72 protein-coding genes and 1 tRNA gene are annotated in these 81045 nt (G+C 57.9%); 26 read left to right on the top strand and 47 right to left on the bottom strand.

What is annotated here, in order from left to right; genetic code table 11:
- Positions 1–7 precede the first annotated feature (7 nt).
- From LAP85_17195 to LAP85_17165, 7 genes are all read right to left on the bottom strand, one after another.
- Positions 8–1669 carry a transposase gene (locus LAP85_17195; GenBank protein MBZ5498138.1) on the bottom strand — a complete coding sequence of 554 codons (1662 nt, stop codon included), beginning with the start codon at positions 1667–1669 and terminating at the stop codon, positions 8–10.
- Positions 1670–1956: 287 nt separating this feature from the next.
- A tRNA-Ile gene (locus tag LAP85_17190) sits at positions 1957–2033 on the bottom strand.
- Between the two features lie 2 nt (positions 2034–2035).
- On the bottom strand, positions 2036–2908 hold the full coding sequence (locus LAP85_17185) for a site-specific integrase (protein ID MBZ5498137.1): 873 nt from the start codon (positions 2906–2908) through the stop codon (positions 2036–2038).
- Positions 2909–3252: 344 nt separating this feature from the next.
- The gene (locus LAP85_17180; GenBank protein ID MBZ5498136.1) at positions 3253–3693 is read right to left on the bottom strand and encodes a hypothetical protein; all 441 of its coding nucleotides are present in this window, start codon (positions 3691–3693) and stop codon (positions 3253–3255) included.
- Positions 3694–3717: 24 nt separating this feature from the next.
- Positions 3718–3963 carry a hypothetical protein gene (locus tag LAP85_17175; protein ID MBZ5498135.1) on the bottom strand — a complete coding sequence of 82 codons (246 nt, stop codon included), beginning with the start codon at positions 3961–3963 and terminating at the stop codon, positions 3718–3720.
- Positions 3941–4219, bottom strand: a complete 279-nt coding sequence (locus LAP85_17170; protein MBZ5498134.1) for a hypothetical protein — start codon at positions 4217–4219, stop codon at positions 3941–3943. Before LAP85_17170 ends, LAP85_17175 begins: the two co-directional genes overlap by 23 nt.
- On the bottom strand, positions 4194–4592 hold the full coding sequence (locus LAP85_17165; GenBank protein MBZ5498133.1) for a phage terminase family protein: 399 nt from the start codon (positions 4590–4592) through the stop codon (positions 4194–4196). The genes LAP85_17170 and LAP85_17165 overlap by 26 nt, the downstream gene beginning before the upstream one ends.
- 12 nt (positions 4593–4604) lie before the next feature.
- Here LAP85_17165 and LAP85_17160 point away from each other — a divergent pair, with 12 nt between their 5' ends.
- From LAP85_17160 to LAP85_17135, 6 genes are all read left to right on the top strand, one after another.
- Positions 4605–5945 carry a VWA domain-containing protein gene (locus tag LAP85_17160; GenBank protein MBZ5498132.1) on the top strand — a complete coding sequence of 447 codons (1341 nt, stop codon included), beginning with the start codon at positions 4605–4607 and terminating at the stop codon, positions 5943–5945.
- 136 nt (positions 5946–6081) lie between these two features.
- Positions 6082–7806, top strand: coding sequence for a tetratricopeptide repeat protein (locus LAP85_17155; protein ID MBZ5498131.1), 1725 nt, complete (start codon positions 6082–6084; stop codon positions 7804–7806).
- Positions 7807–8133, top strand: a complete 327-nt coding sequence (locus LAP85_17150; protein ID MBZ5498130.1) for a TlpA family protein disulfide reductase — start codon at positions 7807–7809, stop codon at positions 8131–8133.
- 68 nt (positions 8134–8201) lie between these two features.
- Positions 8202–9533 carry a VWA domain-containing protein gene (locus tag LAP85_17145; GenBank protein ID MBZ5498129.1) on the top strand — a complete coding sequence of 444 codons (1332 nt, stop codon included), beginning with the start codon at positions 8202–8204 and terminating at the stop codon, positions 9531–9533.
- 120 nt (positions 9534–9653) lie between these two features.
- Positions 9654–9878 (top strand): hypothetical protein, encoded by a 225-nt coding sequence (locus LAP85_17140; GenBank protein ID MBZ5498128.1) that lies wholly within the window; start codon positions 9654–9656, stop codon positions 9876–9878.
- A gap of 89 nt (positions 9879–9967) precedes the next feature.
- Complete coding sequence (locus LAP85_17135; protein ID MBZ5498127.1) at positions 9968–10261, top strand: nucleotidyltransferase domain-containing protein; 294 nt, start codon at positions 9968–9970, stop codon at positions 10259–10261.
- A gap of 208 nt (positions 10262–10469) precedes the next feature.
- Here the strand turns inward: LAP85_17135 and rpoD are convergent, their stop codons facing one another.
- The 9 genes from rpoD to LAP85_17090 form a co-directional block, all read right to left on the bottom strand.
- Complete coding sequence (gene rpoD / locus LAP85_17130; protein MBZ5498126.1) at positions 10470–12161, bottom strand: RNA polymerase sigma factor RpoD; 1692 nt, start codon at positions 12159–12161, stop codon at positions 10470–10472.
- Between the two features lie 20 nt (positions 12162–12181).
- Positions 12182–13960: a DNA primase gene (gene dnaG / locus LAP85_17125; protein MBZ5498125.1), complete on the bottom strand. Its 1779-nt coding sequence runs from the start codon at positions 13958–13960 to the stop codon at positions 12182–12184.
- Positions 13961–14191: 231 nt separating this feature from the next.
- Positions 14192–14944, bottom strand: coding sequence for a nickel pincer cofactor biosynthesis protein LarB (larB, locus tag LAP85_17120; GenBank protein MBZ5498124.1), 753 nt, complete (start codon positions 14942–14944; stop codon positions 14192–14194).
- A 98-nt stretch (positions 14945–15042) separates the two neighbouring features.
- On the bottom strand, positions 15043–17262 hold the full coding sequence (gene pnp / locus LAP85_17115) for a polyribonucleotide nucleotidyltransferase (GenBank protein ID MBZ5498123.1): 2220 nt from the start codon (positions 17260–17262) through the stop codon (positions 15043–15045).
- 403 nt (positions 17263–17665) lie between these two features.
- On the bottom strand, positions 17666–17935 hold the full coding sequence (gene rpsO / locus LAP85_17110; protein ID MBZ5498122.1) for a 30S ribosomal protein S15: 270 nt from the start codon (positions 17933–17935) through the stop codon (positions 17666–17668).
- A 148-nt stretch (positions 17936–18083) separates the two neighbouring features.
- Positions 18084–19139 carry an AAA family ATPase gene (locus LAP85_17105; GenBank protein ID MBZ5498121.1) on the bottom strand — a complete coding sequence of 352 codons (1056 nt, stop codon included), beginning with the start codon at positions 19137–19139 and terminating at the stop codon, positions 18084–18086.
- Between the two features lie 97 nt (positions 19140–19236).
- Positions 19237–21891 carry a hypothetical protein gene (locus LAP85_17100; GenBank protein ID MBZ5498120.1) on the bottom strand — a complete coding sequence of 885 codons (2655 nt, stop codon included), beginning with the start codon at positions 21889–21891 and terminating at the stop codon, positions 19237–19239.
- 178 nt (positions 21892–22069) lie between these two features.
- The gene (locus LAP85_17095; protein ID MBZ5498119.1) at positions 22070–22357 is read right to left on the bottom strand and encodes a DUF721 domain-containing protein; all 288 of its coding nucleotides are present in this window, start codon (positions 22355–22357) and stop codon (positions 22070–22072) included.
- A gap of 113 nt (positions 22358–22470) precedes the next feature.
- Entirely contained in the window at positions 22471–23256 is a 786-nt protein-coding gene (locus LAP85_17090; GenBank protein MBZ5498118.1) for a hypothetical protein, read from the bottom strand.
- 378 nt (positions 23257–23634) lie between these two features.
- Here LAP85_17090 and LAP85_17085 point away from each other — a divergent pair, with 378 nt between their 5' ends.
- On the top strand, positions 23635–24243 hold the full coding sequence (locus tag LAP85_17085; GenBank protein MBZ5498117.1) for a Maf family protein: 609 nt from the start codon (positions 23635–23637) through the stop codon (positions 24241–24243).
- Positions 24244–24375: 132 nt separating this feature from the next.
- Here the strand turns inward: LAP85_17085 and LAP85_17080 are convergent, their stop codons facing one another.
- The 5 genes from LAP85_17080 to xseA all read right to left on the bottom strand — a co-directional run bounded on the left by LAP85_17080 (position 24376) and on the right by xseA (position 28708).
- Positions 24376–25236: an NAD(+)/NADH kinase gene (locus LAP85_17080; GenBank protein ID MBZ5498116.1), complete on the bottom strand. Its 861-nt coding sequence runs from the start codon at positions 25234–25236 to the stop codon at positions 24376–24378.
- Positions 25237–25244: 8 nt separating this feature from the next.
- A complete protein-coding gene (locus LAP85_17075) occupies positions 25245–26024 on the bottom strand; it encodes a TlyA family RNA methyltransferase (protein MBZ5498115.1) in 780 nt (259 codons plus the stop codon).
- A gap of 4 nt (positions 26025–26028) precedes the next feature.
- The gene (locus LAP85_17070; protein ID MBZ5498114.1) at positions 26029–26913 is read right to left on the bottom strand and encodes a polyprenyl synthetase family protein; all 885 of its coding nucleotides are present in this window, start codon (positions 26911–26913) and stop codon (positions 26029–26031) included.
- A gap of 113 nt (positions 26914–27026) precedes the next feature.
- On the bottom strand, positions 27027–27269 hold the full coding sequence (gene xseB / locus LAP85_17065; protein MBZ5498113.1) for an exodeoxyribonuclease VII small subunit: 243 nt from the start codon (positions 27267–27269) through the stop codon (positions 27027–27029).
- 98 nt (positions 27270–27367) lie between these two features.
- Complete coding sequence (gene xseA, locus LAP85_17060; protein ID MBZ5498112.1) at positions 27368–28708, bottom strand: exodeoxyribonuclease VII large subunit; 1341 nt, start codon at positions 28706–28708, stop codon at positions 27368–27370.
- A 186-nt stretch (positions 28709–28894) separates the two neighbouring features.
- Between xseA and queF the strand changes: the two genes are divergently transcribed.
- The 4 genes from queF to LAP85_17040 all read left to right on the top strand — a co-directional run bounded on the left by queF (position 28895) and on the right by LAP85_17040 (position 33690).
- Positions 28895–29293: a preQ(1) synthase gene (queF, locus tag LAP85_17055; GenBank protein ID MBZ5498111.1), complete on the top strand. Its 399-nt coding sequence runs from the start codon at positions 28895–28897 to the stop codon at positions 29291–29293.
- A 53-nt stretch (positions 29294–29346) separates the two neighbouring features.
- Positions 29347–31398, top strand: a complete 2052-nt coding sequence (locus LAP85_17050) for a thioredoxin domain-containing protein (protein ID MBZ5498110.1) — start codon at positions 29347–29349, stop codon at positions 31396–31398.
- Between the two features lie 135 nt (positions 31399–31533).
- A complete protein-coding gene (gene accD / locus LAP85_17045; protein MBZ5498109.1) occupies positions 31534–32385 on the top strand; it encodes an acetyl-CoA carboxylase, carboxyltransferase subunit beta in 852 nt (283 codons plus the stop codon).
- Positions 32386–32388: 3 nt separating this feature from the next.
- The gene (locus LAP85_17040; protein MBZ5498108.1) at positions 32389–33690 is read left to right on the top strand and encodes a bifunctional folylpolyglutamate synthase/dihydrofolate synthase; all 1302 of its coding nucleotides are present in this window, start codon (positions 32389–32391) and stop codon (positions 33688–33690) included.
- 46 nt (positions 33691–33736) lie between these two features.
- On the opposite strand, the gene LAP85_17035 is transcribed toward LAP85_17040, so the two are convergent.
- The 8 genes from LAP85_17035 to hslV all read right to left on the bottom strand — a co-directional run bounded on the left by LAP85_17035 (position 33737) and on the right by hslV (position 41912).
- Positions 33737–34234, bottom strand: a complete 498-nt coding sequence (locus tag LAP85_17035) for a biotin/lipoyl-binding protein (protein ID MBZ5498107.1) — start codon at positions 34232–34234, stop codon at positions 33737–33739.
- 168 nt (positions 34235–34402) lie between these two features.
- Positions 34403–35920, bottom strand: a complete 1518-nt coding sequence (gene accC / locus LAP85_17030) for an acetyl-CoA carboxylase biotin carboxylase subunit (protein MBZ5498106.1) — start codon at positions 35918–35920, stop codon at positions 34403–34405.
- 142 nt (positions 35921–36062) lie between these two features.
- Entirely contained in the window at positions 36063–37613 is a 1551-nt protein-coding gene (locus LAP85_17025; protein MBZ5498105.1) for a methylmalonyl-CoA carboxyltransferase, read from the bottom strand.
- A 40-nt stretch (positions 37614–37653) separates the two neighbouring features.
- On the bottom strand, positions 37654–37788 hold the full coding sequence (locus tag LAP85_17020) for a hypothetical protein (protein MBZ5498104.1): 135 nt from the start codon (positions 37786–37788) through the stop codon (positions 37654–37656).
- Positions 37789–37949: 161 nt separating this feature from the next.
- The gene (locus tag LAP85_17015; protein MBZ5498103.1) at positions 37950–38708 is read right to left on the bottom strand and encodes a fumarylacetoacetate hydrolase family protein; all 759 of its coding nucleotides are present in this window, start codon (positions 38706–38708) and stop codon (positions 37950–37952) included.
- A complete protein-coding gene (locus tag LAP85_17010) occupies positions 38705–39799 on the bottom strand; it encodes a fibronectin type III domain-containing protein (protein MBZ5498102.1) in 1095 nt (364 codons plus the stop codon). The genes LAP85_17015 and LAP85_17010 overlap by 4 nt, the downstream gene beginning before the upstream one ends.
- Positions 39800–39864: 65 nt before the next feature.
- The gene (hslU, locus tag LAP85_17005; protein MBZ5498101.1) at positions 39865–41214 is read right to left on the bottom strand and encodes an ATP-dependent protease ATPase subunit HslU; all 1350 of its coding nucleotides are present in this window, start codon (positions 41212–41214) and stop codon (positions 39865–39867) included.
- A 122-nt stretch (positions 41215–41336) separates the two neighbouring features.
- Positions 41337–41912, bottom strand: a complete 576-nt coding sequence (gene hslV, locus LAP85_17000; GenBank protein MBZ5498100.1) for an ATP-dependent protease subunit HslV — start codon at positions 41910–41912, stop codon at positions 41337–41339.
- A gap of 309 nt (positions 41913–42221) precedes the next feature.
- Here hslV and LAP85_16995 point away from each other — a divergent pair, with 309 nt between their 5' ends.
- Both LAP85_16995 and LAP85_16990 read left to right on the top strand, forming a co-directional pair.
- On the top strand, positions 42222–43421 hold the full coding sequence (locus LAP85_16995) for an alanyl-tRNA editing protein (GenBank protein MBZ5498099.1): 1200 nt from the start codon (positions 42222–42224) through the stop codon (positions 43419–43421).
- Positions 43422–43488: 67 nt separating this feature from the next.
- Positions 43489–45375: a diguanylate cyclase gene (locus tag LAP85_16990; protein ID MBZ5498098.1), complete on the top strand. Its 1887-nt coding sequence runs from the start codon at positions 43489–43491 to the stop codon at positions 45373–45375.
- 43 nt (positions 45376–45418) lie between these two features.
- Here the strand turns inward: LAP85_16990 and LAP85_16985 are convergent, their stop codons facing one another.
- Positions 45419–45991, bottom strand: a complete 573-nt coding sequence (locus tag LAP85_16985; protein ID MBZ5498097.1) for a hypothetical protein — start codon at positions 45989–45991, stop codon at positions 45419–45421.
- A 156-nt stretch (positions 45992–46147) separates the two neighbouring features.
- Here LAP85_16985 and LAP85_16980 point away from each other — a divergent pair, with 156 nt between their 5' ends.
- Entirely contained in the window at positions 46148–46789 is a 642-nt protein-coding gene (locus tag LAP85_16980) for a nucleotidyltransferase family protein (GenBank protein ID MBZ5498096.1), read from the top strand.
- 48 nt (positions 46790–46837) lie between these two features.
- Here the strand turns inward: LAP85_16980 and LAP85_16975 are convergent, their stop codons facing one another.
- The 12 genes from LAP85_16975 to LAP85_16920 all read right to left on the bottom strand — a co-directional run bounded on the left by LAP85_16975 (position 46838) and on the right by LAP85_16920 (position 62875).
- Positions 46838–48379, bottom strand: coding sequence for a glycosyltransferase family 2 protein (locus LAP85_16975; GenBank protein MBZ5498095.1), 1542 nt, complete (start codon positions 48377–48379; stop codon positions 46838–46840).
- Positions 48380–48621: 242 nt separating this feature from the next.
- Entirely contained in the window at positions 48622–49818 is a 1197-nt protein-coding gene (locus tag LAP85_16970; GenBank protein MBZ5498094.1) for a tetratricopeptide repeat protein, read from the bottom strand.
- Positions 49815–50495 (bottom strand): response regulator transcription factor, encoded by a 681-nt coding sequence (locus LAP85_16965; protein MBZ5498093.1) that lies wholly within the window; start codon positions 50493–50495, stop codon positions 49815–49817. Before LAP85_16965 ends, LAP85_16970 begins: the two co-directional genes overlap by 4 nt.
- 83 nt (positions 50496–50578) lie before the next feature.
- Positions 50579–52159: a HAMP domain-containing histidine kinase gene (locus LAP85_16960; protein ID MBZ5498092.1), complete on the bottom strand. Its 1581-nt coding sequence runs from the start codon at positions 52157–52159 to the stop codon at positions 50579–50581.
- Positions 52160–52294: 135 nt separating this feature from the next.
- The gene (locus LAP85_16955) at positions 52295–53128 is read right to left on the bottom strand and encodes a hypothetical protein (protein MBZ5498091.1); all 834 of its coding nucleotides are present in this window, start codon (positions 53126–53128) and stop codon (positions 52295–52297) included.
- Between the two features lie 13 nt (positions 53129–53141).
- Positions 53142–55742 carry a bifunctional lysylphosphatidylglycerol flippase/synthetase MprF gene (gene mprF / locus LAP85_16950; protein ID MBZ5498090.1) on the bottom strand — a complete coding sequence of 867 codons (2601 nt, stop codon included), beginning with the start codon at positions 55740–55742 and terminating at the stop codon, positions 53142–53144.
- A gap of 274 nt (positions 55743–56016) precedes the next feature.
- Positions 56017–56484 (bottom strand): biopolymer transporter ExbD, encoded by a 468-nt coding sequence (locus LAP85_16945; protein MBZ5498089.1) that lies wholly within the window; start codon positions 56482–56484, stop codon positions 56017–56019.
- Positions 56485–56538: 54 nt separating this feature from the next.
- A complete protein-coding gene (locus LAP85_16940) occupies positions 56539–57723 on the bottom strand; it encodes a TonB family protein (protein ID MBZ5498088.1) in 1185 nt (394 codons plus the stop codon).
- Between the two features lie 632 nt (positions 57724–58355).
- The gene (gene mscL, locus LAP85_16935) at positions 58356–58793 is read right to left on the bottom strand and encodes a large-conductance mechanosensitive channel protein MscL (GenBank protein MBZ5498087.1); all 438 of its coding nucleotides are present in this window, start codon (positions 58791–58793) and stop codon (positions 58356–58358) included.
- 103 nt (positions 58794–58896) lie between these two features.
- Positions 58897–61395 carry a sodium-translocating pyrophosphatase gene (locus LAP85_16930; GenBank protein MBZ5498086.1) on the bottom strand — a complete coding sequence of 833 codons (2499 nt, stop codon included), beginning with the start codon at positions 61393–61395 and terminating at the stop codon, positions 58897–58899.
- Positions 61396–61721: 326 nt separating this feature from the next.
- Complete coding sequence (locus tag LAP85_16925) at positions 61722–62249, bottom strand: spore maturation protein (protein MBZ5498085.1); 528 nt, start codon at positions 62247–62249, stop codon at positions 61722–61724.
- A gap of 8 nt (positions 62250–62257) precedes the next feature.
- A complete protein-coding gene (locus LAP85_16920) occupies positions 62258–62875 on the bottom strand; it encodes a nucleoside recognition protein (protein MBZ5498084.1) in 618 nt (205 codons plus the stop codon).
- Positions 62876–62907: 32 nt separating this feature from the next.
- Between LAP85_16920 and LAP85_16915 the strand changes: the two genes are divergently transcribed.
- The 8 genes from LAP85_16915 to LAP85_16880 all read left to right on the top strand — a co-directional run bounded on the left by LAP85_16915 (position 62908) and on the right by LAP85_16880 (position 70281).
- Positions 62908–63969, top strand: a complete 1062-nt coding sequence (locus tag LAP85_16915) for an LD-carboxypeptidase (GenBank protein MBZ5498083.1) — start codon at positions 62908–62910, stop codon at positions 63967–63969.
- A 223-nt stretch (positions 63970–64192) separates the two neighbouring features.
- The gene (locus tag LAP85_16910) at positions 64193–64900 is read left to right on the top strand and encodes a hypothetical protein (protein ID MBZ5498082.1); all 708 of its coding nucleotides are present in this window, start codon (positions 64193–64195) and stop codon (positions 64898–64900) included.
- Positions 64901–65019: 119 nt separating this feature from the next.
- Positions 65020–66588 carry an AAA family ATPase gene (locus tag LAP85_16905; GenBank protein MBZ5498081.1) on the top strand — a complete coding sequence of 523 codons (1569 nt, stop codon included), beginning with the start codon at positions 65020–65022 and terminating at the stop codon, positions 66586–66588.
- A gap of 101 nt (positions 66589–66689) precedes the next feature.
- Positions 66690–67118 carry a CBS domain-containing protein gene (locus LAP85_16900; GenBank protein MBZ5498080.1) on the top strand — a complete coding sequence of 143 codons (429 nt, stop codon included), beginning with the start codon at positions 66690–66692 and terminating at the stop codon, positions 67116–67118.
- Positions 67119–67445: 327 nt separating this feature from the next.
- Entirely contained in the window at positions 67446–67664 is a 219-nt protein-coding gene (locus LAP85_16895; GenBank protein ID MBZ5498079.1) for a hypothetical protein, read from the top strand.
- Positions 67665–67696: 32 nt separating this feature from the next.
- On the top strand, positions 67697–68860 hold the full coding sequence (locus LAP85_16890; protein ID MBZ5498078.1) for a 2-oxoacid:acceptor oxidoreductase subunit alpha: 1164 nt from the start codon (positions 67697–67699) through the stop codon (positions 68858–68860).
- A 26-nt stretch (positions 68861–68886) separates the two neighbouring features.
- Positions 68887–69714, top strand: a complete 828-nt coding sequence (locus LAP85_16885; GenBank protein MBZ5498077.1) for a 2-oxoacid:ferredoxin oxidoreductase subunit beta — start codon at positions 68887–68889, stop codon at positions 69712–69714.
- A gap of 18 nt (positions 69715–69732) precedes the next feature.
- On the top strand, positions 69733–70281 hold the full coding sequence (locus LAP85_16880; GenBank protein ID MBZ5498076.1) for a 2-oxoacid:acceptor oxidoreductase family protein: 549 nt from the start codon (positions 69733–69735) through the stop codon (positions 70279–70281).
- A gap of 45 nt (positions 70282–70326) precedes the next feature.
- On the opposite strand, the gene LAP85_16875 is transcribed toward LAP85_16880, so the two are convergent.
- Complete coding sequence (locus tag LAP85_16875; GenBank protein ID MBZ5498075.1) at positions 70327–71211, bottom strand: 2-oxoacid:ferredoxin oxidoreductase subunit beta; 885 nt, start codon at positions 71209–71211, stop codon at positions 70327–70329.
- Positions 71212–71279: 68 nt separating this feature from the next.
- On the bottom strand, positions 71280–73073 hold the full coding sequence (locus LAP85_16870) for a 2-oxoacid:acceptor oxidoreductase subunit alpha (protein MBZ5498074.1): 1794 nt from the start codon (positions 73071–73073) through the stop codon (positions 71280–71282).
- 455 nt (positions 73074–73528) lie between these two features.
- On the opposite strand from LAP85_16870, the gene LAP85_16865 reads away from it, so the two are divergent.
- Positions 73529–74050, top strand: coding sequence for a ferritin family protein (locus LAP85_16865; GenBank protein MBZ5498073.1), 522 nt, complete (start codon positions 73529–73531; stop codon positions 74048–74050).
- Between the two features lie 253 nt (positions 74051–74303).
- Positions 74304–76016, top strand: a complete 1713-nt coding sequence (locus LAP85_16860; protein MBZ5498072.1) for an NAD-dependent malic enzyme — start codon at positions 74304–74306, stop codon at positions 76014–76016.
- A 368-nt stretch (positions 76017–76384) separates the two neighbouring features.
- On the opposite strand, the gene LAP85_16855 is transcribed toward LAP85_16860, so the two are convergent.
- The 3 genes from LAP85_16855 to LAP85_16845 form a co-directional block, all read right to left on the bottom strand.
- Entirely contained in the window at positions 76385–77359 is a 975-nt protein-coding gene (locus LAP85_16855) for a TIGR01212 family radical SAM protein (GenBank protein ID MBZ5498071.1), read from the bottom strand.
- 139 nt (positions 77360–77498) lie between these two features.
- Positions 77499–77678: a hypothetical protein gene (locus tag LAP85_16850; protein MBZ5498070.1), complete on the bottom strand. Its 180-nt coding sequence runs from the start codon at positions 77676–77678 to the stop codon at positions 77499–77501.
- A 258-nt stretch (positions 77679–77936) separates the two neighbouring features.
- Complete coding sequence (locus LAP85_16845) at positions 77937–78182, bottom strand: hypothetical protein (GenBank protein ID MBZ5498069.1); 246 nt, start codon at positions 78180–78182, stop codon at positions 77937–77939.
- A 76-nt stretch (positions 78183–78258) separates the two neighbouring features.
- Here LAP85_16845 and LAP85_16840 point away from each other — a divergent pair, with 76 nt between their 5' ends.
- Both LAP85_16840 and argH read left to right on the top strand, forming a co-directional pair.
- A complete protein-coding gene (locus tag LAP85_16840; protein MBZ5498068.1) occupies positions 78259–79506 on the top strand; it encodes an argininosuccinate synthase in 1248 nt (415 codons plus the stop codon).
- Positions 79503–80774 carry an argininosuccinate lyase gene (gene argH, locus LAP85_16835; GenBank protein MBZ5498067.1) on the top strand — a complete coding sequence of 424 codons (1272 nt, stop codon included), beginning with the start codon at positions 79503–79505 and terminating at the stop codon, positions 80772–80774. The genes LAP85_16840 and argH overlap by 4 nt, the downstream gene beginning before the upstream one ends.
- Positions 80775–81045 lie beyond the last annotated feature (271 nt).

Below are 81045 nucleotides of genomic sequence, written 5' to 3'. Positions count from 1 at the left end.
GAGCAGGTCATCGCCCCATCCGATCCGCCGCTCGACGCAGTCGATCTCTTGTCCGAATAGGGGGTGAAAGGGGTGCGTAATCCGGATAGGCGAAGTCATCTCTCCGGCGCGACATGCAGTTGGTCGATTGGTCGAACACACGTTCCATGAGGGTAGCCCACTGGTAATTCCTCGGTTGACAGCCACGCTTTTTCTTGTTCTTTCCAGGATCGGTTGCCGGAGCCTCAAACTTCTCCCTGGTCCCATCGCGGCCCATGTAGGTGACCTTCACCTTGTCGCCCTGGTGCGTGTCCGCGACGCCGAAGCCCGCAAGCTTTCCGGGATTGGTCACCTCGGCCTCAACTGCGGATTGACAGCCCGGATGCCGTGGCGGGCTTGACACTTCTGTCTCCGGAGTCACCCGGGGCCTGAGACTCGCTGCAGGCGCAAAAATGCCGTAGAACCTTGTGATATTGAACCTGGGCGGATGTACAAGCGCTGCGAGCCGTTCCATCAATTCCAGGGGCTCATAGATCACGCGCGTGGTTCCGTCGCGCCAGCAGCGCTTGAGCCGATACAGCAGCCTGCCGTCCGGCAACAGCGACAGCCGCTCCGTTGCAAGCGGCGGACGCCCGGCATATCTCGCGAGACGCTCCAATCGAAGCCTGTCGCGTGCCGGGACGCGGACACCAGCATGGACGCTGAAGCCGGCAACCGCTGCGCAGCAGGCGCCGGATGGCAGGGCGCCATCTTCGGGATCCACCTCGTCCCCCACTCTCGCGATGCGCATGCCGGCGCGCCGTCCCATCGCCACGCGCCCCGCGACCGATGCGCTGTAGAGTTCGGCGAGCAACGGTTGGTCCCGCCGCAAACCATCGGCTTCATCCGGATCCGCTTGCGGCCCCAAATCCCGTATCTCCATTAGTCGTGCGACACGGCGATGAACGCGCTCTGCAACCTGGGCAACTTCCTTATCCGTCGGCGGGGATACACGCCGGAACGCCGGTTCGTCTTGGCCGTTCATCACATAGAGGCCATCCAGCACCAGCAAATGGAAGTGCGGATCGAGATTAAGAGCATCACTGAAGCGCTGAATGAAGGCGACGGCGCCGCAACGAGCCTGGCGGTTCGAGGCAGGAATGCCCGCCCTGCGGCGGATGGAAGCAAAGATCGTTCGTACAAAGATCTGCAATACATCCCTGACAAGGGAGGAATCATAAGCAAGGCGACAGCGCAATGCATAAGGGACTGAAAGCACCCATTGCCGGACCGGCACTTCGGGGAAAACACGATCCACCAGATGCGCGGCGGTGTCCGCCATGCGCCGCCCGCCGCACGACGGACAGAACCCACGTTTTTTACAAGAATACGGGACAAGCCGATCCAGTCCGCAGGCATCACAGTGAACCCTCAAAAAACCTCGGGCTAAAACGCCGCAATCCAAGAATGCCCGAAGCTCCTGTTCCACGAAGTGTGGCACCACTTTGTCTCGCTCTCGTTGCCGGGCGAGGAAGGTCTCCAGGTAGCGAACAACCACATTATAAAGAACCGTCTTTTCGGGATTGCGGGGTACATACTCCCCAGCACTTTCACAAACGATGAGATCCGGTTTGGCAGGCATGAGTGCGCAATGGCCGGATGGGAGTTCCTCCGGGAAATATGTGACGGGATTTGGGCAGACCGCTCCCATGAAACAGCCTCCTGCGACAGGAAAGCCGCCAACTTATCCAACTGGCCGACAAGCGATTTGAGCGAATATTTCTCTGCGGGCATGCCGATGGCGATCCATCGCCTCGCCGAGGTCACCTCAGCTCGGCATTATTTTATGAGCAGCGAATTCTGGAGATCGGCGTGATTACAGGATAGGAGAATGGCACTGCACATTCGAAGTTTGCGGATTTGGATCCAATTTGGATCCAAAATGGCGATTGCGCTATTTCGTGGCTTTTTGATTTTGCTGTAAGTGGTTGATTTTATTGGTGGGCCCAGCAGGACTTGAACCTGCGACCCGCTGATTATGAGTCAGCTGCTCTAACCAACTGAGCTATGGGCCCATCTAACTGGCGGAACTAAGTTTAGCGGCTACAGCCTGTTCGGCTTCCCGGGCAGGTGTAGTGAAAATCGTAGGGGAATTTTCCGCGAGTTTTTCCACGGCTTCCCTCAAGTGCTCCTGGCTGAGATGAACGTACCGCCTGATCATCTTCGGTTCCTTCCAGCGTCCAAGCGCCTGAAGTGTTCTATCCCCGGCACCCTGCATCCCCAATCGGCTCGCGAACGTATGCCGGAGAGTATGTGGGGTGACGTCGGCTAATTTAGCATGCCGGCAGGCGTTTTCAAAGGCCGTTCGGATGGCCTTGTAGGGCTGGCCAAGCCGGTTCACAAAGACCCATTCGTTCGTGGCCGTCTCCTTCAGTAGCGCCAGGGCCTCCACCAGAATCCGGTTGATCGGGAGTGTGTCCGTTTGTTTGCCCTTGGCATAGGCTGCTTCCACCGTCAGAAAACCTCTCGCCAGGTCGACGTTCTCCCACCGAAGCGTGAGCGCTTCGGCCAGGATGCGAAGGCCGGTGTAGATGCCGACCAGGATGATGGTACGCAGTGGTTCCTTCGCGGCCGCAAGCAGCCGGCTCTCCTTGTCCGGTGTCAGAAATCGAACCTTGCCCTCAGGCGCCTCAAACTTCTTTACCCGTCGGGCCGGATTTTCCCCCTCGCATTTTTTCCAATCCATCAAACGGTTGTAGAGAGTCTTCAGACAGGTGATCTCCCGGTTCGCCGCAACACGGGCATTCTCGGCGACACGCTTCTGTTTGTGTTTCTCGACCAGGAAGGGGTGGATCTGGCTCAGCTGCTTCCCCCCGAAACTCTTGTCCATCTGCCCGAGGGACCGAGAATAGGAGCGGTAGGTCTTGGCTCGTTTGTTCGCCTTGACCATTCCAGGAAGGCCTTCTTTGAGTCCTCGAACGTCATATCGAGACGCTTTTGCCTAATGCCGATTTCCCCTCTCAGCACCGCGGAGCGCTTGGCGATCGCGATCTCGGCGGCGACGCTTCTTGGGATGTTCCGTCCAAGGGAAAGCTGGAACCGCGTGCCCTGGTGCCGGAACTCCAGCCACCAGGCTTTGCCGCGCTTGTAAATACCGTCACCTTTGCGAGCCATCGTCACTTCCTGTCTGCCCTTGTTCCGTCTGATTTTCACGCAAGCAGCCGATGCAAATTCTATCGGGCCGGCTGGACGCACGTCTGCGGTTAAACTCCCGAGGTCTCCGGTCGGTCCATGTTAAACATTGCCCCGATGAACACAGGGCGCAGGGCTCCAACCGGATCTCAGCTGGAGCGAACACTGCGCCCTTCCTCCGGGCACATTTGCCCGGGCTGCCATTTGGTGTTCGAGAGTTTGGGAGTGTCGATTTCCCACGCGCGGAGCAAAGCGCATCGGGGGGAGATTCTTGCCGGTAACCCAATTCCTTTTTAAGTCGCCGCCGTTACTGCTCTTGTTGGACAAGCGGTGCAGCTTTGGGCGAATTCCTGCAAGCTCCATGTCCATGCGCAGGTCCATCTCGAGCGCGCGCAGGGACTGCCGCGGTGTTTGAAGCGAGCCGGAGCGTTGCCGCGCGCGCAGTTGCCGAATCTTGGATGCGTAATAATCCCGCGGTTCTCCGCGATATTCCTTTGGCAGATATTCGCGGCCGCCGTCCACCCTAATAACGTGTCTGGCCATGTTTGTCTCCTCTCGATATCGGTTTTACAGGCACCCGGCCTTCTTCGCTTGCCGGTTGTAGATGTTCGCGTTTCCGTACCGCTCCCTCGTGTAGCCGACCCAGTTAAAGGGCAGGGTCTCAAAGATCAGCATCACGCCCGCGTCCGTGAGCGATTCCCTGAACTCGCGTTCCTGCTGCGCACATTCGGCAAGCTTCAGCGCCGCTTCGGCAACCGCCTTGACCTTTTTCGCGTAAAGGGCCTGGTTGTTAGAACAGTCGCCGCGGCGCATCCAAGAAAATCGGGCCGCGTTTTTCATAAATAAAATCAGATTGCTCGGGCCTTACGATTGCCCGTGAAAGCGCCAGCAGGAGCGCCACGACGCCGTCGATGCGTTCCGTGCTCTTTGCTTTGTCCGGTTTCTTGTTGCCGGCCGGATCGGTCCTGATGGCAACGTTCGCCAGATTCCACCGCAGGACCGGATTGCCGCCGTGCCGGATCTTTTTCCCGAGCACCAAACCTTCAAACGCCAGGGTCGGGGCGGCCATCGAGGCGAAGCCCATGCCAACCACACTCGCGTCCTTCGAGTTCGTCTGCGTCAGGGCCCATCGCGCAGGAATCCCAGGTATCCATATCAAGCCACTGCGAATGGGCCTCGGTCCACACGTTCATCCGATAGCGCAGAAACGCATTCAGCGCCGACGGGACCTGCTTCGCCTTCTCTGCCTGTTCCCGGATGGATTCCAGGCTCACCGACACCCCCAGGTTCGCATTGGCCTTGACGAACACGGTCTCATCCATAGGATCGTCACCCTCATCCAGGCTGGCGATATAGGGGAAGAACGTTTCGTATGTTGACGCTGCTACGGGGGGCGGGGTAAAATGAAAAAAATCACATGCTTTGACTTTGATACCCTGCAAAGGAGAATTCTAATGGGGAGCCTAGGATTTTCTCCAAAAACCTGTGGGGCATTCGCGATTGTGATTTTCTCATTCGTGGCTTCATTGCTTGTCCATGCGCAGGCTCAGAAACTCAGCAAGCCCCAAAAGCCGCCACAAGCCGGAACCATTCGAGTCAATGTCGGAGTGGTACAGACCGACGTTATGGTCTTCGACAAGCAGGGACATTTCGTCCCGGACCTCAAGAAGGAACAGTTCGAATTACGCCTTGATGGCAAGGTTCAGCCGATCGAGTTCTTCGAGATGATCTCCGCCGGGAGTCGCCATGACGAAGAGACCTGGACTAAGGAAACAGACATGCCAGCTTCTGTGACACCACGGTCGGTTGCCAGCAATCCCAATCCGGGCCGCACTCTTCTATTCTTTGTCGATGACTTGCATTTGTCAGCCGATAGCACCATCCGCTCCCGGTCGGCATTAGTAGGCCTGCTCAACACCTCCATGGGACCAAACGACAAGGTTGCGGTGCTAACCGCTTCGGGTCAGCTTGGCTCCGCTCAAGTTCTTTCGAACGATAAGGCTGCTTTGCTGGCTTCGCTGGAAAAGCTCAACTACAGGAGTTCCGGCGCGGAAGACCTCCAATATCCCCCCATGACAGAGAATCAAGCGCATTTGTTGGAGCAGAATGACCGGCGCGTGCTCTCCTATTTTGTTTCAGCGATCGTGCGGAGACCCGTAGATTTGGATAGGAGCCTTCTCGGAGAGAGGGAAATCAATGACGCGATCGCAACTACGATGAAACGGGCAGCCGCCTTGGCCGAATGGTCTGCGAGTCTTGGCGAGAAGTCGCTCGTGAGCCTTCGCAACCTCTTGCGATCAGCGGAAGCATTGCCGGGACGTAAAATAGTGTTCTTCCTGTCCGACGGATTTGTCCTCCAAACTCAGCGAGGCGATATCGTTGCCAGGATAGGCGAATTGACCACGGCTGCAGCTCATGCAGGGATTGTGGTGTACACGCTGGACACACGCGGCCTTGTGGTCGGTCTTTCGGATGCGAAGAGGCCCGATTTCGCCGGATTGTCAGCACGCAGTGGCTCCAACGAGGCTGCAGCGCCAATGGATGCTCTCAACGCACTCGCTGCAGACACGGGCGGCAAGTTCCTGAAAAACACGAATGCGCTGGATACTGCCTTGATTACGACATTGGCGGAGGTATCACGCTACTACCTGCTGGGCTGGGCGATCGATCCTGACAAACTGAGACCGGGCAAATACAGCACAATCAAGGCTTCCATCAAGGGGCGATCAGACCTGAACGTGCGTGTGAGGCAAGGTTCCCTTGATCTGTCCAACCTGGTTCGGGAGAAGAAGTGATGAGGCGCGCCGAAAATTGGGTGAGTTGATTTCAGGCTGTATTCCCTGTCATCACAAGACGTTGGCACTGAAGATCGGGCAAAATGGGGCAAAATGCCAGGAGAGGTACGAGGACGTCATGTAATCAGGAGGATTTATGAAAATAGGTAGGACACTTTTGCCTATATTCCTCTTGCTGCTTGCAGCCGCCATCCTGATGCCCGCATCGCTCCAGCAATCATCCAGCCAACTGTCAGAAGCCAGGAGGCATTACTTTTCGGCGCGAGATTTCATCAGGAGGAGCGAATGGGATAAGGCATTGGCGGAACTGAAGGCCGCCATGCGGTTTTCGCCGGAATTCGTGGAAGCCCACAATGATTACATCGCGAATCCCCGAAATCAGCCTGCCGACATCATTGCCGAATATCAAGCCTATCTCCAGGCGCATCCCGGGAGCGCTACGTTCCATTATTGTATGGGCAAGGCTTATGCGAGGGCGGGCCGAATCAAGGATGGAGAAGGCGAATACCGAAAAGCTCTGAGCATTGACCCGGGATTCGCCTGGGCGCTCCTGGAGCTCGGTTCGGCGTCCCTGCAGAATCAGGACCGGGCGAAGGCAGGTGAGCTCTTTGAAAAAGCACGGAAACGAGCAGGCAGCAGCGCGGCGCTGCACCTTGCCCTCGCAACGCGATTGCTTGAAGCGCAGAGATTCGCCTCTGCCCGAGCTGAGGCCCAACGGACGCTGGAGCTGGATGCGGAATCTTATGAAGCCTGCACGGTTCTGTGGAAAGCCAAGCTGCGGCTCACCAGGGGATCGGAAAAGACTCAAGCCGAATTGCTGCGGGATGTGAGGAACCTCGAAGCCAGGTATCCCGGGGACGCCCAGGCCTTATCCGTGGCCTTGCAGGGATACCAGCTTGTGTTCGAGGATCAGGAGGTGAACCGGCTCGGAAAAACGATTCAGTCACTCGAGCAGAAGCCGGGGAACCATTGGATCGTCCTCACGCCAGCCGGAGAGAAGATCGATTACTCAGGTCCCTTTGTGGATCATTTCCGTGAGGCCATGAGTCTCTTCCGAGATCCCAAGACCCAGCTCGAGGCCCTCAAGAAGATCGAGCGGGAAACGGATGAGGAGAATTTCAAACTGTACGGCCTCTACCCCACCGAAGCTACGATTTCCTTGCGCTCGGGAGACCTGGAGAATGCGGAGCGCCTGTACAACCTGATGGCGAAAGCCGGACTCGGTTCTCGACTCAGCTCGCTCCAAAGCGGATTGGCTAAAGCCTATATAGACCGGAATATCAAGCTCGACGTTGCCCAGGATTACGTTGCTCAGGCCATCGAGGTAGCTCGAAAGGCCCTCGCCCCAACTCGAGATGTCCAGAGCACCGACGGGATCTCGGGAGTTGAGAAAAGTGCCCTTTCAGAGCTCCTCTATACACAGGGACGGTTATTCCTGGCCAGAAGCTTGACCGCCCAGGCTGTGGCGCCCCTGACGGAATCCCTTCAGTTGACGGAGACTGAATCCGCCGCATTTGAACTTGGGGTGATTTACAGCAAGCTGAATAGGACAGAGGAGGCGATAAAGATGCTGGCAGTCGCCTGGTCCTTTGATGGAGGCAAGAAAGCAGAAGCGCGGGCTGCGTTGGAACGCATATACGGCAACATGGAGAAATCAATACCCCTGGATAGCTTTCTCAATTCGTCAGCCGAGCGCCGCAAGGCCTCGCTCCGCGATTCGGCCATCCAGGCGGGAAAGCTAAGTGCTCTGGAAGGCAAGACTGCGCCGGGCTTCAGGCTCGGTTCCATCTCCGGAAAGAAGATGAGCCTTTCCGATTTTCACGGAAAGATAATCGTACTGAACTTCTGGGCCACGTGGTGAGTGCCGTGCGGCGCGGAGTATCCGCACCTTCAGAAGATTCAAGACGAGTACAAGGATAAAGGCGTAGCGGTGCTTATGGTCAGTCTGGACGAAGATGATTACCTTGTTCACATCTATGCGAAGAGGAAGCCTGCTTCCGCAATCATTCTGCCTGCTGCGAACCAGGCGAAACGGCTGAGGGATGCCTACGGAGTGGTTGGCATTCCCGCGACATTCGTGATTGACAGGGATGGCGTCGTACGTTACTTCAACACGGGTTTCAGGCAAGGCGTGGAAAAGACTTTTAGAGTCTGGATTGATTCTCTGGTAAAGGAAACGGGCCGTTGATTGCCGGTCTCCGGAGAACGAGAAATAGGCCCGAAGGATCTTACGAGACGACCCGATGGAGGGCGAAAATGTCCATACAGCCTGCGCTTCAGATGCCGTTTGTGTGCACTTTCCTTCTTTTTTGCCTGACAGGTCCATTGCATTCTCAGGCACAAAGAACCCCATCCGGACAGGAACCTACTATACGCGTCAGCGTGGGGCTGGTTCAGACTGACGTCATGGTCTTCGACAAGCAAGGGCATTTCGTGCCGGATCTCAAAAAAGAGCAGTTTGAATTGCGCATTGATGGCAAAGTCCAGCCGATCGAATTCTTCGAGATGATCTCCGCAGGAAGCCGCCACGACGAGGAGATATGGGCAAGAGCCGAAAACAAGCCTGTTCAGATTCCTGAGCAGCACGCCACGAAATTTGAGAATCCCGGGCGCACGCTCTTGTTTTTCGTGGACGATTGGCACCTGTCGGCAGACAGCACTATGAGGTGCCGGGCTGCGCTTTCCAACTTGATCAATGTGTCGGTCGAGCCGAGGGACAGGGCCGCAATATTCGCGGCATCAGGACAGCTTGGTTCGACTCAGCAACTCACAGGCGACAAGGCCATGCTGCTTGCTTCCCTGGAAAAACTAAGTTTCAAGAGCGCGGGAGCGGAAGACCTTGCATGGCCGCCGATGACCGAGGCCCAGGCGGCGGCGCTGGATCGTAATGATAAGGCGGTATTGACTTATTTTGTTTCGGCCATCCTCCGTAAACCTGTCGATCTCGGCATGATCATTCCCGGGGATGGAGGGCCCCTCAAGGAAGCCGTGGAAACAACCCTCCGAAGAGCCTCTTTTCTCGTTCAGCAGTCAGCAGGCCTTGGCGAGAGATCGTTGGGTGCTCTGCGCAGTTTCTTGCAGTCTGTAGAAACCTTGCCTGGGCGAAAAATAGTCTTCTATCTATCCGACGGATTTGTTCTTCAGACTAAGAGCAGCGATGTCGTTTCAAGAATAAATGAAATCACGACTGGAGCGGCACGGGCGGGAATCGTCGTCTACACGCTCGATGCTCGTGGCCTGGTAGTAGGGCTCCCTGATTCTAAGGTAAAGAGGGCGCCGGACATTACCGGATCACTAGCCGGTAGCGGCGTTAATGAAGTGGCCGCCTCAATGGATGCCCTCAATGCCATTGCGAGCGACACGGGCGGCCGCTTCCTGAAAAACACCAATGCCCTGGATGCGGCCATGATCACGACCCTAGAGGAAATCTCGCGCTACTACCTGCTGGGCTGGGCGATCGATCCGGAGAAACTCCAAGCGGGCAAAAACAGCACGATCCGGGTTGCCATAAAAGGAGGCTCCAGCCTTAACGTACGCGTGCGACAGGGTTCACTCGATCTCTCAAAGCTGGTGCAGGGCAAGAAATAGAATTAGTCATCCGAGCGTGCAGCAGACACAATGCGGGGAAACCCTTCGCTGACCACACTTCATTTTGAAATCCTGCGTTCTACAAGTCGAGGTGTAAAATGTCTTGGGAGAAGGGGAATCATGATCAAGACTTTTGAAGCTGTGGTTGACGATCGAGGCAATGTGAAGCTGCTCGAGCCGGTGCATCTCAAGTCCGGTCGCCGGGCATTCGTCCTGATTCTGGACGAACCGGCAGATCACGACAATGGGACAGCGATCCTGAGTGAAGCAGCACTTTCCGACTGGACGAAGCCCGAGGAGGATGCTGCGTGGTCACACCTGCTGTCGGGCAATGGGCGCCGGTGACGGCTGATGGCCAGACGGGAAGAGGCTTGAACGTAATGGAAGAGACTGTAGCAATGACAGAGGAGAAAGTCGACAGGATAATCCGGGAGATGGTTCGGCGCATCGTGGACGGATTCCATCCCGAAATGATCGTGCTTTTCGGATCGCATGCGCGCGGAGATGCCGGTCCCGACAGCGACGTCGATCTCCTCGTCGTAATGCCGGTCAACGGATCCAAACGGGATCTGACCATTAAAATCCGGAAGGCGCTTGCCGGCATCGGCTTGGCAAAGGACGTGGTCGTGGCGACTCCGGAAGAACTCGCCCGGTACCGGGATTTGGTAGGCACGATCATTTATCCCGCAATGCACGAAGGGACCATTGTGTATGAGCGCAGCGCCTGAGAACCTGCGCCTGGCGCGCATGTGGTTCGAAAGAGCTGAAGAAGATTTGCACGTCAAACGCCCAGACCTGAAAACTCCAAGGCGGCAAGAGTCTCCATGACCCGCGCGTCTTCGGGTCGTGACGCCTTGGCTGCAGGGCCAAAAACAGCGAGGCCCGCCAATTTGGGCGGGCCTCATCGTCATCGATAATTGCAGAAAGAAACTGTAGCTAATCCCGCATGATGCTGCCTTCCAAGAAGGCTTTCAACATGCGGCTGCGGGATGGATGCCGCAATTTGCGCAGCGCCTTGGCCTCGATCTGGCGAATGCGCTCGCGGGTGACTGAGAAGCGCTGGCCGACCTCTTCGAGCGTGTGCTCGCTGCCGTCGCCCAGTCCGAAACGCATCTTGATGACCTGCTCTTCGCGTGGGGTCAGCGTCTTCAGCACCGACTCGGTCTGTTCCTTCAGATTGATGTTGATCACAGCCTCCGCCGGCGAGACCACGCCGCGATCCTCGATGAAGTCGCCCAGATGGCTGTCCTCCTCCTCACCGATCGGCGTTTCGAGGCTGATCGGCTCCTGTGCGATCTTCAGGATCTTGCGCACCTTGCTCACCGGGAAGTCCATCTTCTTGGCGATTTCTTCGCTGGTCGGCTCGCGGCCGTATTCCTGCACCAGGCTGCGCGAAGTCCGGATCAACTTGTTGATCGTCTCGATCATGTGCACCGGGATGCGTATGGTGCGCGCCTGATCGGCGATGGCGCGCGTGATCGCCTGGCGTATCCACCAGGTCGCGTAGGTGGAGAATTTGTAGCCGCGCCGGTACTCGAACTTGTCCACCGCCTTCATCAAGCCGATGTTCCCTTCCTGAATCAGGTCCAGGAACTGCAGGCCGCGGTTGGTGTATTTCTTCGCGATCGAGACCACCAACCTCAGGTTGGCCTCGACCAGCTCCTTCTTCGCGATGTCGGCCTCGAGCTCCCCGGCCTTGATGGTCGCCAGGGTTCGTTTCAGCTCGGGGATGGTGGCGAAGGCCTCTTCCTCGATCTCACTGATTTTGGTCTCGTGATGTTTGATCTGCTTCCTGATCGCCTTGGCGTCCTCAAGCCGGCGGGGCGCCTCCAGGCTCCTGGTCTGCTTGTGAACTTCCTGTTCCAGAGCCACAACCTCGTCCACGGTGTTTTTGATCACGCCGACGAGTCGCTCGTGTTGCGCGGGGCTGAGCTCGAGGATGCCCACCTTGCGGGCCACATCGATCCGATGGCGAGCGAACATGGAAAGGTGTTTCTTGTACGGGCGAGATCCCTTGCGGCACTGGGACAGCCTCTGCCGGTATCGATTGGCCGCCCGTTCATGCTTGCGGATGTCCTCGACGGCCTCCAGTACGATCTGCTTCTTTTCACCCAGTCGTTCTTCGGTGATCTCGTCGTCGTTGAACGAAACGACGTCGCGAATCGAGATGAGGCTCTTTTTGAGTTTGTCCCCTATGTTCAGAATTTCGCGGACCACCAGCCTGGAACGGGAGAGGGCCTTCAGCACAATCTTCTGGCCATGCTCGATGCGCTTGGCAATCTCGACCTCGCCCTCGCGGCTCAGCAGCGGCACCGTGCCCATTTCGCGCAGGTACATGCGCACCGGGTCGTTGGTCTTGTCGAGCGTGATGGCGCCGAAATCGAACTCGTTTTCCTCGGCATCCTCGCCCTGCTTGTCCTCCTTCTTCCCCTCGTCCTGAAACTTCTGCTCCGAGTCGATCACCTCGATACCCGCAGAACCGAAAAGAGAGAAGATGCTGTCAAGCTCATCCGAAGAGCAGATCCCCTCCGGCAGCAGGTCATTGACTTCATCGTAGAGCAGGTATCCGCGCTCCTTGCCCATCATGATCAACTCTTTCACTTCATCGTATTTTTCTTCGATAGACAAACCTGCTGTCTCCTTTCCGGCTATTTCCTGGACAGGCTGACCAGTTCGCGATCGACCTGAACCCGCTGCTCGATAAGATGGTTCAGTAACGTATCGTCCTTCCGCTCGACTGCTTCAGCGATCTTTGTGAGTATTTCCTGCTTCTTCGACTCCAGCTTGATACTACGCAGCGCGCAGAGAAAACTTTCAGCCGTTTCGCGGGAAAAGTTCTCCGGCACCTCCTCCATCTGGAGCTGGGCCAGCATGACCTGTTCCGCTTCACCGGCAAACTTCCGATGAAGGCTCTCAAACGTCGTAACTACTCCCAGTCGGAAATCGTCCAGGAGCACGGTGAATACCCTCTCCGTCGCCAGACCTTCGAAATCCCGGTCGGAGCAGAGGGAAAGAATGTGCGGCTGGAGCGTTGAATGGTTGAGCAGGAATTGAAGGAGCCGCTTTTCCGCGAACTTCATCGCTCCCATCGATGCCAGGGGAGCTTCCCGAAGCCGCGTCTTCTTTTGCTGCGCCGCCCGCTTCACTTCCGCGAGCAGCTGCTGATCCTCGATCTGCAACTTGCGGGCAAAATGAAACACGTAATCCGAGCGCTCGACGGCGTTCGGAACCTTGGCCAGATACGGCAAGACCGCATTCAGCACCTGGACCTTACTCTTCGGGTCGCCCAGGCCTCCCCGGCTCTGCAGTGCGGTTTCCAGCACAAATTCGAGGTAGGGAGCGGACTTCCTCAGCCGGTCCAGATATTCCTTTGCGCCTGCACTTCGAACGAACGCGTCCGGGTCCTGCCCTTCGGGCAATCTGAATACCCGAACCCGAAAATCCTCCTCCAGGAAAAGGTCGAGTGATCTTTGTGTTGCCGCAAGCCCTGCAGAATCAGGATCATAGCTGACTACTACCTCACGGGTATACCGCCCGAGCAACTTCACCTGTTGAGGAGTCAGGCTGGTACCCAGCGAGGCAACCACGTTCTCTATTCCGTGCTGGAAAGGGATAAGAAAATCCATGTACCCCTCGACCAGCACGGCATAGTCTGACTTTTGGATCCCTCCCCGGGCATAGCTCAACCCGAAGAGATTCCGGCTCTTATTATAGAGCCTGCTCTCGGGGGAATTCAAATACTTCGGCTGATGATCTCCAAGAGCGCGGCCGCCAAAGGCAATGACACGGCCGCGGATGTCGGTGATCGGGAACATGATCCGGCCGCGAAAGGCGTCGTAATGGCGGCTGCCATCCTCGGAGCGCTTGACCAGGCCACATTCCTCCAAGGCCGCAACCGGGAAGCCCTTTTTCTGCAGGTGGACCAGAAGCGAGGTTCCCCCGGCCGGCGAATATCCGAGCTTGAAACGGTCGATCGTCTCCCGAGTCACCCCTCTTCCCTGCAGGTAAGCCAGGGGCGAGCGCCCTTCCTCGGTCTCGAGCAGCGCATGGTGGAAAAAGAGCGCGGCAGCCTCTGCGGCCTTGCGCATCGTGTCGCTGTCGCTGCCGGTGCTGGGCTCTTCCCGTACCGCCGGCTGCGGCAGCGCGATGCCATACCTCTCAGCAACGAAACGCACCGCCTCAGGAAAGGAAATCTGCTCGATCTGCATCACGAACTTGAAAAGGTCCCCACCCACGCCGCAACCGAAGCAGTGGAAGATCTGCTTGTCCTCGCTGACGTTGAACGAAGGCGTCTTCTCGGTGTGAAACGGGCAGCGCGCCACGTGGTTCCGCCCGCGTTTCTTCAGCGCGAGATACTCGGAAACCAGTGAGACGATGTTGACGGAGTTACGCACTTCATCAAGCACGCCATCGGAGTATAAAGGCATACGATTACGCTCGAGGTTTTTAGTTCAGAAATGATAGCAGAGTGAAAAAGAAAAGCCAGCCCTCAGAATCCGACATTCGACCAAAGCCCGGGGTCAGGAGCAAGGAAATAGATTGGAGGCCGGGAAAATCAAAGTGCTGTCGGCGATGAGAGCCGCAACTCTTTTAACATCAGTTAGTTAAGATATCGGCGCGTTTTCGACCGACTCCGGGATCCTGCTTTCGACCGAAAGTCACGATCTTTTGCGGTTGATCAGGCTGGCGACGAAACCCGCGCCGAAGCCGTTGTCGATGTTGACTACCGTTACGTTCGACGCGCAACTGTTCAGCATGGCAAGCAACGCGGTGAGCCCGCCAAAGGAGCTGCCGTAGCCGATACTGGTAGGGACAGCGATCACGGGGACACTCACCATTCCGCCCACCACGCTGGGCAGAGCCCCCTCCATCCCGGCAACCACGATGATGGCCCGGGCGCGTGCCAGAGCCTCGCGCGCGCTCAGCAGGCGATGAATCCCTGCCACACCGGCATCAAAAGTGGTTTCGACTTCATTTCCCATCACGCGTGCGGTCAGCACTGCTTCCTCCGCCACCGGAATGTCGGAGGTGCCGGCGCAAACAACATGGATTATCCCGTCGCCGTGGATCGTGGCATCCTGAATGATGCTGGCAGCCTGAGCCATCTCATGGTATTGCGCCTTCCGGGTCACCCGCCGCACGGCGGCGTAAACATTCCGAGGACAGCGGGTAATGAGAATGTTGGTCTTTTGCGGCAGCAGGCTGCGCACGATGGCAGCCACATGCCCGGGTTTTTTCTTCAGGCCGAAAATCACTTCGGGGAAACCCTGCCGCAGGGTGCGATGATGATCAACCCGCGCGAAGCCCAAATCTTCGAAGGGAAGGCTCTCCAGGCGCTTCACTCCCTGATGAGGCGTCAGCGCCCCCTTTTGAACCTGTTCGAGAAGATTCAGGATGTCGTTTCGGTGCATGATCAGCAGTGATGAGCGCTTTACTCATGGCTCATCACTTCCCATATATCAGCAGGTCGCGCCTGGCGGCGCGACCTGCAGTGTTCGTCCCATAAGGATCAGTGGTTGAAGCGCCGGCCACCGCCCCCGCCTGGCCTCCGTTCCCGGTCACGGCCGCCGCGCTCGTGTCCACCTCCACGCGGCGGTCTGTCTCCGCGCCGGGGCGGTCGCGAGCTGGGTTCCGCAGGCGGCAGGCCCGCCGCCTCGCGCAGAACGGCTTTGCGGCTCAAACGGATCTTGTTCGGAGGCTCGATGCTGAGGACCTTCACCAGGACCTGTTCACCAAGCTTGAGTTCGCTGTTGATGTCCTGAACGCGATAGTCGGCCACTTCGGAGATATGCAGCAGGCCCTCTGTGCCGGGGAAGATTTCCACGAAAGCGCCGAAATCGACCAACCGGGTAACCGTGCCGAGATATGTCTTCCCCACCTCAGCTTCCATGACCAGGTCTTCGATGATCCGGATCGCCTTTTGAGCCGACTCCGAATCCGTCGACGCGATGTTGACCTTGCCGTCGTCCTCGATGTCGATCTTCACGCCGGTCTGCTCGATAATCCCGCGAATGGTCTTGCCGCCGCTGCCGATCACGCCACCGATCTTGTCCTTTGGAATCTGGATCGTGATGATGCGGGGCGCATAGGTGGAGATCTCGGAGCGCGGCGCGCCCAGTGCGTCAACCATGCGCTGCAGAATGAAAAGGCGCCCCTCCTTGGCCTGAGCCAGGGCCTCGGCCATAATCTGGCGGGTAATGCCCCCGATCTTGATGTCCATTTGCAGGCCGGTGATCCCCTTGGCAGTCCCCGCGACCTTGAAGTCCATGTCTCCGTAGTGGTCTTCGGCCCCGGCGATGTCTGTCAGCACCGCATATTTGTCGCCTTCCTTGACCAATCCCATGGCCACGCCCGCCACCGGAGAGGCAATCGGCACGCCGGCATCCATGAGCGCCAGAATGCCGCCGCAGATCGTAGCCATCGAAGATGAGCCGTTGCTCTCCAGGATGTCCGAAACGACCCGCACCGTGTAGGGAAAGGCCTCTTCGACCGGCATAACAGGGAGGATGCTCCTTTCGGCCAGGGCTCCATGGCCGATCTCGCGCCGTCCGGGACCGCGCAGTGGCTTGACTTCACCGACGCTGAAAGGCGGGAAGTTGTAGTGCAGCATGAAGCGCTTGAACGATTCGCCTTCGAGCGTATCCATGCGCTGCTCGTCGTCAGCTGTCCCCAATGTCGCCGTCACCAGCGCCTGGGTTTCGCCACGTGTGAACAGGGCAGAACCGTGAGTCCGAGGCAGCAATCCCACCTCGATGGTGATCGGGCGGATTTCGTCAAAGCGGCGGCCATCCGGCCGGATCCTGTCACTGAGGATCTCCTTGCGAAAGATCTTCTCCATGATGTGCTGGAAGATGGCGCTGGCCTGGGATCGGCGCTCCTCTTCTTCTTCGGGTATGGGACTGACGATTTCCTTGGAGATTTCGTCCAGCCTGCCGTAGCTGTTGAGCTTCCCTTTGATATGCAGCGCGTCGGAGATCGCCTGACCGTAGGCCTGCTCGATGCGTGCGTATTCGGCCTGATCCAGAACCGGCTTGACGATCTCGCGCTTCACCGGCTGAATCATCGCGTACAATTCCTTCTGCAGGGCGATCAGCTTGCGGATGTTGTCGTGGGCAAAATCGAGCGCCTCAATCATGGTCTCTTCCGTGATCTGCTGCGCCCCTGCCTCGACCATGACGATCGCATCCTCAGTGCCGGCCACGATCAGGTTCAGGCTGCTGTCCTTGAGCTTGGTGAAGGGCGGGTTGGCCACCAACTGTCCGTCCATCAGCCCCACGCGCACCCCAGCGATCGGGTCGTTGAAGGGAATCGGCGAGCAGTACAAGGCCGTTGAGGCACCCGTAATGCTCATCACATCGGGATCATTTTCCTTGTCGGCCGAAAGCACCAGGGCTATGACCTGAACTTCGCTGCAGTAGCCTTCGGGAAACAGCGGCCGCAACGGGCGGTCGATCAACCGCGACGTGAGAATTTCCTTCTCACTCGGCCTCCCCTCGCGCTTGAAGAATCCGCCGGGGATCTTCCCCGCCGCATATGTGTTCTCGCGATAGTCCACCGTGAGGGGGAAAAAATCGACCCCTTCACGGGGTTCCTTCAAAGCGCAGGCGGTGGCGAGCACAACCGTGTCACCGTAACTGACATAAGCTGCACCGTCTGCCTGTGTGGCAACTTTGCCCATTTCGATACTGAATTCCAGTCCACCGATCTCGGTGGCAACTCTATACTTCATGACTGTTCCTCCTAGAATGAGATGCCTGCTTGCTCGAGTTTGGTGGGCTTGGAGATTCAGGAATTATGATTATGAGTCACGGGTTAAAGACTATCGATGGCAACAGATAGTCGTTAACTCATAACTCATAACCCATTTCCCACCTTGCTCCGGTTATTGCCGGACCCCAAAAGCGCGTCGAACCGACACTCCTGCCTGCTCGCTACAGAGATGGAGATAAAGAACTGACCGGCGCCTTTGATCTGATTGGCCCGGTTAAGGCATAGGAACGTTCGATGGCTTCGCAACGATGCCTCAAGTCCTTTTCCGTGACGTTCCGTGAGTCTATACGAGATAGGGCAGGGCGGGTCCGAGACCCGGTTCGGCCGCTTCCACGCGGGACCGGCACAGCAATTGTGCATTCCTATTTGCGCATCCCGAGCCGTTCGATCACGGTTCGGTAACGATTGATATCCTTTGATTTGAGATAATCCAGCAGGCGACGCCTTTTGCCGACCATTTTCAGCAATCCTCTGCGGGAATGATGATCCTTGGCGTGCACTTTGAAATGCTCCGTCAGGTAGGCGATCCTTTCGCTCAGAATGGCAATCTGAACTTCAGGCGACCCGGTATCAGTACTGTGGGTGCGATAGGCGTCGACAATCCCGGTCTTCTTTTCCCTCGTGAGCGACAAGACAACCTCCAGCAAATCGACTAGACAAACGCAGATAATAACATGGTGAGGATGCGGTTGCAATCGAAAATAAAGCGTGCGGATCTTCCGCCAATTCCTACAATCTAAAAAGGTTAGTGCCGGACAACAGGGGTTTTCCGATGCTGTTTCAGCGTCGCAAATTTGCCAGAGCTAGTGAGGACCAGGATAAAGCTCTTGAGAAATTGGCACTGAGATCCGGCAATGAGCCATGCCGGATCCAGAAGAACAGGGCCGCCAGCAGTGCCAAGGCCAGCAATGCGGCAATCGGAACTATCAGCTTCTTCGACCCGACAAAGCGAATCTTGATCCGCTGCCGCTTCCACCGGATGCCGCGGGCAGCACTGCGCACCATGCTCCCGGTGACGAGCCGGGTTCGCTGGCTGTACCCGGCAAGGAGCGAGCGGTCGCAAATGATGTTAATCAGCCTCGGGTAGCCTTTGGAGTTCGAATAGATACTCCGCAGGGCCCCGTTGGTGAACCCCACTCTCTTTTTTGAACCCGCGACGGAAAGACGGTGATCGATGTACTGGACCATGTCCTGTTTCGAGAGGGGCTTGAGCGCGTAGCGGATGGTGATTCTCTGGTTTAGTTGCCGCAATCCCGGCAGGCGAAGTTTCTGCGCGAGCTCGAGCTGGCCGACAAGGATGAACTGGAGCAGCTTCTTCTTGGCGGTCTCGAGATTGGAGAGGATGCGCAGTTGTTCCAGGACGCCCATGGACAGGTCTTGCGCCTCATCAATGATGATTAAGCTGAATTCTCCCCGCTCGGCGCCTTCGAGCAGGAAGCAGTTGAGCTCATCGATGAGTTCCTTCTTTGTCAATCCCTGCATCCAGCTCGGGTCATAGGGGAGTTCCCGGGTGGCAACGTCCGGTGCCGGTTGATGGTGGCTTGGTTTGACGCCGAAATCCTGGAGCACCGCCTTGAGTATTTCCTCCTCATTCAACAGTGGATTCAAAATCAGGGCGGTGCGGATGCTTTGGTTCAGCTTGCCAAGCAGCGCCCGACAGAAGGTGGTTTTCCCGGTTCCGACATCACCGACGATAGTGGTGAAACCTTCCTGCCGTTGAATGCCGTAAATAGCACAGTCAAGCGCACCCCGGAAGCCCTCGTTAAGGTAGAGGAATTCAGGATCCGGTGTGAGGCTGAAGGGTTTTTCTTTCAGCCCGTAATAGCTCTCGTACATGGGAAAAGCCCTCTTCCCTTTCCAAGCCTTGTCATATCGCCCTGGACTGGGCGGGTTCGCCTCGTCCCCGGCCATCTCCCCGGCAGCCGGCCTCCGCTCAGAAAAACGGAATGGGGGGCATAGCCATGACAAACATGAAATTCGAATCGTTCACGATTCCGAAGCCATATACAGCCTTATCGGATCGAATCCGCAAATTACCTATCAAAAGTGGGTCCATGTTGGGGAACAGGCTGTCCAGGTAGGCTGCCGTTCGGGAATGGGGAGCCAGCGTCAGGGTGGCAGGGGTCCCGATCATGTTGCCATCCGGTCCCCAAAGTTCCACTGTCACATTTGCCGGATCCGCGTTGTTGTTCAGCAACGCGACGCCGGTCTGGTAGCTGTCATTCTGGCTGACGATAGGGAAGATGAACTGGTTGAGAGGGGTAGCGGAGAGTTCGTAACTGGCGGCGAAATGGTCGTCGCTGGCGTTGAAGGTCAGCGTACCCAGGATCTGGTCCTGAGTGCTTTCGACTTCCACCCATCCGGCGGCGTTCAGAAACGCCGGGTCGGCGACCAGGTTATTAATGTCGCTGGGCGGGTTGTTGAATATGTTGGTGACATCGTCCCTGAGCTGTTCGCCGATCTTGAAATGCTTCTGAAACTGCCAGAGCACAGTTGCGTCCGCACCGTGGAACGTTACAGTCACATCGGCCTCGGCTGCGGCCGCATTGATCAGATTCAGGATGGTCTTCCAGCCGGGACAGGTTGCATATTGCGGTGCGGCGAGCCGGGTCACGCCAACGTGCTTGTAGCGATCGATTCCCTTGAGGATCTCAACCGATGTGCCGTTGTTGTAAAGCTCGTTGGAGAACACTCCCTCCGGCGCAGTCATATGAAGATACCCCTCGGTATCCAGATGATCCCTGGGGAAGAGATCGGGCAGGTCCTGGTTCACGCGGTTGCTCGCAGAGGCTGCCTGGGTGGGCTGGCTGTCAATCAGCGTCCCGTCATGTGCAATGCGTGCCACGCTGTAGGAAGCGGTGTAAAAGGTGTCGTTCAGGGTACTGAGCGAAATGGAAGCATCTCCGTTGCGGTTGACCACCGGAAGGATCCAATCGTGGAGACGGTCGGGATTGCTGTCCAGCGGGAGGCCGTTCAGGCTAGTCAGGTCCTTTTTCCCGATCGTGACATAGCCGGTGACTCCGGGCTGTTCACTATAGATGGCCAGCCAACCCGTACGTTCACCGTTAGGAGCATTGGAGTCGTCGAAATTAAAGATCTCCGCCACCGTCAGGGACACCTGCTGATTGGGGTCGAGGGTGATAAGAACAGGGTTGTTGACACCGGTCTCCTGATTCGGTTCCCCGAAGTCCTGCATCGCGTAAACGGTGATCGTGTTCGTCTGAGACGACAGGTTGAGGAGGCTGAGGCCGGTGAAGGTATCGGGCGAGCTGACAAATTTGCCGCCAGCCACCAACGTGATCGGTTTCATGAGGTCGATATTGTCGCTTACGAATTCCAGGGCAACGAGGATCTTGCCGTCGGCGGTAATGGCCATGCTGGACGGTTGATCAACGAAAGTATCGGGGCTATCGCCGACCTGGAGTTGCTCCAGGATAGAGCCGGTTTCGAGGTCGATTTGGAGAATCTGGTCATGAATGACGCCAGAGGCTCCGGTAGTGGCATAGAAGCCGAACTTGGAGTCTGAGCTGAAAACCATGTTGGCCGAGCCGAGGGGCTCGCCGGCGTTTGCCTGAAACTCCTGGAGCTGATCGAAATCGTCCGTCGGGATGACCGTGACGCTGAACATGTTGATGATCACCCACTTGGTCCCATCCGGAGTGAGGCCTGTCCAACCCGGTGCCGGACCGGTGTTGCCGGTTTTAAGAATGGCACCGTCGGTAGCATCGAAGAGAAAAACCAGTTCACTAAACTGGACGTTGTTCCTGCCGCGGCTGGCTATGATCCCGGTCTTGCCGTCCGGCGCCAGTACTGCCTTGTTGAATATGGTGAAGGCGACAACATCGTGTACGGGATCCGGATTCTTGAGCGAGCCTTTCTTCGCAAACGTCGAAGTGTCGAAAAAATCCAGCTCCGGCGTCCCCGGATCTACATCTACGACCAGCAACGTACTCCCATCGGGTGAAATCGTAATCTGAGCCGGGATTCTCATCCCTGCTCTGATCCTGCCTAATTCGCGCCCGTCGGCCATGCTGAACTTGATTACCTCGCCGGTCCCGGCCGAGGATATGTAGCCGACAGTCTGGTCGGGTGAAAGTGTAAGGATGCTGCCGAAACCAAACTGCGCGTTGGCGAACGTATAGGTCGCCGCCAGGGAGCTTGTGCCGCTGGTCGCACCCATGTCGATGATAAAGATCCGCTTACCCTGCACGAAGTTGGCCGCGTTCTCGAAGACCGATACGACGGCAAATCGATTGTTTGGCAAGGGCGTTGCGAAGCACGGGGCGCCTCCGGTCGGAATGCGGTTCAGGATTTCCCCAGTGGACAGGGAAAACTCCACAATCACGCCCGACCCCGTATAAGCTACAAAGCCGCGTTGCTGGTCCTGATTGATTATAATGTTGGGAGAAATGTTGTCGGTCTGGTCGTTGTTGACATCAAAAATGAGCGGGCTCGTCGTTTCGGTCGGATTCCCCACGACTTTGGCAAACACTCTGAATTGGGCCCAGGCACTGGCGGAAGTTCCGATCAGAGCCAGAGTGACTGCCAGGATGAATTCGACCTTTCGGAAACTATGATTCCCAAACATCGCTTACTCCATTGCTACAAATAATTTAGCGCACGTAAAATGCGCATGACGGACGCGATATTTTAACACCACCTCCGCCATCGGACTAGTGCTATTCCCATTTCGGATCCTGGAGGGCAAACCTGGGATCCGGCGGACGAAAGCGACCTCTCCCTCCATCCGGACGACGCAGTTGAAACTAACAGGCTTCCTTCACGACGAATGACAGCCGCTGTACCGTGCTGCCGGTAGCGGCACGTATCCGCTGCAGCAGTTCCTGCTTCATGCCTGCCAGTGTCGGCAGCCAGGCTGCGTCGAGAACTTCGACCACAAGCTCCTCACCCCGCACCGCCAGCGGCCGGCAGAAATTTGCGACCCCCTCACCCAGCAATCCCCGCCAGGCACCGTCCAGGCAGGCAACCAGCCACTCGTCCTGAAACGGCGTGCCCCGATATAGAGAAAACAGAGTTGTCGAGATTGATTCCATTGCCATGACTCTGTGAGAAGGGGACATTCCGACTCCCGGGTCTTTGCTTGCGACCGGTCACATCGGATCTGGATAAGCGGGATGTCCGCTCGGCATCCGTCTATACCGGATGGTCACTTCTGCGCCTTGTCCACTTCTTCCTTGGCCTTGCGGATGAGTTCGCCCAATGCAGGATCATCCGGAACAGTCTCGTTGAGCGGCACGGTATGGCTTTCGATCTCCACTCTCTGCGCGCCGGACTTTATGGTCAAGCGGACTTCGGACAGCATCTGTCCTTCGTGGATCGGGCCGAGAACAAGAGTATCTCCGATCTGCTGGGCATCAATCGGCGTAGTGTAATCGTGGGCCACGACGAGCATATTGATTCCCGGCACGACCAGGGAGAGGCTGATCGCCTCACCCAGCCCCATTTCGGTGAGGATGATCACGTAGTCTGCCTTGCCGCTCAACTCGGCGACAATCTTGCGCGCGGCCTCCTGCGGTTTCTGGACCTGAAAATCTGTGCGCGAGATCCGCTCTTCCGGATCGATTAGCAGCCCGGTAATCCCCACCCGCAGTGGTTTTCCAGCCTTGGGATCGACTTGCAGCTCCTTTATGATATAGGGCTGGATAGCAGGAAAATTCGGGAGCTTCGTGGTGACATTGGCAGAAACCAGCGGCAGCTTGAGAAAGTCACCGGAAATCATTCCTGCTGCCGCCATGTCCCCCATCTCTTGCCAGACGGGAATGTCCCACGAGCTCACATTGATGGCATCCAGATTCGATCGCGAAGTCCCTTCGAGCATATACCGATTCACGATGGAGGATGCGGCCACCCCCCGGCTGAAGATGGACCCGCCGTCAAGGCGCAACAGGGACCGGGATGGGTATTTCTTGGCAAAGGCATTCCAATAGCTCATCCTGCGGGCGAAACCGCCTGCTGGGTGGATGGGTCAGCCACAGGGGCCGAAATTCCCCCGCAGGTCGCCGTATACGTCGATGGCAAGATTAAAGGTCTCGGAGCCATTGAGCAGCTGCTCGGGAAATTCGGTAGGCACGGGCGTCTGGGTGGCGCCGGGAGATTGCGGCGCGGGTGCAGGGAAAACCACAGGAAGGCACAAAAACAAAAGAGGTATACAATTTATTTTCATGTCAGGCTTTATGCTCTACCGATGATTCTGATCATCAATAAGTCCCGGGCACGTTGTGCCCCCTCCAGATTGCAGCATGATTCCGGTTGCCCTCAACCTGATCAGCGACTTGAATGAACTAGTGTAAAGTACCAGAGAACATCAGCGATGACAACACTGACACCAACGGCCTCTCGCCTGGTACTGGCATCCGCATCGCCGCGACGGCGGGAACTTCTGGCCGCACTCGGATTCAGGCTCCTCATCGATCCCAGTACCGGCCCTGAGCCGGAACGAAGACGCGGAGAGTCGGCCGCATCCTATGTCGTGCGCGCTGCCCGTCTAAAGGCGTGCGAAGTTGCCCCCAGGCACCGCAGTGACCTGATCATCGGAGCAGACACGATCGTCCTCCTGAGGGATCACATCCTGGGCAAGCCGTCTTCGGCGGCGGAGGCCGGGGACATGCTGCGAAGTCTCGGCGGCCGCTGGCACGAGGTGTTCACGGGGATCTGCCTCATTGACAACGCCTTAGGGCGCTCCGGTTCAGCCTCCAGCCGCTCTCGCGTCCATATGCGTCCCCTGACACGATCGGACATCGATTGGTACCTGGCTACAGGAGAGTATCGGGATAAGGCGGGGGCCTATGCCATTCAGGGGTACGCTTCGCTCTTCATCGATCGGATCGAGGGCTGTTACTTCAATATCGTTGGATTCCCCATCTTCACGTTCGCCCGACTCTGCCGCCGCCTCGACCTGCGGCTCCATGAGATCCGGTGACCGGGCTTGCGATTCAGACAATTGGGGAAAAGCGAACCAGGCGCGGCAAAGCCGCATCCCAAAAACCTCGACGCAGAGTTCGCTGAGCTCGCAGAGAGTGAAATCAGAAGATTGATATCCTGCCGCAGAAATTCAGTTCCACTTGAGTTTTTCCCGCAACAGCATGAAGAAGGTGCTGTTGGTAGCCTGGATCAAGCGGATCGTGGAGCGGGCTTTTTGGAATCGGATGCAATCACCTTGTGTCAGAGGCATCCCGACCTGACCGTCTACCGTCAGCATCACGTCACCCCCATGGCGCAGGCAGACTCCTACTGCTACACCATCCGGCACAACCACCGGGCGGTTGGAGAGAGTATGAGGGCAAATGGGGGTGATGATGAAGGCTCCGAGAGTCGGGTATACGATCGGCCCGCCGGCCGACATGGAATAGGCCGTGGATCCCGTAGGGGTGGAGATGATCAGGCCGTCGGCGCGGGTGATGGTGACCAGTTCGGAATTTACCCAGACTTCCAGCTCGATCATACGAGCGAGAGCTCCCTTGTTGATGACAGCATCATTCAGGGCCAGGTAGTGTGCCAGCTGATTCTCCTGCCTGAGGATGCTCACATCGACGAGCACGCGCTCCTCCAGCTGGTATTGCCCGGCGAGCAGACGCTCGAACGCCGGGTGCATGTCTTCGAGCTTCACTTCCGCCAGGAAGCCGAGGGAGCCGAGGTTGATTCCCAACAAAGGAACCCCGCTGCGGCCGGCAAGCCTGGCTGCATAGAGGAAGGTTCCGTCACCGCCGAAGACCGCCACCACATCCACGTTTGATGCGAGTTCATCGGCCGCCCTCACGCTGCTGGAGAGGGGATATTGGCTTGCGGTTTCCTGATCGAGGAACACTTCGACACCGCGCGCCTGCAGCCAGGGAATAATCTCGGTGACCACGTCGCGAACGCGAGGATCGTGGCGTTTCAGCACCAGACCGATCTTGCGCACGGGGGAATTCATGGTTTTGATCATACAGGAAGGAGCTGCAGGTGCAGCAAAAATTCTCGATTCCCTTCGGCACCCAGAATGGGCGAGGGAATGTTCCCCAGGACATCAAAGCCGGAGGCTCCTGCGAATTGCGCCACCGCGGCCAAGGCGGCGAGTTGCTTTTTTTTATCGCGCACGATCCCTCCTTTGCCCACTTCTCCCTTGCCCACTTCAAACTGCGGTTTCACGAGCACCACCAGGTCCACTCGAAAATCGACAGGACGAAGCGCCCGGGAGGCGATCCTGGTCTGAAGAGCATCCCTGAGCGGATTCAGTATCTTTGTGAGCGAGATGAAGGAGAGATCTGCCGTCACCAGGGAGACCTGCTCGGGCAGATCCTCCGGCGTGAGGTAGCGGACATTGCAGTGTTCATGAAGCACGACGCGCGCATCCGAGCGGAGCTTCCAGTCAAGCTGTCCGGCGCCGACGTCGTATGCGTGCACGGCGGCGGCCCCGTACTGCAGAAGGCAGTCGGTAAATCCTCCCGTGGAAGCGCCGAGGTCGGCGCAAACACGGCCGGCAACGCTGATGGGGAAGTGGTCCAGGGCGGCCTGGAGCTTCGCGCCGGCCCTGCTCACGAATGGCATCTCCCCGAGGATCCGGATCGCGGCATCGGCAGTCACCAGCAGCCCCGGCTTCTCGATCTTTTGCTCGTTCGCCAGCACCTGGCCCGCGAGGAGCAGGGCTTGAGCCTTGTGCCGGCTCTCGGCGAAGCCCCGCTCGACCAGCAATTGGTCGATGCGTTTCCTGGTCGCCGTCATGAATTCAAGTCGTCCGGCTGCAAACGAACTGTGCCAACTCGCGCAGCGGTTCGGCGCGGTTCCCGAATTCCCGGATCTCATCGAGGGCGCCGCAGATCAACTCCTGTGCCTTCTGGCGCGATGCCTCAATTCCGAACAAGGCTGGATAAGTGGCTTTCTTCACTTTCTGATCTTTACCGGCCGTTTTCCCGAGTTTCTCGCTGCTGGCGGTCAAGTCCAGAATATCGTCCACGATCTGGAAGGCAAGGCCGATTTTGCGGCCGAACTCCGTCAACGCATGGAGCTGCGCGGCATCGGTGCCGGCAGCCAGCGCCCCGCAGCGCGTGCAGCTCGTCAGCAATGCTCCGGTCTTCGAGCGATGGATATACTCCAAGACCGGTGCGATGACAGTCTTCCCTTCCGACTCCAGGTCTACCACCTGTCCCCCGATCATCCCTTCGACCGTGCCGGTCGCGTACGCAATCTCCCGAATAATGGCAAGCCGTGTCGCATCGGTAACATTCGGCAGTTCCGCCAGCACCTGATAAGCCCGCGTCATGAGGGCATCCCCGGCCAGGATCGCAATGGCGTCGCCGAACACCTTATGGCAGGTCGGGCGCCCCCGTCTGAGATCGTCATTATCCAGGGCGGGGAGGTCGTCGTGAATCAGAGAATAGGTGTGCATCATTTCAACGCCTGCCCCGAGGTGGAGCAGAGTATCCCGCGCGCCACCGGCGCTTTCTCCGGCAGCCAGCACCAGAATCGGACGCACGCGTTTGCCCCCGGCAAAGATGGAATAGCGCATCGCCTGATGGATCGTAGGGGGTTCTTCTTCCACCGCCGGTAACAGGCGCTCCAGCTGTTGATCGACTGCGAGTCTTATCTCCGACAGGTAACTGTGAATATCCATCAAAATGCCTAGGTATATTTTGAATTTAAGATTTTGGATTCTGGATTTGCGAAAGCCCACCAGCCCGAGAATAAAGTACCAGCCGGTTTCCGATCCAAAATCTAAAACCCAAATCATTTGGCGGCATCGTCGCCTTCCGTGGTGAACGGCGCTTCCACCATGCTGCCGTCGGCGCTCTTGATCAGAGTTTCCACTTTGCGTTCTGCTTCCTCGAGCTTCGCGTTGCAGAATCGGCTGATCTTTACGCCCTCCTCAAAGAGTTCCAGAGCATGATCGAGCGTGAGATCGCCCCCCTCCAGCTTCCCCACGATTTCTTCGAGCAGCTTCAGGTTGCTCTCAAAATCCTTCATTTTCATGTCCAAATCGCACCTCCGAAGCGGTGAATAAGCTGTCCCAACCCGGATCCCGGAATTGGACGGGATAAGCCGCCCGGACCCGAAGGCTCCGGGAGGAATCAGCTCTTTGTCTCTTCGACCCGGCAGCCGAGTTCGCCCCGCGCCAGTTTGACCTCGACGCGTTCCCCGCGAACGATCCCGGCCACGTCGCGCAGGATGACTCCGCGCTGGCTGCGGCAAATGGCATAGCCCCGCTGCAGGATCGCCAGCGGGCTGAGCGCATTCATCCGGCCCGCTTCCAGTTCCAGCTTTGATCTCCGGCTTTGCAGCCAAGTCCTGGCCGCAGACTGGAGGCGGTTTCGTTTTCCGGCCAGAATCTCCGCATTGCGGGCGATGGTCTGGCGCAGGTCCACTTTTATGAGCCGCATTTGCAGCACGCGCTCGCGGTGCCGGAGCGCAGTGAGGTGCCGCGCCATGGTTTGCGTCATCTTCAGCGTCGATTCATCGAATCGCTGCTGCAGTTCGCGGACCTTGTTGGGCGCAACGTTGAAGGCGCGGTTGCGCGCCAGGCGCTCGAGTGCAGACCGCCGCCGCTCCATCAGCAACCGCACGGCCTGCAGCGCGCGCAGGCTCAGCGAACGCACCGTGGCCAGCAGATCCTCGCGCGCCCCAGACACCATTTCGGCAGCGGCCGAGGGCGTGGGCGCGCGCAGGTCAGCCACAAAGTCCGCGATGGTGAAGTCCACCTCGTGTCCCACGGCGGAAATCACCGGTATCTGCGAGGCATAAATGGCGCGGGCGACAATCTCCTCGTTGAACGCCCACAGATCTTCCATCGATCCGCCGCCGCGAGCGACGATGATCACGTCGATATCGTCCCGGGCATTGAAGTATCTTACGCCGGCCGCGATTTCTTCCGCCGCCCCCGTGCCCTGAACCCGGGCAGGAAAGATGAGAATGTCGAGCGAGGCATTGCGGCGGTTGAGGATGCGCAGCATGTCCCTTATCGCCGCGCCGGTCGGAGAGGTCACGATACCGATCTTCCTGGGCAAAAGTGGAAGCCGGACCTTGTGCGCCTCATCGAACAGCCCCTCGTTGCGCAGCTTCTGCTTGAGCTGCTCGAAGGCCAACTGAAGAGAGCCCACTCCCACGGGCTCCATGTACTCGACCAGAATCTGATAGTCGCCGCGCGGCTCATAAACGCTGATCCTTCCACGGACGAGCACTTCCAGACCGTCCTCCGGACGGAATTTCAAGTAATAGTTGTTGTTTCTGAAAAACGCCGCCTTCAGCTGGGCCCGGTCATCCTTGAGGCTGAAGTACATGTGGCCGGACGAGTGGTGCTTGAAATTCGATATCTCGCCTTTGACCCACAGTACGCCGAATTTCTCCAGGGTCTGTTTGATCTCTGCGGTGATCTCGTAGACGGTATGGATTTTTCGTTCCGCGAGTTGATCCACGTCTCATGTTTATCATGAAAGGCGCAGGATTAACAATTGCCTTTGATTCTGGATTTTGGATTGTAATCCTGGATTTTGGGCCCGGGCCCTGCGCATGAGTCTCAAATCCAAAATCCCCAATCCAAAATCCAAAATAGGAGTATCGTCTTTGCAGGTTCGCCGAAGCGGGGGTATCCTGTGGCAGCCATGAGACGATACACCGAGAAGCATGCGAAAGCGGGAATCGATGCGGTTCTGCCCGCAGTCGAATGTTGGGAGAACCAGTATCCCAGATACGAGATCCGGATCAGCATCCCCGAATATACCTCAATGTGCCCCAAGACCGGGCTGCCCGACTTCGGCACCATTGAGATCGTTTACGTTCCGGCACGGTGGTGCCTGGAATTGAAATCGCTCAAAGAGTATGTGACCGCCTACCGGAATGTGGGGATCTTTTACGAAAATGCGGTCAATCGCATTCTGCGCGACCTGGTATCGGCATGCCGGCCGGTCCGAATGATCGTGCGCGGCCAATTCACACCGCGCGGCGGCATCCAGAGTACCGTCGAAGCAAGATATGAACGCCCCTCCAAAAAAAAGCACTGAGTGCTCAGTACTCGATCTTGACGGCCGTCTGTGCGCGTCCTACTCTGGCTGGTATGACGAATGCGCTGATCCATGAAACCAGCCCCTATCTGCTTCAGCACGCCCATAATCCGGTTCAGTGGTATCCCTGGTCGGAGGAGGCTCTGCAGAAAGCCAAGGAAGAGGACAAGCCGATCCTGCTCAGTATCGGCTACTCCGCCTGCCACTGGTGCCACGTGATGGAGCGCGAGTCATTCGAGAACACGGAGATCGCCGCGCGCATGAACGAACTCTTCATCAACATCAAGGTGGACCGGGAGGAGCGGCCCGATCTCGATGCCGTGTACATGAAGGCGGTCCAGATGATGACGGGCAGAGGCGGCTGGCCCATGACTGTGTTCCTGACTCCGGATCAGGTGCCGTTTTATGGCGGCACCTACTTTCCGCCGGAAGAGCGTCATGGGATACCGGGATTCCCCCGCGTTCTCCTCAGCGTCGCCCAGGCATATCGTGAGCGAAGAGCCGAGATCGGGAAAGATGCAGCCGCAATCATGCATGAATTGCAGAGCGACATCCAGCTCCCCCCCGCGACCGGAGAACTGACCCCCGATATCCTCGATAAGGCCGCATCAAGCCTGATGTCAGACTATGATCTGCAAGATGGCGGCTTCGGCACGGCTCCCAAGTTTCCTCCGGCCATGCCTCTGGATTTTCTGCTGCGCTCCTTTGCCCGCACCGGAGCCCGGCGTTTCCTGGAGGCCGTGGAGCAAACGCTTCAGAAGATGGCATCCGGCGGCATTTACGACCAGCTCGGCGGAGGTTTCCACCGCTATTCCGTCGACTCACACTGGCTGGTTCCGCACTTTGAGAAGATGCTTTACGACAATGCCTTGCTGAGCCGGATTTACCTGCATGCCTTTCTGCTCACCGGCAACCTCCTCTACCGGCGTGTCGTCGAAGAGACGCTGGGGTACGTGCTGCGCGAGATGACCTCGCCGGAAGGGGGATTTCATGCGACTCAGGACGCGGACAGCGAGGGGGAGGAAGGCAGATTCTACACCTGGGAGCGGCGCGAGGTCGAAGACCGGCTGGGAAGTGAGGATGCCGAGCTATTCTGCCGTTATTACGGAATCACCGCCGAGGGGAGTCTGGGAGGCAGGAACGTCCTCCATATTCCGCGCCCGGCCAGCCTTGTGGCCCGGCTGAACGGGATTTCTGAACCGGAGTTGTGGAATCGGGTTGAGCACGGGAAGCGTGCGCTACTTGCCATGCGCGCGGATCGAATCAGGCCGGCGCGTGATGAAAAGATCTTGGTCGCCTGGAACGGACTCATGCTGAAGAGCTTCGCGGAAGCTGCGCAGGGGCTGGACCGCGAGGATTTCCGCGCCGCGGCGGTGCGGTGCGCCGAATTCCTCCTTTCGCGTCTGGAACAAGGCGGCCGCCTCCTGCACAGCTATAAGGATGGCCAGGCGAGGATCCCCGCATTTCTGGACGACTATGCGTGCCTCGTGGACGGGCTGTTGTCGCTCTATGAATCGACTTTTGAGCCGCGCTGGCTGCAGGAGGCCACGAGACTCGCCGCCATCACGGTCGATAAGTTCCAGGACCGCGCCGGCGCGGGATTCTTCATGAGTTCGGGGGAACACGGGGATCTCATTCAGCGGCCAAAGGAATTCTACGACCATGCCCAACCCTCAGGCAATTCCGCGGCCGCCCACGCGCTGCTGCGGCTGGCAAAATTCACCCGGGACGAAAGCTGGTCCCACCCTGCCCTGTCGCTATTGAAGGCTCTGGCCGAGGTCATGGCCCGTCATCCGGCCACATTCGGCCATCTGGCCTGCGCTCTTGATTTCGCTCTGTCGGGTGCGCTCGAGATCGCCATCGCAGGCGACCCGCGCGAGGAAGCGACACGCACGCTCTTGCGCGAGGTTTTCCACCGTTACCTGCCCAATAAGATCGTGGTTTGCGGGGATGGTAGCGAGCTTTTCCTGCTCAGGGAGCACGTGCAGGTTTCGGGCCTCCCAACTGCCCGTATCTGCAGCAGCCACGTTTACCAGGCGCCGGTCACAAGCGCAGCGGAGCTCGCCTCACAATTGAAAGCCCTGATGCCGCAGTCGATTCCCTGATCTCAGCATGCCCTTGCTTTCCAGCGCACTGGACTCATGAGCGCGCCAGGTGATAGGATTTAGTACTCTGTGGCGAGGGTGTCCGACCTGATTCCAGGTGCTGGCGGCCGCGGAACGCTCCCGGGAGCGAAAACTATGGCCTGGTTCAAGAAAGAGAAACCTCCGCTTCCCGCATCCCTGAAAGATGAGGACAAGACCATCCGCACCGAAGGGCTGTTCACCAAGTGCGAAGGCTGTCGCGCCATCATCTGGAAGAAGGATCTGGATGCCAACGAAAGGGTCTGCCCCAAGTGTAGTTTCCATGCCAGGATTGGAGCGCAGGACCGTCTGCGTTCGCTGTTCGACGAAGGCGCCTTCGAGATCCAGGATACGAATCTCGTATCCCCGGACCCGCTGAAATTCGTCGATCTGCAGCCGTATGCACAGAGGCTCGCGGCGGCACGTTCCGCCACCAGGCTCAACGACGCCGTAATCAACGCCTCCGGCAAGCTCGGCGGCCGGCCCACGCTGATCTCTGCTATGGAGTTCGGCTTTCTCGGCGGTTCAATGGGTTCGGTCGTCGGTGAGATGCTCACGCTCGCCGTGGAGAGGGCTGCACGCGAGAGGTTGCCGATCATCATCGCATCGGCATCGGGCGGCGCCCGCATGCAGGAAAGCACCTTCTCGCTGATGCAGATGGCCAAGATCAGCGCCTCCCTGGCCCGTCTGGACGATGCGCGGATACCTTTCATATCGCTGCTGACGGATCCTACGACGGGCGGAGTTACGGCGAGCTTTGCCATGCTGGGAGATCTGATCATCGCCGAGCCCGGCGCTTTGATCGGTTTTGCCGGTCCGCGCGTCATTGAACAGACCATCCGCCAGAAGCTGCCCAAAGGTTTCCAGCGTTCCGAGTTCCTGCTGGCGCACGGCATGATCGACGCCATTGTAGACCGACGCGACCTGCGCGAGTACCTGATCAATGCCTTAAACTTCTTTCTCGCCTGAACCTTGAATTACAGTCAAGTTCTCAATCTTCTGTCACAGCGCGGCAATGAGGTGCGCGGCATTCACCTCGGCCTGCACCGCATTGCGGCCATCATGCATGCTCTCGGCAACCCGCACGAAGGATATGCGGTGCTCCATATTGCCGGCACCAACGGCAAGGGTAGCGTAGCTGCCATGTCGGAGGCCATTCTGCGAGCCGCCGGCTGGAAGACCGGTCTGTATACCTCTCCCCATCTGGAGAAGCTCGAGGAACGCATTCGGGTCTCAGGCCGAAACATCCCGGCGCGGACGTTTACCCGGCTCGCCATTCAGGTTTTCAAGACGGAAGAGGAATTGTGGTCGCGCAACGAGCTCGACATGCGTCTGACCTATTTTGAGTTCCTGACCGCCTGCGCCTTCCTTCACTTCGCCATGGAAAAAGTCGACGTGGCCGTCATTGAGGTCGGGCTCGGCGGACGGCTCGACGCCACTAACATCGTCAATCCGCAGGCCTGTATCATCACCGGGATCTCTTTCGACCATCAGAATTTGCTCGGCTCGACCCTGGCGGAAATCGCGGCCGAAAAGGCCGGAATCATCAAGGCCGGAGTACCGGTCATTTCCGGATGCCGGGTGCCGGAAGCCAAACGTGTGATTCGGGCAAAGGCACGCCGGGCGACGGCCTCGCTGATGGAAATCGACAGAGATTGTCGCGTCCACGTGGTGGGCGAGCGGGGCTCATCGGTGACTGTCGACCTGAGGACGCCCAGGCACCACTATCGGCGCCTGCCCCTGGCGCTGGCAGGGCTGCATCAGGCGCGGAATGCGGCCCTGGCCGTTGCAGGAGCCGAAGCACTCGACGCATTTCCCGTGCGCATCGCCGATGTCAAGCACGGCCTGGCAAGCACACACTGGCCCGGCAGGCTGGATGAGTACTTTGCCGGTCGCCGCACGCTGCTCGAAGGCGCCCACAATGCGGAAGGAGCGCGGGCGCTGCGCAATCACCTGCTCAGATGCGAAGACAGCGAAATCCACCTCGTCTTCGGAGTGCTGGGCGACAAGGACATCCCAACCATCGGCAGACTGCTCTTCCCCCTGGCAGAGAGCATTCATCTGACCCCCGTGGCCAACTCGCGCTCGGCCCAGCCGGCGGACATCGCCGCGGCACACTCGCGGTTTCGCTCGCGCATGCGCGCGTATGGCAATGCTCCTGCGGCGCTGCGCGCAGCCTGGGACGTTTGCCCGCGCAACGGCCTCGTCGTCGTGACGGGCTCTCTCTACCTGGTAGGGGAACTGTTGCCCCTGGTACGCTCGAGAGCAAAATAGACTCCGAAACCGGCGCACAGGGTATTCGTATGTTTCGTGGTGGATGTTATTCGAGGCTGATGAGGAAACTGCCGGTGTTGACTGTCATGCCGGAGGATACACCGATTTCGCGGACAGTGCCGCTCTTGGGTGCCCGAATGTCGTTCTGCATCTTCATGGCTTCCAGCACCAGCAGGCTTTGATCATAGGCGACCGGATCCCCTTCTTTGACCAGGACTCGAACCACTTTGCCGGGCATATCGGCGTTGAGGCGCTGCAATCCCGCCTGGCCTTCTTCGACTTCCTGCTGCGAGTTCAGGCGGCGCGCATCGGAAACCCGCAGAGTGCGGGCACCTTCGCGTCCGACCATAGAGCACTTGCCGTCGGAGAACTCGATGATGAAATCATAGACACGACCGTCCAGGATCAACGAGTAGTGGCCGTTGGGAAGGAGCGCCCAATCATGCGGGACTTCTCTCCCGTCCACGGTCACTCTCCGCGTGCCCGCGGCGGAAGTCACCTCCACCGTCACCCGATGATCGTCACCCTTGATTTCCAGTATCACGAATCCCTCTGGGAGCGGGCAATCGGATGCCCGGGATTACGCACATTCAGTCACAACTTCTCAAATGAGGCATCGGCATATGCCGCGAAGTGTTCGGCGCGCGCAAGCTTGCCTCCACCTTGTTTTGCCCCGACCGGAGGCGGCAGGCTGCCGCACTCCCGGGGTGGGTTAGTAGCGCCAACCTTGCCGCAACCGCGTGTTGCCGGCCCGGCTTGCCATCTTCCAGGCGCTCTCAAGCCGTCGCGCTGTTGACGGCTTCCCATTCATGGCGGCTTCCGCATAGGCGAGCGCTGCCGCCACCGAGGCGGCATCCGAGCTGGCACGTGCGGGCGCCGCCTTAGGTCTGCGCTGCATGAACTCTTCGATGAAATTCGTCGACAGCCTCCCGCCGATGAAATCGGGATCAGAGAGCACGGCGCCGAAAAAAGCCAGGTTTGTGTGGATGCCCAGGATGCGATACTCCCCGATCGCCCGCCGCATTCGGGCGATGGCCTGGGTCCGATCTGCTCCGAAAGCCACCAGCTTCGCAAGGAGCGGGTCGTAGTAGATCGGCACCTCCCACCCGCGGTAAACGCCGGAGTCGACCCGGATTCCTGCACCGCTGGGCTCGATCAATTCACGAATGGTGCCTGGAGAGGGGAAAAAGTTGCGCTCCGGATCCTCGGCATAGATGCGGCACTCGAGAGCCCAGCCGCGCAGGCGTATGTCCTCCTGGCGAATGCCCAGCGGCTCGCCGGCCGCTATCCGCAGTTGCTGCTCCACCAGGTCGAGGCCGGTAACCATTTCCGTCACCGGATGCTCCACCTGAAGCCGGGTATTCATCTCGAGAAAATAGAATTTCATATCCTCATCGAGAAGGAACTCCACCGTCCCTGCATTTTCATAACGCGCCGCCCGGATGACCCGCAGCGCCGCCTCGCCCATCAGCCGTCGCAGATCCTCGTTCAGTGCCGGGCTGGGAGACTCTTCGATGACCTTCTGGTGTCTGCGCTGCAGGGAACACTCCCGCTCGCCGAGGTAAACCGCATTTCCGTATCGATCGGCCAGCACCTGAATCTCCACATGGCGCGGGCGCGCGACGAATTTTTCCAGGTACAGCGAGGGATCGCCAAAAGCGTTCTGCGCTTCAGAACCGGCAGCCACAAAATCTTCAGGCATGTGCCGCTCATCCTGCACCAGGCGCATGCCTTTTCCGCCACCCCCCTCCGCGGCCTTGAGCATAACCGGATAGCCGATCCGGTTCGCCTCTGTCAGCGCCTCGTCGAGTGACGCCAGGGCCCGGTAGGTACCGGGCACAACCGGCACGCCGGATTCCAACAGCACCGTGCGCGCCCCCGTCTTGCTTCCCATCAGGCGCATGGATTCGGCGGAGGGACCGACCAGAGGAATGCCGGCGTCGGCGCAGGCGCGCGCAAAACGCGGGTTTTCCGACAGAAAACCGTAGCCCGGATGTATGGCATCCGCCCGGCAATGCCTGGCAACCTCGATGATCCTGCGGATTGCCAGGTAGCTCTCGGCCGAAGGCGCCGGCCCGAGCAGATAAGCTTCGTCAGCGAGGCGCACATGATAGGATGCGCGATCCGCCTCTGAGTAGACCGCCACGGGGGAAATCCCCATGTCGCGGCAGGCGCGGATGATGCGGACCGCGATCTCACCCCGGTTGGCGATGAGCACCTTTTTAAACATAACCGGTCCCGAAGTCAGATTCTCTCTGTCAAAGCATTCAGAAACCGACCGGCAAGACATCAAAATGCCAGGAATACAGCACATGGATCCTTCTGGCGTCCGGGAGTTTGAACGTCTTGGCCGTCTGCCATCGATCTCCAGTTTAAAGCGGGATGTTCCCATGCTTGCGGGCTGGGTTGGAATCCCTCTTGTTTTCGAGCATACGCAAGCCCGTGATCAACTTGCGGCGCGTAACGCGCGGCTCGATGATCTCGTCAATGTAGCCGCGCCGGGCGGCGATGTAAGGCGAGGCGAACTTGGCGCGAAAGTCCTCCACCTTGCGCGCGCGAAACTCTGCCGTGTCGGGCGTCGTTTTCAGCTCGTTGCGGTAGAGGATGTTGACTGCTCCTTCCGGCCCCATCACCGCAATCTCGGCGGTGGGATAAGCATAGTTTAGGTCCGTCCGGATGTGCTTGGAAGACATGACGCAATAGGCGCCGCCGTAAGCCTTGCGCGTGATTACGGTAATCTTCGGCACGGTTGCCTCTGCAAACGCGTATAGCAGCTTTGCACCGTGTTTGATGATGCCTCCGAATTCCTGGGACGTGCCCGGCAGAAAGCCCGGCACATCTTCGAAGGTGACCAGCGGGATGTTGAACGAATCGCAGAAACGCACAAAGCGAGCACCTTTCACCGATGCTGATATGTCGAGCGTGCCGGCAAGATATGCTGGCTGATTGGCGACGATGCCGACGGCGCGGCCATCCAGGCGCGCGTATCCCACCACGATGTTCTTGGCGAAGTGTTTGTGCACCTCGAAAAAGTAGCGGTCGTCCACGACCGCCCGGATGACATCCCTGATGTCGTAAGGCTGATTGGGATCGCTCGGCACCACGGTGTTCAACTTCTCGTCCTCCCGGTCCCAAGGGTCGGCCGTGGTCCTGGCGGGCGGATCCTCCATGTTGTTCGAAGGCAGAAAGGTCAGCAGTTCGCGGATAGTAGCCAGACACTCGCGATCGTCTGCTACGGCAAAGTGGGCGACACCGCTGGTGACGTTGTGGGTAATCGCACCACCCAGCTCATCCATCGTCACCTCTTCGTGAGTCACGGTCTTGATCACGTCGGGCCCGGTGACAAACATATAGCTGGTATCCTTGACCATGAGGATGAAATCGGTGATGGCCGGCGAGTAGACAGCACCCCCGGCACAAGGGCCCATGATGGCCGAGATCTGCGGAATCACGCCGCTGGCAACCGTGTTGCGCAGAAAGATATCGGCATAGCCCGCCAGGCTCACCACCCCCTCCTGGATGCGGGCCCCGCCGGAGTCGTTCAGGCCGATGATGGGTGCGCCCATCTTCATGGCCAGGTCCATGACCTTGCAGATTTTCTCGGCATAAGCCTCACTGAGGCTGCCGCCGAAGATCGTGAAGTCCTGGGCAAAAACGTAGACGACACGACCGTCGATGCGGCCGAAGCCGGTGACGACCCCATCGCCCAGGATTTTCTGCTTCTCCATGCCGAAATCCATGCAGCGGTGCTCGACGAACCTGTCCAGTTCTTCGAAACTGCCTTCATCCAGCAGGAAGTTGATCCTTTCCCTGGCAGTCATCTTCCCGGCGTCATGCTGCCGCTTGAGCCGCTCGGGTCCTCCCGCCGCTTCGGCCCGTCGGTTCAGTTGTTCCAGTTCCTGGAGTTTCTCGGAAATGTCCATAGTTACGCCAGCCTGCAAGTGTCAGGTCATCAACTGCGCGTTAGAGGAGAATATCTTTCAAATCCCGTTTTTCTTTGGCAACCAATGAGGGATCGGTGGTCACACCGTCGATCAGACCATACTCCGCAACCTTGCGGATTTCGTCAATGTTGGCGGTATCGAGAAAAAACCTCATGGAGCCCTCCCTCACAGGTTCGCCTATTATAACAGACCTCCAACATCCGGCCTCCGGCCCGCCGGATTTCGGATTATAGAATGTTACTTGATGGCGCTTCCCCAACGCACCCCATCCAAGCCGGCCAGCCAATTTCAAAATCCAAAATCTAAAATCCAAACTCAAATGACGGGATTGCGCAGGGTGCCGATGCCTTCGACTTCCACTTCCACCACGTCCCCGGGCGCGAGTGGCCCGACGCCGGCCGGCGTGCCCGTGGCAATCAAGTCGCCCGGCAACAGCGTCATGATGCCTGCTATAAAGCGAATCAGCCGCCTGACCGGGAAAATCATCTCGCCGGTGCGGGCCTGCTGGCGAATCTCGCCATTGACGCGGCCAGTGACCATTACGTCGGCCGGATCGAGTTCCGTTTCGATCCAGGGACCGAACGGACAAAAGGTGTCGAAGCCCTTGCCGCGGGTAAATTGGACATCCTTTTTTTGCAGGTCCCGTGCACTCACATCATTCACGCACGCATAGCCGAGTACATAGCGGAGAGGGTCCTCATCCTCCGGTATGTTGCGTGCCGCTTTGCCGATGACCACGCCCAATTCGGCCTCATGATCCACACGCCTGGAGACGGCAGGAAGGACAATCGCGTCACCCGGGGAGATCACCGCACTCGGTGGCTTCAGAAAGATCATGGGGTCCTCTTCCGGCGGGGCGTTGCCCATTTCCCGGGCGTGGGCCGCATAGTTGCGGCCGATGCCGATGATCTTGCCCGGCAAACAAGGCGCCAGCAGGCGCACGTCCGCAAGCGGCAGGCTCACGCCGGTCGGGACCATTGTCCCCGGCAGATTGCCTCGGCATACTCTGACGACACTGCCTTCGATCCGGCCGCAGCCGATCTCTTCCTGATAGCTGAAGCGACAGATTCTCATCGAACCTCCACGGTTGTGGTCGCAGCCCGGCTCTCATTTTTGTGAGTGTCCACGGCAACGACGCTGTATGCGTACTTTTTCCCCGGGCGCACCTGATCATCGCGAAAGCTCAAGGTCGTCACCAGCTGTACCTGAAGGAGAATGCGCTCGGACGTGCCTTCTTCCTGGCGATAGATCTCATAACCGGCAAGATCGGCGTCGTCCGGCGGCTCCCACAACAGCGTCACCACGCCGTTCTCCACTACGTAAGATAGGTTTGTCGGGAGTCCGGGCGGGAATACGTCGCGTGGAATAACCTGGAGCACAGCCGAGGGGAGGCTTTCAGCGTACGGGTTTTCCCGGCTTCCCACCACAGCCACCTTATAATAGTAGGGCGTGTCGAACTCAAAGTCGCGATCCTCAAACTCCGGGTTGGGCAGCGGCGCGACGTTGAGCGGAGCGGCCGGGAAGGCCTTGGGATCCTCGGAGCGATAGAGATTGTACCCTGCGACCCGCGCCGGCACCGACCCATCCGCGTTCCTAACGGGCGGCTTCCAGGTCAGCCGGATGCTGTCGCGCAAGACCGCAGACGAGAGCCCTTCGGGAGCGGCCGGGATAGAGACAGGAGCCACAAACACCTGGTTGCTCAATCCCGCAGTCTGGTTTTTCCGGTTGATAAAACGGACGGCATAGCGGATCCCCTGGGCGTAGAACGTGGCTGGATCGGCGGGAGTGGGATCCCCAAAAGTCAGGGCGCCGTCGATCAGATATCGTCCCAGTTCCTTAACGGGAACGGCAAGTATACGTTCGGCCTGCGCCAGGAATTCGGCCTCCGGGAGCGGTCCGGCATTTCCGCGATCGCTTGCCAGACGAAATATTTCGACCTGGCCGAGGGTGGTCACCTGCGAACCGTTGGTGTTCTGGGCAGGCATGGACACAGTCAGCAGAATCCTCTCGTCGTACTGGCGCGCCCTTAGATCGGTCGCAGCCCTGGGCACGAGCACCAGGGGCGGCTGGGGCTCGCTTTCCTTCGCGCAGGAACTCAGGCCGGCGAAGCAGAGCAGGAGCAGGCAGCAGGCGGCTTTAGGGCGCGGGCATCCTGTCCGCGGCACTTTGCCGCCACCGGCTGGATGCACGCGCCACAAAGAGAAGGAGGGGGTGAAACGGCTCGCAACCATTACAGGATGTACCGGCTGGTGTCCTTGTCGGCCACAATGTCGCCTAGTTTATGGCGCACATATTCTGCGTCGATCCGGACGGTTTTCGTTGTCAACTCACTCCCCTTGAAAAGGATGTTCTCCAGCAGCGCCTCCATCATAGTGTGCAGGCGGCGGGCGCCGATGTTCTCAGAACTGTCGTTCACGAGGCACGCCATGCGCGCGATTTCGCGGATGGCATCTTCTTCAAACCGGAGCTTCACTCCCTCGGTCTTCAGTAGCGCCACGTATTGCTTGATCAGGGCGTTCCTGGGTTCGGTGAGGATGCGGACGAAATCGTCCTGGGCCAGAGTCTTCATCTCCACGCGAATCGGAAAGCGCCCCTGAATTTCGGGAATGAGGTCGGACGGCTTGGACACGTGAAACGCGCCCGCAGCTATAAAAAGGATGTGATCGGTGCGGACCATGCCGTACCGGGTGTTGACACTGGTGCCCTCCACGATCGGGAGGATGTCGCGCTGCACCCCTTCGCGGCTCACGTCCGGACCATGGCCGCTCTCGCGCCCGGAGATCTTGTCGATCTCATCCAAAAAGATAATGCCGTTATCCTCGACGCGGTCGAGCGCGATCCTGGCAACCTGCTCCATGTCAACCAGCTTTTGCTCTTCCTCCTGCTCAAGGTAGTCCAGAGCCTCGTCTACCCGCATATGGCGTTTTTTGGGCTTGCCCTCCATCATGCCGGTGATCAGATCCTTCATGTTGAACTGGATCTCCTCCATGCTCGCACCTTCGAAAACTTGAAAAGCAAAGGGGCTCATGGGATGCTCCCGGACTTCCATCTCGATGACGCGTTGGTCTAACCTGCCCGCCCGCAGCTGCTTACGCAATTTCTCGCGCAGGCGCTCGACGAGATCGCGATCCTTGCTCGCGTTGCCGGACCCGCTCTCCCCGGGCATGGGCTGAAGACCGGACAAAAGGAGATCAAGGACGCGCTCTTCCGCATTGCGTTCTGCCGTCTCCGCGACTTCCGTAATGCGTTCAATTCGAACCATGTCGACGGCTGTCTCTACCAGGTCACGGATCATCGATTCGACGTCCCTGCCGACGTAGCCGACCTCGGTGTATTTCGTAGCCTCGACTTTCAGAAACGGAGAGTTGGCTAGGCGCGCGAGCCGGCGTGCGATTTCGGTCTTCCCCACGCCGGTCGGGCCGATCATGATGATGTTCTTGGGTGCGACCTCCTCCGCCATCTCCTCATCCAGCTTTTGGCGCCGGACGCGATTGCGCAGTGCGATCGCAACCGCCTTCTTGGCTTCCTGTTGCCCGACCACGTAGCGATCGAGCTCAGCAACAATCTCGCGGGGCGACATTTCGTCGAGCCCTCGGGCAGGGGTTGCATGACGTCTACGCACTTCCAGCAGATTCCTTTCCCGCACCCGGGCGGCCGATGGCCGGCAGGTTTATCCGAGCCGGTTCTAGTCGAGGTGGGGCTTCATTTGCGCCGCTTGGTGCGCCTGGCAGGTTTCAACTCCTCGACGATGACCTCTCCATTGGTAAAAATGCATATCTCGCTTGCGATCTTGACCGCCGCGAGAGCGATTTCCCTTGCGGACAGCCTGGTGTGGCGCAAGAGCGCCCGGGCAGCGGAAAGCGCGTAGCTCCCGCCTGAACCTACTGCGAGAGTGCCGTCGTCCGGCTCGATGACATCGCCGGTCCCGGAGAGCAGGTAGTTGGACTTGCCGTCCGTGGCGAGGAGGAAGGCCTCAAGATGGCGCAGAGCCCTGTCCATGCGCCATTCCTGGGCCAGTTCGACCGCGGCGCGGTTGAGATTGCCGTGAAACTGCTCGAGCTTCGCTTCCAGCCTGGAAAAGAGCGCGAATGAATCCGCCGTGGCGCCCGCAAAGCCCACGAGAATGCGGTCGTTGTAAAGTCGCCGTATTTTTCTGGCGCTTGACTTGATGACCGTGTCCCCCAGGGTGACCTGGCCGTCACCGGCAATGGCGGTCTCTTCCCCGCGCCTGACCAGCAGGATGGTGGTGCCATGAAATGTCGCATTGGACTGAGTCATGCCGGGGAGTATAGACACCGCTCCAAAGCGGTGTCAAGAAACCTCGTGCGCGTAAGAGCCGATGGTCGAAATCCCATCGCAGAGGGCGCAGAGAGCGCAGAGGCACGTTTCCCCCCGCTGTTGTCTGAGCCCTGCTCGAAAGAGGACTCTTCAACAACGGGAAGCAGCCAGGAATGGCGCGAATTTCCACGCATGTCCTTTGATCCGCTTCGTCCGCGCGGATTCGCGTTCTGACGCTTTTCATCCAAGTGCTTTTCGGGGCATCGATTCTATGATTAAATCAATTTCCTCATTCTCAGGAGCGGCCGCATGACAAAACACCTGTACTATGACGATTCCTACATGACCGAATTTGCCGCCGTCGTGCTCGAGCAGATCAACGTGGGGCAGAAGCCGGCCGTTGTTCTGGATCGGACGGCTTTTTATCCCGCATCGGGAGGTCAGCCGTGCGATACGGGGCTGCTGGGGGGCGTGCGGGTGGAAGTCGTGGAAGAGGATGCCTCGGGAAGAATCGTCCACGTGCTCGCATCGCCGCTGGCGCCGGGAGAGGTGAGCGGCACCATCGACTGGGGGCGGCGCTTCGATCACATGCAGCAGCATACGGGCCAGCACATCCTGTCTCAGGCATTCCTGCGCGTGGCACAGGCGTCCACGCTGTCCTTCCATCTCGGCCAGGAGACTTCGACCATTGATATCGACCTCGACCAGGCGGATCCCATCGTCGTGGGTTCAGCTGAAGAACTGGCTGCGCGGATCATCTTTGAGGATCGTCCGGTACGAATTCTGAATGTCAACCGCGGGGAGTTGAGCGCCCTGGGAGTCCGCAAGGAGTCTCACCGCGAAGGCGAGATCCGGGTCATTGATATCGAAGGTTTCGATCGTTCTCCGTGCGGGGGAACGCACGTGCGCCGCTGCGGGGAGATCGGGATGATCTTCATCCTGGGCAGTGAGCGCTATAAGGGAGGCACCAGAGTCGAATTTGTTTGTGGCGGCCGGGCTCTGACCGCATTCCGGAAGGATCATGAAGTCCTGAAGGAGTTGGGAAAACTGTTTTCTGCACATCCCCATGAGTTGGCGCGGCTTACAGAAAAATTCCTGCTGGAACGGTCGGCGCTCGTCCGGGAGAAGAAGCACCTGGAGGATCAAATTCTGGAAATGGAAGCTCAGGACTTGCTGAATCGTGCCGATAAGACAGGTGGAATCATATTGATACGTCGGAGCTACGGCGATCGCAAAATCGAGAGCCTGAAGGGTTTAGCTCAAAAAGCTACGGCCTCGCCGGCAACGGTGGCCATTCTGTCCGCGACCCAGGAAACCGCGCAGCTGGTGGTAGCCCGCAGCGCGGACGTCCCCGGGGACTGCGGAGCAGCCATCAAACAGGTGGCCGGCAAGCTCGGCGGCAAGGGCGGCGGGAAGCCCGAACTGGCCCAGGCAGGTGGGATCGCGGTGTCTGCCCTCGAGGAATGGTCACAGAGCCTGATCGACTACTTTCGGACATGCCGGCCATGAACGACACAGCCCGTCGCGAGGAACAGACAAAGCTCACCAGAACCAACGGCTTCCATCGGGAGGCGTCATGAACGCCCGGACGCTGAACGATCAAAGCCGGCGCAAGGTCTCATCGACCGAAGCTCCGCTCACTCTCGCCGCCGCGGCTGCACTTGCGACATCCATCCATGGGTCTCTCAATCTCGGCGAAATCCTCCGCGCCTGCCTCCATGCGCTGCAGGGGCATCTCCCGTTGGAGCGCCTGAGCCTCGTCCACCATCGAACCAACGACTCGACCGCCACGCTGTACGCCCTCGATCAGGGCGAAGGCGCACCCCTGGTCGGACCACGAGTGATCGTCCTCGAGAACTCGCGCCTGCGGCAATGCATCGTCGACCACGAGCCGCGCGTCATTGAGTTCGGCACCGGCGTCGCGCAGGATGCCATCGAGCAGCGGCACCTGCTGCAGCAGGACACCGGCACCGTCATCTATTCGCCCCTGGTGCTGAAAGACAAATTCAAAGGGGTGTTGATCCTGGCACTGCAGCGAGGAAGCCGTCTGACAGCGGTGCACATGAGCCTGCTCTCTTATACGACCGCCCATCTGGCGCTGGCGGTTGAAAACTCCGACATGCATTACCTGGAATGCCGTCGCGGCCGGCAGCTTTCGATGGTGAGCGAGATTGCCAAACAGGCCGTGATGGTTGAGGATTTAGCGGACTTCCTCGCCTCTGCTTCCACACTGATCCGGCTCAGCTTCGATTATGTGCGGGTGCAGATATGGACCGCCGGTCCGGCGCCGGATGGGCTGACGATTGCCGCACAGGCCTGCAGGCTGGGGGCTGCAGCGGAGTCTAATTTGCCGGCGATGGTTGAAGAGTGCGCGCGCCAAAACAGCATCTTGTGCAATAACAACCTCCCCGTCTCAGCGGGCCCAGAGGCCGGTTCCGAACTCGCCGTCCCGATCCGCCTGCGCGGGAAGCTGCTCGGAATCCTCTTTCTGGAGAGCAACCGGCTGGACGCTTTCCCCTCCGAGGACCTCGACACGATGGAGGCCATCGCCTCCCTCATGGCTTCGGCCTACGACAACCTGCGTGCTCTGGAGCACGCACAGGAGTCCAACGAATACATGCAGGCCATTCTCGAATCCGCCAAGCATCTGGCGGTTCTTTCCACCGACACCCTCGGCTTCGTCATGACCAGCAGCATCGGATCCGAGACTATTTTCCGGCTGTCCCAGAAACAGATTGTCGGCGAGGACATCCTCACCCTGTTCACCGATTCCCGCTTCCGCCGCGAGTTGTCCGCATACATCGCCAATCCCACGATTTCGACCCTTGAGCGTATCAAGCTCGCGCAGCAGGGCGCCGAAGTCGTTTCTTACCTCGACGTTTCGTTACAGCGCGTCTACGACCCTGCCAAAAGACCGGTAGGATTCCTCTGCATCGTCCAGGATGTAACCGAAAATGTGCTGCTGGAACGTATGCTCGAATCTCTCTCGATTACCGACGAACTGACCGGTCTTTACAACCGCCGGCAGTTCTTCGCCGCCATTACGGCCGAGATGGAGCGTTGCCATCGTTTTCAGCGCAGCATCTCCCTGTGCTTTTTCGACCTGGACCGCTTCAAGCAGTTCAACGACACTCACGGCCACCTCAGGGGAGATCAGGCGCTGAAGGAGACGGCCGAGCTGATCCTGAGCCTGGTGCGTTCCAAGGTGGATACCTGCTACCGCTACGGCGGGGACGAGTTCACGATCATAATGCCTGAAACCACCCTTGACAATGCCCGGGTCGTCGCCGAACGCATTCGTGAGAGCGTGGGGCGCCATTTCCAGCACGAGATTACGGTGAGCATCGGCATCACATCGTCCGCGGATGCTGCGGAAGCAGAGGATCTGGTCGAAAGGGCGGATCGCGCGATGTACGGCGCGAAATCGCTCGGCGGCAATTGCACAATTATCAATGATGAATGATGCTTCAGGCGGGATCGATCGCTCATCCACCAACCGTCGGGCGTCAATCACGACGGCGGGACACCGGCGATCGCGTGCCCATCACTTCCAGCTTCACCGCCTGCCAGTCGTCCCGGAAATTCGGTGAGCCCAGGTTGATCCGGTTCACCTTGAGAACCAGGTTTTCGAACACGAGGCTCGTGAGCGGAGCGAGCTTGAGATCCTCTGCACCTAACCGGATAGTCACTCCCCATAGCTCTCTGGCATCGCCCAAATCGCCCTGAATCCGCACCCCGAAGGAGGATCTGGGCCGCAAGTTCAGGGAGGCGGTCGTAAGCGGTTCCTTCGGATCACCGGTATCAATTAGGAAGCTTTGGATAACGACCGTGCGATTCTCGAGCTTCACACGGACTTGCTTGGCCGAAAGGGATTTGGCATCTTCGGCCATCGAAACGAAATTGAGCAGCGGGATGCCGGGGCCGACGATTTCCACCGTGAAGATGTAGTCGTGATCCACGAAGGCAAAATAGGCGCTTTTCTCGGGATCACGCGTCACTCCGCCTTGCGCTTGCCCGGGCAGGGTTGACTGCGTCGCCTGGCTCAGCAGAGCCAGCCACACAAGTGCCAGGAACTGCATGGATCCCTCCTGATCTCCGCCTGACCCCCCTACATGTGGGTTGAGCGCCCGAAGACAAACTCAAAAGACAAAAAAGATTCACGCCTATTTGATACCATAGTATTCATCTGCTTATCCAGCGCGCCGAAGACGCTTGGGAGTTTTATCGGATACAAGATGAAAATTATCACGCCCGTGGTCCTTGCCGCCGGTGATTCATCGAGGATGGGTTATCCCAAGGCACTCCTCCCATTGGGGGATGACACTTTCCTGACACGCATCCTGAAGACCTTGGATGCGTTAGAGCTGCCCGCCGCGCGCGTGGTCCTGGGAATTCACGAGTTCCGCATCCAGCCCTTGCTGATTTCCCGCAAAGTGCGAGTGTTGACCAATCCCAATCCTGAACGCGGCCAGGTTTCATCCCTGAGGCTGGCGTTGGAGGACCTGGATCCGGATTGTGGAGGTTGCTTGATCTGGCCTGTCGACCAGCCGCTCGTTTCGATTGAGTTGGTCCGCAACCTGATCCAACTCTTCCAGGGCTCCTCAGCTCCGCTTGCCATGCCACGCTGCGAGGGGAAAGCGGGTCATCCGGCGATCTTCGGGCCGATGCTGATCGAGGAGTTGCTGTCTGCGCCTCCCGACGGGAGCCCTAAACTCATTGTCGCCCGCCACAAGAGTCAGGCAGCATGGCTTGAGACTTCTGAAAAGGGTTCAGTCGAAGACGTCGACACTCCGGAGGACTACTTCAGATTGACGGGGGAAACGCCGGCATCAGCGCTGGCAAAAAGGGGACATTCCGATTTTCCAGTTCTCCCTTGACGACCCCTGCAGGAGAGGACTGGAAAATCGGAATGGCGCTTTACTCCCTCAGGCTTTTTCAGGCTTCGGTTCCAGTTCCTCTTTGCCGGGGACCCAGCGGAATCTCGAGGGCAACCTGAGCGACGGCAGATTCACGTGCTTGAAATGCTGAGTCATGGATCCCAGGCCGGTGTAGAGGTAGCCGAACTGGAAGAGGAACAGAAATGGAATTATGCCGTAGATGCCCAGGCTCCATGCGTAGTAGTTGACGAAACTGAAATAGAGACCGAAACCGACCTCCACCAAAGGCAGGATGCCCATGCGTCCGCGGTACTTCTTCTTCTTCCAATCCCGCGTGTTTCCTTCGACGGAAAACTTGGGCGTGCGCACGAAGGGGCTTTTTACGCCGACGGCTCCTTCAAGTACGGCCTTGGCCACTGCAACGGTCATCCCGATTCCAAGCGCCATGACACCCGGCAGATAGAGGATTCTCTTCCACCAGTCTTTGTGCAGAGCTTTCTGGCTCGAGATATAAAAACAGTTGACGCTGGCAAAGGAGAGTGCAAACAGCGGCAAGTCGACTGTCAACAAATCGAAATAGCCTTGGTTGAAGCGCACGATCAAAGCAGGGAAAAGCAGGAGCGCAAGTAACAGCATCACCGGATAACAAACATTCCCGGTGAGATGATACCAGGCCTCCAGCTTCTCCGCGGGGCTGAGATTGCTCCGCAACAGCCTTGGCAGCACTTTCTTGCCGGTTTGCATGGCTCCCTTCGCCCACCGGCACTGCTGGGCCTTGAAGGAGTTTATTTCGACCGGGAGTTCCGCCGGGGCCAGGAGATCCGGCAGGAAAACGAATTTCCAGCCTTTCATCTGGGCCCGGTAACTCAAATCAAGGTCCTCGGTCAGAGTGTCGTGCTCCCATCCGCCGGCATCCCGGATGGCCTGCCTGCGCAGGATTCCCGCTGTGCCGTTGAAGTTGAAGAAGCGGCCGCACAGATAACGGGTGTTGCTTTCCATCATGAAGTGGCCGTCCAGAAGGATCGCCTGCGCCCGGGTGAGAAATGAATATTCCCTGTTGATATGCTCCCACCGCCCCTGCACGAGGCCGACTTTCGGATCGGTGAAATAGTGAATGGTTTTCTGCAGAAAATCAGGCAGGGGCACGAAGTCGGCATCGAAGATTGCTACGAACTCACCCTTGGCGGTTTTGAGCCCGTTCTCGAGCGCGCCGGCTTTGAATCCCGAGCGGTTGTCCCGGTGAATATAGTGGATGTCGATGCCTTGCCTGTGCCACTCATCGGCGGCCTCGCGCGCGATCTTCCGGGTCTCATCCGTAGAATCGTCCAGCAGCTGGATTTCGAGCCGGTCGCGGGGGTAGTCGAAAGCGCACACCGCGTCGATCACCCGCTTCACCACATACATTTCGTTGTAAAAAGGGAGTTGGACGGTAACTTGCGGCAGCTCCTGGAAGCGCTCGAGGCAGCCTGGCACATGGTTGCGATGCCTTCGAAAGAGCCAGACCAGCATGTATCGGTGCAGGCCGTAGAAGCTGAGAATGGCCAGGATCGTAAAATACGCCCAGATGATGGCCTTGTCGAAGGAATCCATCTGGTACAGATACGAAATGTTTCCCGTCTCCTGGAACTTTTGCCATGATGAGATGTGGGACCAGAGGTACTGCATGACTTTCCTCACCCAAAGTCGGGAGTATAGGAAAGCTCCGCGCGATGGTTGTCATCAGAATGTCCAGAATTGTATTCAATTGTAATCCTGCTTCCGACTGCCGACCTCCGACGCCGGTGCTGCGCGCACAATTTCCAGGATTCAAGTCGGAGGTCTTAAGTCAGCCCTCAGTTCGCGGTGCCCCGCAGGAGGATGCGGGCCCGGTAGATCCATTCTCTGTGCTCTCTGCGGAAAAAACGGGGATTGGAGCGTGCCTGATCCAGGATGGTGTTCAGTTGTGCGCGCATCTCCCCCGCATTGCCGGTTCTCTGCAGCGCTACGGCCAGCCAATACCTTCCCTGGGGATCGGAGCCGCGGCGCTCAAGAAAAAACCTGAGAAACTCGATCGCCTTTTCCGCTCTGTCGGTGTGCAGGTATCCCTTGCCCACTTCGCGGAAAATGTCGCCCAACCCGTACTCAGGATTCAGCCGATAAGTCTCCTCGTACTCGGCCGCCGCTTTGGGCCAATCCTCCCGGCTTTCGAAGATACGTCCCATGTAGTAGTGATAGTCGGGATCCTGGAGGTCGATCGCAAGCGCCTGCTCGAAGTAGCCCCGTGCAGTTTCCAGGTGTCCACCCTGGAAGTGAAGCAAACCGAGTTGATAATGCGCGTCGGCATCACGAGGGTTGAGCGTCAGCGTTCGCAGGTGCTGCCGAAAACCGCGCAATAATGTTTTCGTCGCGACCAGTTCGCGCAGGCGCTGGAGGAACACATACAGGACGGGGAGCACCACAAAGAAGGGGAGGGCAAACAGAAAGTTGGTCAGCACAAAGAGGACGGGAAGGGTGACCAGGGACAGGATGAAGACGCCGAGGGCCAACGCCGTCGGGATGTAATCCAGCTCCTTGACGGCCCAGACCGTATAGACAACCAAGGTCAGAAAGAGCCAGAACTCGCCCGCACTGATTACCAGAAATCCCAGATCCAGAAAATAAGGCACGAGCGGTGCACCGATCAGAAACAATACCCCCCAGAGTGGGAACAAAGCAGAAAGATGCGTCCTATACTCGGCGCGCGACATGGAAAATCCCAGGCCGTCGCCGGCGAACGCATTGCTCAACACGATGATCACAGGAACATAGACCAGCGAAAGGAACAGGAGCATCTGCAACAGGTGGCTTTCCAGGAATGACTCGAGGAAGCCCGGTTGTGGATGGATATAGGGAACTACATTCAAGGTCGCGTTGTTCCGTACCAGGATAAATGCCAGAAATCCCACCGCAAGGGAGATCAGAGCGGTGATGGATGCGCGCCGCGCGCCGAGCGCTCTCAGCGAGCGGGAGCGAAAAGCGAGCGTTTTCAGAATGTCGAGTAGGAACATCATGGGCTGAGCTTGTAGCCGACACCGTAAATGGTCAGGATGTGCTTGGGATTCCGGTAATCTTCTTCGATCTTCTTTCTGAGCTTCACAATGAAGTTATCCACCGTCCGGTTGGTGGGATAGTTCAGGGTTCCCCAGACCTTGTTGAGGATTTCATCCCGCGTGACCGGCTGGTTGGCGTTTGCATGCAGGAGCTTGAAGAGCTCGACTTCGTAATGTGACAGCGAATGCTCTTTTTTGCCTCGCTGAACGGTAAAATGCTTCACATCGACGAGACTGGAGCCGACCTGGATGACATCGACATCCTTGGTGTACCCGCTGCTCCGGCGCAGCAGGGCCATCACGCGCGCCAGCAGTTCGCCGACGCTGAAGGGCTTGGTCAGGTAGTCGTCGGCACCCGCCTCCAGCCCCCTTATCTTATCGTAGTCCTGCGCCTTCGCGGTAAGCATGATGATGGGCGTGTTGATTTTCTGCCGACGGATCTGCCCGCACACCTGATAGCCGCTGAGATCGGGCAACATGAGGTCAAGGATAATGCAGTCAGGAGCCTCCCGCACCACCATTTGGAGGCCTTCCTTGCCGCTGGCCGCAATGGTCGCCTGGTAGCCTTCAAATTCGAGAATGTCCTTTAGCCCGCGGGCCATCTCCGGTTCATCTTCAACAACGAGAATTCTCTGCATTCAACTCACCTGCGCAGGTGGCTTTGGAACCTCAAATGCGCGCCGATCCACGTACATCCCTATCTGGCGGGACCCGTGATCACCTACAGTTCCGTCTTCGAACTCTTCCCTTTCAATGCCGGCAAAGGCTCCTCGCGGATCGGGATTCTCATTGTGAAGGTGCTCCCGCGGCCAACCTCGCTTTCTACTCGGATCTCACCGCCGTGCATCTCCGCAACCTGCTTGGTAAGGGAAAGCCCGATGCCGCTGCCGCGGATCCTCTTGACACTTGCGCTGCTGCCGCGGAAAAATTTCTCGAAGATCCTCTGTCGCTCCGCCTCCGGAATTCCCAGGCCCTCATCTTTGACCGCAAGGTCGACAGATCCGTTGCTCTGGCTGACGCTCACTGTGACCTGTTTGCGTTCGCCGGAATACTTCACCGCGTTGTCGAGAAGGTTGAAAAAAGCCATGCTGATGGCATTGGGATCGGCCAAGGTATCCGGGACGTTGTTGTTCACACGGGTAACCAGTTCGAAGCCCTCCTTCTGAATTTGGTATCGGAAGGCTTCCAGCTCCTTGATCACCAACTGCGCGATGTTAGTCCTCTCGAAATGCAGGCTGTGCCGTTCCCGTTCCAGGCGGGCAAAATCCAGCAGATTGGCGATCAGACGACCCATGCGGTCGCTTTCGCTGTGAATGATGCCATAGTATTCCTGCTTGACCGCGTCGCTTTTCACACGGCCGGTGACCAGGATCTCGCTGAACATGCGAATGAGCGACAGGGGCGTCTTCAGCTCGTGGCTGACGTTGCTGATGAAGTCCTCCTTGAGCTGGGTCAGCTGGCGCTCCTTTCTGCCGGCCACATATATGATGGCCAGGCTGCAGAAAATGAGAGACATGCTCAGGATGATAAGGAACAGGTTGGCACGGCGCTGGTTCCGTGCATTCCGTTCCATTTCTGTATAATTGCGCGGCACGACCTGAAGGAGCCATTTATAAAGTGTGGTCGGGAAGCGCATTTCGAAAAAGTATTTGCTCCGCGGAATCGGCTGTGAATATACGCCGTTGTTGTCGAAGTCCACGATGCTCACATAGAAGACGGCTTGGAGATCGCGCACGTACCTGTCCGCCAATGCTAGGGTCTTGTCGATGTTCATCTGGAAAAAAACGAGGTACTGTTCGCCCCGACGATCTTCTTTGAGCACGTAGGAAGCGAAGAAATAGTTATCGCTGCGTTCCTTGTGCAGGTGGTTGGTTTGGTTGGCGACCAGTTGCCTCCGGTTGAGCTCCTTATAGCTGGCACATACGGCTCCCCACGAGTTCTTGATCTCATTGGTATAGTGCGGAAACACAGGAATATCCTTGTCGAGCCGGAAAATGAAAACGTGGTCGACGTTGAAATCGCCTCTCTTGATGCTCTCGGCGGTTGTTTCCCAGGTGGATGGATCATCCACATCCACCATCTCGGAGAGGATCCCGTCGTTGGTGATGATCTTCTGCTCGATTCGATCCACGCACTGGCTCGCGAGCCTCATGTTGCTCTGCACCAGGTTGGTATCGACCAGATTCTCCTTCCCCACACCCCATTGGACATAGCTGAAGTAGCTCAACACGGCAGTCGAGACCGCGATGAGACCCATCGCAATAGCCACAGTGGTGGCGTTGTAGCGGAACGGCCTGTTCATCGGGCATCTATTCTAACACGCGCGCAGACAGAAGGGCTCCGGGCTTTTCCCCGGAAGTGATTTGATGAAGATCACTATGAACTCCAGGAGCTCCAACAGAGGATAGGGCAGGATGCTCCCGGTGCCACGGAAGTCCTAGCGGCTGGTTGGCCGATCGAGTGATTCCATCCAACTGATAGAAGTGTCGAGAATGGACATAACTTCAGGGATCTTGTTGCTGAACCGGTGGTTGGAAGCATCTACCGCAATGAAACGCTTGGGTTCGGGCGCATCGGCGAAGATGGCCCGCACGTTGTCGATCAGGTCGTACTCATCGCGAGTAGAGTGAACCATCACGATGGGCACCTTGAGCCGGACGAGATATTCCTTTGTCTCCGCGAGACGCTCATTCGGCTCTCTTTTGGAAATCCAGGCGGTGAAGTCGGTCCAACGCCATCCGAGGGCGGTCTTAAGGGGAAGTCCCAGGGCGATGATGCCGCGACATAGTGCGCTGGCTCCAGGTTGGCCCATCGCCAGCACTGCCAGCCCGGCGCCTTCGGAAACTCCGATGGAAACAAACTCTTTGGGAAACATGCTGCCCTTCGACGCTGCATCCACGACCGCCTCGTAGTCGGCTGGGATCCAATTCTCTTCCAGGTGCGCGCCGCCACCTCCGGTGAAGGAGGATACATATGTCCGGGCATTAAAACCTATAACGCGATAGCCCTGTTCCTGAAGGTGCCCGGGCACATCACCCGATATCCCCAGCCAGCCGAGGTCACCGCTCGTGACCAGCACCTGCACCGTGCGTTTGGGTGCCCCGGGCGCCGGCTCATAAATCTGAACGGATTGCGGCTTCCCGCGCAGGTTGACAGTCAGGGTGCGAGCCGCGGGCCGGGCCGCATGCAGAGTGGAGGCCAGAAGGAGCAAAGCCATTCCGGCTGAAAGAACATTACGGCACAAAAGAAATCTGGGGTGCAGGAGCTTCATCTCTTTTCTCTCTTCAATAGCTGCGTGCTGGATGGGGGCATGCATTTTCTGCGTCGGCATGCCTTTCGGTCGGAAAGATCAGGTTCTTCCAGCCTCCGGCAATTAATGCCGCCACGTTTACGATTACCTGCGGCCACATCCAGAATGCCGGATAGGCCAGATAGCGAGGCACCCACCGGGGATCGAATTTTTGCTTGAAAAGCCGGATGCCTCTGAAATTGTACCAGTGCTCGCCATGCTGAAACAGAATGTTCGCCAGCCGCTCACCCAGACGCGCCTGCCGGACCTCGCCCACTGTGGCCAAAGGCGCCATGCCGAGGTTGAAGGTTCGGAACCCCTGCCCCTTGCCCCATTCAAACAGCTGGAGAAAGAGAAGATCTATCACGCCGTTCGGGCAAACGGGCATATAGCGCATCAGATCGATGGAGAATTCCTCCTGGTTCGGGCCCATCAACACGTTGGCGAATGCCACCGCTTTTCCCGCCACATCCCTGACGATCGCACACGGAAAGCGCGAGAGATAGCTGGGGTCGAAAGAGCCGATCGAGAACTGCCTTTCCCGTGCTTTCTTGCTGCGCAGCCAGGCATCGGAAATATTTTTCAGCTCCGGGATGTAGTCCGGGACTTTGGCGGCGGGCAGGACCTCGAACGTGTATCCATCGTTGCGAAAGCGGTTTAGCACGTTGCGCATGGCTTTGCCCTTGTTTCCCTGGATATTGAACTGGTCCAGGTCCACAAACGCCTCTTCGCCCAGCTTGAAAAAGGAGTAGCCGAAATCGTGCAACACCGGCAGCCAATGCGCGGAGATCTGATAAAAGACAAGCGTCCTGTCCAGCTCCGCTGCCTTTTGGAGCATCACACCCAGGCATTTCCTTTCCGCTCCCGGCTCGAGGGTGGGGTCCGCGAGAACCACCATGTACCGTCCTACTGTGCGATACAGGCAAAAGCCCGTGTCATGCAGGAACAGAATCGACTTGTCGGCATTCGCTGCCATCAAGGCGGTCGTTCCCTTTCCCAGCCTCTGATGGAGGGTGAGGGCACGATCGATCACTTCGCTCGTCGGTGGAACGTAGCGGTGCGGGATCCTCATGATGAGGTAGAACGCGATGAGCAACCCGAAGAGGAACAGGATGCTCAGCGTGCGCAGGAAGCGGGCGGCCTCGAAGGTGTGGGAAAAATAGGAGGGGAAGCTGAACGCGCTTGCGCCCGCGAGCTGGCTTCCGTTGTAAGCCGCGAACCCGGCAGCCGCGAACACAAAGATCGCCAGGGTGATCGGAGTAAGTATCGCGATCGCTGTCCCGCCTTTGCGACTGGGCAGGGTGAAAAGCTCGGCATGCGTCCAGAGGAGAGCGGCGGTGAGCACAAAGATGATGGCCTCTTCATAGTCGAGGGCCTTAAGCAGGCTGCCCACAGCACCTCCGAGCAGAAGAGCCAGAGCCGTCCGATAGGAAAAGCGATACCCTTTCATCAGCCCGCGCGCCAGCACGAAAAGGAACAGGCCGAAGATCGCGCTGGCAACGTGAGAGGTCTCCAGGATCGCGATCGGAACGATCTGTTCGAGGGTCCGAATACGATGACCGAGGTCCGGTGTAGCCGAACTGATCAGCATCACGCCGCCGGAAAAAAGCACGATCAGGGAGACAAACCAGCGTGCTGGGCCTGCCCAGCGCACCTTGCCGTGCACGGCGCGGCGCAGAAGCAGGAGTGTCGCTGCAGACCACGGGATCACGTAGTAGATCAGGCGGTAGACGAGAAGCCCGGCCGCTGCCTTCTCGACAACCGGCCCCAATCCGGCCAGCCAGAAGACGTCCGCACTCCCCAATCCCCCGGGGATCAGACTCAGCACCCCCAGGCCCTGACCGAGGAAATAGAGCCGTCCGAGATTTTCGGCCGCCAGGTCAATCCCGGCGGCATGGAGGCTCGCTTCAAAAACGAGGAAGGCCAGCGTCCAGTCGAGTGCGCCCAGCATAAACAGCCCGGGCCAGCGCACGTCCAAATCGCGTATCCAGACCGGAAACCGCTTCCACAGTTGGAGTCTCCCGGCCAGGAGACCCGCGAGAAATGCAGTCAGAAAAACCAGCACGGCCCTGATCGCAAGGGATACCCATCCCGTTTGCGGCAAAGGCATCAGAACGAATGGGATCCAGAACAGCAGGCCGCCACCGAAGCCAACGGCAATAGAAACGATAGCCTGACGCAAGGTGTGAAAGCTGACACCGAAAGGGCGATAAAGCCAGAAGCGGATGGCAGGGCCGGCGAGCGGGCCAAGGGTCAGGAAATTACTCCAGGCAAAAGCCAGCGTGCCGATCCACCAACGCTCGCGCGCGCGCACCTGGGCGCCGCGCAGGCAGATGACATCATAGAGGCCCATCACTGCGAGATTGGCAATGGTGAGTCCCCAGACCCAAGTCAGCCAGGAAAGCTCGATGCGATGGAGGGCATGCTGAACCTGGCGGTAATGAATGGTGCGCAGATCCGACCACGTCACCATGAAAATCACGGCGATCACAACCAGCGGCCAGATCCAGCGCGCATTCGCAAGCAGCCAGAGCACAAGAGGGTGCCTGGCCGGTTTCGCCGGTTCCTGGTCGGCCTCCGCTAGTGGCTTGGGCACACTTGGGGAATCTTGCCGGTTTTCCAAATGCGGCCTTCTCCGAATAAAAAACCCACTCGCCCTAGGTCATGATACACCAGGAGTTACGGCACTGTCATCATAAGCCGTCACTGCAATTCAGACAGCGGGAAACAAGCCAGTCGCGGACGCCGCGGCCGGCATAGCCGGACCCAAGAAATCTCAACGCAGAATGCGCTTACGGCACAGAGGACACGAAATCGGCATTCCCTGTGCTTTGTATATCGCGGGCTGCTTTGTGCTTTCCGTTTGGAGTCTAGCGCGGCTTCGTCAGTTGGGCCGTGGTGCCATTGGATGGCTTCGTCGCAGGAGATGCACCAGCCGAAGTCTTGTCCAGGAGAGCTATATCGCCGACGCCGGAACGTTTGGCAATATCAAGGACTTGGAAGACATAGCCGTATTCGAGGTCCTTGTCCCCCCGGATGAACATGTTTTTGTTAGTGCGGCTGTTGAAGATACCATAGAGTGTCGTTTGCAGGCTCTCGAGAGTTACGGGCATCTGATTGATATGAATGTCGTGATTCAGGTCTATTTCCAGAATCACCGAGTCGGGCTTCACATCCTTCGGCTGCTGGACCACCGGTTTCGGCACCCTTACCTGCTGGTCGTATTGCTTCATGGGAGTGGCCACCATGAAAATGATCAGAAGTACGAGCAGGATATCGATGTAGGGCGTAATGTTGATATCCGACTTGTACCCCTTGTTCTCCAGCGACATTGACATAAATACCGTCTCCCCAACAAAGCGCGGACTCCGGCGGTCCGAGAGGGCAATGCATTAATACAGGCGGAAGGTGACCTCGATGTTTGCCTGAACGTCGACCGGAACGCCCCTCAGTGTTCCGGGCTTAAATTTCCACTTGGTGGCTATCGTGTTGATGGCGGACTCGTCCAGACCATAACCCAAACCCTTAATAACCACGAAGCTGTCAACGGTCCCGTCTCTCCGAATAATGGCCTGCAGGACCAGAACTCCCTCGGTTCGGGCTTTGCGTGCCTCTTCGGTATAGGCGGGACGCGGTTCGTAGATGGGTATGGGCTCAGACACGCCGTTGCCCACTACGTAGGGCCCGACACCGTTGCCGATGCCTCCGCCACGCCCTCCTCCCATGCCGCCGCCCTCGCCCGGACCATAACCGGGCCCTTTACCCGGCCCAATGCCCGAGCCGGAGCCAGTGCCGATTCCGCCGCCACTACCCGGGCCTGAAGATGGTGCGCCCGGCGGACCGGTCATGTCACCGATCGGCAGCGGCGAATCCGTTGGAAAATCTATCGGCATCTGAACGGTCGGCTTCATATCCAACGGGCTGTCTGCCGGCACCAGCGGCTTCGGTTGTCCGGGGTCGGGAGGCATGAATTGAACCCGTGCAACCTCCGGCATGCGCCCGAAGGAAGGCGGAGTTTTTTCATTTTTGCCGCCGCCGCCGCCACCACCCCCGTTGGGACCGGTCGATTCGAATGGCAGATTCATCGGTGTGTTGATGAACACCACGGGATCTTTCTCCTGAGGCGGGGGGTCAAACCTGTGGATCGCCAGAAAAACAAAGAAGCCCACGAGCGTCACATGGATCATCAGGGAGGCTATCCCTGATTCCATTCTCCGCGTGCGCAGCTCTGCCCGTACCTCGACCAATTCTTCCTGATCCGACCAAAGCGATGGGATGAAAAGGGCAGTGCGATAGTCTGTAAACAGGTCCCTGAAGAACTCTCTCCAATTGATCGGCGCAGACTTTTCGGGTTTCGCTAAGTAATCGAACAGTGAGGGTCGGGTGCGGGGAGCTTCGCGCGCTTCCCGGAACGCGCGGATTGGATGGCGCAGCAGGTTCCACAGGTCGGGAATTACGCTGGACTCAGGCTCGTCCTTTACGTAGTGGAACAGCGAGGCCTGCGTCGGCGGGCCGCCTTCGACCCATTCCCGAAACCTGCGCACGATCGATTGATTGTTTGGACTTCCTACCGGCATATCCACTGCTCCTTTTGCCCTTCAGTCTGCCGGAATGCCTTCGCGTCCGGCATTTTTCCGTAACCCGCCGGACAACTCAACCCGCCAGGGTCTGACGAACACATACCCTAACTAGTATGACGCCAAAACAATCAAAAAGTATCATGTTTCAACCTAATAAAAGTATTTCGCCTCTCCGCCAGGTGGGGCCGCCGGTCATCTCGATGCTCCAGGGACGGCCTGTGACCGGTCCAAGACTCGCAGTCGCTAATATATACGAGTAACCAGCAGGAGGTGTTGCGATTGTTTGCAATCTAATGCTTTCCCCTGCGGATTGCCCGATCTCGCGGTACATCCGGATCCACATTTGCTGTAAGAAGTTCAAAAGACAAGATATGCTGGATCCGAGGCTGAGATCGAAGAGCGGCGGGAAGGATCGAGCTCGGCTTGCCCACCCTTCCAAAAGGGTAGTTTCAGCCGTCATCGACAGAAGTACCCCCAAAAACCCGAACCAAACCCTTACGCTCACGAAACAGAAGAATAGCATCCTCTGGTTCCAGCCGTCCAGAATCAATATCGGGCGGCTGCGAATCAGACATTAGCGAAGTCATCCGCCTCGATGGCGCGCTGCGTCTGACGGTCCAATATGCGGATCAGGCGGCCTTCAGATCTGAAGTGCAGTTCGGGCAGCGGATTGCCTTGATCGGAATCGTCGAGAGGCAATAGCTGCACTCCTTGGTAGCAACCGGCGCAGGTGCAGGCTCCTTTTTCAGACGGTTGATCTGCCGAACCATCAGAAACATCACAAAGGCTACGATCAGAAAGTCCAGAACTGTGTTTAAAAATAAACCGTAGTTAATTGTGGCCGCGCCGGCTGCCTTGGCAGCCGCCATCGTGTCGTAGGGTTTCCCGGAAAGATTGAGAAACAGGCTGGAAAAGTCCACACGGCCCAGGAGAAGACCAATGGGGGGCATGATCACATCATTGACGAACGAAGTGATGATCTTGCCGAATGCCACGCCCATGATGATGCCGACGGCCATGTCGAGGACGTTCCCCTTCATCGCAAATTCTTTGAATTCCTTGAACATTTTCGTGTGCCTCCGGTTGGGGGATTGGAAGCCTTGGGGCATGGACGTCTTGCCCATCGTCAGGTGATGAATTTGAGTCCGTGCCCCGCCTTGTTTCGCGCTGTCATCGCATCTGCCGGGAAGTCTCCTGTATCCTGGCGTTCATCCTGTCCGCACGTCGGGCGCTCGGTACGTGGGACTTGATGCGCATGCTGTAGAATGAGCGATATATAAACACCAGCGCGATCAGAAAGAAAATCCCGGCTAGAATCCTGGTGATTGCCGGCCCGATCCCGAAAGTCATTTCGACCGCCAGTTCGACGGCCAGCAAACCGAAGAGGGTGGTGAACTTAATAACCGGGTTCATCGCAACCGATGATGTGTCCTTAAAGGGATCGCCCACTGTGTCGCCCACCACCGTCGCGGCGTGCAGTGCCGTCCCTCTCTCACCGAGGATGACCTCAACGATTTTTTTGGCATTATCCCAGGCGCCACCGGCATTCGCCATAAAAATCGCCTGGAAAAGCCCGAACAGCGCAATCGAGATCAAATAACCGATGAAGAAAAAAGGCTCGAAAAAGGCGAAGGCAAGTGTGGAGAAGAAAACCGCGAGGAAGATGTTGATCATCCCGCGCTGTGCGTACTGGGTGCAGATCTCGACCACTTTCTTGCTGTCGTGCACGGAGGCTTTGTCCACCCCCTCCAGACGGATATTGGCTTTGATGAATTCGACGGCACGATATGCGCCCGTCGTGACGGCCTGAGTGGAGGATCCCGTGAACCAGTAGATCATGGCGCCGCCCATGATGAGTCCGAGCAGAAACAGAGGATGCAGCAGTGAGAGTTTTTCAAGATTATGCGTCAGGTGATCCGTCAGCATCAGGACGGTCGAAAAGATCATGGTCGTCGCACCGACCACCGCAGTTCCGATCAGAACCGGCTTGGCGGTAGCCTTGAACGTGTTCCCGGCGCCGTCGTTTTCCTCCAGCAGGTGTTTGGACACCTCAAAGTTGACCTCAAAACCGAAATCCCTCCTGATCTCCTCCTCGATGCCGGGAAGCTGCTCGATCACCGAGAGCTCGTAGACCGATTGGGCGTTGTCGGTAACCGGTCCGTAGGAGTCTACCGCGATCGTCACCGGCCCCATGCCGAGAAACCCGAAAGCTACCAGACCGAACGCAAATACCGGAGCGGCGATCATCAGAGAGCTCAGACCCAGCGTGCTTATGAAGTAGGCAAAACCCATGAGCGTCACGATGGCAAGCCCCAGCCAGTAGGCGCTGAAGTTGCCCGCCACCAGCCCGGAGAGAATGTTCAACGATGCTCCTCCTTCTTCTGCCGAGGTGACGACTTCACGGACATGTCTGGAATGTGTCGACGTGAACACCTTGACCAGTTCGGGAATGATCGCTCCTGCCAGTGTGCCGCAGGTGATGACGGACGAGAGTTTCCACCAGAGCGTGCCATTGCCGAGGTCCGCGACAAGTACAAAGGAGACCAGATAAGTCAGCGCCACCGAGACACCCGAGGTGAGCCACACGAGTGAGGAAAGCGGCGACTCGAAATTCATCCTGTCGGCGTCGAGGTAACGGCTTCGTGCGACCGCTTGATTCAGAAGGTAGGAAAGTCCACTGGCGACTATCATCATGATGCGCATGACGAAAATCCATACCAGCAGCTTGACTTGGATTATTTCCTGGGGCACCGCGAGGAGAATGAATGCGATCAGGGCAACACCGGTAACACCGTAGGTCTCGAAACCATCCGCAGTAGGCCCCACCGAATCGCCCGCATTATCTCCGGTGCAGTCGGCAATCACGCCGGGATTCCGCGCATCATCTTCTTTGATATTGAAGACGATCTTCATCAGATCCGAGCCTATGTCTGCGATCTTGGTGAAGATCCCCCCGGCGATGCGCAGCGCGGCAGCCCCCAACGATTCGCCGATGGCAAAGCCGATGAAACATGGCCCGGCATAGTCGCCGGGGATGAAAAGCAGGATGCAGAGCATCATAAAAAGCTCGACACTGATCAGCAACATGCCGATGCTCATGCCCGCCTTGAGTGGGATCGTAAACAGCGGGAAGGCTTTTCCCCGGAGACTGGCAAAGGCGGTGCGCGAGTTGGCAAACGTGTTGATGCGGATGCCGAACCAGGCCACTCCATAGCTCCCACCGATCCCGATAAGACTGAAGATCACGATGACGAGAACCTTGACAGCACTGAAGTGCTGGAGGAAGCCAAAATACAGGATCATGATGAGACCGATGAGAGCTTCCAGAACGAGGATAAACTTACCCTGCGTAATAAGATATGTCTTGCAGGTTTCGTAAATCAGCTCCGAAATGTCCCGCATGGACTGGTGGACCGGAAGGCTCTTGAGCTGTCGAAAGATCACCAGCCCGAAGAGAAGCCCCAGGAGGCACATCAGGAGCCCTGCTTTCAACATAGTCCTGGCATTGATACCCCAAAAGTCGACCCGGCTCAGATCCGGGAGCATCAGACTCGCCTCCCCGGTCCCATGCGTGGCGGCCACCGCTTGATCCGGCGAAAATCCCTGCGCGAAGGTGACCGGGCGGCTTATCGCCGCGCAGAGAAAAACCGCCGCAATGAAAACACACATGCGGCGCAGCCGGTGCATGCCTGTCAGGCCCGGCACGAAGCGTGGCAAATTCGACATCTGCTTTCCCCTCCCGTGATCAATCAGCAACCCTCCACTACCGCTCAGATGAACGAAAGACACCGGCAGCTGCAACCTGCTCATCAAGATCATGCCAGTTGTAGTTGGGGACTCGTTCTCGGGAGGGTCAGAAAGCCCTACTCGGCTTCTCATGCCGTGGATTTCCTCGAATCATCGTCCTTCCTGCATTTAAAGCGCAATCATTATACCCGACTCGTCGCCGAATGCCGGAGGAAATGCCGCATTTTTTGAGCGCTTGATGCCAATCTCTAGCTGGAAAAAACCAATCTGCAAATGAAGACGGCTGCAAACAGGCTGACGATGTCGGCAAACAGGCCAGCAACCACTGCATGGCGGGCCTTCTTGATGCCCACGGCGCCGAAATAGACGGCCAGCACATAAAAGGTCGTTTCCGTGCTGGCATAAGCAGTCGCAGCAAGCCGGGCGATGAAAGAGTCCGGCCCATGCGTCTTGAGCAACTCCGTCACAATTCCATAGGACCCGCTCCCGGACAGGGGCCTCATGATTGCCAGCGGCAGAATTTCCGCGGGAAGACCAACCCCGCGCAGCAGCGGGTCCAGCCACCGGGCAAGGATATCAATTGCACCTGCACCCCGCAGCATTCCCACGGCAACCAGGATCGCGACCAAATACGGGATTATACGTATGCCCACCTGAAAGCCCTCCTTGGCGCCCTCCACGAAGCACTCATAAACCTTGACCTTCCGGAATGCACCGTAGACAGGTATGAACAGGAGAAAGGCGGGGATAGCCCAAATCGAAATGAGTGAGATCACACGCGCGGTCATGATCGCTCCTCTCCTTGGGTGGCCCGAGCCACCGAAAAGAACTTGATTCGTTCCAGGAGCTTCGCAACCGTCACGCCGGCTACCGCCGCGAGCAACGTGGCAGCGAGAGAAGTTCCGATGATGGCGGTCGGATCTTTCGATCCTGCAGAAGCCATCAGGCTGATCATCGACGCCGGGATCAGTTGCACGCCGGCGGTGTTGATTGTGAGAAACAGACACATGGAATTCGTCGCCACTCCCGGGAAGCGGTTGAGTTTCTCCAGATCTTCCATCGCCTTCAGGCCGAGCGGAGTGGCGGCATTGCTGAGACCCAGCATGTTGGCAGCAATGTTCATCAGCATGCTCCCCATGGCCGGGTGGTCGGGAGGCACCTCGGGAAAAATGCGGCGCATTACCGGCGCGATTCCGCGAGCCAGGAGTGACATCAACCCAGATTCCTCAGCGATCTTCATGATGCCGAGCCACAGGGCCATTACCCCGACGAGTCCGAGCGCAATAGTTACTGAATTGCCCGCGGCGTCAATTGCCGCCTTGGTCACGTTTTCGATTTTGCCGTTGATTCCCCCCAGGAGTACGGCAACAATAATCAAGCCAAGCCAAATATAATTGAGCATGATTCAGCCTCAACTCTTATGGATTTCGGAACTTGGATTTCGAATTTTGGATTGGGAAACGGGATTCGGCCTCCGATCTCAATGGCATTGATCCAAAGTCCGATATCCGCAAGCCAAAATCGAGAACCTATTATATTCCTGGTCTCCTTTTCTTTATGGATATTCCAGTCATTCATCCCAAGGCCCTGAAGCCGCGTGACACGGTCGCGATTATTGCCCCTGCGGGACCGATCGATCAGCGAGATGATTTTTTTCGAGGTGTGGCTACGTTGGAGCGCATGGGCTTCCGCGTCCGCTTCGATGATCGCATTTTCCACTCCACGCGCTATCTCGCGGGACCGGACGAAGAACGCGCCGAAGAAGTAATGCGTGCCTTCGAGGATTCTGATATCCAGGCGATCGTTTCGCTCCGAGGCGGATTCGGCTGCTCCCGCCTGATTCCGCTAATCAAACCGGGGCGGATGCGGAATCACTGCAAGATATTCATGGGCTTCAGCGACTTGACAACGCTGCATCTATATTTCCGCCGGCGGTTTGGATGGCTGACATTCCATGGCCCCATGGCAACCTCGCCGGCACTCGGAAACGCCAAGCCCGAGCAGGAACAGCATTTGCTGAAGCTATGGACGGATCCCTCCTACCTTCCTTCATTAGCCTTCGCGGAACTCCAGACTTGGGTTTCAGGATCGGCCGAAGGAGAACTGGTCGGCGGCTGCCTTTCCTTAATCGTTGCCAGCCTCCGAACCCCTTACGAAATCGCAACGGAAGGGAAAATCCTTTTCCTTGAAGATCTTGGCGAGCCTCCCTACCGCATCGACCGCATGCTCACCCAGCTCCGGTTGGCACGAAAACTGGACCACATCGCCGGTATTTTGCTTGGCAATTTCCTGGATGCTGATCCCCCCGACCAGGGAGGCACTGCGGACGAGGCCCTGCGGGACGTCCTCGGCAGGCTGGAAGTTCCTGTCTTAGCTCATTTTCCATCTGGACACGGCAGCGACAATTGGGCGCTCCCGTTGGGGACTCGAGTCCGCATCGACGCGGGTGGGGGCCGAGTGGAGTTTCTGGAGCACGCTGTCGTTGCTGGCCGTTGAACGCTGAAACTCGCGCTACTTAATCTGCATGAGATTTGGGTATATAATTTGGCCTTGGGGTTGTATGGATTGGATGATCAATAACTAACTTTGTCGTAGCTAACAGAATTGAGCTTTACACCTCTGCGAATAATTGTTAGACTCCTGGCGTTTTAGGATTCCCCGTGCCCTGCGCGACGCCTTTATCGCAGCTCGACTACTGATTAGCTTTTGAATTTGGATTATGACTGGTTCACCACTGACGTTACGTGTTTCACTCTCACAGCTTCAGAGGGCTGTTGCGAAGCTCTATTCACAGCTGCAGCAGCGCTTTGAAGGAAACACTCTCGTCAGCAGGATTTGGGCATCGATGGATCACGACCTTCAGGCGCAGGTCGCAAGCCTGAAGAAGCTCCCTCCTTCATTCTGGCAATCGTTGAAGAAACAGGAGAAAGAGCTGACACATGCTGCAGGATCGGTTTTGCCCCAGAGTGCGGAAAGGCCGGCGGGTCATCTCCCATCATGCCTGGCACAGGCGCTCGACACTGAGGAACCGATCATCCTCAAGGTCTATGCTCCGCTTATCCGCCGCCTGCGCATCGATTGGACGAATCTGGCACTGGATTTCTATGTGGTGGTAAAGGCGCATATTGCGCGGCTTGCGGAGTCGATCCAGCTTTACTCTGGAGATCCGGCTCTGGGCCTGCGGTGCGCGGTTCTCCTGCAAAACTTCGAAAAGGAAGTCCAGGAGCAGGCAGTAATCGAAGCAGCTCCGGCAAGATCACGCTCCAAAAAGGCAGCTTCCGCCAGGCACATCGGTAAGGCAGCCGCTCGTAAGCGCGTGCAGATTTCGGCTAAGAAAAAACCGACGCGTTCGCTCGACAAGATGGCGAAACGCGCCAAACCCATAGTCGCAAAGATCAAACTGTCACGAAGACGTGCCCAGCGCTGACGGCAAGCGCATCTCCGATTCCTCCAGTGATTGCTTTTTCGCCTGAAAAATCTCATACTTAGAAAGAAGCCCTATCTTGGGTGCTTTCGGAAGTTATTGAATTTAGGAGGCTTACTTCATTGCCTAAGGATCCTACCCCTGTCTGGCCGAATCCGGAGGAACTGCGACGAGACATGGAGGAGTTCTTTTCCCGCAAATATGGAGACCGCGTACAGCTGGGCATGATGACCGCCCACCCTGATCAAGCCAGAACGGCGGACGAAGGAACGGAAACTGTCGAGGCTCCTCTGGACCTGCATTTCGAATATCTGCCGCGCGACATCAAGAGCTATCTCGATCGTTTTGTCATTAAGCAGGACGGCGCAAAAAAAGTCTTGGCCACGGCGATCTGTGACCATTACAACCACATAAAGCAATGTTCGAGCAGCGGTCACTGCAAAGAATATTCCAAGCAGAACATCATCATGCTGGGGCCGACCGGCGTCGGCAAGACCTACTTGGTACGCACCATCGCGGATCTGATCGGAGTCCCTTTCGTCAAGGCCGACGCCACCAAATTCTCGGAAACCGGGTATGTGGGTGGGGACGTTGAGGATCTCGTGCGCGAGCTGGTTCAGAAAGCGGACGGCAACATACGGCTCGCAGAGTACGGAATCATCTACCTGGACGAGATCGACAAGATCGCAACGCCAAGCAACATTCTGGGGCGCGACGTAAGTGGCGGCGGGGTGCAGCGCGGTTTGCTGAAGCTGATGGAAGAAACCGAAGTCAGCTTGCGCACTCCGTTCGACCTGACCTCGCAATTGCAGGCAGCGATGGAGTTTCAGTCAAAAGGGAAGGTCGCCCGCCCGGTCATCAATACCCGGCATATCCTCTTTATCGTGAGTGGAGCCTTCAGCGGTCTGATTCCGATCATCCGCAAGCGCGTGGGGGCGCAGCGGATTGGATTCCGGAGCGGATTCGCTTCATCGCTCAAGGATGAGGACTGTCTGTCATATGTCAAGAGCACCGATTTTATCGAATACGGATTTGAATCCGAATTCATCGGTCGCCTGCCTGTGGTTGTGGGATGCCAGGAGCTGGGAGTCGAGGACCTGTTTCAGATTCTGAAACACTCGGAGGGATCGATCATCCGTCAGTATGTCCAGGCATTCGAGGCCTACGGGATCGAGATCGTCTTTACAGACGAGGGACTGCATCGGCTGGCCGAAAAAGCTTATCTGGAACAGACTGGGGCACGCAGTCTGGTCAGCGTCTGCGAGCGGACTTTCCGGGAGTTCAAGTACCACCTTCCCCATTCCACGGTGCGCAGACTCGAAGTGACTGCGGAACTCGTGGACTCGCCTTTGCAGGTGCTGGAGCAGATCCGGCAGGTCTCCGCGCAGGAGGAACAGGATTACCTGAAGCGCAGGATTGAGAAGATCGCCGAACAGTGGTCCGAGCGGAACGGAATCGAAATTCACCTGCAACCGGAGGCAGTACAACTGTTGGCCCAAAAGGCTGTCGACTGCGGAAGGAAGATGGAGGAGATTTTCGAGGAAACCTTCAAGAACTACGAACACGGATTGAACCTGATCCGGAAGACGAGGGGCATCAGTCACTTTGAGATCACCGCAGAGGTGATTCAGGATCCCTCGGCCACGTTGGACAGCTGGATTCGAGCTTACTATATAAGGCAGCCAAACTAGCCTGGACTGTTCTTCGAAGATAATAGAATGAGATCAACCCTGATTCAGAACCGCGTCCGTCCGCGTCCCGTTTTGTAGACGGAGAGGGAGTCATCATGAAGGTGATCAAAATCGCGCAGGTGCCGCCGCCCGCGGTCTCCATGACGGCAACCGTGAAAGAAGCGGTTCCGATCATGGGAAGCGAGCAGGGCTGCGCGCTGGCGGTGATGGATGGAGATCGCCTGGCCGGTACGCTCTCCAAGGATGACCTGATCAAGCGAGTGGTGGCGGAAGGCCTGGATCCGGACACCACCAAGGTCGGCGAGGTGATGAGATCTCCTGCAGAGACGATCTCGGTCGACATGGAAGCGGCCGAGGCATTGAAACTGATGTTCAGCCATCGCCGCTGTTTCTATCCGGTCGTCGATCAGCAGGGAATCCTCAAGGGCTGGCTGGCCCTGTGCCACCTTTTTCAAAACCACGTCGAGGACCTCGGACGTGAGCTGGATGCGCTCGAGGCCTACCTTTCAGCCGACGGACCCGGCGGCTGATCGCTGGGGCGGGCTCGCAATAAACGCTGCGGGCATTCGAAAAACCTTTGCGACCTGGCGGCGCAGGCGCGTAGAGTAGCACCGGATCGTGATGCACTGCGTGTCGGGATCACCCTGGCATTGCCTCTGAGCCGGACCGCAGCAGACATCATCCGCAAGCAGTGACATCGCAGCTATTAAGCAGTGGCGCGGAGCGCCAACATAGGGTGGCCCCGTCCGGAAGGGCCGGGAAACGGGATAAATCCGCCATCACCATCTTATTTGCAGGATTCTGCGGGTGTTTCCAGCGGGTTCGCGATTTAGCCGGTACGCGGGGAGATCATGATCATGGCAAAGAAAAAAACGGCAATTATTGAGGTGAAAAAGGAATGGTGCAAAGGCTGCGCCATCTGCGTGGACGCCTGCCAGAAGAAGGTTCTGGTGATGAAAGGGGTTTATCCTGAAGTGGTCCTCATCGAAGAATGCACTCTATGCGGAATGTGCGAAGTCTTGTGCCCCGACTTCGCGATCGCGGTGAACGAGGCCAAGGTACTGGTTGCACAGTAGTCCGGGCACCCGGCGTGAAAGGAAAAGCTCAAATGCAATCCAACAAGGAAGCGGCCGCAGATCGGCGCAATATCCAGGTCATCAGCGGCAACGAGGCTTGTGCTGAAGGGGCTTTGGCGGCTGGGCTGCGCTTTTTCGCGGGCTATCCCATCACCCCCTCCTCTGAAATAGCCGAGATCCTCTCGGAGCGCCTCCCCGAAGAAGGCGGAACTTTCATCCAGATGGAGGACGAGATCGCCGCCATGGGGGCGATCATCGGCGCATCCCTGGCGGGCTCTAAGTCTATGACCGCCACCAGCGGGCCAGGGTTTTCCTTGAAGCAGGAGAACATCGGCTACGCAGCCATGGCGGAAGTGCCCTGTGTGATCGTCAATGTTCAGCGCGGTGGGCCGAGCACCGGTCTCCCTACCTTGCCTGCCCAGGGTGACGTCATGCAGGCACGCTGGGGAACGCATGGCGACCATCCCGTCATTGTGCTGACGCCTAACAGTGTGAGAGAGACGTTCGAACTCACCATCCGGGCCTTCAATCTCTCGGAGCGCTACCGGGTTCCCGTCATCCTGCTGCTGGACGAGATCATCGGGCACGTGAACGAAAGGGTGGTGCTCCCGGAGCCTGGTGAATACGAAGTCTATCGCCGGTCAAAGCCCGAGGTGCCCCCGGAGAAGTTTCTGCCCTATGAGCACACCGAATCGGATGTCCCGCCGATGGTGAGTTTCGGGGAAGGCTATCGTTATCACGTCACGGGCCTGTCGCATGATCAGACCGGATTTCCGACCAACAATCCCGTCGAGATCGACCGGCTGGTCCGACGCTTGAACCGCAAGATTGAAAACCATAGTCATGAAATCATCGAGGTAAAGGAGGACTGCCTCGAGGATGCCGAGATTGGCGTTTTCGCCTATGGCTCCACTTCGCGCTCGGCGCGCCAGGCGGTAATGATGGCGCGGCAAAGGGGCATAAAAGCGGGACTGCTGCGGCCCCTGGTGATCTGGCCTTTCCCGGAGGAGCAGGTTCGCGCCATGGCGGAACGGGTGCGCCGGATTATTGTCCCGGAACTGAACCTGGGCCAGCTCGCTCACGAGGTGGAATGGGCCAGTTGCCGCAAGATTCCGATCGTGAAAATCAACCGCGTTGACGGCGAGCCCATCAGCCCTCAGCAAATACTGGACAGGATAGTGGAAGCCTCCAGCTAGTCCGCTTCGACGAAGCGAAGGAGCATATGATGTTCGATTATGCCAAATATCTCAGGCTCGACAAATTTCCTCTGATCTGGTGCCCGGGCTGCGGAGACGGGATTGTGTTGAAATCCCTGCTGCGCGCCATCGATCACATCGGCTTGAAAAAGGACGAAATCACCATGGTGTCCGGCATCGGCTGTTCCAGCCGCCTCCCGGGCTACGTGGATTTCAACACCCTTCATACCACCCACGGCCGCGCCATTGCTTTCGCGACCGGGGTGAAACTCGCCAGGCCGGAGATGAACGTCATCGTCATCACCGGGGACGGCGATGCCACCGCCATCGGCGGCAACCATTACATCCATGCGGCCCGGCGCAATATCGACCTGACCGTTATCCTCTTCAACAATCACATCTATGGCATGACCGGGGGCCAGGTCTCGCCGACGACGCCCGTCGGCAAACGTGCCAGCACAGCCCCCTTCGGCAATATCGAGCCTCCCTTCAACATCAGCGGTCTGGCTCAAGCCGCCGGCGCAAGTTTCGTCGCCCGAAGCACGGTCCAGTCGGCGCTGCGCCTCGAAAAGCTGATCGAGCGCGCTATCCGGAAAAAGGGCTTTTCGCTGGTCGAGGTTTATACGCCCTGCCCCACGGCGTACGGCCGGCGCAACAGGCTGGGCGCGGGTGCAGACATGCTCCGGGAATTGGGCGAGAGCAGCGTCCCTGTCGAAAAGGCCGCTACCATGTCACCGGAGGAGCTCGAGGGCAAGATCGTTACCGGAGTGTTCGTCGACGTCGACAAACCGGAATATACGCAGGAGTATGCCAGGCTGCAGCAACGCTTGAGCAAAAGCGCCTCAGGAAGTTAATCCGGCAAGGAGGGTCCAATGAGTTTTCGCTACGACATTCGCCTCAGCGGTGAAGGCGGGCAAGGACTGGTGCTGGCAGGCCGGATTCTGGCTGAAGCGGCCGCGATTTACGACGAAAAAAACGCGACACAGAGCCAGTCCTACGGCCCCGAAGCCAGGGGAGGAGCCAGCCGCTCCGAAATTATCATCTCTGATGAAGACATCGACTATCCCAAGGCCACGAGCCTTGATCTGCTGCTGGCTCTCACGCAGGAGTCCTGCAACAAGTACGCCAAGGACCTGAAAGACAGCGGTATTCTGTTGGTCGATTCCGGCGCAGTGACCCGCGTGCCGGAGGGAAGGTACAGGATCTACAGGGTTCCCATCACGGAGATCGCCCGCAGCCAGTTGGGAAAGGCAGTCGTGGCCAACATCGTGGCCCTCGGCATCATTGCCCAGCTGTCCAACATCGTGTCGGTCGAGGCCCTCGAGTCGGCAGTTCTCGCCAGAGTGCCGAAGGGAACCGAGGAATTGAACTTGAAAGCTTTCCGCAGCGGAATGGAGGCGGCCACGCAACTGACCTCATAGCGGACAAACCACGATTTGTTCTCATCGGCGGTGAATGTTCTCCCGTCAGTGCGGCATGAACATTTCCAGAATTCTCTCCTTTGGCAGGCCGGTTCCCTGAAGTGCCTCGTGCCTTGCCCTTACCGCAGCTTCGTAGGTTGGCGAAGGATTCGGGTTGCGATAGAAGACGCCTGTATACAGTTTGGTACCGTAATCCTGGGCGAGATCCATGGCACGGAGCCGGTTCGCCGGATCATGCCCCAACTTCTCGAGGCTTTGCATTTTTTCCTTCTGCGCTTTGATCTGTGCCTCCACCTGCCCATAGGTGACGCAGGGCGATTGCACGTTGATGAAAGCGAAGCCGGGGAAACGGATGCCTTCCTCGATGATCGATGCCAGCGCGTCCATATCGGCAGGTGTGCCCTGGGCGATGAATCCGGCGCCGTAGCCGAGGACGTATTGCAGGGGATTGACCGGGTCTTCCAAACTGCCGAAGGCGGAAGATGCCGTCTTGAGCCCGCGTGGCGAGGTCGGCGAGAGCTGCCCTTTGGTAAGACCGTAGATCTGGTTGTCCATCACGATGTAGGTCAGATCAATGTTCCGTCGGACGGCATGGGCCACATGGCCGCCTCCAATGGAAAAGCCGTCACCGTCACCGCCCGCCACCAGCACCAGCAGTTCCGGATGTGCCAGCTTGATGCCCTGGGCGATCGGCAGGGCACGACCGTGGACGGTGTTGAATCCATACGCGGTCGTATAGCCGGGAATCCGGCTGGAACAGCCGATGCCGGAGATGAAGGCGATCTCATGAGGAGGCCTGCCGATATTGGCTAACGCACGATAGATGGCGCTGACCACACCGTAGTCCCCGCATCCAGGGCACCAGATCGGCTTGAGGTCGCTCTTGTAATCCTTGGCAACGTATTCCCGCACTGAGTCGCTTACACTCATGATGGCACTACCTTTCCTGTGTTTGGACGCGGCCCGCCGTGTCCCTCATTATCACAATGGCAATCTGTTCATCCCAATTCCGGCTCCGGCTCGTTGCTCCGCTGCCGCTGCAACGACCGCAGCATGGCTCTCAAGCGTTCCAGCACCTCTGTTGCCAGGATCGGATTCGAACCGCTCTTGGCCAGGAATTCCATCCCTTGCGGGACATCCACATACATGCGGATCAGCCGATACAGCTGTGCCTGGTGGGACTGTTCCACCACCAGGCCCATCTTCACGGAGGCGAAAAACTCCTGGAAAATCTCTTCTGAAACAGGGAACAGGAGCTTTGGTATCAGTAGTTTCACTCTCATTCCCTGTGCCCGAGCCAGGCGCAGGGCCTCGATTGCAACGCCGGCCACACTTCCCCAGGAGACCAGGGCGAGCGGCGCGTCGGCGTCCCCCTCCGAAACGAAGAGATCGCGCCGGGTTTTCAGCGGATTGAGCTTGCGGATGCGCTTCTCATTCATTTTTGCATGGATCTCGCCCTTCGCCGTCGGCGCGCCGGCCTCGTTGTGCTCGATGCCTGACGCCAGGTAGTTGCCGCCGGGCATGCCGGGACGGCTGATGGGACTGATGCCGCTCTCGGTCAAGCGGAAACGCTGATAGTGCTCAAGCTCTTTTTCCGTCGGTCGCCGGCGCTCGATGAGTTTGAACCTTGAAGTGTCAATGGGATCCACGGTTTCCTTGCGATGCCCGATTTCCTGATCTGAGAGGATGATCACCGGCGTCTGATAGTACTCGGCGATGTTGAAAGCCTCCACGGTAATCCCGAAGATATCCGCGACGCTCACCGGCGCAAGCACGGGGCGTGCACAATCCCCGTGGCCGGAAAATACCGCCTGGAACAAGTCGGCCTGCTCGCTCTTGGTGGGGATTCCGGTCGACGGGCCGCCCCGCTGTACGTTGACGCACACCAGAGGGATTTCCGCAATCGTCGCCAGACCCAGCATTTCCGTCTTCAGCGACATGCCGGGACCCGAAGTCGCCGTCAAAGCCTTTTTGCCGGCAAACGAAGCCCCGACGACAGCGCCGACTCCTGCGATCTCGTCTTCAGCCTGCACCAGCGTCCCGCCGAACTTCCAGATTTCGCGGGCCAGGAAATGCATGATCTCAGACGAGGGGGTAATGGGATAACCGCTGAAGAATTCGCATCCAGCGAAAAGGGCGGCGGCTGCGCACATATCGTTGCCGTCCGTAAGCAGCTTGGCGCCCTTCCTGTCGACAGCAGGACTCATCCGGAGCTCTTCTCCGATGGGGTGAGCCTGCGTGTATTCCATGCCGGCGGCAAAGGCGCGTTCGTTGGCTTCGAACACTTCAGATCCTTTCTTTGCCAGCTTCTTGCGCAGGCCTGCCAGAATGGACTGCGGCGCCAAGCCGAACCAGCCCGCCAGCAGGCCAAGCACGACGGTGTTCTTGGCCTTGTCGGTCCCCGCCGACTTGCGGGCCATCTCTCCGATGGGAACTGCGAACACCACCGCAGGTTTCACCCCTTCAAGGGGGATCTTATCGGGCGCAACGCCGGTCTTGCTCTCGTAGACCACGATGGTGTCGCCGCCGACAGGCAGCTCGGCACCGAATCTCAGGAAATCCTCCCAGTTGAGAGCCACGGCCACATCAAGAGTACCTCCCGGATTCAGCACCTGGCCGGTGGAAACGCGCAGGCGACAGGAGGATTCGCCACCCCGAATCTGAGGGCCGAAGCTCTTCGTCATGATCGCGTGATAGCCTTCCAGCGCGGCTGCAGTGATAAGGAACTCCCCGGCGGATACGATGCCGTCTCCTCCCGAGCCTGCCATGCCAATGATTAGATCACTTCTCATAGTCCCCTTCTTTGCAGGTTAGTTGCCGACGCCCTGCGCGCGAATGATAGAACCGGGAATGCGCAGTCTGATCGGCCTGTGCTCCGGTCCGGCATGCAATTGAAAACCGGTTATCTTACCAGAATTCGTCCCGGCACTTCCATTTGTCTTGTATGAATAAATTATTCGTTAGAATCTGTTAATCAACACCAGGGGTAAATCTGGAAAAGAGCAGGGCTGCGATGAACGGGCGCGGCATGGCCGCATCCTAAAAATCTCAGCGTACTCTCCGTTGAGACCTTGTGGTTCCGGCTTTGCCTCACCGTTTATTTCGTGCCTGGATTTGCTTCCCTGCCTGATTGGCAGGGCCCCCTTTCCCACACCTTGACATCTATCCCTGCCGCAATAAAAATAGATGTTTCGCGATGTTGTCGGCCTCCGGATGCTCGGACGGGCCATTTCCAAGAGGATCTCGTATGACCACAAAAATCGATTTTGCCAATTTGAGTCTCAAAGACGCCCTTGATCTGGCCATTCTCATCGAGGAAGAAGCAAAAGACCGGTACGCCGAATTCGTCGACCAGATGGTGCTGCACCACACGCCGGATGCAGCCGAGTTCTTTCGCACCATGATCGGCAACGAAGCCAGGCACGAAGCAGAACTGTCGGTCCGGCGGCGCTCTCTCTTCGAGAATGCGCCGCGTCTTGTGAAGCGTTCGATGCTGTGGGATGTTGAAGCTCCCGATTACGATCAGACACGGGCTTTTATGTCCGCTCGCCAAGCCATGGGCGTCGCTCTCCAGAGCGAAATCAAGGCACATGACTTCTTTGAGTCGGCACTCCCTCATATTAAGGATCCCGAGGTGCGCACGTTGTTCGAGGAACTGCGCCAGGAGGAATTGCAGCACCAGGTTATGGTACGCAGGGAACTCGAGAAGCTTCCTCCCGATTCGGGAATCGATCCTGAGGCCTTCGTAGACGAACCGACCGCCCAGTAAGCCGCCAACCTCACATACCAGCGTGGTTAGGCTCCTTCCAAACCCACGATCTCTGGACGGGACGACCTTGGACCGGAGAGTGGATTGGCCCCTTTTTCAAGGAAGGTGAGGATAATTGAGCCCGAAAGCGTTACAATAGCCCGTCCTCGGCCCGGCAGGGGGTATTCGCCGTGGGAAAGCAGCTATTATTGCGAGGATACGAGTTTTTTGGATGCACCCATCATAAGCTTCACTCGGCTCAAGGAGAATTGCAATGAAAATTAGCCTCAAAATAGATCCGGCAACAGGGCAAAAGTACATGGCGGTATCGCGGAAGGGGAAGGCCCTCCTGATGGATTGCAGGACAAACAAAGGAAGCGCGTTCACCGATCAGGAGCGGGACGAGCTTGACCTTCAGGGTCTGCTTCCACCCATCGTTTCCACAATGCAGCAACAGCTGGACAGGTGTTACGAGAACTTCGCGGCAAAAGCCGTCAACCTCGAGAAGTTCATTTACCTTTCAGGCTTGCAGGACCGGAACGAAACGCTGTTCTACCGGCTCGTGCTCGAGCACATCGATGAGATGATGCCGATCGTTTATACTCCGGTGGTAGGCGAAGCCTGCCAGAAATACTCGCACATCTACCGAAGGGCCCGCGGGCTCTACGTCAACTACAACCAGAAAGATAACATCGAAAGAATTCTCGCCAACTGCGGCATCTCGAATCCCTCCATCATCGTCGTCACCGATGGAGAGCGAATCCTGGGACTGGGCGACCAGGGGGCCGGCGGCATGGGAATACCCATCGGAAAACTGTGCCTCTACACCCTGTGTGCCGGGATCTCTCCGTACAATACCTTACCGATCACTCTGGATGTGGGAACGGATAACGAAGAGCGCTTGAATGATCCCCTCTATCTCGGACTGAGACAAAAGAGAGTGCGCGGCGACGCCTACCAGGAATTCATCGACAGGTTTGTGGCCGCCGTTCAAAAGGTCTTCCCCACCACACTTCTCCAGTGGGAGGACTTCCTCAAGGGAAATGCCATCAAGCAGCTGAAGCGTTTCCGGGACCGGCTCTGCACTTTCAACGATGACATCCAGGGCACGGCCGGCGTCGTCCTCGCCGGCCTGTTCAGCGCACTGCGCATCACCAAGCAGCGTATGCGCGACCAGCGCGTCGTTTTTGCCGGAGCGGGGGCCTCGGCCCAGGGTATCTCGGACCTGCTCGTATCGGCCATGATGGAGGACGGACTGAGCCGGGAAGAGGCCATCCATCGGATCTGGACGACGGACAGCGTCGGACTGGTGACGAAAGCCCGTACCAATCTGGAGGACTTCAAAGCTACCTACGCCAGAAGCACGGAAGAGATTGCCGGGTACAAATGCAAAGATCGTGCGAAGATCACGCTAGTTGAGGCAATCGCGAACGTCAAACCCACGATCCTGATCGGCACCTCCGGGACGCCGGGGACCTTCACTCAGGAAGTCGTTGATCACATGGCAAAGATCAATGAGCGGCCCATTGTTTTCCCGCTGTCCAACCCGACTTCCAAGGCGGAATGCACGGCAGGCGACGCCATGCGTTGGTCGGATGGACGGGCGATCGTGGCCACGGGGAGTCCCTTCGACCCGGTTGTCATTGGCGGGAAGCGCTTTCGCATCGGCCAGTGCAACAACGCCTTCATCTTCCCGGGCATCGGCCTCGGCCTTACGGCATCCCGCGCCCGGCGGACGACAGACGGCATGTTCCTGGAGGCAGCCCGGGCACTTGCCTCCAAGGTGACTTCGAAAGATCTCGACGAATCCGCAGTTTATCCCGAGCTTCCCAGGATTCGAGAATGCTCTTTAGGCGTGGCTTGTGCTACGGTTCACCGGGCAGTCAAGGAAGGCCATGCCGATGAAAGCATCCTCGAAGGGCTGCAGGAAAACCTGGATCGCGCCATGTGGTACCCCAAGTACATGCCGATTCGTTACGAGCCGTAAGCCGCCCCGCGGAACTCCTTCCGCCGGGACCACGACCGGAAAAACGCCCGGGGACAACTCCCCGGGCGTTTTTTTGCCTGCGATGTCAACAGAAATTGAGATTCAGACAGTGCGGGAAAAAGCCGGCCACGAAGAACAGGGCGTGGAATATCCTCAACCTGAAGCCTCAACGCTGAGGGCGCAGAGGCCGCAGAGGATTTTCGCTTATGCATGACTTTTCTCCGCGACCTCTGTGACCTCTGCGTTGATCTTTTGCTTTTCTTGCCTGAATGGCAAAGATCTGTAGGTAGGAAGTACAGCGCTGCATTGCCGCAGCCAACCGGTTGTGAAGAATCGATTGCCTAACCGTCAACGATCCCACGCGTGAGCTAGTCACGATCCGCCGCCGGAGTATGATAACGACGCCCCTGCCAGGTTCCGCGCTCTGCCAGGGCATTCTCTATATCGTACTGGATCTCGGCCTTGGCCTTGCCCCAGTGAGGGCCAAGCAGATGCTTCTCAGGAGCCAGGCCGAAAAGACGCTCGAGCCGGATCCCAGGATTGAGAAGCTCCAGAAATTCCACCAGCAGATCAATGTATTGCTCGTACCCCAGAAGGGGGAAAGGATCGCTCAGGAATTGCCGGGCCAGCGCCGTGTCACGCACAACGTGAAGGTGATGCACCTTGAGGAAGTCCAGGCCGACGTCGGAAACCGCCCGAGCCATGGCCAGCATCTCCGCGCGGCTCTCCCAGGGAAAGCCGAGGATCAGATGTGCGGAAAGATGGATGCCGCGCCCGCGAGTCTGCTCCAGCGCGCGCAGCCAGCAGGCGTAATCGTGGCCGCGATTGACCGAGGCAAGTGTTCTGTCGTGGATCGATTCGAGGCCATATTCCAGGGTGACGAAACGAGTGCGTGCGAGTTGTTCAAACCAGGCAATCTTGGCTTCATCCACGCAATCGGGGCGCGTGCCCACGGCAATGCCGACCACATCAGGGCAATCAAGAGCACCTTCGTACAGGGGGATCAATTGCTCCAGAGGAGCGAAGGTATTGCTGAAAGGTTGGAAATAGACAATGAACTTCTGTGCGCGATAGCGCTGTCTGAGGTAGGCAATCCCCTTCTCGACCTGGCGTGGAACCGGCTCCCGGCGGAGCGCGGTGGCAGGTCGGAAGGCTTCGTTGTTGCAGTAGGTGCAGCCGCCGATGCCGGCAGTCCCGTCGCGATTCGGGCATGAGAAACCCGCATCGACAACAATCTTGCTGACCCGGCAGCCGAATTTCTCTCTGAGGAATACACCATAGGAGTTATATCTGCTTCCCCCGGAAAATGGGCCGGGCGCTGATTGCTCCGAGCTGGATTGCATGATGGGAAATTATACCGCAAAGCAAGACAATCAATGGAGAGGGCGCAGAGAAAGGATGTAATCATGATTGGGAAGTACAAAAGAAAAAGGGCAGCACACGCTGCCCTGTTCTCCGCAAATCGAGTCTGTCCGCTGACGGCTAGATCTTGACGCGTTCGCCGTCTTTGGGGCAGACCCAATACATCCCGCCCGGCACCTGGCGATACTTGATCACCCGGGTGGCCACCATGCCGGTGCCACAGCTGGGGCAGGGTCTTTCATAGCTGGACCCCTTATCGCCCATGCTTGCGCGTGCTGTTTTCGACAGTTTCTCTGCCATTTCCTCAGCCTCCTTTCCTAGGATTCCCGCTACTGCAAAAATTGGGAATAATACGCGATTTCCGACGCAAGTCAACCCCTTTCGAACCTCATCAGGTGCAACCTCCGCACGATCGCGGCGGGTCTTCCAGAAACCCCCAATGTGCAAAGATGCGCAAAAACCCGGAGAGATGCCGGAAAAGGAGGCAAGGACCAGCGGCGGAAGAAAACGGGCTCGGCCCGCAGCCGCGCCCCCGGACAGGCAGACCGAAACGTGGAATTAGAAGTTGATGCGGGCGACAAACCGGATCATGCGCCCGCCCGGATCGTTCGTGGTCGAGAGATCACGGTAAGCATTGTTGATGCGGCCGAAGCCGGTGCTGCCGAAACTGCCGAGTTCGGTCCAGTCACTGCTCGGGTTCCCGATCATGAAGTTGATATTGTTGAAGGCGTTCAGGAACTCAGCACGAAATTCGAAGTTGGCCCGCTCGTTGAACTTGACCTTTTTGACCATGTGAATGAGCATTGCTGGATTGCGTGAAAACGGTGTCGAGCCTTGCTATTCTATATGAATTCACGACCCTGGGGGCCGGAGGAAACAGATGAGCAAAGAAAAAATCATCCTTGCGTACAGCGGGGGACTGGACACTTCCGTGATCCTGAAGTGGCTGGTCAATAAAGGATACGATGTCGTCGCCTACGTCGCCGATGTGGGGCAACAGGAGGATTTCGCCAAGATCAGGGAAAAGGCGTTGAAAACCGGCGCTTCCAGGGTGTACGTGGAAGATCTGAGGAAGGAGTTCGTCACCGGCTACATCTTCCCCGTGATCAAAGCCAATGCGCTCTACGAGGGGCGATATCTGCTGGGAACCGCCATTGCCAGGCCCTTGATCGCCAGGCGGCAGATTGAAATTGCCAACCTCGAAAACGCCTCGTGCGTCTCTCATGGCGCGACCGGCAAAGGCAATGATCAGGTGCGTTTCGAACTCTCGTATTACGCACTGAAACCGGGCGTCAAAGTCCTCGCGCCCTGGAAAGACGCCGAATTCCTGGGAGAATTCAAGGGGCGGTCCGACCTGCTGAAGTATGCCGAACTCCACGGCATTCAAGTCCAGGCAACTGAAGGAAAGCCATACAGCGAGGATGAGAACCTGTTTCACATCAGCCACGAAGCCGGCATACTTGAAGATCCCGCACTCGAACCCGCAAAAGATGTGTATTCAAAAACCGTCGATCCTGAAGACGCGCCTGATCAGCCGGCCAGGATCACGATCGAGTTCAAGGATGGAATCCCGGTCACGGTCGAGAATCCGGACGACGGGACCATGGAGACAGATCCGCTCGCCCTGTTCATGTACCTGAACAAGCTTGGGAGCAGCCACGGTATCGGCCGCGTCGACATGGTGGAAAATCGCTATGTCGGCATCAAATCGCGAGGCATCTATGAAACCCCCGGCGGCACAATCCTCCATGTGGCCCACAAGGACATCGAGGGGGTGGCGATGGACCGTGAGGTCATGCGCCTGCGTGACATGCTCACAGCCAAGCTCTCGGAACTCATTTATTACGGCTTCTGGTTCAGCCCGGAAATGGATTTCCTCATGGCTGCTATTGATAAGAGCCAGGAGGTGATCGACGGCAAGGTGCATCTGAAACTGTACAAAGGGAATGCGTTTGTGACCGGCAGGGAATCGACAAGTTCTCTGTACGATCAGGACCTGTCCAGCATGCACATCGAGGGCGGGTTCAACCAGCAGGATTCCGCGGGCTTCATCAAGATCAACGCCATACGTCTGATGGCGCACAATGCCATCATGAACAAGAAGAAACATGCCTGGGGAGTGAAATGAAACTCTGGGACAAGGGTTACCGGCTCGATCAGGAAGTGGAGCGCTACACGGTGGGGGACGACTACCTGCTCGACCAGGCGCTCGTCAAATATGACTGCATCGCGTCCATCGCCCATGCCGGCGCCCTGCGCAAAGCGGGCGTTCTTACGGAGGCAGAAAGGCAGAAGCTGGTGCGTGCGCTGCGTCGCATCCTCGAACTGGACGGGCAGGGGAAGTTCCGCATCGCTCCTGAAGATGAGGACGGATTGACTGCTATCGAAAAGCATCTCGTCCGCACTCTCGGCAGCCTGGGGAAAAAGATCCATACGGCCAGATCGCGAAACGACCAGGCGGCCACCGCGGTCAGGTTGTATTGCAGGGAGCGGCTCCTCGGCGTGCGGCGCCTGATCGACTCATGCGCGCGCGCGCTCCGGCGCAAAGCCCGAAGGCTGCGCGGAGCAAGGATGCCCGGATACACTCATGCCCGCAAGGCAATGCCCTCCTCCTTCGCCGCATGGCTGGAAGCATCTGCCGAGAGCATGAGCGACAACAGAATCATGGTCAGGGCGGCCCTCGAGCTGCTGGACCAGAACCCACTGGGGACAGGGGCAGGATACGGGATACCCGTCTTCAAAATCGACCGGCGGCAGACTGCCCGTGAGCTCGGTTTCTCCAGGCTGCAGCGAAGCCCGCTCTACGTGCAGAACAGCAGGGGCAAGTTCGAAGCGATCGTTGTGTCGGCGCTCGCCAACGTAATGTTCGACATCAACAAGATGTGCTCGGACCTGATCCTGTTTTCCATGGATGAGTTCGGCTTCGTCAGGCTCCCGCGAAACCTGTGCACCGGAAGCTCGATCATGCCACAGAAGCACAATCCCGATGTGCTCGAGATCGCGCGTGCGCAGTATCACACGGTCGTCGCCAACGAGTTCCGCATCAAGGGAATCATCGGCAATCTCATGTCCGGGTATAACCGGGACCTGCAGATGACCAAGAAACCGCTCATGGAGTCATTCGAGATCGTGGAGAATAGCCTGTCGATTGTGAGGCTGGTAATCGAGCAGCTAGAAATCGACGAGGAGAAATGCCGCCAGGCCTGCACACCTGAGATATTCGCCACCGAGGAAGCCTACCGGCTGGTTCAATCCGGGATGCCGTTCCGCGACGCCTATCGAAAGGTGGCAGAGAAATTCCACGTTATGGTGAGTCAAAATAGATCACATCGTGATTCACCTGTTTTGAAAACACGAATGAAGGCAAAAGATCAACGCAGAGCGCGCCGAGAGTGATTGAGGGCCCAGAAAATTCGGGATTGAAGCTCAAGGATCTGCTTGATCGCCACGGAATCGAATATGATCCGAGATATGTTTTTGATTGAGTGCCGCGCCTCGATCCTCCAGCCATACCCGTATCCCGGCCTTACGGCCGGGCCTACGAACTGGCGGCCCTTATAGTTGGTCTGCACCCGATTTTGGGTGCAGAGCATTCCCCAGCATTGTCCAGAGCCGGGAGTGCAATTTTTCGAGATGGTTCCTTGTTCCGTTGTTGAAGGGCGGACCG

It is taken from the genome of Terriglobia bacterium, assembly GCA_020072565.1.
Taxonomy (GTDB): Bacteria; Acidobacteriota; UBA6911; order UBA6911; family UBA6911; genus JAFNAG01.
Note: the sequence above shows the minus strand (reverse complement) of the source record. Positions and strands in the feature narration are given on the sequence as shown.

Excerpts from the sequence above, each read along its gene's own strand:
- LAP85_17195 (MBZ5498138.1), bottom strand. The coding sequence starts at position 1,669 with ATGGGAGCGGTCTGCCCAAATCCCGTCACATATTTCCCGGAGGAACTC.
- LAP85_17185 (MBZ5498137.1), bottom strand. The coding sequence starts at position 2,908 with ATGGTCAAGGCGAACAAACGAGCCAAGACCTACCGCTCCTATTCTCGG.
- LAP85_17180 (MBZ5498136.1), bottom strand. The coding sequence starts at position 3,693 with ATGGCCAGACACGTTATTAGGGTGGACGGCGGCCGCGAATATCTGCCA.
- LAP85_17175 (MBZ5498135.1), bottom strand. The coding sequence starts at position 3,963 with ATGCGCCGCGGCGACTGTTCTAACAACCAGGCCCTTTACGCGAAAAAG.
- LAP85_17170 (MBZ5498134.1), bottom strand. The coding sequence starts at position 4,219 with ATGGCCGCCCCGACCCTGGCGTTTGAAGGTTTGGTGCTCGGGAAAAAG.
- LAP85_17160 (MBZ5498132.1), top strand. The coding sequence starts at position 4,605 with ATGGGGAGCCTAGGATTTTCTCCAAAAACCTGTGGGGCATTCGCGATT.
- LAP85_17155 (MBZ5498131.1), top strand. The coding sequence starts at position 6,082 with ATGAAAATAGGTAGGACACTTTTGCCTATATTCCTCTTGCTGCTTGCA.
- LAP85_17145 (MBZ5498129.1), top strand. The coding sequence starts at position 8,202 with ATGTCCATACAGCCTGCGCTTCAGATGCCGTTTGTGTGCACTTTCCTT.
- LAP85_17140 (MBZ5498128.1), top strand. The coding sequence starts at position 9,654 with ATGATCAAGACTTTTGAAGCTGTGGTTGACGATCGAGGCAATGTGAAG.
- LAP85_17135 (MBZ5498127.1), top strand. The coding sequence starts at position 9,968 with ATGGTTCGGCGCATCGTGGACGGATTCCATCCCGAAATGATCGTGCTT.
- dnaG (MBZ5498125.1), bottom strand. The coding sequence starts at position 13,960 with ATGCCTTTATACTCCGATGGCGTGCTTGATGAAGTGCGTAACTCCGTC.
- larB (MBZ5498124.1), bottom strand. The coding sequence starts at position 14,944 with ATGCACCGAAACGACATCCTGAATCTTCTCGAACAGGTTCAAAAGGGG.
- pnp (MBZ5498123.1), bottom strand. The coding sequence starts at position 17,262 with ATGAAGTATAGAGTTGCCACCGAGATCGGTGGACTGGAATTCAGTATC.
- LAP85_17105 (MBZ5498121.1), bottom strand. The coding sequence starts at position 19,139 with ATGTACGAGAGCTATTACGGGCTGAAAGAAAAACCCTTCAGCCTCACA.
- LAP85_17100 (MBZ5498120.1), bottom strand. The coding sequence starts at position 21,891 with ATGTTTGGGAATCATAGTTTCCGAAAGGTCGAATTCATCCTGGCAGTC.
- LAP85_17095 (MBZ5498119.1), bottom strand. The coding sequence starts at position 22,357 with ATGGAATCAATCTCGACAACTCTGTTTTCTCTATATCGGGGCACGCCG.
- LAP85_17090 (MBZ5498118.1), bottom strand. The coding sequence starts at position 23,256 with ATGAGCTATTGGAATGCCTTTGCCAAGAAATACCCATCCCGGTCCCTG.
- LAP85_17085 (MBZ5498117.1), top strand. The coding sequence starts at position 23,635 with ATGACAACACTGACACCAACGGCCTCTCGCCTGGTACTGGCATCCGCA.
- LAP85_17080 (MBZ5498116.1), bottom strand. The coding sequence starts at position 25,236 with ATGAATTCCCCCGTGCGCAAGATCGGTCTGGTGCTGAAACGCCACGAT.
- LAP85_17075 (MBZ5498115.1), bottom strand. The coding sequence starts at position 26,024 with ATGACGGCGACCAGGAAACGCATCGACCAATTGCTGGTCGAGCGGGGC.
- LAP85_17070 (MBZ5498114.1), bottom strand. The coding sequence starts at position 26,913 with ATGGATATTCACAGTTACCTGTCGGAGATAAGACTCGCAGTCGATCAA.
- xseB (MBZ5498113.1), bottom strand. The coding sequence starts at position 27,269 with ATGAAAATGAAGGATTTTGAGAGCAACCTGAAGCTGCTCGAAGAAATC.
- queF (MBZ5498111.1), top strand. The coding sequence starts at position 28,895 with ATGAGACGATACACCGAGAAGCATGCGAAAGCGGGAATCGATGCGGTT.
- LAP85_17050 (MBZ5498110.1), top strand. The coding sequence starts at position 29,347 with ATGACGAATGCGCTGATCCATGAAACCAGCCCCTATCTGCTTCAGCAC.
- accD (MBZ5498109.1), top strand. The coding sequence starts at position 31,534 with ATGGCCTGGTTCAAGAAAGAGAAACCTCCGCTTCCCGCATCCCTGAAA.
- accC (MBZ5498106.1), bottom strand. The coding sequence starts at position 35,920 with ATGTTTAAAAAGGTGCTCATCGCCAACCGGGGTGAGATCGCGGTCCGC.
- LAP85_17025 (MBZ5498105.1), bottom strand. The coding sequence starts at position 37,613 with ATGGACATTTCCGAGAAACTCCAGGAACTGGAACAACTGAACCGACGG.
- LAP85_17020 (MBZ5498104.1), bottom strand. The coding sequence starts at position 37,788 with ATGAGGTTTTTTCTCGATACCGCCAACATTGACGAAATCCGCAAGGTT.
- LAP85_17015 (MBZ5498103.1), bottom strand. The coding sequence starts at position 38,708 with ATGAGAATCTGTCGCTTCAGCTATCAGGAAGAGATCGGCTGCGGCCGG.
- hslU (MBZ5498101.1), bottom strand. The coding sequence starts at position 41,214 with ATGTCGCCCCGCGAGATTGTTGCTGAGCTCGATCGCTACGTGGTCGGG.
- hslV (MBZ5498100.1), bottom strand. The coding sequence starts at position 41,912 with ATGACTCAGTCCAATGCGACATTTCATGGCACCACCATCCTGCTGGTC.
- LAP85_16995 (MBZ5498099.1), top strand. The coding sequence starts at position 42,222 with ATGACAAAACACCTGTACTATGACGATTCCTACATGACCGAATTTGCC.
- LAP85_16990 (MBZ5498098.1), top strand. The coding sequence starts at position 43,489 with ATGAACGCCCGGACGCTGAACGATCAAAGCCGGCGCAAGGTCTCATCG.
- LAP85_16985 (MBZ5498097.1), bottom strand. The coding sequence starts at position 45,991 with ATGCAGTTCCTGGCACTTGTGTGGCTGGCTCTGCTGAGCCAGGCGACG.
- LAP85_16980 (MBZ5498096.1), top strand. The coding sequence starts at position 46,148 with ATGAAAATTATCACGCCCGTGGTCCTTGCCGCCGGTGATTCATCGAGG.
- LAP85_16975 (MBZ5498095.1), bottom strand. The coding sequence starts at position 48,379 with ATGGATTCCTTCGACAAGGCCATCATCTGGGCGTATTTTACGATCCTG.
- LAP85_16970 (MBZ5498094.1), bottom strand. The coding sequence starts at position 49,818 with ATGATGTTCCTACTCGACATTCTGAAAACGCTCGCTTTTCGCTCCCGC.
- LAP85_16965 (MBZ5498093.1), bottom strand. The coding sequence starts at position 50,495 with ATGCAGAGAATTCTCGTTGTTGAAGATGAACCGGAGATGGCCCGCGGG.
- LAP85_16960 (MBZ5498092.1), bottom strand. The coding sequence starts at position 52,159 with ATGAACAGGCCGTTCCGCTACAACGCCACCACTGTGGCTATTGCGATG.
- LAP85_16955 (MBZ5498091.1), bottom strand. The coding sequence starts at position 53,128 with ATGAAGCTCCTGCACCCCAGATTTCTTTTGTGCCGTAATGTTCTTTCA.
- LAP85_16945 (MBZ5498089.1), bottom strand. The coding sequence starts at position 56,484 with ATGTCAATGTCGCTGGAGAACAAGGGGTACAAGTCGGATATCAACATT.
- LAP85_16940 (MBZ5498088.1), bottom strand. The coding sequence starts at position 57,723 with ATGCCGGTAGGAAGTCCAAACAATCAATCGATCGTGCGCAGGTTTCGG.
- mscL (MBZ5498087.1), bottom strand. The coding sequence starts at position 58,793 with ATGTTCAAGGAATTCAAAGAATTTGCGATGAAGGGGAACGTCCTCGAC.
- LAP85_16930 (MBZ5498086.1), bottom strand. The coding sequence starts at position 61,395 with ATGTGTGTTTTCATTGCGGCGGTTTTTCTCTGCGCGGCGATAAGCCGC.
- LAP85_16920 (MBZ5498084.1), bottom strand. The coding sequence starts at position 62,875 with ATGCTCAATTATATTTGGCTTGGCTTGATTATTGTTGCCGTACTCCTG.
- LAP85_16910 (MBZ5498082.1), top strand. The coding sequence starts at position 64,193 with ATGACTGGTTCACCACTGACGTTACGTGTTTCACTCTCACAGCTTCAG.
- LAP85_16895 (MBZ5498079.1), top strand. The coding sequence starts at position 67,446 with ATGGCAAAGAAAAAAACGGCAATTATTGAGGTGAAAAAGGAATGGTGC.
- LAP85_16890 (MBZ5498078.1), top strand. The coding sequence starts at position 67,697 with ATGCAATCCAACAAGGAAGCGGCCGCAGATCGGCGCAATATCCAGGTC.
- LAP85_16885 (MBZ5498077.1), top strand. The coding sequence starts at position 68,887 with ATGATGTTCGATTATGCCAAATATCTCAGGCTCGACAAATTTCCTCTG.
- LAP85_16880 (MBZ5498076.1), top strand. The coding sequence starts at position 69,733 with ATGAGTTTTCGCTACGACATTCGCCTCAGCGGTGAAGGCGGGCAAGGA.
- LAP85_16875 (MBZ5498075.1), bottom strand. The coding sequence starts at position 71,211 with ATGAGTGTAAGCGACTCAGTGCGGGAATACGTTGCCAAGGATTACAAG.
- LAP85_16870 (MBZ5498074.1), bottom strand. The coding sequence starts at position 73,073 with ATGAGAAGTGATCTAATCATTGGCATGGCAGGCTCGGGAGGAGACGGC.
- LAP85_16865 (MBZ5498073.1), top strand. The coding sequence starts at position 73,529 with ATGACCACAAAAATCGATTTTGCCAATTTGAGTCTCAAAGACGCCCTT.
- LAP85_16860 (MBZ5498072.1), top strand. The coding sequence starts at position 74,304 with ATGAAAATTAGCCTCAAAATAGATCCGGCAACAGGGCAAAAGTACATG.
- LAP85_16855 (MBZ5498071.1), bottom strand. The coding sequence starts at position 77,359 with ATGCAATCCAGCTCGGAGCAATCAGCGCCCGGCCCATTTTCCGGGGGA.
- LAP85_16850 (MBZ5498070.1), bottom strand. The coding sequence starts at position 77,678 with ATGGCAGAGAAACTGTCGAAAACAGCACGCGCAAGCATGGGCGATAAG.
- LAP85_16845 (MBZ5498069.1), bottom strand. The coding sequence starts at position 78,182 with ATGCTCATTCACATGGTCAAAAAGGTCAAGTTCAACGAGCGGGCCAAC.
- LAP85_16840 (MBZ5498068.1), top strand. The coding sequence starts at position 78,259 with ATGAGCAAAGAAAAAATCATCCTTGCGTACAGCGGGGGACTGGACACT.
- argH (MBZ5498067.1), top strand. The coding sequence starts at position 79,503 with ATGAAACTCTGGGACAAGGGTTACCGGCTCGATCAGGAAGTGGAGCGC.